At 64.2% G+C, this 100,692-nt stretch carries 95 protein-coding genes; 54 read left to right on the forward strand and 41 right to left on the reverse strand.

The window, feature by feature from the left end; genetic code table 11:
* Window positions 1-36: 36 nt before the first annotated feature.
* From nrdH to AC4ELH_RS23910, 3 genes are all read right to left on the reverse strand, one after another.
* Entirely contained in the window at window positions 37-300 is a 264-nt protein-coding gene (gene nrdH, locus AC4ELH_RS23900; protein ID WP_498887095.1) for a glutaredoxin-like protein NrdH, read from the reverse strand.
* 276 nt (window positions 301-576) lie between these two features.
* Window positions 577-1,062, reverse strand: a complete 486-nt coding sequence (locus AC4ELH_RS23905) for a hypothetical protein (protein ID WP_498887096.1) — start codon at window positions 1,060-1,062, stop codon at window positions 577-579.
* A gap of 87 nt (window positions 1,063-1,149) precedes the next feature.
* Window positions 1,150-2,925, reverse strand: coding sequence for a DNA cytosine methyltransferase (locus AC4ELH_RS23910; protein ID WP_498887098.1), 1,776 nt, complete (start codon window positions 2,923-2,925; stop codon window positions 1,150-1,152).
* 130 nt (window positions 2,926-3,055) lie between these two features.
* Here AC4ELH_RS23910 and AC4ELH_RS23915 point away from each other — a divergent pair, with 130 nt between their 5' ends.
* Both AC4ELH_RS23915 and AC4ELH_RS23920 read left to right on the forward strand, forming a co-directional pair.
* Window positions 3,056-4,225 (forward strand): hypothetical protein, encoded by a 1,170-nt coding sequence (locus AC4ELH_RS23915; RefSeq protein WP_498887100.1) that lies wholly within the window; start codon window positions 3,056-3,058, stop codon window positions 4,223-4,225.
* A gap of 61 nt (window positions 4,226-4,286) precedes the next feature.
* Window positions 4,287-4,532: a helix-turn-helix domain-containing protein gene (locus AC4ELH_RS23920; RefSeq protein ID WP_498887101.1), complete on the forward strand. Its 246-nt coding sequence runs from the start codon at window positions 4,287-4,289 to the stop codon at window positions 4,530-4,532.
* Here the strand turns inward: AC4ELH_RS23920 and AC4ELH_RS23925 are convergent.
* Together AC4ELH_RS23925 and AC4ELH_RS23930 are read right to left on the reverse strand one after the other, a co-directional pair.
* Window positions 4,513-4,809, reverse strand: a complete 297-nt coding sequence (locus AC4ELH_RS23925) for a hypothetical protein (RefSeq protein WP_498887103.1) — start codon at window positions 4,807-4,809, stop codon at window positions 4,513-4,515. The genes AC4ELH_RS23920 and AC4ELH_RS23925 overlap by 20 nt on opposite strands.
* 130 nt (window positions 4,810-4,939) lie before the next feature.
* Window positions 4,940-5,335 carry a hypothetical protein gene (locus tag AC4ELH_RS23930; protein ID WP_498887105.1) on the reverse strand — a complete coding sequence of 132 codons (396 nt, stop codon included), beginning with the start codon at window positions 5,333-5,335 and terminating at the stop codon, window positions 4,940-4,942.
* 651 nt (window positions 5,336-5,986) lie between these two features.
* On the opposite strand from AC4ELH_RS23930, the gene AC4ELH_RS23935 reads away from it, so the two are divergent.
* Both AC4ELH_RS23935 and AC4ELH_RS23940 read left to right on the forward strand, forming a co-directional pair.
* Window positions 5,987-6,283: a hypothetical protein gene (locus AC4ELH_RS23935; protein ID WP_498887107.1), complete on the forward strand. Its 297-nt coding sequence runs from the start codon at window positions 5,987-5,989 to the stop codon at window positions 6,281-6,283.
* 262 nt (window positions 6,284-6,545) lie between these two features.
* A complete protein-coding gene (locus tag AC4ELH_RS23940; RefSeq protein ID WP_498887109.1) occupies window positions 6,546-7,622 on the forward strand; it encodes a pentapeptide repeat-containing protein in 1,077 nt (358 codons plus the stop codon).
* Window positions 7,623-8,347: 725 nt separating this feature from the next.
* Here AC4ELH_RS23940 and AC4ELH_RS23945 read toward each other — a convergent pair.
* Window positions 8,348-9,172 carry a hypothetical protein gene (locus tag AC4ELH_RS23945; RefSeq protein ID WP_498887111.1) on the reverse strand — a complete coding sequence of 275 codons (825 nt, stop codon included), beginning with the start codon at window positions 9,170-9,172 and terminating at the stop codon, window positions 8,348-8,350.
* Window positions 9,173-9,352: 180 nt separating this feature from the next.
* Between AC4ELH_RS23945 and AC4ELH_RS23950 the strand changes: the two genes are divergently transcribed.
* The 8 genes from AC4ELH_RS23950 (at window position 9,353) to AC4ELH_RS23985 (ending at window position 15,883) form a co-directional block, all read left to right on the forward strand.
* Window positions 9,353-9,595 carry a hypothetical protein gene (locus AC4ELH_RS23950; RefSeq protein WP_498887113.1) on the forward strand — a complete coding sequence of 81 codons (243 nt, stop codon included), beginning with the start codon at window positions 9,353-9,355 and terminating at the stop codon, window positions 9,593-9,595.
* A gap of 83 nt (window positions 9,596-9,678) precedes the next feature.
* Window positions 9,679-10,434: an AcrVA2 family anti-CRISPR protein gene (locus AC4ELH_RS23955; RefSeq protein WP_498887115.1), complete on the forward strand. Its 756-nt coding sequence runs from the start codon at window positions 9,679-9,681 to the stop codon at window positions 10,432-10,434.
* A gap of 259 nt (window positions 10,435-10,693) precedes the next feature.
* A complete protein-coding gene (locus tag AC4ELH_RS23960; protein WP_498887117.1) occupies window positions 10,694-11,821 on the forward strand; it encodes a hypothetical protein in 1,128 nt (375 codons plus the stop codon).
* A 340-nt stretch (window positions 11,822-12,161) separates the two neighbouring features.
* Entirely contained in the window at window positions 12,162-12,617 is a 456-nt protein-coding gene (locus AC4ELH_RS23965) for a hypothetical protein (RefSeq protein WP_498887119.1), read from the forward strand.
* A 291-nt stretch (window positions 12,618-12,908) separates the two neighbouring features.
* Window positions 12,909-13,394, forward strand: coding sequence for a hypothetical protein (locus tag AC4ELH_RS23970; protein ID WP_498887120.1), 486 nt, complete (start codon window positions 12,909-12,911; stop codon window positions 13,392-13,394).
* Window positions 13,395-13,417: 23 nt separating this feature from the next.
* Window positions 13,418-13,969, forward strand: coding sequence for a hypothetical protein (locus AC4ELH_RS23975; protein ID WP_498887122.1), 552 nt, complete (start codon window positions 13,418-13,420; stop codon window positions 13,967-13,969).
* A 360-nt stretch (window positions 13,970-14,329) separates the two neighbouring features.
* Window positions 14,330-15,037: a hypothetical protein gene (locus AC4ELH_RS23980; RefSeq protein ID WP_498887124.1), complete on the forward strand. Its 708-nt coding sequence runs from the start codon at window positions 14,330-14,332 to the stop codon at window positions 15,035-15,037.
* Window positions 15,038-15,097: 60 nt separating this feature from the next.
* Entirely contained in the window at window positions 15,098-15,883 is a 786-nt protein-coding gene (locus AC4ELH_RS23985) for a DUF4226 domain-containing protein (RefSeq protein WP_498887126.1), read from the forward strand.
* A gap of 62 nt (window positions 15,884-15,945) precedes the next feature.
* Here AC4ELH_RS23985 and AC4ELH_RS23990 read toward each other — a convergent pair whose 3' ends face one another.
* From AC4ELH_RS23990 to AC4ELH_RS24045, 12 genes are all read right to left on the reverse strand, one after another.
* On the reverse strand, window positions 15,946-21,243 hold the full coding sequence (locus AC4ELH_RS23990; RefSeq protein WP_498887128.1) for a helicase-like domain-containing protein: 5,298 nt from the start codon (window positions 21,241-21,243) through the stop codon (window positions 15,946-15,948).
* A gap of 116 nt (window positions 21,244-21,359) precedes the next feature.
* Window positions 21,360-22,169 carry a hypothetical protein gene (locus AC4ELH_RS23995; protein ID WP_498887129.1) on the reverse strand — a complete coding sequence of 270 codons (810 nt, stop codon included), beginning with the start codon at window positions 22,167-22,169 and terminating at the stop codon, window positions 21,360-21,362.
* Between the two features lie 61 nt (window positions 22,170-22,230).
* On the reverse strand, window positions 22,231-22,680 hold the full coding sequence (locus tag AC4ELH_RS24000) for a hypothetical protein (RefSeq protein WP_498887131.1): 450 nt from the start codon (window positions 22,678-22,680) through the stop codon (window positions 22,231-22,233).
* On the reverse strand, window positions 22,677-23,126 hold the full coding sequence (locus AC4ELH_RS24005) for a hypothetical protein (protein WP_498887132.1): 450 nt from the start codon (window positions 23,124-23,126) through the stop codon (window positions 22,677-22,679). Before AC4ELH_RS24005 ends, AC4ELH_RS24000 begins: the two co-directional genes overlap by 4 nt.
* Window positions 23,123-23,590 carry a hypothetical protein gene (locus tag AC4ELH_RS24010; RefSeq protein ID WP_498887134.1) on the reverse strand — a complete coding sequence of 156 codons (468 nt, stop codon included), beginning with the start codon at window positions 23,588-23,590 and terminating at the stop codon, window positions 23,123-23,125. Before AC4ELH_RS24010 ends, AC4ELH_RS24005 begins: the two co-directional genes overlap by 4 nt.
* A gap of 44 nt (window positions 23,591-23,634) precedes the next feature.
* Window positions 23,635-23,862 carry a hypothetical protein gene (locus tag AC4ELH_RS24015; protein ID WP_498887135.1) on the reverse strand — a complete coding sequence of 76 codons (228 nt, stop codon included), beginning with the start codon at window positions 23,860-23,862 and terminating at the stop codon, window positions 23,635-23,637.
* Entirely contained in the window at window positions 23,859-24,959 is a 1,101-nt protein-coding gene (locus tag AC4ELH_RS24020) for a DNA-methyltransferase (protein ID WP_498887136.1), read from the reverse strand. The genes AC4ELH_RS24015 and AC4ELH_RS24020 overlap by 4 nt, the downstream gene beginning before the upstream one ends.
* A gap of 173 nt (window positions 24,960-25,132) precedes the next feature.
* Window positions 25,133-25,978 (reverse strand): alpha/beta fold hydrolase, encoded by an 846-nt coding sequence (locus tag AC4ELH_RS24025; protein WP_498887139.1) that lies wholly within the window; start codon window positions 25,976-25,978, stop codon window positions 25,133-25,135.
* A 95-nt stretch (window positions 25,979-26,073) separates the two neighbouring features.
* Window positions 26,074-26,568: a hypothetical protein gene (locus AC4ELH_RS24030; protein WP_498887141.1), complete on the reverse strand. Its 495-nt coding sequence runs from the start codon at window positions 26,566-26,568 to the stop codon at window positions 26,074-26,076.
* Window positions 26,565-27,047 carry a hypothetical protein gene (locus tag AC4ELH_RS24035; RefSeq protein ID WP_498887143.1) on the reverse strand — a complete coding sequence of 161 codons (483 nt, stop codon included), beginning with the start codon at window positions 27,045-27,047 and terminating at the stop codon, window positions 26,565-26,567. The genes AC4ELH_RS24030 and AC4ELH_RS24035 overlap by 4 nt, the downstream gene beginning before the upstream one ends.
* Window positions 27,048-27,052: 5 nt before the next feature.
* On the reverse strand, window positions 27,053-27,409 hold the full coding sequence (locus AC4ELH_RS24040) for a hypothetical protein (RefSeq protein WP_498887145.1): 357 nt from the start codon (window positions 27,407-27,409) through the stop codon (window positions 27,053-27,055).
* Complete coding sequence (locus AC4ELH_RS24045; protein WP_498887146.1) at window positions 27,402-27,782, reverse strand: WhiB family transcriptional regulator; 381 nt, start codon at window positions 27,780-27,782, stop codon at window positions 27,402-27,404. Before AC4ELH_RS24045 ends, AC4ELH_RS24040 begins: the two co-directional genes overlap by 8 nt.
* A gap of 406 nt (window positions 27,783-28,188) precedes the next feature.
* Between AC4ELH_RS24045 and AC4ELH_RS24050 the strand changes: the two genes are divergently transcribed.
* Window positions 28,189-28,833, forward strand: coding sequence for a helix-turn-helix domain-containing protein (locus AC4ELH_RS24050; protein ID WP_498887148.1), 645 nt, complete (start codon window positions 28,189-28,191; stop codon window positions 28,831-28,833).
* Between the two features lie 23 nt (window positions 28,834-28,856).
* Here the strand turns inward: AC4ELH_RS24050 and AC4ELH_RS24055 are convergent, their stop codons facing one another.
* Entirely contained in the window at window positions 28,857-29,942 is a 1,086-nt protein-coding gene (locus AC4ELH_RS24055) for a VldE C-terminal domain-containing protein (RefSeq protein WP_498887150.1), read from the reverse strand.
* An 82-nt stretch (window positions 29,943-30,024) separates the two neighbouring features.
* Complete coding sequence (locus tag AC4ELH_RS24060) at window positions 30,025-30,897, reverse strand: DUF2637 domain-containing protein (RefSeq protein WP_498887152.1); 873 nt, start codon at window positions 30,895-30,897, stop codon at window positions 30,025-30,027.
* Between the two features lie 1,711 nt (window positions 30,898-32,608).
* On the opposite strand from AC4ELH_RS24060, the gene AC4ELH_RS24065 reads away from it, so the two are divergent.
* Both AC4ELH_RS24065 and AC4ELH_RS24070 read left to right on the forward strand, forming a co-directional pair.
* Window positions 32,609-33,592, forward strand: coding sequence for a ParA family protein (locus tag AC4ELH_RS24065; RefSeq protein ID WP_498887155.1), 984 nt, complete (start codon window positions 32,609-32,611; stop codon window positions 33,590-33,592).
* A complete protein-coding gene (locus AC4ELH_RS24070) occupies window positions 33,589-34,227 on the forward strand; it encodes a hypothetical protein (protein ID WP_498887157.1) in 639 nt (212 codons plus the stop codon). The genes AC4ELH_RS24065 and AC4ELH_RS24070 overlap by 4 nt, the downstream gene beginning before the upstream one ends.
* 156 nt (window positions 34,228-34,383) lie before the next feature.
* On the opposite strand, the gene AC4ELH_RS24075 is transcribed toward AC4ELH_RS24070, so the two are convergent.
* Window positions 34,384-34,845 (reverse strand): hypothetical protein, encoded by a 462-nt coding sequence (locus AC4ELH_RS24075; protein ID WP_498887159.1) that lies wholly within the window; start codon window positions 34,843-34,845, stop codon window positions 34,384-34,386.
* A 261-nt stretch (window positions 34,846-35,106) separates the two neighbouring features.
* Between AC4ELH_RS24075 and AC4ELH_RS24080 the strand changes: the two genes are divergently transcribed.
* Window positions 35,107-35,409 (forward strand): hypothetical protein, encoded by a 303-nt coding sequence (locus AC4ELH_RS24080; protein WP_498887161.1) that lies wholly within the window; start codon window positions 35,107-35,109, stop codon window positions 35,407-35,409.
* Between the two features lie 12 nt (window positions 35,410-35,421).
* On the opposite strand, the gene AC4ELH_RS24085 is transcribed toward AC4ELH_RS24080, so the two are convergent.
* The 3 genes from AC4ELH_RS24085 to AC4ELH_RS24095 all read right to left on the reverse strand — a co-directional run bounded on the left by AC4ELH_RS24085 (window position 35,422) and on the right by AC4ELH_RS24095 (window position 40,017).
* Window positions 35,422-36,867: a serine/threonine-protein kinase gene (locus AC4ELH_RS24085; protein ID WP_498887163.1), complete on the reverse strand. Its 1,446-nt coding sequence runs from the start codon at window positions 36,865-36,867 to the stop codon at window positions 35,422-35,424.
* 60 nt (window positions 36,868-36,927) lie between these two features.
* A complete protein-coding gene (locus AC4ELH_RS24090) occupies window positions 36,928-38,868 on the reverse strand; it encodes a hypothetical protein (protein WP_498887165.1) in 1,941 nt (646 codons plus the stop codon).
* A 723-nt stretch (window positions 38,869-39,591) separates the two neighbouring features.
* Complete coding sequence (locus AC4ELH_RS24095) at window positions 39,592-40,017, reverse strand: hypothetical protein (RefSeq protein WP_498887167.1); 426 nt, start codon at window positions 40,015-40,017, stop codon at window positions 39,592-39,594.
* 337 nt (window positions 40,018-40,354) lie between these two features.
* Between AC4ELH_RS24095 and AC4ELH_RS24100 the strand changes: the two genes are divergently transcribed.
* From AC4ELH_RS24100 to AC4ELH_RS24130, 7 genes are all read left to right on the forward strand, one after another.
* The gene (locus tag AC4ELH_RS24100) at window positions 40,355-41,950 is read left to right on the forward strand and encodes a DUF4226 domain-containing protein (protein WP_498887168.1); all 1,596 of its coding nucleotides are present in this window, start codon (window positions 40,355-40,357) and stop codon (window positions 41,948-41,950) included.
* A 33-nt stretch (window positions 41,951-41,983) separates the two neighbouring features.
* Window positions 41,984-42,298 (forward strand): type VII secretion target, encoded by a 315-nt coding sequence (locus AC4ELH_RS24105; RefSeq protein ID WP_498887171.1) that lies wholly within the window; start codon window positions 41,984-41,986, stop codon window positions 42,296-42,298.
* A 21-nt stretch (window positions 42,299-42,319) separates the two neighbouring features.
* Window positions 42,320-42,607, forward strand: a complete 288-nt coding sequence (locus AC4ELH_RS24110) for a DUF2694 domain-containing protein (protein WP_498887173.1) — start codon at window positions 42,320-42,322, stop codon at window positions 42,605-42,607.
* A 23-nt stretch (window positions 42,608-42,630) separates the two neighbouring features.
* On the forward strand, window positions 42,631-44,433 hold the full coding sequence (locus AC4ELH_RS24115; protein WP_498887175.1) for a hypothetical protein: 1,803 nt from the start codon (window positions 42,631-42,633) through the stop codon (window positions 44,431-44,433).
* A complete protein-coding gene (locus AC4ELH_RS24120; RefSeq protein ID WP_498887176.1) occupies window positions 44,430-44,774 on the forward strand; it encodes a YbaB/EbfC family nucleoid-associated protein in 345 nt (114 codons plus the stop codon). The genes AC4ELH_RS24115 and AC4ELH_RS24120 overlap by 4 nt, the downstream gene beginning before the upstream one ends.
* A complete protein-coding gene (locus AC4ELH_RS24125) occupies window positions 44,764-45,231 on the forward strand; it encodes a MerR family DNA-binding transcriptional regulator (protein ID WP_498887178.1) in 468 nt (155 codons plus the stop codon). The genes AC4ELH_RS24120 and AC4ELH_RS24125 overlap by 11 nt, the downstream gene beginning before the upstream one ends.
* Before the next feature lie 82 nt (window positions 45,232-45,313).
* Window positions 45,314-46,180 (forward strand): pentapeptide repeat-containing protein, encoded by an 867-nt coding sequence (locus AC4ELH_RS24130; protein WP_498887180.1) that lies wholly within the window; start codon window positions 45,314-45,316, stop codon window positions 46,178-46,180.
* 75 nt (window positions 46,181-46,255) lie between these two features.
* Here AC4ELH_RS24130 and AC4ELH_RS24135 read toward each other — a convergent pair whose 3' ends face one another.
* The gene (locus AC4ELH_RS24135; RefSeq protein WP_498887182.1) at window positions 46,256-47,761 is read right to left on the reverse strand and encodes a Tn7 transposase TnsA N-terminal domain-containing protein; all 1,506 of its coding nucleotides are present in this window, start codon (window positions 47,759-47,761) and stop codon (window positions 46,256-46,258) included.
* Between the two features lie 394 nt (window positions 47,762-48,155).
* Between AC4ELH_RS24135 and AC4ELH_RS24140 the strand changes: the two genes are divergently transcribed.
* The 3 genes from AC4ELH_RS24140 (at window position 48,156) to AC4ELH_RS24150 (ending at window position 49,606) form a co-directional block, all read left to right on the forward strand.
* The gene (locus tag AC4ELH_RS24140; RefSeq protein ID WP_498887184.1) at window positions 48,156-48,632 is read left to right on the forward strand and encodes a hypothetical protein; all 477 of its coding nucleotides are present in this window, start codon (window positions 48,156-48,158) and stop codon (window positions 48,630-48,632) included.
* A 90-nt stretch (window positions 48,633-48,722) separates the two neighbouring features.
* Window positions 48,723-48,989: a hypothetical protein gene (locus AC4ELH_RS24145; RefSeq protein WP_498887186.1), complete on the forward strand. Its 267-nt coding sequence runs from the start codon at window positions 48,723-48,725 to the stop codon at window positions 48,987-48,989.
* A complete protein-coding gene (locus tag AC4ELH_RS24150) occupies window positions 48,986-49,606 on the forward strand; it encodes a hypothetical protein (protein WP_498887188.1) in 621 nt (206 codons plus the stop codon). The genes AC4ELH_RS24145 and AC4ELH_RS24150 overlap by 4 nt, the downstream gene beginning before the upstream one ends.
* A gap of 763 nt (window positions 49,607-50,369) precedes the next feature.
* On the opposite strand, the gene AC4ELH_RS24155 is transcribed toward AC4ELH_RS24150, so the two are convergent.
* Window positions 50,370-50,816 carry a hypothetical protein gene (locus AC4ELH_RS24155; RefSeq protein WP_498887190.1) on the reverse strand — a complete coding sequence of 149 codons (447 nt, stop codon included), beginning with the start codon at window positions 50,814-50,816 and terminating at the stop codon, window positions 50,370-50,372.
* A gap of 94 nt (window positions 50,817-50,910) precedes the next feature.
* Between AC4ELH_RS24155 and AC4ELH_RS24160 the strand changes: the two genes are divergently transcribed.
* From AC4ELH_RS24160 to eccE, 13 genes are all read left to right on the forward strand, one after another.
* Window positions 50,911-51,996, forward strand: coding sequence for an EspK C-terminal domain-containing protein (locus tag AC4ELH_RS24160; RefSeq protein WP_498887192.1), 1,086 nt, complete (start codon window positions 50,911-50,913; stop codon window positions 51,994-51,996).
* Window positions 51,997-52,105: 109 nt separating this feature from the next.
* On the forward strand, window positions 52,106-53,581 hold the full coding sequence (gene eccB, locus AC4ELH_RS24165) for a type VII secretion protein EccB (RefSeq protein ID WP_498887194.1): 1,476 nt from the start codon (window positions 52,106-52,108) through the stop codon (window positions 53,579-53,581).
* A 6-nt stretch (window positions 53,582-53,587) separates the two neighbouring features.
* Window positions 53,588-57,763: a type VII secretion protein EccCa gene (gene eccCa / locus AC4ELH_RS24170; RefSeq protein WP_498887196.1), complete on the forward strand. Its 4,176-nt coding sequence runs from the start codon at window positions 53,588-53,590 to the stop codon at window positions 57,761-57,763.
* Window positions 57,763-58,170 carry a helix-turn-helix domain-containing protein gene (locus tag AC4ELH_RS24175; RefSeq protein ID WP_498887198.1) on the forward strand — a complete coding sequence of 136 codons (408 nt, stop codon included), beginning with the start codon at window positions 57,763-57,765 and terminating at the stop codon, window positions 58,168-58,170. Before eccCa ends, AC4ELH_RS24175 begins: the two co-directional genes overlap by 1 nt.
* 70 nt (window positions 58,171-58,240) lie before the next feature.
* Window positions 58,241-58,633, forward strand: coding sequence for a PE domain-containing protein (locus AC4ELH_RS24180; protein ID WP_498887200.1), 393 nt, complete (start codon window positions 58,241-58,243; stop codon window positions 58,631-58,633).
* Between the two features lie 3 nt (window positions 58,634-58,636).
* Window positions 58,637-60,001: a PPE domain-containing protein gene (locus AC4ELH_RS24185; protein WP_498887202.1), complete on the forward strand. Its 1,365-nt coding sequence runs from the start codon at window positions 58,637-58,639 to the stop codon at window positions 59,999-60,001.
* An 81-nt stretch (window positions 60,002-60,082) separates the two neighbouring features.
* Window positions 60,083-60,391: a hypothetical protein gene (locus AC4ELH_RS24190; protein WP_498887204.1), complete on the forward strand. Its 309-nt coding sequence runs from the start codon at window positions 60,083-60,085 to the stop codon at window positions 60,389-60,391.
* A 39-nt stretch (window positions 60,392-60,430) separates the two neighbouring features.
* Complete coding sequence (locus AC4ELH_RS24195; protein ID WP_498887206.1) at window positions 60,431-60,724, forward strand: WXG100 family type VII secretion target; 294 nt, start codon at window positions 60,431-60,433, stop codon at window positions 60,722-60,724.
* A gap of 58 nt (window positions 60,725-60,782) precedes the next feature.
* Window positions 60,783-61,700: an ESX secretion-associated protein EspG gene (locus AC4ELH_RS24200; RefSeq protein WP_498887208.1), complete on the forward strand. Its 918-nt coding sequence runs from the start codon at window positions 60,783-60,785 to the stop codon at window positions 61,698-61,700.
* Window positions 61,701-62,301: 601 nt separating this feature from the next.
* The gene (locus AC4ELH_RS24205) at window positions 62,302-63,630 is read left to right on the forward strand and encodes a MinD/ParA family ATP-binding protein (RefSeq protein ID WP_498887209.1); all 1,329 of its coding nucleotides are present in this window, start codon (window positions 62,302-62,304) and stop codon (window positions 63,628-63,630) included.
* Window positions 63,627-65,159: a type VII secretion integral membrane protein EccD gene (gene eccD, locus AC4ELH_RS24210; protein WP_498887211.1), complete on the forward strand. Its 1,533-nt coding sequence runs from the start codon at window positions 63,627-63,629 to the stop codon at window positions 65,157-65,159. The genes AC4ELH_RS24205 and eccD overlap by 4 nt, the downstream gene beginning before the upstream one ends.
* Entirely contained in the window at window positions 65,156-66,796 is a 1,641-nt protein-coding gene (locus AC4ELH_RS24215; protein ID WP_498887213.1) for a S8 family serine peptidase, read from the forward strand. The genes eccD and AC4ELH_RS24215 overlap by 4 nt, the downstream gene beginning before the upstream one ends.
* Entirely contained in the window at window positions 66,793-68,451 is a 1,659-nt protein-coding gene (eccE, locus tag AC4ELH_RS24220) for a type VII secretion protein EccE (protein WP_498887215.1), read from the forward strand. Before AC4ELH_RS24215 ends, eccE begins: the two co-directional genes overlap by 4 nt.
* Here the strand turns inward: eccE and AC4ELH_RS24225 are convergent.
* The gene (locus AC4ELH_RS24225) at window positions 68,448-69,452 is read right to left on the reverse strand and encodes an IS481 family transposase (protein WP_498887270.1); all 1,005 of its coding nucleotides are present in this window, start codon (window positions 69,450-69,452) and stop codon (window positions 68,448-68,450) included. The two genes, eccE and AC4ELH_RS24225, sit on opposite strands and share 4 nt — an antisense overlap.
* Here AC4ELH_RS24225 and AC4ELH_RS24230 point away from each other — a divergent pair.
* Window positions 69,444-69,725 (forward strand): hypothetical protein, encoded by a 282-nt coding sequence (locus AC4ELH_RS24230; RefSeq protein ID WP_498887272.1) that lies wholly within the window; start codon window positions 69,444-69,446, stop codon window positions 69,723-69,725. The genes AC4ELH_RS24225 and AC4ELH_RS24230 overlap by 9 nt on opposite strands.
* A gap of 233 nt (window positions 69,726-69,958) precedes the next feature.
* Here the strand turns inward: AC4ELH_RS24230 and AC4ELH_RS24235 are convergent, their stop codons facing one another.
* Together AC4ELH_RS24235 and AC4ELH_RS24240 are read right to left on the reverse strand one after the other, a co-directional pair.
* Window positions 69,959-70,810, reverse strand: coding sequence for an alpha/beta fold hydrolase (locus AC4ELH_RS24235; RefSeq protein ID WP_498887217.1), 852 nt, complete (start codon window positions 70,808-70,810; stop codon window positions 69,959-69,961).
* On the reverse strand, window positions 70,807-71,238 hold the full coding sequence (locus AC4ELH_RS24240) for a helix-turn-helix domain-containing protein (RefSeq protein WP_498887218.1): 432 nt from the start codon (window positions 71,236-71,238) through the stop codon (window positions 70,807-70,809). Before AC4ELH_RS24240 ends, AC4ELH_RS24235 begins: the two co-directional genes overlap by 4 nt.
* Before the next feature lie 347 nt (window positions 71,239-71,585).
* Here AC4ELH_RS24240 and AC4ELH_RS24245 point away from each other — a divergent pair, with 347 nt between their 5' ends.
* Entirely contained in the window at window positions 71,586-72,302 is a 717-nt protein-coding gene (locus AC4ELH_RS24245; protein WP_498887219.1) for a DUF6338 family protein, read from the forward strand.
* Window positions 72,295-72,522 (forward strand): hypothetical protein, encoded by a 228-nt coding sequence (locus tag AC4ELH_RS24250; protein ID WP_498887222.1) that lies wholly within the window; start codon window positions 72,295-72,297, stop codon window positions 72,520-72,522. Before AC4ELH_RS24245 ends, AC4ELH_RS24250 begins: the two co-directional genes overlap by 8 nt.
* 127 nt (window positions 72,523-72,649) lie before the next feature.
* Here the strand turns inward: AC4ELH_RS24250 and AC4ELH_RS24255 are convergent, their stop codons facing one another.
* From AC4ELH_RS24255 to AC4ELH_RS24280, 6 genes are all read right to left on the reverse strand, one after another.
* Window positions 72,650-73,642, reverse strand: coding sequence for a hypothetical protein (locus tag AC4ELH_RS24255; RefSeq protein ID WP_498887223.1), 993 nt, complete (start codon window positions 73,640-73,642; stop codon window positions 72,650-72,652).
* Between the two features lie 99 nt (window positions 73,643-73,741).
* Window positions 73,742-74,131 carry an AcrVA2 family anti-CRISPR protein gene (locus AC4ELH_RS24260; protein ID WP_498887225.1) on the reverse strand — a complete coding sequence of 130 codons (390 nt, stop codon included), beginning with the start codon at window positions 74,129-74,131 and terminating at the stop codon, window positions 73,742-73,744.
* The gene (locus AC4ELH_RS24265; RefSeq protein ID WP_498887227.1) at window positions 74,132-75,610 is read right to left on the reverse strand and encodes a hypothetical protein; all 1,479 of its coding nucleotides are present in this window, start codon (window positions 75,608-75,610) and stop codon (window positions 74,132-74,134) included.
* Window positions 75,597-76,040, reverse strand: a complete 444-nt coding sequence (locus AC4ELH_RS24270; protein WP_498887229.1) for a hypothetical protein — start codon at window positions 76,038-76,040, stop codon at window positions 75,597-75,599. Before AC4ELH_RS24270 ends, AC4ELH_RS24265 begins: the two co-directional genes overlap by 14 nt.
* A gap of 106 nt (window positions 76,041-76,146) precedes the next feature.
* On the reverse strand, window positions 76,147-76,923 hold the full coding sequence (locus AC4ELH_RS24275) for a hypothetical protein (protein WP_498887231.1): 777 nt from the start codon (window positions 76,921-76,923) through the stop codon (window positions 76,147-76,149).
* Window positions 76,913-77,275, reverse strand: coding sequence for a helix-turn-helix domain-containing protein (locus tag AC4ELH_RS24280; RefSeq protein WP_498887233.1), 363 nt, complete (start codon window positions 77,273-77,275; stop codon window positions 76,913-76,915). Before AC4ELH_RS24280 ends, AC4ELH_RS24275 begins: the two co-directional genes overlap by 11 nt.
* A 115-nt stretch (window positions 77,276-77,390) precedes the next feature.
* Here AC4ELH_RS24280 and AC4ELH_RS24285 point away from each other — a divergent pair, with 115 nt between their 5' ends.
* The 8 genes from AC4ELH_RS24285 to AC4ELH_RS24320 all read left to right on the forward strand — a co-directional run bounded on the left by AC4ELH_RS24285 (window position 77,391) and on the right by AC4ELH_RS24320 (window position 86,757).
* Complete coding sequence (locus AC4ELH_RS24285) at window positions 77,391-77,711, forward strand: hypothetical protein (protein ID WP_498887235.1); 321 nt, start codon at window positions 77,391-77,393, stop codon at window positions 77,709-77,711.
* Entirely contained in the window at window positions 77,708-78,709 is a 1,002-nt protein-coding gene (locus AC4ELH_RS24290) for a hypothetical protein (RefSeq protein ID WP_498887237.1), read from the forward strand. Before AC4ELH_RS24285 ends, AC4ELH_RS24290 begins: the two co-directional genes overlap by 4 nt.
* Window position 78,710: 1 nt before the next feature.
* Window positions 78,711-79,628 carry a conjugal transfer protein gene (locus AC4ELH_RS24295; RefSeq protein ID WP_498887239.1) on the forward strand — a complete coding sequence of 306 codons (918 nt, stop codon included), beginning with the start codon at window positions 78,711-78,713 and terminating at the stop codon, window positions 79,626-79,628.
* Window positions 79,629-79,695: 67 nt separating this feature from the next.
* A complete protein-coding gene (locus AC4ELH_RS24300; protein WP_498887240.1) occupies window positions 79,696-79,986 on the forward strand; it encodes a hypothetical protein in 291 nt (96 codons plus the stop codon).
* 3 nt (window positions 79,987-79,989) lie between these two features.
* On the forward strand, window positions 79,990-80,370 hold the full coding sequence (locus tag AC4ELH_RS24305) for a hypothetical protein (RefSeq protein WP_498887242.1): 381 nt from the start codon (window positions 79,990-79,992) through the stop codon (window positions 80,368-80,370).
* Between the two features lie 31 nt (window positions 80,371-80,401).
* On the forward strand, window positions 80,402-82,897 hold the full coding sequence (locus AC4ELH_RS24310; RefSeq protein WP_498887244.1) for an ATP-binding protein: 2,496 nt from the start codon (window positions 80,402-80,404) through the stop codon (window positions 82,895-82,897).
* Entirely contained in the window at window positions 82,894-84,972 is a 2,079-nt protein-coding gene (locus AC4ELH_RS24315; RefSeq protein WP_498887246.1) for a hypothetical protein, read from the forward strand. The genes AC4ELH_RS24310 and AC4ELH_RS24315 overlap by 4 nt, the downstream gene beginning before the upstream one ends.
* Before the next feature lie 3 nt (window positions 84,973-84,975).
* A complete protein-coding gene (locus AC4ELH_RS24320) occupies window positions 84,976-86,757 on the forward strand; it encodes an AAA family ATPase (RefSeq protein WP_498887248.1) in 1,782 nt (593 codons plus the stop codon).
* Window positions 86,758-86,816: 59 nt separating this feature from the next.
* Here AC4ELH_RS24320 and AC4ELH_RS24325 read toward each other — a convergent pair whose 3' ends face one another.
* From AC4ELH_RS24325 to mobF, 5 genes are all read right to left on the reverse strand, one after another.
* Window positions 86,817-87,209: a hypothetical protein gene (locus AC4ELH_RS24325; protein WP_498887250.1), complete on the reverse strand. Its 393-nt coding sequence runs from the start codon at window positions 87,207-87,209 to the stop codon at window positions 86,817-86,819.
* Between the two features lie 1,387 nt (window positions 87,210-88,596).
* The gene (locus AC4ELH_RS24330; protein ID WP_498887252.1) at window positions 88,597-89,796 is read right to left on the reverse strand and encodes a DUF1173 family protein; all 1,200 of its coding nucleotides are present in this window, start codon (window positions 89,794-89,796) and stop codon (window positions 88,597-88,599) included.
* Window positions 89,768-90,010 carry a hypothetical protein gene (locus AC4ELH_RS24335; protein ID WP_498887254.1) on the reverse strand — a complete coding sequence of 81 codons (243 nt, stop codon included), beginning with the start codon at window positions 90,008-90,010 and terminating at the stop codon, window positions 89,768-89,770. Before AC4ELH_RS24335 ends, AC4ELH_RS24330 begins: the two co-directional genes overlap by 29 nt.
* 49 nt (window positions 90,011-90,059) lie before the next feature.
* Window positions 90,060-91,505: a TraM recognition domain-containing protein gene (locus AC4ELH_RS24340; RefSeq protein WP_498887256.1), complete on the reverse strand. Its 1,446-nt coding sequence runs from the start codon at window positions 91,503-91,505 to the stop codon at window positions 90,060-90,062.
* Between the two features lie 66 nt (window positions 91,506-91,571).
* On the reverse strand, window positions 91,572-97,421 hold the full coding sequence (mobF, locus tag AC4ELH_RS24345; RefSeq protein WP_498887258.1) for a MobF family relaxase: 5,850 nt from the start codon (window positions 97,419-97,421) through the stop codon (window positions 91,572-91,574).
* Between the two features lie 315 nt (window positions 97,422-97,736).
* Between mobF and AC4ELH_RS24350 the strand changes: the two genes are divergently transcribed.
* From AC4ELH_RS24350 to AC4ELH_RS24365, 4 genes are all read left to right on the forward strand, one after another.
* Window positions 97,737-98,219: a hypothetical protein gene (locus AC4ELH_RS24350; RefSeq protein ID WP_498887260.1), complete on the forward strand. Its 483-nt coding sequence runs from the start codon at window positions 97,737-97,739 to the stop codon at window positions 98,217-98,219.
* A gap of 111 nt (window positions 98,220-98,330) precedes the next feature.
* Entirely contained in the window at window positions 98,331-98,534 is a 204-nt protein-coding gene (locus AC4ELH_RS24355) for a hypothetical protein (protein ID WP_498887262.1), read from the forward strand.
* A 133-nt stretch (window positions 98,535-98,667) separates the two neighbouring features.
* Window positions 98,668-99,168, forward strand: a complete 501-nt coding sequence (locus AC4ELH_RS24360) for a hypothetical protein (RefSeq protein ID WP_498887264.1) — start codon at window positions 98,668-98,670, stop codon at window positions 99,166-99,168.
* Between the two features lie 252 nt (window positions 99,169-99,420).
* Window positions 99,421-100,206: a hypothetical protein gene (locus AC4ELH_RS24365; RefSeq protein WP_498887266.1), complete on the forward strand. Its 786-nt coding sequence runs from the start codon at window positions 99,421-99,423 to the stop codon at window positions 100,204-100,206.
* Between the two features lie 50 nt (window positions 100,207-100,256).
* On the opposite strand, the gene AC4ELH_RS24370 is transcribed toward AC4ELH_RS24365, so the two are convergent.
* On the reverse strand, window positions 100,257-100,544 hold the full coding sequence (locus tag AC4ELH_RS24370; protein ID WP_498887268.1) for a hypothetical protein: 288 nt from the start codon (window positions 100,542-100,544) through the stop codon (window positions 100,257-100,259).
* Window positions 100,545-100,692: the final 148 nt, after the last annotated feature.

Here is a 100,692-nt window from a genome sequence, read left to right on the forward strand (position 1 = left end):
GTTGACCTGCTAGAACAGTCATTGGTCAAGATCTACCTATGATGCATTTGATGCAAATGTCGCATCTTTCTGGACCGCCTTGATCCGATCCGGCCGGAAACCCGACCAGTGCTCGTCGCCGGCCACCACAACCGGGGCCTGCAGGTAGCCGAGCGCCATGACGTAGTCACGGGCCTCGGTGTCGACGGTGATGTCGACCTTCTCGAAGGCGATGCCCTGTTTTTCCAGCGCCTTGTAGGTGGCGGTGCACTGCACGCATGCGGGCTTGGTGTAGACGGTTACCGATGTGGTGGCGTTCATTTCGCTCTCTCCATTTAGACCGGGAATGGCTCGTTCGATATTCTCGATTTTAATAGCTGCGCACACCAACAGCAACCGTTATAGGCAATATTATTCGCGCAATATTGGCCATTCATCGCAGCGGAATAATGGTGACGGGAAACGGACACTAGGAATTGCGTTTTACAATTCGCACTAGGTGAATTGCACGGGTTTTTGACGTGGATACGAGCAATGCGGAATGCGTCGGGTGAAGCCTGACCAGGGGGTTGTCGTGGCCCCGGGCCTACGGACGGCTCAAAGCTCTTGTCTGCGGCGGCGTTCGGCGATGCGGTGGCGCGACTCGGCGACTGCTCGATCGAATCGGGTGCGCACGTCGGGCCGCAGGCGTTGCAGCATGTGTGTCTGGTGCTCGCTGAGCTGGTAGTTGCCGGCGAGGTGGCGGCTGGTGAGGTCGAGCGCCACGCACCACTCGCGTCCGTACTCGCGGCCGGTCGTTACCCATGCTCCGTCATCGCGCTGGTGCAGGTATTCCCGGTGTAGGCCGTGGTTGTTGCCAATCAGGAACTCGTTGGCCTCGTACTGGCCGCAGGCGGGGCACACGAGCACGGTGAGGTGGCCTTGGTCGCTGGGGGTGAGCCATAGGCCGTGTTCACGGGCTTGCGCCTCGGTCACGTCAAGCTGTTCGACCAGTTGCGTGTAGGCCGCGTCCAGTTGCTCCTCGGCGGCGATTCGGGCGGCGGTGGCTTCGGGGTCGAAGTCGATGGCGAGTTGTTCGGACATGGGTGCTACTCCTGAATTGTGTTGGGGGAGGGCCCGCCACGTTGCGTTGTGGTGTGGCGGGCCCCGTCTGGGTGGGTCTGGCCGTGGTTAGGCTGCGAGGCTGAGGGGCCAGCGCTCGATGTCCTCGCCGGTGATTGCCTCGACGAGTGCGGAGACGATGATTTCGGCGACTGGGGGAGTGACGGCGTTGCCGTACTGGCGGACTCGCTGACGCTTGTTGCCCAGGACCACGTAATTTCCGCCGAAGGCCATCGCACGGCCAACCTCGTGGGGTTCAAGCATGCGGAATAGCACGTCGTCGAGCTCGACGGGAAGCGAGTGAGCCGACAGCAGGGACTGGTGGCCGGAGGTGGTGATGGTGCGGACCGGCTCACCGATGGGGGTGGTGTGGCGGGCGGCGTGGCCGCCACGGATGCCGTTGTTGCGCATGAGCAATGCGTGTCGGTCGGTTGTGGTGACGGTGCCCATCGCTTCGGCGACACTTCGGGTGCCTCCGTTGCCGTAGTAGCTGGTGATCAGGCCGTGGTGGTTTCCCGACGCCGTGATCGTCGCCAGTGGATCGCGCACCGAGCGAGCGTCGCTGGAACCTCCCCGCAGTTCGGTGATGAAGGCAGTGGACTGCACCAGGGCGTGGCTGGCGCCGTCGGCGACAATGGTGTTGAGAGGATCGGTGGCGGGGTCCAGATGGCGTGTGCGGTCGCGGAACTGGGTGACGAAGGGCCGGAAGGCGACGGCGTCGCATTCGCGGGTGGTGCGGGTGGCCATCGGCGCAGCGGCCGTCGTGGCGGCGTCTCGCCAGGTTCCGCCGCACGGGACGACCAGTGCCGTTTCGTTGCGGGTGGTAGCGGTTCGCAGCGGCGCCTCGATCGGTGCGGCGGCTTTTCCGTCACGACCCTCGATGGGGACGGCCAGACCATTGGAGGGCTCGACCGCCGACGGGCCCCAGTAGCGGTCAATCCCTGCCTTGATCCGTGCGATGGTCTTGGGTGCCAGAGGGCCGAGGAAGATCTCGCCGGTGGTCTTGTCCTTGAATTCGCGAAGCGGCTTGTCACCCAGGCGTTCGCCGGGCAGGGACCAGTCGATCGCCTGGGCGGCGGGCATGGCCGGCGGTTCTACGATGGCGTTGCGGCAGGACACATGCGGGCAGCGGTAGACGTACTGGCTGCGGTAACGGCCCATGTCGACGCCCGGCTTCTTGAACACCTGGATCGCGTCGATCCACTCCTGGCACATGCCGCAGTAGGCGCGGGGCCGAAGCCACTTGTCCCAGTCGGGTTCGCGGCGCAGCGCCTTGTCCCAGTAGGCAACGTAGAGCCGATCGCGTGACTGCGGGGCAGCCAGAGTGCGGGCCGGTTGGGCGTGCATGGAATTGATGGCAATGACGCGAGTGTGGTAGCCCAGACTGCGGATTTCACCGATCCAGCGATCCCATTGATCCCAGGCCCGGACTTCGACGACGTTCTCGACGACTCCGGCGCGGACCCGGCCTCCGCGCTCGATGACACCGCGCAGGTACATCGGCACCTCCTCCATGAGGGCACGGGACCGGTCGGCCTCTTCGTCGCGTGGGGTGTCGAACAGGTCGCCCTGCAGCGTGGTGTCGAAGTCGCGCTTCTTGCCTCGCGCAGTTGACCATTGCGGGCATTCGGGAGAGGCCCAGAAGATGTCTGCGACGGGCCATTTCGCCACCGGTGCCTCGCGGATATCGCCCAGGTAGTGATCGGTATCGGGGAAGTTGGCCGAGTGCGACTCGATGGCCTTGTCCCAATGGTTGGCAGCCTTGGTGATCCGCACGTGAGGTACGGCGTGCATACCTTGTGATGAACCTCCGGCCCCGCAGAACCAATCCATAACTGTCAGCATCGGTTTCCCTTTCCCCGGAACTTTGTATGTTGCCTATAGGCTACACCCTAATGTAGCCTATAGGCAACACATTGATACGAGGGAGAGGGAGGCGATCGCCTTGGACACGAGCACCGATCAACTTCCCGGGATGACCGAAACCACAAGCGGCCCAGCAGTGGTCATGAGCTATGGCATGGGGGTGGACTCCACAGCCATCCTCTTGCGTTGGCTAAACGAACCCTCCAGCCGGGACTTCGACCTCAAAGACCTGGTCGTCATCACCGCCCACACAGGCGACGAGTTCGACCAGACGTTGCGCGACGTGGAGGAGGTCGTGCTCCCCGAGATCCGCAGGTGCCGCGTGCGATTCATTCAGGTAGGCCGGTCACAGCGCAAGACCACAGCCAGCGGGCGCGGCGTCGTGGTCCTCGATGACTCGACACAGCCCACTCGGCTGCACACCACCGGCTACAAGCTCTCCGACGAAATGCTTGCCGCCGGAACACTTCCCCAGGTTGGGGGCACCCGCATCTGCTCGATCCATGCGAAGGCGAGCTGCTTAGAACCGGTCATCGCCAGCCTCACTGCGGGCCGTCCGTATCGGCATGTGTTGGGCTTCGAGGCCGAAGAAAAGGCCAGAGCGGCAAAGGATGCCCTGTTTAACACCCCTCAACGGGTTGGCTGGTACCCATTGGTGGACTGGAACTGGGACCGCCAGCGCTGCTTGGACTTCATCGCCACCACCGCGAATCGACAGTGGACCAAGTCAGCCTGCAGCTACTGCGTCTTCGCCATGACAAACCGGGCCGGCCAGCGGGCCGTGGTGGAGCGGTATCGCCGCGAGCCCGAGGCCGCCATACGAGCACTGTTCCTCGAGCAGGTTGCGCGCAGCCTCAACGAACGGCAGACGCTCATTGCGGGCAGCTCGGCGGCCGCCCTCATCGCAAACGCTAACCTCGCCGACGTCCAGGCCCAGTTCGAGGCGATGCTCGAGGGCCAGGAACACGCAATCTACGAGGTGCGGCGACTGACGCGCAGGTCGACCAAACGCCCCGACGGACGCGGGATCACCGCGCGCTCGGTGCGACTTTCCGCACGAGGTACCCGGCAACAGATGCACAGCGCTCTGATGGAGATGCCTGGGAGGCGGCAAGTGCGGGCCGACGGCATTGTGCGCCACGTTATTCGTGAACGCACCGCCGAGTTGCCTGCCCTGGAGCACTTCTACGTTGTGTGTCCAGCGGTGGTCGAGGACAAAGAACGAGCGGGCTTCGATGCTTGGTGGCAGGAGGCGACGACCGATGATGTCCTGTTCTGAACAAGCACTGCCAATCCGGCCCGGTGTAGCCTATGGGCAACCACGCTGGGAAGGGGTTGGCATGTCAGACACAGACGCCGCCGACGACGGCTCGTTGATCCTGGCCGCCCTGGGTGCAGCTATCCGGGATCACCGGCACCGCGTGGGCCTGACGCAGGCCGACCTCGCGCAACGTGCCGGGATCGGCCGGCCACACCTCAATCACATCGAGGGCGGGCGCAAGAATCCCACCGTGGTGGTGCTGGTGCACCTTGCTCAAAGCCTTGGCGTCACCCCGGGAGAGCTGCTTACTGCGGTACCGAGCTGACAGGCTGCTGCAGTGCGATGCGCGCGATGAGGGCTGCTGTCTCGGCGTGGTCGGGTTGCCCATGCTCGTCGACCCCAGTCTGAATGATGGCGACCAACTCGGAGCCTGCGCGCAGTTCGTATCGGGTGACCGGCCCGGCCGATGCCCTGGCTGCCTCGATGGAGTCGTGTGCGGCCGCGAGAGTGGCCGTGATCGCCGATTCCAGGTCGTGGGCTACACCGATCGTCGTGTCGACGGACCTGTGGTTTGCAGTGCTCAGGGACCAGGGCACGGTCATGGTGGGCCTCCTTAGTCGTTGATGGCCTGTTCTGCTTGATAGCGATTGTGCAGCGTCAAACGACGAACGCCGGGCCCGCTATCCGTGGTTGTGGATAAACGGGCCCGGCGGCGTTGGGGCTGTGGATAAATCAGGTGTTGGCGGGCGGTGTGTAGTCGGGCTGGGTGGGGTCCTGGTCGAATTCGGGACCATCCAGGAAAATCTGGATACCGGTGTGGTGGGCGGTACGCAGGAGCGCTACCGCCCCGCGGCACCCTGCCTGGTCGAGCACCTGGAAGGTGACAGGGCCCATGTGAAGGTCCAACCACCGGATTTGCCGTGAGCGGTCCCGGGAAAGCTCCTGGCGTGGGACCACTGCGTAGGCGGGGCGGCGAAGCCAGTCGATGGCGACAGTGGGCAGCGCGAACGGGTCGGCAGCAGCGGGCTCGGGGGCCGGGATTTGGCGGGGAAGCATGGCCATTGCAGTACGGGCGGTGCTGAAGGCCTCCAGCACTCCTTGGATGGCTTGCGCCGACAACATCGTCATCAGAATCCCACCCCACTGCACTCGCAGCCAGGCGTGAGGGGTGCAAGCGTGGTGAACACTGATGTCACCGTCTTGGTCGCCTTGAACGCGAATCATGGTGTGGCTGACTAGCGCTGGGGGACTGGGGTTTAGTTCCGTGGATCGGCTTGCCATGGTGAACTCCTCGGCTCGTAATATGTTGCTTATAGGCAACATATTACCGTCAATCCCTTCGCATAGCAATGCTAAATATGTCTGTACTGAGTTGAACGACGCATCTAATAGCCCTCCTGTTCAAGGCATTACGGAACATCGTCAATGCCATCGCAGTCTGCGCTAGCAAACAGTGAGGCGAGGTGCGCGCGAGGCCAGCTCGACGTGACCACCGCCCAACGCGGCCTGTATGCAAGCGACTCTCAAACTCGGCGATCACTCATCGAAAGCGAAGTTGGCTCTGGTGGTGGACTTGACCGCTGGCAGCTCCGTAGCGTCCGGCCTATGACTGCACCGACGTCGGATGCCCTCGGAAGCGCCGAAAGCGATTTGCGCACAGCGCAGTCGGAGGCTGACCCGCGCAGGCAGAATCAGTACGCTAGATCGGCGGCGGACACCGCTACAGAAGTAGCGGTGGACCCAAGCGCGAGCAGAGCAGATCGTGCCCGGGCTGCCACGATGGCGCGGTCGGCGCGCGCCATCGTGGCGCGGTCGGCGCTGCGCGAGGCTCAGTCCGCGCTGGCCGGCGCACGCCGTGAACCGGATCGGCTGCGTCGGCGCGAGCTGGCGAGCGCGGCGGTGTCGCACGCTCACCAAGCTGCGGGCAACGGTGACCTGACAGACTCGGAACGCGCCCAGGCGCGCGACGTCATCGGCAACAGTCGAGTGGTCCTCAGTGCCGCGGCACAGGCCCGCACGCGTCAGCCGAACATCGAGCGGGACCACGAGCACGAGCCACCCGGGATTGCGCTGTGAGGACGAAGCCGCCGAGGGGAAACGCAGGCCGCGCGGGAATCGGATCGAGCGCGTCGGCGACTACTCGTTGCGGTACCGCCCAGAAAGCTACCGCGGCGCCACCTGGTCTGACGCGTAGCGTTCGATCCACGCATTATCTGCAGCGTGCACGAACCGCATGATCTCCTCTCATTTGCCTCGCTCCTTGGCAGCTTGTGTTCGATACTTTGTCCTATGAATTCCACGGCAGCTCAAGGAATAAGACAGCGGACGGACCCATGACATGTCTGGTCCTAATCCGAGCGGTCCTCCGCCGACCTCACCACGGCAGGCGATTCTAAAGAGCCGCGCCGTCAAGTGGCTCAAGAGCGGCGGGATACTCCTTGGCCACGTTATCGCCTGGGACGGCTGGACCAAAGTAGCCGGCATACTAACCGCAGCAGCCGCTGTCGCGGCGCTGTGGTTTTCCGGGAAAGCGCTGCGCGAAACCCAAAACCAATACTCGCTCTCCGAACAGGGGCAAGTAACGAGTCGATTTAACGATGCCATACAAAACATTGGCTCAGAAAAGCAAGAAATACGACTCGGCGGAATATACGCGCTGGGACGTTTGGCGCAAGATTCCAAACAAGACTCAGAAACGATTGCGAAGATATTGGCAGCCTACGTCAGAACTCACGCACCTCTTTCAGAGAAGTGCAAGAAAAGCTACTTTGACAAAGAAGGCCCCCAGGGCACAACGGTGCCCGAAGACGTTCAGGCTGCCATGGATGTTCTTGGCCAACGCGGTGGTGACGAAAGCAGCCCAATCGACCTATCAAATACCTGCCTCACTAATGTCCGCATTCCGCGATCGAACCTGGCCGGCGCGAACTTGAGCGCAACGAATCTTGCCTACGCCGACATGACCGACTCGGACCTCGCAGGCGCGATTCTTTACGAGTCGAATCTATTTGGAGCACGGCTGGACGGCGCAGATCTCTCGAATGCGTCGCTGCACGGCGCCTACGTAGCCCGTAGCTCCGGTGTTAACGCTAATATGTCAGGCGTAGATCTCGCGAAGGCACGACTCGACGTTTCCGATTTTTCCGGGGCGAACATGTCCAATATTCGCGTTTCCAGAACCGATTTCACGGGCACGAACTTTTCCGGCAGCAATTTTTCTGGGGCTAATATAAACGGAGTTAACTTCACCAATGTAAATCTCTGCAGGGCCCAGCTCCGCGAGGCAATGTTCGTCCGTGAAAGCGGCACTTACTCGGCCGCATGGACGAATGTCCATTATGATGACCAAACAACCTGGCCAGACACCTTTCCCCGTCCGGCAACTCCAAACTTCAATAAGTGCGGGACGAAGTAGGTGTCCGATCTTGAACTAGTTGCGAGTCGGGCCGCGCTGTGAGCAACGCTCGGCTCGTCGTCGCCGCGGATCGCGCGGGGCGCTGGTCGCCATCCCCGAGGCTGGGCGATCAAACCGTCACGGTGACGGTTTGATCGCCCAGGCCCACGCTTGGCAAGGTGGCCACCGACGCGCATAATTCGAACATATGAGCGACGATGGCGGCCTGCGGCGAACGCGGGGCGGATGGGTAGAGCCCGGGCCGCCGGCGTTCTGCCGCAATGGGCATCGACTCGCGCCCGGCCGGTATCAGGTGGGCAGTCAGGCTTGCGCCTGCGGGACGATTCACCGCGTGTTCCATTGCGATGTGTGCGCCGACCGGATGTACCGCCCGGGGCCAGGACCGACGTGTTCATTCTTGAACTTTGACGGCCGCTCAGCAGCCGTCGACCATTGAGCGTACGCAAGCGCAGATTCATGCTAGAGGTTTCCAACTCTGGCAGCTTCCTAAGACCAAATATATTGTGCAGCAATGCATTCCGATAACGGATATTATGTAAGCCTAGCTAATTGTTAGGCGCACTAATAATGGTCGGGCCCACCGTCGTGTCGTCGTAGGTGGTGGTGTTGTCGCTTCTTCTCAATCAAACTGGCGGCAATCCCGATCCAACTGGCGGTCGACCGGATGAAAGGTGGTGCGCCGATCTTCGCGGCGTGCTGGGGGTTCGACGGCGCCGCTGACAGCGCTAGTTGTTCTTGGAATCTTTGACGTGCGCGGACAGCAGGTATCCGACGGCTTCGACGACCTGCGGGCCGATGGCGTTCATCGCCTCGCCGACGGTTAGCCAGTGTTCTACCCCGTTCTGATCCACGTACCTGAATACTTGCTCGTAGGCGAATACCGGCTGCAAAGTCACGGATTGTGGCTCGTCGGGGCGCATGAATTCGATCCGTGCCAGTACAGATCCGGCCTCGACGACTCCAGTGTTCACCCACGACTTCACACCACCAGCGGGTTCCGGAACGACCGTCACCGCACCGAGGTCAACCTGGCTGGTACCAACGATATTGAGCAACTTGTGCTTGTCGGTGTTCGAGAGGAACTGCAGGATGTGGAGCGGATGCAACTGATGCTCACCAGCATTGAGAGGTTGGTAGCTTTCCAAGACGGCGAATACCGTTGCGCCGTACCAATTCTTACGATCCTTTGACCAGCCCGTCCACTGGCCTCGTTTCGAATACAACGGAAACGCCACCTTCGTCGGGCTGGCTTCGCGCACTGTCTCAGGCGTGACCGCCCATACGGCATAATCCATTGCTGCGCGCAGGTTGTGGATGAAGTCGCCCATCAGCAAGGCGGCTTCGGTGTAGTCGGGCACTGCTTCGAGAATCCATTGCGCTTGCACCATTCGAGTCCGGCTGCTGCCGTTATCCTCGCGGCGGACAGGTCGCTCCACGGCGCCGAGTTCCGCGAGCAAGTCGCGCAGACGGTCGCGGATCTCGAATGCATGGGTAAGTTTGGCGTGCGCCGCTCGGCCCAGGGCCATGGCTGCGTCGTCATCAGACGTCATTTGCACGACGATAACGTGGACCGCGCGGCCCAGTTGATACCCATCAAGCATGCTCACGCGTCGCTGCGGTGGCATCACGTGGCTGAGCGGAATCCGCGGCTCAACCCGCCTCCCGGGTGGCCCGAACGCAAGCATCTGAACGCTGTCCCCCGCGAGGTGCAGGGGTGCAGGATGAGCCCCATGGGGAAACGCGCTCGACTAGACCGGCGAAGTAAGCGACACATCAAAGTCGACGACGCGGCCGACGTCGTAGGAGCCCTGCGGATGTGGGCTGGCGGTGGCGGCACACGCGGACCCGAGGGCCAATGGATGCGCGCCGCGACCACCGCGATGTTGACCAGATGGGATGCCAGCCCGGTGGTACTGCGTGTGGACGGCGACTTCGCCGGCGCCCTCATCGACTCGCAACCGACGTCGAGTTAGTCCCCGATTGGCTCGACCGGTTCCCCTTCAACGCCATCGCCTACAGCTTGGCCGAGCCCCTGTCTCTGCATGATGGCATCCGCATGTGCCACTACACCGGCTTGATCACCACAGGCATCCGCTCGGTAGATGCCGCTGGCACACCCGGCCTCAACCTGCCCTCCCCGGCGCGAGGGGGCGGAGACCGCTGGCAGCTCGACGGTGCACAGCTCACCCACTACGTGGACGTTCCTGGGGCCGACGGCGTGCGCTGCATCTGGGTGTTCAAAGAGGATGGCGATCCCCGGCCCCGCCTGCAAACTATTACCTTTCAACTGCGCGGCGAGCTGGCCGACGGCGAGACCACCCTGACCGAGCTGATCGATCGTTCAGTCTCGATGGCTACCGACTTCGAACAATCGCAAGGCCAGGAACTTCCCACGCTTATCACGCTGTCGCTGTCTCTGCTGCTTTACACCGCTGCCACTGACACCGATCTGGACTGGCCGCCTACCGAACACATCGTCCGCCCACACCAGATCAAGCACACCCAAATCGGGAACCTTGGTTGGCGGACCGGAGCGGCCTTGCGACAGCACCGGCGGCCACCCGCAAACACCGCCGAACACCGCACGCGCGTCGACCATGCGCCAACAACCCCCAGCGGCCGACACCGGCCCGCTCACATCCGGAAGGCACACTGGCACCGCGTCCGTATCGCCGAACGCGACGCCTCCGGACGGGTCACGGGCAACCCTCACGGTTCCCAGGGAATCGATTGGCACTACGAACTGCGTTGGTATCCACCCACACCTGTCAACGCCGAGCGCGGAACGAACCCCACCGTCCGCGACCCCTAGCCGTCAAGCTCACCCAATGCCGCCCGAAAGGGTGTCGGCATGTCGGCACCGGCTGGAAGAATGTCGACTATGAGTGGCCCAGCGGGCAAAACGCCCACCCACGAGTCATGGCCTGGGGACGAAGCAGAGGATGGCCCGTATATTTCTCGCGACGCTGGCGCATGGGGCGGATTGGGCTGCAACGCAGGCTCACGTAGGGAGGTACCCGTCCGATGGAGTACCGATGGTCAACACGCATCGGTAGTGGAGGGAGGGACCGGTGGCCAGCGGCAAATCAGTGGCTCTTGAGAACGAGTACCTGGGTTTGATGCGACGGGCGGAGATGATGCTCGATGCGTTGACGCCAGCACGCGTGCCCGTGTTGCTTGATGCATTGACCCTCCATGCCGCACAGTCGTTGAGGATCGTGGAGCCACGATATCTGCTCAACGAGGACTGGAGGGCATACGCGAGGGGCGAGGTCGATCAGCCGTCTCAGCGACTCAAGGACACAGCTGAACAACTGAACACGACACCAGAGGAAATGGCGGAGCGCTTCCGGGCCTACAACGCTGACGACCAGCCGGACTTTCACTCCACGCGCGCAATCTATTTCGGGCAGGTCTTAGCGAGCGGGAGCGTACAGGCCAGACACGCAATTTACTGCACCGAAGAGATGTCGGCGTTGGTGAGAAGTGCCGCCGGCAACGAGATCACTCAGAGCTCACTGACAGAATCGGATCTACCCAGCCCATCTGGAATCGCATACTTCTATGACCGACACGAGCCGTTGCTGCTCCGGTGGGCGACCACCAGCACAGGAACCGTATCTGCGAATCTCGCTGAACCAAAAGGGATTCGCAGAATCCTCGAAGACCGATTTTCCGATCCGGATACCCACATCCCTCAGCCCTTCGAACAGGCCACCCTCAGCGCCCCCATGTCGGATGAACCGCCCAGCGCCGTCACGGTAATCAAACCATTCGGAGATGACGGCCAGTACACATCCATCCGGCCGGATAATGCGATTAGCATGCTTTTCGCGCTCAGCCATCTGGCGCGCCAGACGGCGCTCGCGAACATGGAAGTGCAGTCCATCAAGTCACCTGGAACGGACCGACGCAGGCGGCGGCGAACCCGCACTGACCGCGTCACCTATCTGAGCTACAACGTCAAGCAACATCAAGCACGCAGCAACGGTGACGATGGGCCCGGCAGAACCTATTCGCACCGATGGGTGGTCCGCGGACATTGGAGACGGCAGTGGTACCCGAGCCAGAATCGACACATCCCAATCTGGATCACCGACTATGTCGCCGGCCCATCGGATCTTCCGATCGAGCATCGCGACAAGGTCCGAATCGTCAGGCCACCGACCACCACCCACAGCGTCGAGAGTCCGGCTTAGGTAGGAGGAATCACCATCGCTAGGGAAATACCGCACGACGAAGCCATCGCTGATGGGTGGGAGAAGGTTGTCTCCGCGCTCGAACCTGCCTGTGACGCGTGGCTGTCCGTTTCGCCCGACAGTGCCGGGCCCGTCACCGAACTATTGCGGTCGGCTCGCTGGAACGCCCGTGTGTTCCAGCAACTCTCCCACGGAGTCCCCCGCTCTGAGGCTTGGCGAACGGCCGACGGCGAGGTCGGTCGCGGCGAGCCCGGGTATGTGAACTACGAGCCCACGGACAGCGCCGGCGATGAAGTCGGCTGACCGTGCCCGCACGTGCAGCGTGAAGGGTCGATGATTGGTGGCGGTCGGAGCCTTCATCGTGTCGATGTTCGCGCTTGCGGTGTCCGGTGTGGCGGCCTTCGCCGCCTGGCGGTCGATGACTTTTGAGCGGCAGTCCGCAAGTGCGGCAACGCGAAGCGCTGATGCGGCTGAGATGGCGAACCAGCTGACAGAGCGCGCGCTGCTTCACGGAGCGCCAACAGCTAAGCATGGGGCTGCAAATGTGCAGTTCTCCTTGTCAAAAGGGCAGGGTGCAACGTGGATTCTCCGCAACATCGGTACCGAGACCGCCGAGCACGTTCGAGTTGAGCCAATCAAGGGCATCACGAGGCGGTTTCCGACCGATGCCGTTGTGCGACCTGGCGAGGGGATTGACCTGCTCATGCAGGGAACGTGGCAATCCCCCATTCCCAACCAGCTGTATGTCTCATGGGCTGGCCAAGAAACACCTGTGGCCCTACCTGTAATACGGTGATGCTGTAGCCGAACGATCGAAAAGGCATGACAGACAAAATGATTGACCCCCGCACTGAAGGTTGGCCGTTAGAGTCTGATGGCCTCCGTCATAGCTCTCACGATGCCTAAGCTACCGCCAGAATCACGCGATTCCCACCTAGACCACATTGCGCTGGAGGGTAGGTCTGAACGCCACCGCCGTGGACTTGGGCCGGCTCCGGATTGCTTTTTGATTGCCCGCTCGGCGCAAACGACCATTTGGCATACCGACAAGACAGGCATGCGCGATTGCCCGATCAACTTGCCTCCGATGAAACTCTCGCGCGTACTGTATCGGGGTTTCGATGAGACCCATCTGCCGGCCGTCCTGCGGTCCGGACTGGATGTGCCACGGCAGGCCGCATTTTGCGCCTCCGACTACGCCGATAAGGCATGGGAGTATCCGGTTCGACGGCGAACCGCGATGATGCTGATTCTTGATCCGGGTGTCACGCAGAGCAGTTTCATCCGACAACCTGCGGACGCCGAGCCTACGTGGACCCCCGATAAGACTCTCTATCCGAACAAATACGTAGATGGCGGAGCGATTATCCACACGCGGTTCACTCCCGGTCACTTTCCGGCCAGCTTCCGAGACGAGTACATGTACGGGCACTGGGTTCCTGGCGATGCGCGCCCCGCGCTCTTAGCCGTTGTGATCGGTGGATCCAAACCCGATGTTGTTGAACGTTTGCGGCAAGTGAGACTCGATGATCCGTACACCGTCGAGTTCGTGGGCCCAACCGCCTACCCGTGAACGCGGTGCGCGAGGATCACAGAATGAGTCGGGTAGCGGCGTTTCGCCTGAGGTTGACCCCGCGCCAGCGCGAGCTGCTCCGCACCTATCTGTGGGTGCATGCCGACGATGTCTACGACGACATCGAGGAGCACGGCGGGAAGCCGGTGCGGGATACTTCGGGTTGGTGGTCGATTCTTGATCGGCTACCTGAGGTCACGTGGGAATCTCCGGTCGCATGGCGACAACAGATGGCCCGCGCCTTCGACGACCTCGCTCTGGACCTGGAGGCCGACAGCCTTCCCTACCCTCGTTGTGTGGCCGAGGAGGTGGCGCTGGTGCTGTCCGCGGCGACCGCCGAAGCCGTGTGGATGGATAGCGAGTACGGGGACGAGGTGGCGGCGCTGCCGGTGACCGCCGCCGATGGGGACTGGGCGTCTGCAACAGCCTCGCTCGTAGGGACTCGTCACCTTGACTGGGCACTCTCCCCCGGCGACGCTCCCGTGTGGCTCGGAGATGTTCCGGATCCGGGCACATGGTTTGAACCCCTCGACGGCTTGGAATCGCGCCCGGCAGACCGTGGGTTCCGACGCTGACGCGTCGCACAGCGGCGGGCCGGAATATGCTCGATCAGCGGGTAGCGCGGCGGAAGCCTGCCTTTAGCGCCTGAGCGACCAAGATGAGAGGACCGCGCCACTATGGGCCTGTTCAATCCTCTCCCCCGCCCGGTGCCGTTTCGCCACGACGGCGGCGATTGGGCAGCGTGGGCCAGATCTGAATGCCCCTGCGGATCTGGCACCTCAGCTGAGGAATGCCATCTACGACGCCCGACTGGGCGCTGGCAGCTGCCTCGGTACACGCCGCTTTTGTCTGACCCGGTTACTGGCTTCGCACTACCGGGTTGTTACGCGGCCTCGACCAACGACTGTTCGCGCACGCTGTCGCGCGAGCATCCAATGAGCAAGGGCATCCTCAAGTCCGTCGGCGACGGCAAGATGGTGAGCATCGGCGGCCTGGAATGGCAGAAGGACCCGACCAAGCCCCAAAGTTTGCCCATCAATGGGCTCACCTCAAAAATCCTCTGCGACAGGCATAATCGGGCGCTTTCCAGGCTCGATCTGACCGCGATCAGGGCCCAGGAAACCCTGGAGCGCTACCAACTTGCTCAAATCCCAGGTCGAGACCCCCATGGAAGCGAATTCGACCTGATCAGCGGCGAGGAGTTCGAACGCTGGATTCTGAAGATGGCATGGGGGTACAAGGCAGCCGTCGACGCCGTTCCTGCCAGCCTTCAGCGGGACCGGGAACGAAATATGTTGATGCGTTACCTATTTCGTGACGGTCTAATGCCGAAAGGATGGGGGCTCTATGTGAGAACGCTGACCCGCCAATTCGCAAGGGCCACCGAGGTCGCGGTGGAGGCGTCCGTTGAGATCCAAGGCGACACGTTCCTCAGCGCCGACATCACGTTCGGTGCGTTCACGTTCACGTTCGCGGCGGGGGCGGTGGAAGCGGGGAACGGAGCGCGAGCGTGGCACCGACCGTCCGGGATTCGAATGTTCTCCGACTTCGACAGTTCGTGCAAGATACTGGCCCTGAGCTGGGACCATCAGCAACACGCCGAGGCGCAGTACGTCGACATCCAGTTCCGCGGCAACCGCTGACGCCGCCCACTCCGAGGTTGCAGTAGCCAGGGCGGCAGTGATCGTCCTATCGTCGTTGGCGTGGCGTTTTGGGAACGGCAGATCGGTGAGCTGCTGACGGGTATTCGCGCATTGGGCGGCATCAGCGGGCCGGCGCAGGCGCCCGCTCCGGGTCCGCAGCCAGACAACGCACTGGAACCGTTCCCGGTGCCGAATCCGAATTTCCCGACACCCCCGTCCTCGGGGGGCACAGCGTCGCCTGGGCCCCAGCACCCGCCTTTCATTCCTGAGCGAGATATGGACCTGACCTCGGGTATGCCTCGTTCGACGTTGGACGGCATTCATGATGACGGTGGCGTGATCATCAAGAAGCCCGGCGAACTGGGCCCCCCGACATACCGGGATGCGCCGCCGTATACGGAATCGCCGCCGGGCTCGGGGGTGTGGGTGCCAGATAGGCGCCCACCAGCCCCTGGTTCCACGTTGCCGATGTCCAATAGCAGTAGCGACGAGTGGGACGGCAGCGGCGCCGATGCGGCGGCCGACGCGGATGCTTCCCTGCGTCGGACCAGGGCCGTCGTTGATGAGGCTGATCGCCGGCTGCAAACGGTGCTTACCGATGCCCACAGCGCGGCCGCGGCCTCACGGGAGCGCTTACAACGCATCCATGACGAGGTGGCCGCGGGGGTGGCCGCGTTGCAGCCGAGCATGCAGACTCCGGCAGGTCGCGAGAATATGGCCCATTTCTTGGAAGCAAAAGCGCAGCAGGCGCGGGAGGTGGCCGCCGAGGCTCAGGACAACGCCGCCCGACTTGCTTCCGTGCTGGGCTCGCTGGCGAACTCCTACTCGTCGTCGCGGCAGGTGTGAGTCCGACACACATCGGGGCGTGTTCTTGGCGTGGTCTGCGACTCTGCGCGTGTGTGTCTGGGTCACAGGTCGATGTCGGGGCCGGGGTCGCGAGGGCCGATGTCGCGCTGGTGCTGTTCTAGCGCCAGCCTTTCCCGGATCCGCACAGCACGACGAAGCGCTTCGGCGTTGGGATAGCCGAGTTCCTCGACGACTGCTGGGGTGGGGTTGAGGTGCAGGCTCCAGCCGTGGTCGCGGCCTCGCATGGTCATTCGCTCTTGGGCCGCTTCGGCCTTGGCTTTGGCTTCGGGGCTTTCGGCCGACATCCGCAGTTCCAGGGTGAGGGCGGCCAGTTCGGCCTCCTGAGCGTCGAGTGTGCTGCGGTGCTCGAATGGCCCGGGCGGGTTGGCCAGCAGATCCTCGAGTTCGGCTTCTTGGCGTTGTTGGTCGCGCTGCAACCTTGCGTAGTGTTCGGGTAGATCGGTGTAGATGTTTTCGATGCGTCGCAGCAAGCCGAGTTGCTTGGGCCCCGATACGTCCGAACCGAGCGCGGTCTGAACTGCCCGCAACAGTTCCCCAGCTTCCAGTTCCGTTGTTCGCGAGGGGATGTCGAGTCGCAGCAATAGCATGTCGTGGGTCAGGTCGCGGGCGCCCAGGATCTCGACACCGTTGATCGCTGCCCCGATCGGCTCGTAGCGGGATGCTCCCCTGTCCTTGCCGGCGATGTAGGCGCGGCGGCATGCGGTGGTCAGTGCCGCAGCGGCTGCGGGCCGTTCGACGTATGTGTCGTTGCCGACCTTGATGCGGTGGGGTGCGTCTGCATGGACGGTCGCGGCTTGCGCCACCGGCGCGAGCGCTGCGATGTCGGCGTGTTTGGCCGGGATCGCTTTCTGCAGCACGCGAACCTCCCAATCGCGGTTGCGCACGGATTGTTGGTGGGCGCGTTCGAGTGCGGTCAGGCGGCGCACTGCGTCGTCGAGTTCGACTTGTCGCAGATAGCGCGGATCGCCGGTGGCGATCGCCTTGGTTTCGGCGGCAGCAGCACCGATGTCTCCGCCACTGAGGTCTTCGATCTCACTGTCGAGGACCTCGTTGCGCCGCATCTGGTCAATGAACAGCGCTTTGGCTTGCACACGCTGCCACATCACTGTGTCGTAGCTGGATTCGGTGACGTAGGTGAAGATGTCTACTTCGTCGTTCTGGTTGCCCTGGCGCAGAATTCGGCCTTCGCGTTGCTCCAGGTCAGCGGGTCGCCAGGGCACGTCTACGTGGTGGAGGGCGGTGAGCCGGGCTTGCACGTTGGTGCCAGTGCCCATCTTCTCGGTACTGCCGATGAGTACGGACACCTCACCGCGGTTGCATTCGGCGAAAAGCGCTTTCAGCTGTGCGGGGTTGCGGGCTTCGTGGACGAATCGGATGCGTTCTGCTGCCATGCCGCGGGCGACCAGCTCGTCCTTGATGGCTTGGTAGACGGTGAATTGGCGGGGGTCTTTCGATGGTGTGCCGCGGTCGCAGAACATGAGTTGCAGGCCGCCGCGCATCGGGAGCTGTACCCCGGTGTCGGGGTCGCGGTAGAGCTGGTGAATGTGTCGGTGGTGGACTTTCATGGCCTGTTCGGCGACTGCGGCGGCGCGGCTGTGCGCGGGCTTTCCGAGGTGGGCCATTCGGGGATCCAGCGTGGCGTTGCGGCCGTCGCTGCTGATTTTGAGGATGTTGTCGCGTTGGGGTTGGCGTGGATCGAGGTGGTCGGCGCGCCAGCCGAGGTCGGCGATGAAGTCGATGAGTTCGGTGTCGGGTTGCAGGCTGATGATTTGGCGGGCGCCGGTGCGTAGTTGGGGCAGTTTGACGGGTACCTGGTCGCGGGTGACGACGTCGGTGTAGGCGTTGGCCAGGGCGAGCAGCTCGGGCAGGTTGGTGTATTTGCCGACGCGGGTGACGGGCCGCAGTTTGGTGCCGGTCGAGTTGACTTCGACGGTGGTGTGGGTGGCGGTGAACGCTGCTGCCCAGTCGCCGAGGTCGTCGACGCCGGCGGCTTTGAGTAGGTCGGGTCGCAGGTACTGCTGCATCACCCACAACTCGCCCAGGGAGTTGGCGATGGGTGTGCCGGTGGCGAAAGTTGCGACGCGTTCGACGATTTGGTCTGCGGGGATTCCGCGTGCCTGTGCTTCGTCGCGTCGGCGTTGGCGCAGGATGTCGAGTTTGAGTGCGAGGTCCTCGGCGCGGCCGGCCGAGTCGGTGTAGGACAGTTCGGCAATGTTGCAGAGGCGGCGCTTGTTTTTGTACATGTGCGCCTCGTCGATGAACAGGTAGTCGCAGCCGGATTCCTCGAACCGCAGTCCGACGTCTTTGGCGTTGGTTGCCAGCAGTTTTTCGAGGCGTTCCTGGGTGGATTTGATCGCACGCATGATGGCCTTCTGGGTGCGCTCGACGGTGGATTCTTCCAGCTGTCTGCGCAGCTGATCGAGTTCGCGGTCGAGGTAGGCAGCGCGGGCGTCCTCGGAGACGTTGATCTTGGTGAAGGCTGATTGGGGAACGACAACGATGTCCCATTCGCTGGCCGCACTTTGAGCGATGAAGCGGCGTCGCCCTTCGGCGGTGGTGGCCGCAGACCCGAGCAGGACGTTGGCGGCCGGGAACCATTGTTTGGCCTCGCGTCCAACCTGCTCAATGATGTGGTTGGGCACGACAATCCAGGGTTGTCGGACCAGGCCGAGGCGGCGCAGTTCCATGGCCGCCATCAGCATGGAGCCGGTTTTGCCGGCGCCCACGACGTGGTCGAGCAGGGTTGCGGGCTCGTTGATGATCCTGGCCACGGCGTTGCGCTGATAGGGGTGCGGGGTGAAGTGATCCGACAGTCCGGGCAGGCGGAGATGGGTGCCGTCGTAGACCGGGGCACGTAGCGAGTTGAAGCGCCGGTTGTATTCGGCGACGAGGGTGTCGCGGCGTTGTTCGTCGGTCCAGATCCAGCGCGCGAATTCTTCGGTGATTTTGGCGCATTTGGCTTGGGCGGCGAAGGTGGCTTGGGTGTCGAGTTCGCCGTCCTCGGTGGTGATGACGACAGCTTTAGAATTGCAGACTGCCTCTAGGAGGCTGACGGCGTCGTAGTTTCGTTTGGCCATTCCCCATTCGTCGGTCATGAGCCGGCCGTGGCGTTTGTAGCTGGACACCTCGACGGTCCACCGTCCGCCAAGGTGTTCGGCTTGCACGTCGGTGACGCCGAAGGTCTGTTCGGCGAAGGCCGCGACGACCACGGCGGGGATCCACGGTGCGCCTGGGCGGACTTTGATGTCCTCGGCCTGGCGTTGCTCGGGTTGAACCTCGCGTAGGGCCTTCACGTAGGGCTCGTAGGTCGGGTTGGCGTCGGCAGCCTCGATGGCCGCTGCCAGTTTGGTGCGCACGTTGCCCGACAGGGCGGTAGCCGCCGGTAGGAGCTCGTTGGGGTTGTCGAGGCTGGGATAGGCCAGCCCGTCGAGCAGGGCGAGGGTGTCGGTGGTGTTGGTCCCCAGAAGGGTGGAGATGAGGTCGATGTCGACACCGCGGGTGCGGTCCAGGCTGATCGCCAATGCTTCCTCGGGGGTGTCGGCTGTGGTGCGCTCGACGGGGGCGCTGAGCTGGTCGCGGGTGAAGATGGGTGCCTTGACGGCGATACCGGTGTCGTCGTCGAACTCTTCCAGCGACGAGACGACCGCCCAGCCCGGGTCATACCGCATGCCGCCTTCGAGGTGGCGGTACTTCTTGAAGGGTTCGGGCGGCTCCCACGCCTGGGTTTCCCATTCCTCGGCCAGATCTTCGGGCACGGGGCCGCGGTAGGGGTGTCCCGGTGTGCCTTCCTGTTCCCGCCAGGTTGTTTGAAGCTTGTCGATCCTCTTGTCGTGCAACGCCTGTGTGGTGTTGCGCCGGATCCACTCGAACCGGTTGAGGGGTCCTCGCTTGGTCACATAGTTGTCGTAGAGCGTGTTGAGGTGGGCGCGCAGTTGGTCACGCTCGGTCTCGGTGGCACCGTTGTGTTGGGCGGCGTAGAGCGCGTTGGCGACGTCGCGCAACGCGATGAGCTCTTTGGTTTCGTCAACGAGCGTGCGTGGTGTCTTGTTGGGTTCCCAGCTGTGTCCTGCCCAATAGTCGATGCTGCGGGTTTCGGCGTTGTATCGCAGCGTGTAGAGCGGCGACTCGGCGGTGTGTGTTTCTGCGGTGCATAGTCCTGGCGCGAATAGTGTTGGTGCACAGGAGGTTAGATCGGCGCTGCGGGCGGTGAGGCCGTGTCCGCGTGTCACGGCTGTCGAGATCATCGGCTGCAGTTGGTCCCGCAGTCGATCGGCGAGTTCGTGTCCGGTGGGCCCGGTGACGGTGAGCTGGGGTGAGCCGTGCAGGCCGCGGCCCAGTTGCATGGTTCCCAGGACGTGGTCGGGGTTGTTGAGGAAGTAGGAGTTGATCGTGAGGCCGGTCTCGTCTCCGGTGCTGGGCTCGATCATTTCCACGGTCTCGGTGTTGATCCAGTCGAGGGTGTCTCTGCTGACCTGTACGCCTGGTTCGCGCCGGCGGAAGATCAGTAGGTCGGTGACGACTTCGGTTCCGGCAACTCGGCTGAATGCTTGAGACGGTAGGCGAAGGGCGCCGACGAGGTCAGCCTGCTCGGCGATGTCTTGGCGTGCCCGTGTTTTCGTGGAGTCCATGCTGTAGCGCGAGGTGAGGACGGCGACGTAGCCGCCGGGGGCGACCAGCGATAGGGATTTGATGATGAAGTGGTTGTGGATGTTGTGGCGCCGTGGGTTGTGCACTGGGTCGGTCAGCGCGTAGCGACCGAAGGGCACGTTGCCGATCGCTGCGGTGAACGTGGTCTCGGGCACTCGCGTGGTTTCGAAGCCTTCGTGGCGGACTTGGGCTGACGGGTAGAGCAGTGCGGCGATGGCTGCGGTGATGTCGTCGGCTTCGACGCCGACCATCGTTGCGTTCTGGGGTGCGTGGGCGATGAATGTGCCACTGCCGCAGCCGGGTTCCAGTACCCGGCCACCGGAGAATCCGGCCGTCCCTAGTGCTTCCCATATCGCGGCGACCACCGCGGGGTCGGTGTAGTGGGCATTGAGGATGGACGCTTGTGCGCGACGGTACTGCTCGACGGTCAGGAGGTCGACCAGCTGGGCGCGTTCGGCGCTGAAGTCGTCATTGTGCGGATCGAAGACTTGTGGGATAACTCCCCATCCCGACCAGGCGGCCAGTATCCGCTGCTCGGGCAAAGTGGCTGGCCGCTGGGCCTGGCGTAGGGTGTGAACCAGCTCGATGGCGGCGATGTTGGCGCGGGCACGGGCTTTGGTTCCGGAGGGGACCAGGACGTCGGTGCTGGGCGGGAAGTCTGTGGCGCTGCGAAACTCCTCCCCCACTGGCACGGTGGTCGACTCGACGAGGGCTGGTGGCGCGGCAGGAGTGGCCGCGGCGGCGGGGGCCGGTGCTTCGGGCTCGGTGGTGGTGTCGGCGAGGTCGTCGAACAGCGACGCCTGCGGTCCTACCGTTCGGGCAGACCGTCGTGGCGCAGATCGCTGTAGATCATCTGCGCCAGTTCGCTTGTCAGCGGGTCCTCGCGGTGGCCGGGTGGTCTCAACGCGTCCTCGGCCCGGGCCGCCAGTAGGTAGCCCGCCTTGATTCGAAACGGTCCCGAGAACTCCGCCGCCGGCCACAGGTGGTCGATCAGTGCTTCGAGATCCTCGCTGGGCTCCCTCTGGTACGCCGGGTTCGTCCAGCGCTGCTGCCAGTCCAGCTGACCGGGATCCAGGATCGGATCCGGTGTCTCCCACGGTGGCGTGTCGTTCTCGTCGGTCTCGATCAGCTCGTAGAGCTCGTTGTTCAGCACGATCTTGGTCGCCTGCGTCCGGGCTGCGTCCAACAACGCCACTTTGGTCGCGTGATTGGGGCTCTGCCCGTTGCGGCTGTGACTCCACGCTTGGATCGCCTGCGCCCACAGCGTCTCCGACAGGCTGGCCGCCATCGAGCTGATCTTGTCGGCCTCGGCGGTCAGGAATTGGCTGCGCTGCTCTGGGGTCCAGTCGTCGGGCAGTCCCAGATCGGTCGAATAGACCGTCTGCACCGCCTGGAGGATCTCCGGATCGATCACCGTCACCGCCTGCCTCGTCGAGGATGCTGAACAGATCCGGCTGGTCGGGGTCCGGTCGTCTGTTGCGGCCCATATTGTCCTCTCCTGGGTGATGGTGTCGGGATCTGGGTAGCCCAGCGCGTCGCAGAAGCGTTTCCAGTTGCGGTCGGCGATTGCTCGGCGACGCGCGTGCGCCCGGGCGCGCCGCGGGTTGGATCCAGTCATGCCGCGGTGGGCGTCGGTGGCGCTGCGCCGCGGGCCGTGCTGAATACGCGGACTGGGTTTTTCATCGGTGGTTCCTGAGTGCGGCGGCCGCGGTCACCATGGCGTCGGTGACGTTGTGGCGCTGCCGTTTGTCCATGCACCGCAGTCGCGGCAGGGCGCTGCGCATGGGCGGGCTTGTTCGGCGCTGAGTGCATGCGCTCTGCACCTCGTCCCATGCCGTGTCGTCACGGTCGGCCGCGTGCAGGGTTGCGCTGGCGGTGTGCACCCATTGGGTCCCCTGGCCGCTGCCGGCTGCCGACGCTGCCAGGATGAGGGTGGCCAGGGGCTCCAGGGCAACGCTGCACCAGAATCTGGTGCCGGAATGCGAGATGGCTGTGCACGTGAGCAGTTGATCGGCGAGCCGTATTGCTTCGCCGGGGCTCGCCACGCGCGCGAGGGGGTCTCGGCGTAGCGCCAGGAGCAGGCGGCGGCATGTGGTGCGGGGCGCGATGCTGAAGGTGACGGTGTTCATAGGTCGTGGCTCTCTTCCGGTGCGGAGTTGGTAGGACCGTCGCGGTCGCCGGCCGGGACGCTGTGTTGGACAGACTGGGTCGGGTGCAGCGGAGTTGGTGGTGCCGGGGTGAGATCGCGAACCAGAATCGCGACGATCAGGTACAACAGGACGGCCAGACCGAAACCGATCGCGATTCCGCTGATCATTGGGCGTGCTGAATGGTCGGGGTGCGGGTTGGGGGCGGTGGCCGCGCGTGCGGCCGTGTAGGCGTTTTGAGCGGCACGTGCGTAGGCGCAGGCCATTTCCACGTGCTCCTGCGCCACCTGCCGCAATGATTCGGCGCCGTTGGCCGCTGACGCCGCGCGGTCGGCGCATAGGCGTGCCCGGTCAGCGCGGCCTTGGGCCAGATCGGCGAAATGCTGGGCGTCTGCGTGGGTGTCGGGGTGATGGTGGTGAGTGGTCATGGCATCCAGCAGTTGTCGGTGCGGCGCTGCGCGGTGATATGGACGTCGAGCGCGGCAGCGATGAGGGCTCCGGCTTTGGCCAGATCGAGGGTCGGGTCGTCGGTGGGCTGGAACTCCTCCAGCTCGAAAGGCCAGCACGTCGGCGCGGTGTACATGTAGGCGGCTGCGGCGGCCACCAGCGCGCTCGCGCTGGGAGCGGCGGCTGGATCATGGATGGACGCTGACGCCGCGTGTAGCTGGACGCGGTGCTCGGCGGCGATCAGATCGACTGCGGTCAATGCCTGGCGAGGACGGTCGTCGACATTCTCGGTCAGGAATGAGAGCAACTCGATGAGCTCGGCGGGACTGTCGATGCTGAAATCGGCGTACTCGTCGTGAGTTTCGTACCATCGCTGGATGATTTGGTCAGCAAGCGACTGTGCCGGTTGCGAATCGTCGAGGTGTAACAGCTGATCCGTTGACATAACAGGTTCCTTCCCTCACGTTTGGATGTGACGTGTTGGGTTGCTCAGAGTGGAGTGACAGCCAAGACGGCGGTCGCTCCTAGGCTTGCGACGAAGATGGCGATCAGGATGATGGCGGCACCGTGGCGGCGCAGCGCCGTCAACTGAGCACTGAGAACTGGATGACCGGGTTTGGCGCCACGGCTGTGACCTTGGCGCACCTGCTCAATGGACTTGGTTTGTGTTGATGTGCAGGAGAATTCAGTGCGGCGCGGGGCGATTCGGGTATTCATGATGCTTCGCCGATGCCTGGCCGTTGGTCGTGGTCTGGGGTGTCGTAGAGCGTCAGCGGCGGGTCGTCCAGGGCAGCGGTTTCGGATGTCGGGGTGTCGTGTTCGGCAAAGTCCAAGGCGGCGTCGCGGAGCCGTGTCCGTAGAGACAAATCTAGGTAGGCGGCTTTGAGGTCGATTCCGATGTAGCGACGGGCTGCGCGCTGAGCTGCCTGTCCAGTAGTGCCGGCCCCGCTGCACGGGTCCAAGACCGTCCCCCCGGGTTTGCAGCCTGCGACCACGCACATCTGCGCCAGGGTTGGTGGCATCGCAGCGAAGTGAGCGTGCGGGAATGCTTGGGTGTTGATTGCCCATACGTCGCCGGGATTGCGCCCGTTCGGATGGCCGTCGACGTCACGAATCTGCCGCGCGGTGGTGGGCCAACCCTGTCGTGATTGTCCCGGCGGGCGGGGTGTCGTATCGATCGGGCGGCCGGTGGGGCGTCGTTGTGGCCGCATTGTGTGTGGTTGGCGGATGGCGTTGAGATCGAACCAGTAGGTCGGCGACTTGCTGAACAGAAATACGTACTCGTGTCGGGACGACGGTCGATCAGTGACGCTCTCGGGTTTTGCATTGGGCTTGTCCCAGACGATGTCTCGGCGCAGGATCCATCCGTCGTCCTGCAATGCGAAGGCGACTTTCCAGGGTATTCCGAGAAGTTGCTTTCGTCCTATGGTTCCGGTGGTGTTGATCCGGCCTGGCATCACGCGGGGACGGCCGTGTCCTGAGGTGGGTCCTGCCGAGGCGTCTGCTCGGGAAGAGTAGGTGTCGCCGAGGTTGAGCCAGAGCGTTCCGTCATCAGACAGGACGCGTCGCAGCTCGGTGAACAGGATTCGAAGGTTCTCGACGTACTCACTTGGGGTGGCTTCGAGTCCGTACTGGCCGTGCTCGCCATAGTCTCTCAAGTCGAAATATGGTGGGCTAGTGACAATGCAATCCACTGAACCGGTGGGTAATGTGCGGGCCACTTTGATCGCTGCGCCGTGGTAGAGGGTGATCTGGTCGTCTCGGTAGTAGGGGTTCGGCGAAATCAGTTCGCTTGCGGTGGCCGCCGTGGTCATCGGGTCGTCCATCCGCTTCGGTGGTGTCGGCGGCGGCGCTGCACTGATAGCAGCAGCGCCAGGCTGGCAGGGTCTGGTGAGGGCGCTGCTTGCTGAGACGTCCCCGCGGATGTGTTGGTTGGGTGGGGGTGGATCGGCATGAGCTGGCCTTTCTCGTGATGGGTTCGGCGTTGTCACGCAGGGGTTTCGATCGAGCTGGCGTGTCCGACGGTCCGCAGGATGGCGTCGGTGACGGTGCGAGCTGCTTCTTGGAGCAGCATGTGTCCGGCGTCAGGCAGGTGCAGATGGGTTGCGTCGGGAATGGTGGCGGCCATGTGCATCGAGAGGGCAGGTGGCGTGAGGATGTCTTGAGCCCCGCTGATCACCGTGGTCGCCGCGGTGATGCTCGGCAGGATTGCGCGCTGGTCGAAGGTCTTAAGTGAGCGTAGGAAGCCGAGTGTGGTGGCCATGGGTGTCTTCCGGAATGCGGTCGCCAGACCCGACGACACCTTCGTGTCGTGCGTGACAACGTCGCAGAAGGGTTGTGCGAGTGCACCAATGATGCGCTCTGTCCATGCGTGTGGCGTGTGGTCGAGCATGCTGATCATGGAGTCGACGCCGGGGGCGCTGAGGAGGCGGCCGAGTCCGTGCTCGGTGAGTCCGCCGGCGGCGGTGGCCACGAGAACGAGCCCGCAGGGGCGAACGGGCTGCTGGTGCAGCGGCCGGGCCAGGTAACTAAGGGCGGTCATGCCGCCGAGGCTGTGCCCGGTGATCGTGGTCGGGCCGCTGACCTGCAAAGCGGTGAGGATGTCGGCGAGGTCCTGGGCGAGTTGGTCGGGGGTAAAGGTGTTGCGGGGAGCACTGCGAGAGTGCCAGCCGTGCCCACGGTGGTCGTAGGAGATGACGCGAATACTCTTGCGCTGCCACAATGTCTTTGCCGTGTGATGCCAGGATTGAGCGCGCAGGCACAAGCCGTGCAACATGATCACGGTGTGCTCGACGGGGTCAACAGGGCGCGAGTCGTGCACGATGATCTCCACACCGTCACCTGTCAGAACTTGACGCCTGGCTATTCCAGGCTGTCGGGTGGGATGCCAGGGAGGTGGGCCAGACAGGATCGTCGGCGCGATGGATGTCATTGCTGTGTTACCTCGTTTCCCGTTTCTCCGCATCCGCCGGGGCCGAATTGCCGCCAGGGGACGAATCGATAGCTGCCGTTGCGCAGCGGGCACCAAAAGCCCCAGTCACGTACGCGGGGTCCGGTGACGATGAGGGTCAGGCAAGGGATTTCGTCGCCCGCCGGGGTGCGGGGCAGCCGCACGCTGTGTCGGTGCTGGGCGCGACGGACCGCCAGGCTGCCGGGATGGCGAGCGGTGATGCGGTAGGGCTGGATCTCGGTGTAGCCGCCGGCGAGGATCAGAGATGCGAACCACCAGGGATGGTCGTGGCACGTCGGGTCGTCGGACGCCACGAAGCGATGCAGGTAGATGTTGCACAGCGGGTTTCGTGGGATGAGGTACCACCGCTGTAGGTACGGCGCACCGTGGTTGTAGATGATCTGGTGAGGTTGCCGGCGCAGTAGCACTGTGAGCCAGGAGCCTGGGCGTGGTGTGCTGACGGTGGCACTCACGTCGGCCTCGGCTCAAGCCGATCCAGGTCGGACGGTGAAATAGGCTGCGGTACGGGGTATTCGGTCACAACTATGGGCTGCTGACCTGTGACTGGCATTCGCTGGTCCGCCGCAGCGCCGGTGGCGATGATGATCGCGGCGAGGGTGAGCAGTGCGCCGAGCAGGATGCCGATGACGAAAAACCACAGCGACCACAGCGACCATGCGTTCACCGCGCTGCTCGATTCGCTCGCAGGTGACGGGTTGGCCTTGGCTAGCGCATCCAGCGTCGAGATGGCAGAGCTGTGTGCGGCTTCGGCTGAGGCGTTAGCGCTGTCGGCGGCGCTGGCCGCGATTTCAGCCCAGGTACGCGGGGTCGCGGTCGCCGCTGCGGTAGAGGCGATGTCAGACCAGGTGGTCGATTCGTGGGCGCCTTCTCCGGGTTCGCCGTACTCGTCGTCAGCGTCGGTGCTGATCGGTTGTGGTATGCGCGATCTCATGACGGTCAGCCCTTACGCTCAAGCTGGATCTGGAAGGCGTAGGCGCTGCAGGGGGTGTTGAACGCATCCTCGAGGCGGTCAATTTCGTCGTCGTCGACGCCGTGAGTTGCCGACCAAGTGACGATGCGGCCACGAGCGGGGTGCTTGATGATTTTGCCGTCGGCGTGGAGTTTGAGCAGTGCCCGGTAGACGCGTTCCTGCAGAGGAGGGAAGTGCGTGTGGCCGCCGGGTTGTAGTGGCTGAGTCGGTGCGTGGCTGCGCAGTTCAGTTGTGCTCAGGGGCCGGCGCGCTGTTCGAAGCTGGGCGAGGATGTCGTCGCGGAGCATGGCGTTGAGGCGCTGTTCGAATTTGCGATCAGGCACTGGCCGACTCCCTGACGGGGCGGTGTTGTGAGGGAAACGCTGCGTAGTGCATGGCGTCGCGAATGGCCAGGGTGCGGCGGCGGTGGGACTCGGGTTGGTGGTCCATCGCGGAGACGACGAATGCCAGCTGTCTGCGGGCTGCGGCGTGCTGTTCGAGCGTGGCGTGCTCTCCGGGCAGGTTGACCCCGCCCCACACGCCGTCGACCGCTTCGGTGTCCAGTGCTGCGCGCGCGCAGGCCTTTCTCAGGGGGCAGTTGCCGCAGATCCGCTGTGCCTCGCCCGCCTTGCGGTAGTCGAACCAGGTGTCGGGGTCGGAGTAGGCGCACAGTCCGTTGCTTTCCACGTCCACCCGATTGGCCACTAGGTGTGTCATGCCGTCGCCTCCAAAGTTGCGTTCATGTTGGGCCTTAGTTGTGCTCAACTTGTGCATGAGGTGATCATAACCCCAACTCGATGAGTTTGTGCAGCACTAATCTCCGATTGTCCGCACCCGATAGCGACACAGCCGAGTTCCGCCCCGAAGACGAGGGCGCGTAGTTACGCCAAAAAGCCGCGTTGAACTGTGTTTTTGAACGGTGTCTGCCGCGTTTCGGTAGCGGAGCGCGACGCGCCACATTTCGGTGTAGCCGAACGGCGGGCAGGGGTTGACAGACTTTTATTACCTCTTAGTTGCTGCCTAGTGGGGTCTTATGTGCGCATCGGCAGTGGGTACAATCGGTGCGATGCAATAAGTGCCCAGGTACGTGTCTGCTCGGCATCTTTGTGGTTCACTTTGTGTTGTGGATGGCGATGTCGACGATGGTGCGCGCGGACACGCGTCTGCCAGCGGCGATGAGCCGGACCCTTCGCTGGCGAGGCTGCGTGATTTCGTCATCCGGCGGCGCGACGAATTGGGCTTGAGCCAGCGTCGGTTAGCCGAGATTGCCGGCGTATCGCTGGGCACAGCGACCAGATTGGAACGTGGCGCGGGGGCGCCGCGGGTGGGCAACGTCCCCAAGCTCGAAGATGCCCTGCAGTGGCCGCGGGGAACGTTTCGAGCCATTCGCGACGGTCAGGATCCGCCTAAGATCGCCCCGCGAACCCCTTCCCTGTCCCCCGACCAGGCCGCGACCGCTGAACCGGTTTCCTCGACCGCGCTTCGTGGGGCCAGTCAGCACGCCCAGGCGCTCTCCATCGCCTCTGCGGTGGTGGATGTTGTGGCGGTTTGCTTGGAGGTGCTCACCAGCGAGCCGCCTGATCAGGACGCGCGGATCAACGCGCTCAATGACTTAGAAACTCACATGCGTGGGATTGAAAAGCTCATTACGGCAAGCATTCCCGACCTGGTGTCCGATGGCGCGGTGTTCGATGATGCGATGGCCGTTGTTCGCGAAGTCCACGAGAGTCGTGTCTCGATCCAGAAGGCCGCCGAGGCACTGCAGTAATCAGCTGCCCGGCACAGCTGGCCCTAGTGGCCCTCGAATCCGCCGCCGATACTGGCGACGTGCACGTGGTCGAAGTGATTCGCCGTCGGGCCACCTCGATCGGTCATGCCCGATGAGGTGCCGTCAGGGTTGTGCTGAGCTTGGCGCCACAGGGCATGGTCGACCCCGAGTTCTTGAGCGTGGGTTTGGAGAAACGCCACGATTCGGTCACCGAGGGCTTTGCCGCCGGGGGTGTTCCACTGCGGGATCATGACGTCGAGGGCCAGCCCAGAGGGATGCCACTTCATCGAATCCGGCCGGTAGCCGCCGATGTCGGTGATCTCTGGGAACGCTGCGGTGATCGCGCGGCTGATGCGCCGGGTGTACTTCTGGATACGGCTCTCATTGGCCAGACCGGGCCGGTCAAGGCCTCCTATTCCCGGGATGCCCTTTTCTGAGCGGGTCTGCCCCTGAGCGAGCTGGCTGGCCTTCTGTATGGGTGCGAACAGTCCGCCGAGTCCACCGGTCAAGGCGCTCATCGGCGAGCCGCCTGGCATCGGCGCTCCTCCCCCTCCGCCGCCGAAGGGCATTGCTCCCCCACCCATGGGCATACCGCCACCACCCATAGGCCGGCCACCATAGCCCGATCCGGCGGCCCGAATCATGTTCGCCATAGCGATGTTTCGCTGCTCACTTTTGTTGAGGAGTGCTTTGGCGCGGTCGAGCTGGCTTTCCAGATGGGTGACCAGGACCTGCTTGCCGGCCGGGGTGTCGGTGCTCGGCGCGATCGCGCTCACCCCGCTGCGGGTATCGCTGACCACGTTGGTCATCCCCGACTTGCCGTCGCGGGAATCGTTGGATGCCGCCACCACCTGCGGACCGACCCGCCCGTCGGCACCAACCACCGAATCCAGTGCGGCCACACCCTTGTCACCCGAGAGCCGATACCCCGCTCCCCCAGCGCCACGCCAGTTCTCAGGCACCGAATCCAGCCCGGCACCCAAACTGGTCTTCAAGCTCTGCAAACCCGACGATGACGGCAAACCCGACGCCGGGGCAGCCGATCCGTACAGTTCGCGCGCACCACCGAGGGCCGTCTCCGTCGCATCAACAAGGCCCTGCAAGGACATAACCGGCAGTATCACCCAACCCCAACACCAAGAACCACCACCAAACCCACATTCGCCACCTCAGTACCCACCCGGCGCCTGCTCACATTGCACCGGTGTTGTTGTCGGTGGCGAGCACGGCTTTGGCCGCGTCGCGGATCTTGGCGACTGTGTCGTGGTGCAGGTCCACCTCCGGCTGGCCACCAATTTTGCGCAGCGACATTGCGGGGCGGTGGTCGTACAGGTATCTCAGCACATGGGCGAGTTTGGCCGTCGCCACATTGGTGCAGTGACCGTCCTCCTGCATCTTGGCCGCCACGGCGTCCCACTTGTTGATCCGCTCTGCGGCCAACGCCAACGCGCCGTCTCTGACCCGGGAGGCTGCGTCTGGCGGCGGAGTTGGGTTGAACTTCCACTGAATCGCCAAGCTGTGGGTGGCCGCGATGAGCGCCGCGGGTGGGACACACGCGACCACCACTGCGCTGACTCTCATCCAGGTCGGCAGCTGCCCAGTGAGAAGCCAGGCGTGCGTGCCGTTTCCGATGACACTGAGCAGCGCCGAGACGATCAGGACCGCCCAGTAATAGTTGCGGTTATTGCGCTGATCGGGGTAGGGCGACAGAGCCACGAGCCCCTGGGTGGCCAAGATGATCAGGCCATCGACGATGATCGGCCACAACCAGGCGAAGTGAAAAGTCAATCCGAACACGGAGATCCGGCCAGGGAACGCTGTGGTGGCGGCAAGATCAGCCAGCGAAGCGTAGGACAGAACAAAGCTAACGACCGCAATCAAGATGGTGATGGCCACCGCGTTGCGGCGGGCAGCTCTGACCAGCTTGAGCTGCAGCTCGACTTGGCTGTCCCACTCTGTATCGGGTTGATTGGGCGGTGAGATCGCATCCGCCCGAGCGCTCGGTGGTTCTGCGACGGCTGAAAGATGTCCGTCGGTGATAGGTCGGTCGTCAAGGACGGTCATGAAGGTGAACTCTCCGTGGTGTGGTGTTCGTCGACCGCGACCTGCGGCAGTTCACATGCTGACTTGTGCGCGTGCGGTGGCACCACCAGCAGAGCCATATTCGACCGATTCTCATCTCACCGCCCTATGACGTGGAGATTGGTTGGCACGCAACAGACCCGAACGCGCTGCCGTAGACAGGCCGCCGCAGTTAGGGCTCCTGGCCCCACCATCCGAGTCCTGCCGACCAGCGGGAATGCGCCAACGGCCACGTAGACGCACGATCGAGCAGGGAACCGATAGCGGACACCTGGGAAGGGGTTCAGGCGAGCGAGGCGCGGCGCTGGGGTGCAATTCGCGATGATGCGCGTTAGCGCGCAGGAACGCGCTGGCGTAAAAGCCCAGGTGGGACGGCCGGCGGGCCTGGCAGAGCTGCGCTACCCCGACCACGGCCAGTCGGACGGCACGACTGCGGATCGGATCAGAGGCGCGACGCTGCAGCTCACCTGCCGTGCCATTGACCACCGGATACGGCGAGATACCTTGAGCGTCACGGTTATCCGAATTGGTGTACACGTACTGCTACATGGGCGCTACCGCACTGTGCAGAGTATGGTCGCGCGGGCGGCGACTCGCATTGTGGGAAGAGCTGTCGCCGAGGCACTGGTGCGAATCGAGTATCGGATTCGTCCACATGCCGTGCGCCGTGTGCGTGCGCATGGCACGACGTGCATGCCGACACCAACGCCGCAGAGCGTTGCGGCACCAATTGAGTGGTGTGGTGGGCGCAATGGATGCGGCGCTGTAGCGGTGCACATTGCGACTGCCGCCTCGTAATCAATGCGCGTATAAGCTCAGGCGACGATGCGCGGCCGTGCTGCCACCACCACGGTATACGCGACTCGGTGCGCAATGCGAGCCGCAGTGTGGGACACAGCATTTGATGCGGTGATCGCCATAGCCGCGGTGAAAATCCAGGCCACTGTCGCATACCGCATGCCGTCCGCAATGCGGTACGCAACGGGAAGCAGCGCGACACGCCCAACGGTGAAACGAATTTTTCCCGAAGCAGGCATGGAAATGCGAGTGCCGATTGCGCCGCGCATACGATGCCGTACCTAGTTGCTGTTATCTGCATAGGCACCGCCCGAAGGTGCACGACAAACCGCGTGCAACGCAATAACCCGGACGGTTCAGAAGGTATGCGATGCCATGCGGATCAATACCTGACAACAGGTATTGATCCAGGTATGTGGTTAGGCGGTGGTGCAGGTATTGGCCAAGGTGCACGGTCACACGCGACCCTATGGCTGACGTGCGGTGTTGCCCAACGTCGCGGTGATCATTGCCCGCCAGCCGGGACACCGTGGCGGTGGCGAGATGCGTTCGAAAACGGGGGATATCGCGCGGGAACGAGCCTGACGCCAAGCGCGAGGAGGCACTGTGGGGCATGCAACGCCCGCAGCTCTGGGCATCGTGGGATCGCTCACTACGTGGCGCGCTTCTGACAGTGTCCGGTTTGCTGCGGGACGGCATGCATGGACGGTGGCATTGTGCCGAACTGGCGGCCGCGTGTGCGTTGGGGCTCGTGGCTGGGCGCGGCGCGGCCTGGCGTGTCATGTTGTGCGCCTTAGACTTTGTGAACCATGGGCGTGCATGGTGTTCAGCACCTTTGGCGGTGCGGTTCAGCAGGCGCGCAGAACCCCCGATACTCGCAGAGTGAGGCGCCCGCATGACTAGCAGCGTAGCCGCTTGGGATGACTCTGGGCCCGCAGAACCCGCCGTAGATTGGCGGCGTCTGGGCAAGGTCTACCTGTTCGGAAACGGCAAGGGAGGGGTCGGCAAGACCACGTGTTCAACGCACGCGGCCGCGCTCGTTGCCTCCGATGGAGCCCGCACGCTCCTTGTCGACCTCAACGGTCAAGGAAACGTTGCGACCATCCTCGGCTTCGCCAACACCGAAGCAAACGACCAAGGCCGCAACCTGTTCAGCGCCATCACCGCCGGCGCACCCCTGACACCAGTTCGCGACGTCCGCCCCAATCTCGATGTCGTCCCGGGCGGCCCCTTCGTCAAACGCATCACCCCCGTGCTGTCCGCCGAGATGGGCAACCCTCACACCGCAAAGCACGTCTTGATGTCACTTGCCCTGGCCCTGCAACAGATCAGCGATTCGTACGGATTGATCATCATCGACTCACCACCGGAGAATCAGACACTGCTCCAACTCGCACTGTGTGCAGCGAGATTTGTGGTTGTCCCGATGAAGACCGACGCCTTGTCGCGAACGGGCCTGCGCGAGCTGGCCGGTGACTTTCGGGCCATGCGAGAGCACAACCCGTATCTGATCCTGTTGGGCTGCTTTGTCTTCGCGTCGGGATACCAGGCGAAAAACATCCGGAAAGAGACGAAAGAGAATGTGTCACGCGACCTCGGAAAGAACGGTGACGAGGTGATGCTGGAGTCCTTCATCCGTCACTCGGAGGCAGTGGGACAACAGGTGCCCAAGTACGGGCGACTGGCCCATGAGCTGGAGAAAGAAATCGTTAACAATCCGAAGCATTGGGAGCTGAAGAAGGGCACCGCCACCAACAACGCGGTGGTGAGCACGACGACGCAACCTGTGGCCGAAGACTTCGCAAAACTGACAAAGGAAATACTCACCCGCGGTTCCACGATCCGCGCCGAGATGATGGAAAAGGGGATGTGGCCGTGAGCAACAACCTGACCCCACAGGAACTACCAGCAGAGGATCTCGGGGACCTCACGGCCCCGCCAGTGCGCGGCGCCGGCTTATCTGGCCTCCTCGACGAAGCCCTACCCACGCCACGACTTGTCCCGGATCTGCCGGAGACCGGAGACCTTGTCCCTCCGGCCGATAGTGTCGAAGAGGTCTCGGTGGTGACAACGCCACCGGCGCTTTCCTCTACGCGTGCGTCGACGCCGCGCAAGCCGGGTCGGCCCCGCACTCGCACCAAGCCGACATCGGCTGTGTATGTGAGTGCTGGCGTCAAGAAGCGGTTCGAGAAGTACCGCCACGACACCAAATCGACCAACCTGACTGTGATCCTGCAGGCGATCAGCGCCAAGCACAAAGCGCAAGAGCTCGAAAAGATCATCGAAAGGTCGCGCTACAGCACGGTGCCGACGAACGATCTGTTCCCCTCCGACCCCTCGGCGGTGCGTTATCTGGGCGGCGGAAGTTCGCAGATCGCGTTCAGCCCAACCAAGGAGCAAGAGAAGGTGATCGACGACATCGGCAACAAGCTGGGCTTCGACACCCGCTCAACATGGATCGCCGCGGTCCTCAATGACTTCCTTCCGGGAAAGAAGGACGCCACTGCCACCTAGCGGTCGCTGTGGTTTGAGGACTCCGCGGCTCGACCAGGTCGATGGGCGGGACGGGGGAGTCCTCGGGTTGGCCGATAATTGGGTACCGACTGGCTGGGGTTCGGACGCCTTGGCCAGTTGGTCACCAATATCAAGTGAGCCCGTGATGGGCGCGGGCTACTCGGCTGCTTTCGATACTTGGCTGAGGGACGCGATCGTCTTGCTCAGAGCGGTGATCGTGTCGAGCAGTTCGTTGCGGTCCTTTTCGAGCCGCTCCACTTTGCTTTGAAGCTCCTGTTCGCGGCGGCGGGATGCTTCCAGGTCGGCGCCTTGCATCAGGAAAAGCTGTTGCAGGTCCTGGATCGGTTCCTGCGTGCGGGGCGGCCAGCGGCCGTTGTTCTGCAAGTAGGCTTCGAAGCTGTCGGCGAGGAGGAACCATGCGTCGGCGCCTCTGCGGCCCTCGATATGTCCTCGTTCACTTTCGACGATGTTGCCGCGGCTGGCGAGATCTGTGGCCCATCGGGCGGTGCGGCCGGCCAGTTGGCCGGCCTGGGCGGCAAGGTACGCGCGCCGGCCTGATGGGCTCACCACTTCGCCGTATTCCCCGTGTGGCCACGGGGCGCCTGCCGCCTCGCCCACAGGTGGAACTGTAGCTTGGTTTCCGGAAGGTTTCTGCATTCAGTCCCGCTGTTTCCGGAATCACCGCCCTAATCGGCGCATACACGGCCGCGGCAAGACACGCCGAGCAGCTATTTCCGGAATATTTCCGCATCACCGTATACTTACCGACAGCAGAAATAGCGCATGAACTGGGTTTATCGGCTTCCGGAATGACGTCCGAGTTTCCGGAAACTGCCTTATCAGTGCATACGCCGCCGACGACCGCATACGGGAGCAGGAATGCCGCACAACTCCAGCACCGCAACACTCGAAGATGAGGCCGCTCGCCGCAAGCGTCGTCAAGGCTCGGAGACCCGCGACATGACCGGCGTTCTACGGGTCCGCTACCGCCAGGATGACCTGCAGGCGCTCACCGACCAGGCCGGCAAGCGTCTGCCCGCGCTGATTCGGCAGTACGGCGATCTGCTCACCGAGCTGTTGCCGGTGGCCGACGCGCAGGGCGTGGACCCGGTCGAGCTCATTCGCCAAACGGCGACGACACTGCTGGACAATCGCGACGCGCTGGCGCAACGCGCGTCGTAGCCGGTCACTGACTCAGCGGCTGGCTGCGCGCCAGGAGCCTTGCGGGTTCTCTTCGGGCATCTGGCCGGGGTGTTGCAGTTGCCCTAGTGCGGCTTGAGCGAACCATCCCAGCCAGCGGTCGAGGAACGGCGTGAGGTTAGTCGGATCCACTTCGACGAACGGCCGGGCCAAACCTATAGTGCTGGTGACAGGTTCGAATATGACGTGAGATTCGTTGACGCTCATCGAGGTCGGAACGATGTTGTTGAGTGCGAAGAGTTGATGGAACGCCACCTCGTACCAGGCGAACCGGTCCTCTTGTTGGGCATCGCAATACCACAACGAGTGGGATCGGCCGGCGTAGCCGCCGGGGCCGCTTTCAGGCATGTTCACCGAGATCACCGATTCGGCGATAACCGTGAACGGTGAGGTCCACCTTGATTCGCTCAATACCGGTGGGGCTACCCCTAATCGGGCTTTCTCCAGCTTGGCGAGCAGAATCGGTCCTGGGGTGCCTGCGGGTCGCGCAGCGTCGAAGGTGACGCGGGATGCGGCCGTGCTGAGGGCGGTTCGCAGTTCGTCGACGACGCGGGTGAAGACTCGTTCGCCTGAGCTGAGCAGCTGCTCGCGCCATTGTTGGTCGGCTTGCTCAGCGGTGGCTTTGCGGTAGGTTGCGTCTTCGCGTTTGGCCGATTCTCGGTCGACAGCCTGTAGCAGTTCGAAGCCTTTCCCGCGGGGGGCCTGGTCGAGGGCTTCTAGACGGGCTAGGACGGTGGCCGCACTCGGGCGGGAGCCAGGTGCCTTGAGCAGGCAGTCGTCCACCAGTAGGCGCAGGCCGTCGGGCACTGCGGTGAGGGTGGGAGGATCGTCGTTGAGGTGCTGGTCTCGGAAATCTGGCCCCGTGAAAGGCGGCGTGCCGGTGAGCAGTTGGTAGGCCATGGCACCGAAGGCGTAGATGTCGGTGGCGGCGGTGGCTCGTTGTTCCAGCCACTGTTCGGGTGCCGCGTACGGCCGGGTCTTCTTGTACTTGTGGGTGTCGGCGGCGGTGGTGGCGTCGGCGAATCGGGCGATGCCGAAGTCGGCCAAACACCAAGTGCCGTCTAGCAACAACACGTTGGCTGGCTTGAGGTCGCGGTGCACGATCACGCCGTCGAGCGTGTCGAGCGCGGTGGCGATATCGCGAAGGATGGGGACGGCCTGATCCGGAAGCAGCGGCCCGTGCTGTTCGAGGTACTTGGCGAGGCTGAGGTCGGCGCGGGGCATGACCAAGACGAGCTCGGTGCCGTGCTGGCCGTGGTCGAGGATCGGGACCACGTGGGCGTGGCCGGTCGCGGTGAGCGCCTCACCGATGAGGGTCTCGCGGCCGGCGCCGGAGGTGTCGTCTACGACTTTCGCCACGGCTTCTTGACCGTGTTCGTCGTGGACGACCCAGATCATTCCGAAACCGCCAGTGTCGGCCTCGTTGAGCAGACGCTCCACGGTCCACGACCGGCCGTTGAGATTAAGAACCAACCCAGGTTTGAGCACCGCGTCATTTCATCATGAGGCGCTGGTGAGGATGCGCGCGCCCAGAACTTCGGCGATGATGTCGAGCGCTTCGCGTTCGTCGTCGTGCTCTGGTGGCCCGGTGGACATCGTGGCGTCTTGCCAGGCGGCGTGTTCTTCGGCATCTGCCGTGCCGACACTGGCCGGAGCGAAGGCTGATGTCTCACTGGTGGTCTCGTGCGTGCCCGTGCGTTCCTGGTCGCGCTGATCGAGCCATTCCCGCCAGGCGGCGCGTTCGGCACGGTGGCGTTCCAAGCGTTCGTGGCGCGCCTGGTCGAGGTGGTGCTGGCGGGCGATCTCGTCGAGTGTGGTGCGCCCGATGCCGACTGTTCCCCAGCCGGATTTGGTGAGCAGGCCGGCGATTTCGAGGTCGGTGACAATGGTGTCGCCGGTTGCTCGGGGTATCGCGGCCGCGGCGTAGATATCGGCTTTGCGGACCAGTCCGTGGTAGGCGACCAGTTCGTACACGTGCCGTAGGTGGTGTCCGATTACGCTCCAGGCTTCGTGGACTGCTTCCACCCGTACTCGCTGTGCCCTGACTGGATCGTTGGTCACACGATTCTGGCTCGTCAGTGCGTACACATCGGCTTCTGTGCCCAACGCGTGCCGTACCAGCACGATGGGGGAACCCGGTCGGTCTCGCAGGTCTGCAAGTGCCCTCCATACAGTGTCCTCGCTGAGCAGTCCGCAGCCGATCGATAGCGTTCTGCCGCCCACTCCTACCAGCCACGTCCCTGATCGTTGCTCACCGGACACAGCAGCGTAGAAAGCGAGTGCCTGTAAAACGGCCCGCACTGTCCATCTGGCGCGTTTTCCCGAGTACTCCGCGTCAGCCCAGCAGGTGGCGTTGGCCAGCCATTCTCGAAGATCCTTCGGTCCGCGCCATCCTTGTGCCCTCCCCCCCGGTGAGTAGTTATGTTCTCTGTGCCGCGGAGGAGAGGATTTTAGGACGTTGGTGACATACCAGTGCAGGGCTTTGGTGAAGTCCTTGGATAGGGCGATGTCGCCGCGGTGCGTGTAGCGGTCGTAGGCCATGCCGAGCCCGTTGTGCCAGGGGCCGGACGGTGCGATGTGCTCGCGGATGTCGGTGAGGCTGTAACCACGGGCGATTGCGTTGGATATCACCGACATGCGGGCCTCGTGGCGTGATTCCCAGGTGGTGCGGTGGGGGCTGAGGATTCCGTGGGTGGCGAAGTCGGCGACGTCGGCTGGCAGTGGGTTGGCGCGCCGGTAGGCCGGGGCCAGGCGCGTGTCGTCACCGGTGCCGTCGAGGAAGTGCTCGATCGGGCCGGTGGGGACCGGGGTAGCCGGCGGCTTGGGGGAGGGCTTGAGCGCTCCGAGCAACATGTAGAGGCGGGGAAGTAGATCGGGGGCCGATCGGGTGGTGAATGCCTCCAGTGCGTCATCGAGGTTTCCGCCAAGCTGGCGGTACCCGCCAGCTTTGTCCGGTGAGCCTGGAACGCTGATGCAGCCGGTTGCGGGGTTGGTATTCGGGGTGATGTCGAGTGTGGGCAGGCGGCTGGCGAGAATCCGGACTAGTTGGGTTATTTCGTCACATGACGCTGAGGTGCCGATCGCGAGTGGGGCGATGAGGTGTCGTCCGCCGGTTGCCGAGGAGTCGGTGACGAGCACGCCACCGCATGCTGTGATCCAGGCCGCGGCAGTTTCCAGGTCGGCCTGGACTTGTTCAGCAGTGTGGCGTTTGACGTCGAAATCCAGGACCAACAGTTGGGTGCGGCCCTTGCTGTACAGGTACACCGCTGCCGATCGTCGCGGCAGGGCGTCGGTGATCCTGCCCTTGTCGGAGAACTTCTGTGTTTCGGCGTTGTACAGACGCATCTGAGTGCGCCCGGGCGCAGCGATTAAGCGGGCCAGCCGCTTCCACACCAGCTGGGGAGGCGCCGAATCAGGGGCACGCATGGTGGCGGCGTTCACGCGCACTCCCGCGATAAGGCCTGTGGGGCTGGGGAATTCGGGGAGTGCGCCGTAGCCGAATTGGTACCGAGGTCGTTCTTGCGGCTCATGAAGGCGGCCTTCTATACTGGAGCCAGATTGGTTGGAGATCTGGTTCCTTGCGTGGGAGCCCTGCTGGCGGAAGCTGCTACTTGCGCCGGTGGATCAAATACCCCCTTGGCGGTTGCCCGGGGGGTATTTGGTGTTTGGGCTGGTGTATTCGGTTGTGTTGCAGCGGTGTCGACGCGCTGGGGTCCCCCTTCGTGACGGATGTGGCGGATGTTGTCGATCAGTGTGACACCCGATGCGCGGTGCCACCGCGCATCTTCTGCGGTGTGTCGCCGAAGAACATGCCAGTTGAAGCCAGTGCCGGCGCCGCTGCGGTCGCAAGAGATTTCATGCCCAGGCAGCCGCGTTCTGCAGGGCCGCTGCCCCTTGAGCGCAGTGGTCGTCCGGCTGTGGTGCGAGACCTGGCCAACGGGGGGCGAATTGTCCACAAACAGAGAGGACAAATGGCGAAACACGGTGCACGGCGCTGGACGTGTGCCAGGGTGTGCGCTACCGTGAGATCTGTCAGGCAAGACAGTTCCCTTCGGGGAAGATGGCGCTTAAGCGTCCGATCAGCCCTCCGGTTGCCGCCGGGGGGCAGAGTCGTTTTATGGCCGCTTTTGCGCCGCTATGAAGATGTCAGGGTGGCGTCAGCGGTCACATCGCCATCGGCAGCACCTCCGGTTCGCCCGAGGCGGCGGCGGGTCGCGGGTACCCGAGTTCGTCGGCGATCAACTCGGCGAGGTAGACCCGGCGCGGAAGGCCCGCTTCCGTTGAGCCCCGGTCCAATTCAGCCGTAACATCGGGGTGAACGCGAATGGTCACAACGTGCGGCGGCTCGTCATCTGCCCTGTGAGTGAGCGCAAGCGGGATGTCGAGCGGCAACTGGTTGTGACGAGCCAGGTCAGCTCGGCCGACACGGCGCGACAGAAGGTCGGCCAGGAACGTGGACCGATCCAGACTTCCCCGTGCATGGTCGACACCAGCGAGCAGTGCGGGCCACATCGCGGCGGGCACGACGTCGCGGGGGCCAAGGTGGGGGCGACCGGTCCGGCGCCGGCCGGCAGCAGTGGACACGCTCATGGGTGCCTCCAGGTGAAACGTTCCGATATGGCGGTGGCCATGTCGGTCATCGTTACCGAAACCGTTTCTGAAACACCAGCGACACGCCGGAAATCCGCTACCGGATCGTGATCTTGATGTGCTGACAGCGAGATTGGCAGCGAATGTGGCTCTGGTGGTGGACCCTTCGGGGCTGGCGATTCTATCTTTCGGGCATGAACTCACTGTTGGCGCACTTGCTGGCCGCAACCCTTGCCGACGCGGCTGGACAGCTCAGCGGGACACCGCCAGAGCAGCAGCCCAGCGTCGCTGACCGAGCGTCGGCGTGTGGGTGCGACTCAGGATATGGGGGCCGCTAGTGGCAACCCCGGCGCAGATCATTGAGGTCATCGACCACATCCGGCGTTTCAAGCCGGATTGGCGTGGGACCCTGAGCGATTCGGACTACTCGACTCTGGCGCGGGCCTACGAGCGCGCGAAGGTCCACCCTGATGAGCCGCGGTTGCTCGACGACAAGTACCTGGGTGCGCTGCGGCAGGACAACCCGACCCTGTTCGACGGGACGAAGCCGGTGGATCCACCTGCGACACAACCGGTCACCCAAGCTGCGGGAACACAAACGCCAGCTCCGCCAGCGCAGCACCCCGCGCCCCACGGTGCGAGCCCTACACCGGCGGCTGACGATGACGGGTTTTCCGGCAAGGCGGCCGAGGCATCCAAGACGGTCGACGACGCGCTCGCGAAGAACAAGTCCAAGTTGGCCGAGGCCGATGAGGAGTTGGTGGATGCAGTCCTTGGCGCGAAGACTGGATCTGAGCAGGGCAAGGCGCAGCTTCAAGCGCTGCAGACCTCGCTGATCGACCAGATCCACAAGCTGGCACCGAGTTTGGACACACCCGCCGGCCAGCAGCAGTTGTCGGATTTTCTCGACAGCAAGGCTCAGGAGATCCGGGGCATCGCGAATTCCTCGGCGATGGATGCGGCGTCGAAATCTGAGGTTCTCGACGCGCTTGTGCAGCACTACGACGCGGTGAAGAACTCGTCTGGATCGGGGCAGCCCAGTGACAACACACCGGGCGCCGGAAATGAACCCGGAGCCGGCTCTCCTGGTTCGGTGGGTGACCCCGGCGGCGGGGGCGGTGGTGGCGATGCCGGGCTGCCTTCTGATCCGGCCCTTGCGGGTCTGGCTTCGGATCCGCTGATGGGCGGACTGGGTGCATTGGCCGGTCCGGCGATGGGTGCGCTGTCGGGGCTGCCCGGAATGATGGGTTCGATGCTTCCCGGCGGCGGTGGCGGTATGGGTGGCGGTCTGCCGTTGGGCGATCTTGGCGGCCTCATCGGCGGCGCTGTCCGGGATGCCACAAGCACCAAGCCGGAGGATCCTGCCGCCACGGCGACGACCGAGGATCCCGCGGCCAAGCCTGGCGAAGATGATCCGAAGTCTCCCGAAAACCCGCCCGGTGAGCAGACCCCAGACCCGACCAAGACCAATGAGCAGCACGCAGCTCAACCTGGCGGGGATCCGCAAGCCCAGCCGGTATCGGCCGGGGCTGGTCAGGTCGAGCCGCCGGTAGAGCCCGCCCCCGATGCGTCGGTCAAATTGCCTGACGGTTCGACGGTCTCTGCCGACAATCCGCAGCTTGCACGCATGGGCCGCTTGGTGCTGGAAGGCGCCAGCCTCGACGATGCCGCTGGCCAGTCGCAGGTGACCCTGCTGCCTGCCGGTTCACCGGTGAGCGAGCCGGTGTCACCGAGCCAGCTCCGCTTCGGCGACTACGCGCAATTCACCGACCACCGTGTGATGGCCACAGGACCAGGAAAGCTGTGGTCGGGCGGACAGATCGTGGCCGTCGATGAGATGCCTACTGGCCCGAATTTTCTGGGTTGGGCGCGTCCCCATGCTCAATCGGCACCGGCAACATCGGCGCCTGTGGTGGCGGCATCGGCGAATTAGGTACCAGCACAACCCCCGAGACGAGGTTAGATTATGAATGTGCCACTTGATGTCAACGCCGCTGATCTGCGGCGCCGCGCTGAGCTGCACGCACAGGCCATCGACCAGATTAAGGCTGCACGCTCGGATAACGAGCGCATGAACGGCGAGGCAGCCACACTCGGGCCGCTGTATCACGAGGTCCGCGCATCGGTCGGGGAGGTGACGGCGCGACGCGACGAGGCGCTGCTTGCCGAGCAGAATCGCCATGAGCGGATGCGTGATGCACTGCTGCAGTCGGCCGCAGAATACGAGCGGGCCGAAGCCGAAAACATTGCGCGGTTGACGATCAACCCGGCCGACAGGTAGGGGAGCGCGGTGTTGGAGTCCGTGCAAGACACAGCGGTGGAGGTCTTCGAGGCAACCAGCCAGGATGAGACGATCATCGTCGCTGTCAACCGTCGCGGGGGCTCCATCGGCGTGCAGTTGGAACCCGAGGCGATGACGCTGGCCGACGAGGAATTAGCCGCGCGGATCATCCGACTCAACACCCTGGCTTACCTGAGGTCACAGCTGGCGATCCGGCTGGAGATGGAAAGCAACCACGTGGAGAACGTCGGTTCGTTCCTGCCGACGGAGGATCAAGTGGCCGCGTTTGCGATGACTATCGACTTCTAGAAAGTGCGAGGGGGGCAGTACACATGGCGGGTGTCAACGGTGGGGGATCACCGCTAGATGTCTCCCAGGCCGGGTTGGCCACGGTGGCCCTCACCCTGAATACAGCAGCGGCCAGCCTTGCCGCCCTGGCCTCAGCCGCACCCGTTCACGCACCACTGGCCGCCGACGAGGTCTCAACCAGCGCTGCCACCCGCCTCACTGAGCACGGCAGTGTCCTGTCCAGTCGAGCAGCCGACGGCGCCGCGGTACTGGCAGCAGCCGCTCAAGCCGTCGCGGCCGCCGGCATCAACATGGCCGAGACCGACCAAGCCAACGCCACCGGGCTCACCCTGACGGGCTACACAGCCCCCCATGTAGGAGGTCCGGCCAGTCCCGGGGCCGCGAAAACTAATGCGGTAGCTGTCAATACGCCGATAGCGCCGATGGCACCACGCCCCGGCGAGGTCACCGCGGCCCTCATTGAAGCGGGCTGCGCCAGCACCGGAACCACCTTCACAGCCGCCTGCCATGCCTATGAGCGTGCTTTCGAAACATGCGCCGTGGCCACACGAAACGCCGAGAACGCGGTATCTGCCGCCATCACCGGGCGCACCGGCCCGCGGCTGTCGGCGGCGCTCAACAAGTTCGCCGCCTGGGCCGATCAGATGGCCAACCATTCGAAGGCTCTGGCCCAAAGCGCTCAAGCCCATGGCGACCGCTTCCAAAGCACCCAATACGACACACCGCGCACTCAGCAGTTCACCAACACCCGTCAGTCATTGACACAGGCTCAACTGCTCAATCTGCGCACGGGTGGGATGGCATCAGGATTGGTTACCCAGTACGCGGGCCACCTGCAGCAGCTCGATTCCACAGCGACCAACGCCGCAGTGTCCTACCACCTGGCCGAGCTCCCGCAAACCCCGCCGCCACCACCACCGGTAGCCGACATCGTCGCCGACGGCGCGACACCGTCGGCGGAACAAGCCGGACAACCCGGCGAGCGCAAGGCCGACCGCACCGACGCCAAACCCGACGACACCGCCAGCACCGACCCCACCACCGCAGAGGGTGCCGCCAGCGTCGACGACGCGGCGCTGACCGACCTGGCAGCCGACCCGCTAGCGGCCGGTGACCCGGACGCGTCACCGTTAGGCGGCGACCCGATGCAGCAGGTCGCTCCGATGGCCGCCATGCTGCCGTCGATGCTGGCTGGCTCGCTCGGCGGCGCAGTCGGTGCGGTGACCAGCGTGCCGCAGAAGATCGGCGAACAGGTCATGGGCGCCGCCCAGCAGGTCCTGCAAGGCGCATCGGCCAGCTTGAACACGCCCGAAGATCTCGGACTCAGCGACGACTCCCTCGATCCTGCCGGCCTGTCAGGACTCGGCAGCGGCCTTGGAGGTGGTGGCGGCGGGGGAGGCACTGAGCCGGCCGGAGTGAACACCTCGCTACCGCCATCGAGCGGCGGTGCGCTTGCCGCCGCTTCCGCGCCGTCGACGGGCCCAACACTTCCCACCAGCGCCGGGGCTCTGCGACCTCCTGCCCAAACCGCTGTGCCCGGAGCTGGAATGGGCGGCATGGGCGGCATGATGATGCCGCCCCCGATGATGGGCGGAATGGGCGGCGGCGCGGGTGCAAGTCGCCCAACCTCACCTCCCGACAAGACCGTGAAGATTCCCGAGGCACCCAACGAGGAGCCGGTCAAAGGCGAAGTCGAGCGCCGACAGACCGTCACCGTCGACGACAACACCAACACCACGACAGAGAGCAGCGGCCCCCAACCGGGCCGGCCACGCCGACGTGTCGTGGTGCCCACCACCGAGTCCGAAGGTGAACCCAAACCGTGACAACCTACAGCTCCGACGCCGAACTTGTAGCCCGAAACTTCGCCCGCATCGAACGGGTCCAACAGACGCTGCGCGACATCAAAAAGCAGTGGGCGGCCATCGATGTCCACATGGAAAGCCCCGACGGTGACGTGCAGCTCTCCGTTAACCACCAGGGCCGGCTGATGTCACTGTCTCTGGCCCCTGGGTGCACCAACCGCTACACCAACGAAGCTCTGGAGCAGCTCATCAGCACCACCATGAGCGCCGCAGTCAAAGAGGCATACTCCGAACTCGACGAAATCGAGGAACAAGCCGAAAAAGCCGCACTCGCCGCCGCCGAACTGCTCAATGAGCAGTGAGGACGCGGTACCCCAGATGAACGACGTGTTCAAGCTGAGCGAGGCATCCAAGTTGTGCGGGATCAGCATCGGAACGTTGCGCCTGTTGATCGCCGACGGGCTTCTCCCAGCGACCCGAACCTCCAACGGCCATCCGCTACTACCCGCCGACGCACTACCCACCTGGCAACAATGTCGAACGCTGCTTGAGCAACAACGAGACCGCGCGCTGCAGCGCGCCGCCCAACACGTCCGCCGGATCCAGGTGGAGATCGAGGCCGTCGGCAACGACATCGCCGAAGCGCTCGAGAACCCTCGGCTTCCCCTCGGTGCCGACCTCGTCTCGGCCAACAGCCACGCCTCCCACGGCTCGGACACCGCGCTCTCTGCGTCACTGCGGCAGTTGGATTTTGAGCGCCTGCAGGTCGCCGTGTACGACCGTGCCCTCAGGGACATCGCCGCGCGCGACCGCGCCTAACCACATCTGCCCGCGGTCAACACCAACACAACGTGGTCACCACTGCCGAAACCAAACACGAACTCTACGAAGGGAACTGCCCGTGACGACAGCCATTGAGAACATGCGTGCAATCGCAGCGAGCCTGGATTCCCCAGACCCCGACGATCAAAACCGGGCGATAGACCAACTGCTGTCCATCAGCAACGACTCGTCGTACGAGACAGCGATAGCGGCGATCGACTTGTGCTGTGCCGGGCTACGCCAGCCATCATCATTCGCGCGGGCGGCCGCGTTGCACCGATTGTTCTGTGACCTACTTCCTCGGCTGCTGCGGAAGACGGGTACCTATGCTGGCGCTGATCTGCGCCGCGCGGAATTCTCTTCCGCCATGTTCGACGAATGCGACCTTCCAGCCGCCGACTTCGCGGGTGCTCGCTTCGGCAACGGCACCAGCTTCCTGAAATCAAAACTCGTGGGAGCCCGGATGACCGGCGCGGTAGCGGAGCTGGAGACAGTCTTCGCGGCCGCACAGCTGCCTGGTGCCCACTTGGCCGGACTCTGCGCGCCCAAAGCCAACTTTGCGGGGGCCGATCTCAGCCACGCCGACTTCACCACAGTCCAACTGCGCGACGCGAACTTCGGTGTAGCGAACGCGCCGGGTGCGGTTTTCGTCGGCGCGGACTTGTCCGGTGCCGACCTAAGCGGTATGGACCTGCGAGGGGCAAACCTGGCCGGCGCGAAACTCGATGGCGCAGAGCTCAATGAGGGACGTGAGGAAAGGATCACCGACTTGCGCGGAGCCAACCTGGCTGGCGCCAGCTTCAATGGCGCGCGGCTGATACGCGCTGATCTACGGGGCGCTAACTTGGCTGGGGTCAACCTGGAGTTCGCCACGATCGTCGGAGCGGAGCTGCACGGCGCGATCCTCGCTGACACTAAGATTTCATCGAGCAGCGTTCTGTTCTGAGGTTGCTACCTTGGAGTTTGACGAGCTGCTGGCCTGCACCCCATCCTGGACGGCAGCTCGTCGTAATCCGTGCGACTACTGGCCCAGTTGGTAGGGGGTCAAGGAGAACGCCACATTGTTCTGGGCGGCGTACGCTGCCACGTCCATCGTCCGGATTCGGGTGTGCTGCCGCAGCCGCAGCAGCGCCGGCCAAGTGATCGGCCCCGTCACCAGAGCGTTGGTCAGGGCAGTGTGTGCAGCGGGATCAATCGTGCGTCCCAGCAGGTCTTCATAGGTGCGGCCACTGTGTGCCACAGTCACCCATCCCCACCCCTGCTCGGCGGCAAAATGCTGCCCTGCTTGGCTTTTCAGGAGATTGTCAGTCACCGCCATTTGCGATAGCGGCTTGACCTCGACCAACAGCATTCTGCCATCAGTCAGCATGACGAGCAGATCCGGAATGTAGCTGCTGCGGTATCCATCCGCTCTGGAATAGGAGACTTCACACGGCTGCTCTTGATAGCTGTGAACACGGGCGCTGCGCTCGGCAATCATCAAGGCGGCCTCTTCTAGCAAGGAATCGAATTCCACCATCCTGTTGAGCTTTTCGGAGCGAAACCAGCCGCTATAGCCGACACGATCGTTGCCCGTGGGTGCGCGCTGGGAATAGATCGGAAAAGCTACATCGGACAACGGCCGCGTGCGGGCCGGCCAGACCGCATTGGCGATCCACTTGTCGAGGCACTTTTCGACCGCTGCCTGCCGCTGCTGCTCACGCGCCTCTTTGCGGACCTGCTTGCGACGGTAGGCGAGATACTCGACAGTCAAGTCGCTGAGATGCTCGGAACGTGCGCGGGAATTCCCGACCATGAGTGCCACCGCTCGGACCAGCCATGGCGGCTGGCAGCGGAACTGAGATTCCGCACTGTCGGTGAGCCGTGCGACCAGCGTGTGGTCAGAGTGCTCGGCAAGAAGATCAACGGCCAAGGCGAGCGTCTCGGCCGCAGCTCCAGCCCGTGCCGACCGAGATCCTATGCGCGCCAGCGCTTTGGCTTCCAGTTGCCGGACTCGTTCCCGCGTGATTCCTAGTTCGTCGCCGACTGCTTGCAAGGTGTTGGCCCCGTCGATCAGGCCCAGGCGACGTAACACGATGTAGCGCTGGCGATCGTCGAGGAGCTCGCTGGCGGCTTCGGCCACAAGCTGTCCCCACAGTTCAGTGGCCAGTTCTGCATCGAGACGTAGTGTCGATGGCCACGCGAAGGTGCTCGGGGGTGGAACCGTCACCGACAGCGCGGGTTTCGGCTCGGGCGGTCGCCGGGATGTCGCAGGGTCAGCTTTTCGGGCGGTTGTGTAGAGACTCCACCAGTCCGGGTCCGCAGTGGGATCGGTGGAGCTCAGGTCCTGGCAGAGCAGCTTCCAAGATTCGCTGCTGGCGTCCGGCCGGCGATCTGGGGTGATCAGCCGGTGCGCGACGGCAACGAGCGCCCCGGGGGTGCGGCCGAGTGCTCGAGCGATATCGGGCCGGCTGGTGCCGCCACGGATGTGAGCCACCATGGCGAGGAGTTCCTCTGGACTCCATCGTTCACCCTGCCGATTCTCCATTCGATCACCCCCGCGTCGCACCGTAGGCGACCGCACCGACACTGTCTCCCGCGATCGACCAGGAGGCTCACCAAAAACGCTGCGTTTCCGAGTTTGGTCGCGCGTCATTCCTACCGTGGTTGCGCGAGCCCGAATCAGCCGCTGGTAGTAGCCACATGTCCTAGGTCACCGCTACGGTGGATGCATGAGCGAGGGGGCGTCAACGCAGGTCGGACAGGCTACGGCAGGTCCGCCGTCGCCGTGGGCACCCCCCCGCGGACCGGCGCAGCCCGCAGTTGCCGCCGCCGGACCGGCCCAGCCCACCGTTTCGCTACCTCCCCAACCTCAGCCAGGAGCACCTATCCCAGCGCCAAGCGCGCCGCCGGCAACGTCTAGCAAACACACCCCTAAGGTGGTGTGGTGGCTCTCGGGCGGGGCGGTCGTCCTGGCCGTCGCTGCGGTCGCGATGGGTGCACTCGCGTGGATGCGCCCAGACCCGGCTCCCATCACGACAACGGTGAACCCCGCGGCGCCCACCTACAGTGAAGAGGAAGTTAACGCCGCGCGCGACGATGCCTGCGCTGCGGCCAAATCGGTCGTTGCAGCCGTGTACGAGGCATCGGGGCCGGTGGTCGCGGCGTTGCCCAACCGCGACAGTCCCGAGTTCAAGGCCGCGCTGGCCAATGAGCAGGCCGTCGTGCTCGTTGAGATGGAGTATCTGCGGCTGCACACACCGCCGGCCACCCCGCGTGAGATCGCTGATCCGCTCAAGGAATACATCGACGCCACACTCGCCGTACTCGCTGCCGACACCAACGGACAAGACCGCGAACTGCCTGCACGGCAGACTCAGACGGCCATGGACAAGGCTTGGGAAGCCTGCAAGCGGTAAGGGGGAGACGAAATGCCAGCAGTTACCAACAGCAAGCCAATCGATCTTGAGCCGATACGGGCACAGGCAGCGAATGCGTCAGCACCCAGCATGGCCCTCACTGCCAGCACCCAGGCCGCCGCAACCGGATCGACCAGCGCGGCCACAGCGTGCACCGCGGCCGCATCGATGTGGGCCGGACTAGCCGTCGCTGTCGTCGACGACGAAGCCACCCGCCAAGGGATCATCGCGAGCGGACAACGACGATTCCTGCGGTTCTACGCGCACAAGACCGAGGCTGTGACAACGCTTGTGACAACCGATGACGAAAACAGACAAGCGTTGACGCTTCTACCCGGCGGGACGGTGGCGGTATGACCACTTACGCGACACCAGCAACTCAGCCGACCATCCAATACGGTGTGCCGCCTGTATCTCCCCAGCCAGGCAACATCCCACCGCGTGCCGCTCCGGCGACCCGATCCCGCAGCCGTGGGATTCTCGCTGCTACAGGTGCATTCATCCTTGCGCTAGGCGCGGCGGTAGTGACCGCTTTTGTGTTGGCGCATCCGGTCAAGCCTGCCGAGCAGACGGTCACCGTCACTCCTCCGAGCCCGGTCACGTACAGCAGCTCTGAGATTCAGTCGGCGAAGGCCGCTGCTTGCTCGGCATGGGACAAGGCCGCACGCACAACAGCAATAGCGAGCAAGGCGAGTGCGGCCGCACTCGAACTGGAGCCGAACTCGCAAGCCCCCGGCAGTGCAGCAGCTCTAGCAGCTGAGAAGCGAACTGGGGTTTCTGCAATGTCCTATCTGCGGAGCGCTATTGGGCCCGCCACCCCAAGTGAAGTGGCAACCCCAATCGAAAACTGGATTGCCGCCAGTTTCGATGAATTGCATGCGATGAATCAACGTGACTGGAGCGAGGCCGACAGAGCCCGGGTGCGGGTCAACAACTTGGTGGACGTGATCCTGCCAGGGTGCGGGTTGCGCTAATGCCGGCCGTTGGGGGATCGGCGGGATCGTATAGGGCACTGATCATTACGCCCGACATGGTGCCTCCGCCTGCCGAGGAGTGGGACGCTCGGGCCGAGTTTTATCGGTCCGGCGCGACCACTTGGGACGGCATACATCAGCAGATTGTTCGTGACAACGCGGAGTTCCGTGAGGCGGCCCAGTCGACGGGGTTCGATGCGGCCCATGAGGCCGGTGCCAAAGTCGCCGAGGAAGCGAAGACGATCAGCGAATGGCATGACGGCGTGGCCAAGAAATGCGACGGGATCGCGACCGTACTACGCGAGACCTCAGCTGGGCAGGATCAATTGGTGCGTGATGCCGACGCGGCTATCAGTTCGGCGAAGCTGCCTGGGGAGCGTGAGGCTCTTCAGTTGACTTACCATACGCAGGCTCGGGTTCAGACGGGCTGGGGCGTCGAGGCGGCGATGGCGTTGCACACGTCGTTCAAGAAAAGTGCCGAGAACACCCGCGCCATGAGCCTTCTCACGAAGTGGGGGGACCTTCCTGGCTCGCCGTCGGCCGACCCACTCGACAACAAATCACCAGGCATCAGCCAGGACGAGGACCCTTACAGTCACACAGCGAAACCGGACCTTAGGGACGAAAAAGCACATCCTGCTCCAGAATTGCTCGGCGACGGCAAGCCAGCGACTCAATCTGGCATTGGTGGCGGCGAAGGAACAGCCGCACCAGGTGTAGTGGGGACGCCGCCAACACAGTCACCTGTAGCGGGTTCACCTCGTCAGGCGTCGCCACTCGGTAGCGGTCTTTCGTCAATGCCCAGTGGTGGTGGGATGCCTGGTGGCGGCGGGGGGATGTCGTCTGGTGGGATGCCTGGTGGCCTGGGGGGCGGTGGTCTTCGCGGGTTGTCGGGGAATCCGTTGTCGGGCGGGCTGGGCGAGTTGCCGGGGTCGGCGAGTGGTTTGTCGGGTCCTGCCGGTGGTGTTTCTGGGGCCGGGTCGCCGGCCGCGGCGTTTTCTCGTGGAATGAACACCGGTGGGGCGATCGGTGGCGGGTTGCCGTCGCCGCCGCCCTCAATGCCGTCGGGCGCTTCGCCGGCCTTGTCGCCGGGGACTGCGATGCCCAGTGTTCCGGCCGCGGGGAGCGGTGGTGGGGCAGCGCCGGTTTCGGCGCAGCCGGGTATGGTCTCGCCCGCGGCTCCTGCGGCTCCTGCTGCGCCTGCGGGCACGGGGACTGGTATGGGTGCTGGGGCTCCAATGATGTTGCCGCCGGGCGGGATGGGGCCTCCGGCATCTGCGGTTCCCCCGCCGTCGGCTGTCACGATGCCGGCGAGCGCGGTCGGTGCTGGTAATGTGCCCTCGACTTCGGTGCCTGCTTCGCCGGGCGGGGCGGGTGCGACCTTGATTCCGGCGAGTGTGGTGGCTGCCGGTCAGACTGCTGCGGCGCGGGAGCGTCGTGAGTCTGCGGATGCGGCTGCTGCCAAGGAGTTGGCTTGGAAGCTGCAGCACGCGTCGCTGTGCGTGAGCTATAACGCTATCGATTGGGCGGTGGGAGTTTTTCGGTCACCGAGCGGTACTGAAACGGTGATTACGTCAAATGATGGGGCGAGTTACATTCCGTATGGGGTGTACGTTCCTCGGTCTGCGAGGCTGTTGGCTTCAGATCCATTGGTGGATGAGCATTTTCGACAGTTGTGGTTCGGGTGGAACGATCCGGCTCGTGTGCTCGTCGAGTATGCGAGGTTACGCGCGGGTAGCGGATGGCGGCTGGTGGCTGCGGCGACGACGGGGGCGGTGACCGCGCTGCGGGATGAAGGTGTAGAGCATCCGCCGACATGTTCGCGTGAGACGAATCCTCTTCTGCGGGGGGAACGTCCGGTTACCCCGCCGACGCTGGATGGGATGCACGTGCATCGGCTCAGCCTTGTATGGCCCGACGTTTATCCACGACTTCTTACGGTGATGGACGCGCAGTCGGTATATCAAGAACGGATCGTCAACGCGGTCACGGCTCTCATGCTTAATGCGGCCACGACCCAGACGATGGCGGTGCAGGGTGGTATCCCTGATTCGTTTCGGCGCATCTGGTTGTCGCGCGGGGGCGGTCCGGAACCGAATGCGCAGGAATGGGCTGCCTACGATGCTGAGGTTTCGACGTTCAACATGCTTGTAGCGATGTCGCGGCCAGGGTTCATGGGTGCTGGTGACCCGCGTGAAACTGTGGACGAACAGCGCATCTACGAGGCGCATTGGTTGGTGGCTCGGACAGCTGAGCATGTTGGCGGTTGGGCACGGCGCCCGCTTCCATTGCCTGATATGTGCTATGCCGCACTGACTTTGGGGCGTTCGGGCATCCGTGAGCTGATGGAAGAAGCATTGGTAAGCGTCGAGGAAGATCTCCGGGTTTAGCCGGTTGCACTTGAGGACCAGCCAGGGGTTGGCGGCTTCTCGAACAAGTTCTCAGTCAATTTGGCTGCGGTAGTGGCTGTGTCATTGTTTTGCGCGGTACGGTTCGTGGGTGCCGTTGAATTTGGCGTCTAAGACACAGGTATCCGGGCATTTCTTCTTGCGCCGGAGGTTGGGGTTTGCGTTTCAGCGCAGGTCGGTTCGCATGCAGACCGACCGAATGCGCACACATCGATTGATGCTGATGATTTCGGCGTTGGTGGCTTCGTTGGTGTGTGTGGGGGCGTTGGTGGTGGGCTGGCTGCGGCCGGCTGGGTTGGTGAATGACTCAAAGATTGTGGCCGACCGAAAAACGGGCACGATTTTTGTGTCGGTGGACGGTCGGTTGCATCCGACGACATTGTTGTCCGCGCGTTTGATCGCGGGGGAACCGTTGGAGCCGACGTTTGTCAGCCCGGACGATCTTGCGAAGTGGCCCCGGGGTCCGGTTGTCGGGATCGAGGGTGCGCCGCTGGAGCCGCCGGTGGTGCAGTCTCCGGAGATTTCGCGGTGGGCGTTGTGCGACACCGCGTCTGATTCGTTGAGCGCCCGTCCGATGGTGACGGGGATCAACGGCGAGTTGACGTTGCAAGATCGGGCGCGTGAGCTGCCAGGTGATGCCGCGGTGGTCGGCGTTTTCGACGGCCAGGCGTATGTGATCAGCGGTGGAGTTCGTATGGCGGTGGACTTGGCGGAGCGGGCAGTGACGGGTCCTCTGGGTTTGGATGCGGGGGGGCCGCCGGTGGAGTTGTCTCGGGCGTTGGTGGATGCCATTCCGGCGGGCCGGCCGTTGGTGGTGCCTGCGGTGGCTCGGGCGGGGGAGCCGACCGCTTTGGACTTGGGTGTTCCTGCGGTGATTGGTTCTGTGGTGGTGTCTCAGGATGTGGCCTCGGGTACCGACCGGTTCTATGTGGTGTTGGCCGATGGGGTGCAGCCGGTGTCATCGGTGGTGGCAGCGATGCTGCGTCAACGTGATTCGTTCGGGGCGGCGCAGCCGCCGCGGGTATCACCGGATGTGTTGGATCAGATCCCGGTCCGTGAGGCCCTGGATGTGGCCGGGTATCCGCGGGAGCCGTTGAAGGTGCTGAATTGGCGCGCCGAACCGGTGTTGTGTGTGGCGTGGGAGCGCGGAGTGTCTGACCGTGAAGCGCGCCAACGTTTGTTGGTGGGGCGGGTGTTGCCGATGACCGCCGATCAGGAAGCGCACCTGGTGCCGCTGGTGATCAGCGATGCGGACCGGGGGGTATTGGCAGATCGGGTTTTGCTTTCTGATGGTGCGGCGACGTTTGTGTCGACGACGGGGGCGAGTCCGGATTCTGCTCGGCGGGAAACGATGTGGTTGATCAACGAGTCGGGTGTGCGTTATGGCGTGCCTTTTGACGGGGACTCGGCCTCGGCGCTGGGGCTGGGAGCGGACAAGTTGCGGTTGGCACCATGGCCGTTGTTGCGGGTGTGGCCGGCCGGGCCGGAATTGTCCCGCCAGGCTGCGATGACAGTGCACGACACCGTGGCTGGGCCTGCGGCACCGATGACGAAGCAGGGAGGGTAAAGCGATATGGCGACTGTGAAGCCCCGTGAGGGCACGGTGGTGGTGCCGCCGACGATCGGTGGCCGTGAGTCGGTGGGTGAGCCGCTGGAGGCGCCGCGCCCGCTGCGCCGAAACGTCGGGCAGATCCTGCTGATGGTGGGCATGGGGGTGGCGTTCCTCGGGATGATGGCGCTGATGCTGACCCAGACCGGGTTGCGGAACGGGACGATGGGCATCATGTCGCTGTTCTTCCCCGTCATGATGATTGTGTCGATGGTGTCGTATGGGTTTATGAACCGCGGGGGCGGCGGCGACAAGCAGTTGACGGGATCGCAGTTAGAGCAGGCACGGCGCGACTACTGCATGAAGCTTGACGAGAGCCGTGACAGAGTCCAGGCCGCTGCGCGCGCCCAGCACGCTCAGTTCGAGTATTTGCATCCTGAGCCGGCGCTGCTGCTCGGTTTGGTGGGGTCGGCTCGAATGTGGTGCCGCACACCGGATCATCGGGTGTTGAAGATTTGGTTCAGCCACGTCCGGATGGGGCTGGGTACCTCAAAGGTTGTCAAGGAGCTCGAAACCAGTGAGCTGGGGCGACGCGAGGACTACGAGCCGGTGACCTATGACGCGTCTTCGGCGTTCCTGCAGACTCAGAGCAAGCTGCATCACGCTCCTAAGCCTGTGTCTCTGCGCAACATTGCGGGGATGGCATTGGTTGCCCGCGACGATATGGAGCCGGTGTACGGTCTGGCCAGGGCGATGATTTGCCAAGCGGCGGTTGCTCATTTACCGCGTGATTTCAAGATCATGATCGTCACCGACAACATTGAGCGTTGGGAATGGTGCAAATGGTTACCGCACTGCGCGCACCCGACTCTGCGTGATCGAGGTGGGCCGGTCCGCATGGTGTGGTCGACTGGTGAGCAGATGGACGCCGCCGTCGGTGCCGAGCTGCATGGGCGGGAGGCATTCCGTGCGGGACAGGCCATCGCGCCGCATTGGCTGGTGATCGATGATCGGCGCCGTCGTGGCGATGATCGCCAGCATTGGGAGACCCTGACCCGGGCAGGCGGTGTGGCGGGGGTGACGTTCGTTGCGCTGGCCGACGAGCCGGGGCGTGGTTTCGGGTTCGGTGAGGCTACGACCTATCTGGTGGACAGCCAGCAGGTGACGCTAGGCGGCCAGTGGTATTGCCGCCCGGACTATCTGGATGAGGCAACTGCCACGGCGCTGGCCCGCAAGATGGCCCGCTACCGGGTTGAGGGTGAGCGGTCGCGGGAGGTGATCGATGACAACATTGTCGATGCTGACCTGTACAAGATTCTGGTGATCGACGATCCCGGCAACTTGGACGTCGAAAAGCTCTGGCGTGCAACGTTGGCTGGACCACCTTACGAGGATGAAGGTCATAAGAATTCCAAGTGGCTGCAGTTCCCGGTTGGAGTGGACTCAGCCGGGGCGCCGTTGATGTTGGATTTCAAGGAGCCTCACTTGGGCGGCATGGGCAACCACATGGTGATTGCGGGCACCACGGGGTCGGGTAAGTCGACATTCATCACGACGCTGATCCTGTCGGCCGCGCTGACGCATTCGCCCGAGACACTGGTCTTCGCCGTCTTTGACTTCAAGGGCAAGGCGACGGCGGACCAAGTTTCTGGACTGCCCAATGTCGTTGCCGCCATGGGCAACCTCGAGGACGACTCGCTGTGGATCGAGCGTATGGGCGATGTCCTCTACGGCGAGTTGGATCGACGCAAGAAGCTCTTGCATAGGGCTGGGGTTAGCGAGGTGGCGGAATACGAGTACCGGCGGATTCACCTCGGTCATCGGCTGGAGCCGATGCCGGCGCTGATCGTCGTCATCGATGAGTTCACCCAGATGTTCATCGATTTCCCGGAGTCGAAGAAGATCGTGGACGAGGTCGGTCGTCAGGGTCGCTCCCTGCATGTCGGGATGATCCTGGGCTCTCAGCGGCTCGGCCATGAGATGCAGGGTGGCATCATGGCCAACATTCCGATCCGGGTCGGTTTGCGCACGCTGGATGCCGCGGAGTCGATGTCCATCATCGGCTCCGATGAAGCCAGTCATCTACCCGAAAAGCCCGCTGGCGCGGGGCTGCTCCGGGTGCAGGGGCGTGACCGTCTCGTTCGGTTTCAAACATCGTTCATGCGCAAGATCTACCATCCGCCGCGGCGTATTGCGCCCGAGGTGGTGCGGACCCAAGCCGGGTATATGGCTCCCGAGGTCTTCACCGCCGCCCCGATGGCCGCGCTGACGGCGCCAGTCGCACCCCAGCCTGTCGCGGCCATAGCTGACTCCGCCGATACAGTCATGGGACCCGGCGGGATGCCCCTGCGTGAGATCGAGGCGTCGACCGCGTCGTTGCGCGAACAGACCAACGTGCCAGTGCATCAGATGTGGCTGCCACCATTGGCCCCGGTTCCGGTGGACCAATTGGTGCGACAGCTGCGACGCAAGCCGTGGTTTGAGGACTACGGCAAGACTGCGGGGCTGATGTTCCCGGTGGGGATGGACGATCGGCCATTCCGGCACGAGCAGCGGGTTTATGCACTCGACCTGTCATCGGGCAACTGCGCGGTCATCGGGAAGAAGGATTCCGGAAAGACTACCGCGTTGACCACCATGATCACCGGTGCAGCCTTGATGTACCCGCCGAAACGGCTGCAGTTCTACATCATTGGGATGGGCGGGCCGATCATCAATGAGGTCAAGTCCCTTCCTCACGTCGGGTCGTTCGCTCAGGCCGGTGACCGCGAACGTGTGTTGCGCACCATTGCCGAGATGCGGTTGCTCGTTGAAGAGCGCGAGGAGGCGTTCAGCCGTTTGGGTATGGATATCGAGTTGTTCCGGGCACGCAAGTTCGGCGGGGAATCCGGCGAGGTCCCTGATGATGGGTTTGGTGAGGTCTTCCTGGTCATCGACGGGTGGCAGCAGTTCCGCACCACCTTCGGGGATGACTTGGTCGCTGACATTGCGATGATCATGGAACGTGGCAGTTCTCTGGGGGTGCGTGTCATTTTATCCGCTAGTGGCTGGATTTCGGGTGGCATGCCGTCGGGTTTCAAGAACCTTTTGCCGCTCAACGTCGAGCTGGCATTGGGCGATCAGGACGACCCGTCGACGAACAACCGCGACATCGCCAAGAAGGTTCCTTTCGGTGATCGCGAGTACGAGGTGGAGCATGACGGCGTCACCGAGACACGGGTGGAGAAAGTAAGCGGGCGTGGCACCTCCATGGCCGGCTTTCACTTTCAAACAGCACTGCCTCTTGTGGTTACGCCCGACGGACGCACGGTTGGTCCCCGCGACGCGGCCGCCGCTATCGCTCAGGTCAGCGGGGGCCAGCAGGTCGCGCAGGTACGCATGCTTCCGGCCACTGTCACGCTCGATGAAGTGTTCAGCGCACGACGCAGTGCTCGTAGGGGAATGGTGCCGTTCGGGATCTCAGAGGTGGGGCTGGTGGCCGCCGAGCTGGACTTCGAGCGTTCGCCACACGCGCTGCTGGCCGGCAATCCCGAGTGCGGTGTGTCCAACGGTCTGGCCGCTATTGCACGAGCCATCATCCGCTGCTACCGGCCTGATGAAGCCCTCATCTATGTCATCGACCCCAGAAACGCTTTGGTGCGGGTGGTGCAGGGCGAGCACTTGGGCCGCTACCGCACGGAGGACGGAGGCGAAGCAGAGGGCTACACCTACCATGAGGACGCGGTGCGCGCGATGACGACGTATCTGGACCGAGTGGTGTTGGCTCCCCGGTTGCCGCGCGCCGACGCCAGCCAGGAGGAGCTCGCTCAGTCCAAGCGATCATGGTCGGGCCCAGAGATCTTCGTCATCATCGACGATGAGGACATGGTCGCCGGATGGAGCGCCGGGGCGTCGATGTTCCGGGCAGACGGTAAGCCGCCGGCGATGGAGGGACTGACCAAGTACCTCGATCGCGCCCGTGAGGTGGGGCTTCACGTGGTGGCGGGCCGCAGAGTCTCGCCGTGGGGCCATGTCCTTTCCTCTCCGGTCGCTGGCAAGCTCGTTGCGCTGACGTCACCGACGGTCCTCATGGACGGCCCGCGCGAGGAGGGTTACCTGATCCGGGGCGTGCGTGCGAGTCGGCAGCCGGTTGGTCGCGGCGTGTACGTCACCGACAAACTCGCCGCGCCGGTGCAGATCGCGCAGGTGCTGCCGCTGTGATGGATCCTGGGCGACGGTTGGGACGCAGCGTCGATGCAGCACGGCTGGATCTCGGGTTGTCCAAGCAGGATCTGGCCCGGGTGGCCCGGGTAGGACGTTCAACGGTCGCCGATCTGATCAACCGCGGCAAGGTGCCCGGGCGTGAGGCGACGCGTGGACGCATCGAGTCGGCGTTGGGGTGGACCTCCGGGAGTTTCGGGTCGGTTCTTGGTGGTGGTGAGCCGAGTTTGCGGGAAGGCGTTTCGTATCCACCGAGCGGGTCAGTGGAGGTGCTCGTCGAGCATCTGCTGAAGATCGCCGAGGAGGCCAACGCTGGCGCAGCGGCCGCCCAGGCGTTAGGCAGACGGCTCCAGGCGATCGGTGAATTGGCCGAATCAGCAGCCAATCTGGCGCGTAGAAATAGTTAGCTGTCTGAGATTGGGGCGGGGGAGAAATGTCTGCATTGGTGGGGGACAAACAGCGAATAAACTATTGCTTGTGCCGAATGTGGCTGTGCTGGTTGGCAGCCGACGCATATCGGCCTTAGTCTCGGTTCATCAGGTACCTGGCTACTTTTCGGGGAGGCCCATTGTGACCATGTTTATCGATCCAATTGGAGTTGCTGCGCAATCGGTCGCTGAGGCGACGGGCACTGCGACGACGGCGGGCGTGCTTGCCGGGTCTGCACCGGCAATGGCAACTGTGATGCCGATGGGCAGTGAAGAAGTCTCAGCGATGCTGGCTACGGCCATTCAGGCGCACAACGCTCAGTTCCTCGCAGCGACCGGTGTCAATGTTGCTGACCGCGCCCTGTTCGCCAGCGACATCGGGGTCTCGGGTGCGCTGTACACCGCGACCGAGGTCGCCAACACGGCGTCGTTGCTGATCTGATCCATGAGCGTCCAATACTGGGCCCTGACGCCCGAGACCAACGCGATCCGGTTGACCACCGGGCCGGGCCCTGCAGCGCTGGCACCGGCAATCGCCGGTTACGAGACGGCGGGTATCACCCATATGGAGCAGGGTGCCCAGATGATGGTGACGGCTGCGACCACGGCGGCGGGCAGTTGGCAGGGCAGTGGCGGTGCGTCGATGATGGCGGCTGCGGTGCCCAAGTCGGAGTGGCAGGTCGAGGCTGGTGGGCACGCCACGAAAGGTGCTGCTCTGATCGCTGAGGCGGCCGCTGCCCACGCGACTGCGGCCATGTCGACGGTGCCGTATCCGGTGGTGATCGCTAACCGCGTGCGGGAAGCGGCGTTGCAGTCCGCCAATGTTCCCGCGATGGGCACGCTGACACCAGCGATCGTCGAGAGCAATGTCGAATACGGCGAGTTTTGGGCGCAGAACGCCTCCGCGATGACCTCGTATTCCACCGCAGCCCTGGGCATCATTTCGGGTTTGAGTGTGCCGCTGCGTCCGGCGATGGTCACCAGTAATCCGGCGTCCATGGCCGCCGGGGCCTTGTCGCTGGGGACAGGTCTGGCTCAGACGGGTCTTCAGGGTGCTGCCGAGGCCATGGGTGCACCGGCGCAGGCCGCCGGGCAGGTCGCCTCGGGTGCGGCACCGGTGGCGTTGTCGACTGCGACGAGTGCGGGAAACGCCAAGTCCGCCCCCGTGTCACAAGGTGATGGCGCGGTAGCGGGGGCACCGCCGCTGGCGCAACCGGAGGGTAGTGAACTGCTCAGCTCGGGGCAATCGCTGATGGGTGCGGCATCGTCGGCGCCGCAGGCTCTTCAGGGGTTGACTTCGCCGCTGGAGCAATTGACGTCGGTGCCGCAGCAGATCGGCGGTCAGATGAGCGGGCTGCTCGGCGGTATGCCGGGCATGGGCGGCGGTCCTGGCGGGGGCTTGACGGCGATGTCGCCGGGAAGCAACCTGGCGTCGTCGATGGCCGGCGTCAGCGGTGGCTATGGCGGAGGTGGGCCGGTCTCGGCCGCTCTGACCAAATCGACGGGCGGAGCAGCTGGCCCGCTCGGGATGCCGTCGACGTGGTGGGGCCCAGCGGCGGCAGCCGAGGGCCCCGGGGCGACCGGTGGAGCCAAACCCGCCGCCGCGGCACGTGCCGGTGGACCGGTGAGCACGTCGGGCGCACCGATGGGGCCGGGGATGTATGGCATGCCGCCGGCCGGGGCCGCGCAGCGCCGTGATCAGGGCTCACGTGCAGACGACGACACTGCCCTGCCGGTGGTCGTTGAAGACGCAGATGCGATTCCCATCCTGACCGCCGACGGTGTGGTCTACACAGACGGGGGAGGGTGATCGGCAGGCAACCGGCACAGCATGACCATGACAAAAGCACACGGACACAACCACTTACGCAAATGATGGAAGGACAATGAAATGGCTGTTCTGAATACTGATTCGGCCAGGCTGCGGACCGCTGCAAGCCAGCTCGAACGGATCAAGAACGACACGCTTCAGGGACTGGGTCGGTACATCACCATGAACCAGGACCTCACCGGGGCGGCGTTCGGCGGTCAGGCCGCGCTGACCTCGATGCGCACCACCGAAGATGTCGCTAGCACCGGGCGCAACGTGTCCGCGCGTTTCGACTCGGTGATCAACGCGATGAATACCGGTGCGGCCGAGTACGACCGGCAGGAGGCCGAGAACCAGGCCAACCTCGGCAGCGTGTCCACCAGCGCCTGACCCCTTTACCCAGCAGTCTTTTTCGAAGGAGAGTTTCTTATGGATTCACTGCGCTACGACCACATCAAGATGGCCGACCATGTGACGGCCCAGGCCGGCCTGGTCCGCCACCTCAACGACCTGCAGCAGGAAGCGCTCAATGTGCTGGCCCAGACCGCTGACTTCTGGACCAACCACGGCGCCAACGCCTACGCCGAGGCGCAGCGGTCGGTGACCCAGGCGTTCCAGCAGGTGTTCCAGACCATCCAGCGGCACGGAACGGCCGTCGGTGGGGCTTCACAGAATGCCGATGCCTCCGACCGTGCCAACGCTGCACGGTTTGTCGGGATCTGAGCGGACGGAGGAACACCGCATGGGGGCGCAGCTGTCAACAACATCGGAAGGGTTGTGGTTGACAGCTGCGCTTTCTGGTGTCACCCGCCTTCCTGCCGCGCTTCGAGTGCGGCCGGTCGGCGAACTGGAAGCGATGCTGGCCTCACATCCTGGCCTGCAAGCTCTCGAAGAGGCAGGAGTATGTCAGGGTCGAACGTTGGATCCTGATGTGCAGGAATGGCTTTTGACACTGGGCCGCTGCGATGTCGAAGTGTCGATCATGGTGAGCCGACCGGCCGAGGTTGCCGAAGGCCTGGTAGGTCCACCACCAATGTTTGATTCCAGCGTTGATCCGCAGAATGATCCGCTGGGTGCCGCTGAGGCGCTACGAACTTGGCGCGCACACCAACCGGCCGATCGCGCGGCAGTGCTGTGCCGCCGCGCCGGCCAGTGGGTTGTTGCAGCGCGAGTGTGGCAGGGCGGCGACGAACCTCTCGACGAAGTCACCATCTGTCCGCTCGACCGCGACACCACCCTCAGCCAGGCCGTCATGGACGTCCTGGGTGACGAGGTTGCCGCTGATTTCGAGGGCATCAACATCGAAGCGGACCGCCTGCAGCCAGTGCTTGCGGCCTGGCAGGCTGACCCGCAGGGCAGCGACGTAATCGGGGAGCTGCTCAAGCTCGGATTGACGGCACGGCAGGCCCGCGTGATTGTCGCCGTGTCCGATGCCGGGGCGATACGCGCAGCCATCAGTGCCGCCCAATATTCACTGGACGGCCCCGCCTTTGCCGCCACGGGGGCGATGGTGGTCGATACCACGGTGGGGCGTGTGGTCGTGTCATCGAATGCCGCCGATGATCAGCAGCGCTGGATGATGCTGTTTCCGGGCACCGCAGCGCGGGTCGGGCGGGCAGTCAGCGATGTACTGCACGAGCTGCCCAGCGGTGCTGGTTGGGCCCAGCACGAAAGAATTCAGCAATTTCACGCACTCTGATGTGCCTAACGTCGTGGACGACTGAATTATCTGGTTGATAGGCTCAGAGCCACGGTGATATTCACCGGTTCCAGGAGCTTTTGAGCGCTCCCAGGTGAAGATCAGCAGGAGGGCGGGGGTAATGACCGAATCCAGAGATCAACGATTCTTCGACGCGCTGAACAACACAGCGCCACCCAACGACGAAGCCAGATCGGAAGAGGCCACAACCGGCCCACAGCCGATCAACGCGCCACCACCAATCTGGTCCCCGCCCACGGCCGCACCGAACTCCGGATTTGCTGGTGAGACCGACCTGCCGGCAGGGCGGCACCATGTGGACCAGCCGGACGCCGACGGCGACGGCGATGAGGTCACGCCTCCCGCCCCAGTTGACACCGTCTCCCCGGGCGAACCCTTCGGATACCCACACGGTGGGCCACAGGGGATTAACGTTGTACCGCAACGGCTTCCCGATAACGCCATCCCGCGACCCCCCTGGCCCCCGACTGCACCGCCCGAGCCCACCGGCGCGGCCGAACCGACGCCTACTCCGCAGCCGTCTGACGCGAAACATGTTGATGGAGAGCCTAGTTCAGACCACCGGCGCCCGGTCAACCCCATGTGGACTGGACCTGAAAACACTGCGACTCCCACAAATCAGAACTACCAAAGTCCTGATGGCCAGCGCAGTGGATCGGGACCCGCATCGGCCCATGCCGACGGCCCCACACAGTTCATTTCGCGCGAGCTCGTTGAACGTGTCGCGGCCGAGTCTGCCCAGCAGCTTCCGCCGCCGGGGCAGCGGCCCGGACAGCCGGCCGCCGGTCCGCACTTCCCGCAAGGAAACTGGCCCCAACAGCAGGGCCCCGCACCGCAGTACCACCCAGCCGGATCAGAGCACCGACCACTTCCGGGTCCCGAACCGGGTACCGGTGGAGCCAATCCTCCGGAGTGGAACTGGGGAGCTGCCTCGCGCGGCGGCGCCGGTGGCGGCGAGTTGCGCAGCGAGCAGATCTCAGCCTCCGAGTTGGTCAGTCAACGCAAGATCCCCTCGTCAAGAGGGTGGCGAAAGTGGCTGTACTACGGCACATTCAAGCTCATCAACACTGGCGAGTCGCCTGACGAGCAGGTGTTGCGCAACCTGAACGCGACGGTGGCTGGCAACTTGCGTGGCACCTATTCCATCGTCGTTCTGGGCGGCAAGGGTGGAGTCGGCAAGACCACGACGACCGCTGCGGTCGGATCGGTCTTCGCCTGGCTGCGCAACGACAAGACCGTCGCGATCGACGCCAACCCCGACCGCGCCTCGAATCTGGCCGATCGCATCGACCCGACTGCGACCGACTCGTACAAGGATGTGCTTGCCGACCCGAACCTGCGGCGCTACAGCGACATTCGGTCACACGTCGGACAGAACGCTCCGCCTGCCGGCCTCGATGTGTTGAGCAACCGCTACCAAAGTGATCGCGCACCGCTAAACGCCAAGATTTACGTGGACACGCACGAACTCCTGCAGCGCTTCTACACGGTGCTTATCAGCGACTCAGGAACCGATGTCGATCACCCGGTGGTGCCCGGCCTGATGCACAAGGCCGATGCGCTGATCATGGTGGCCTCAACCGCGCCCGACGGCGCCAAAGGCGCGGCCGAACTTATGGATTGGGCCAGCGAAGCCAACTACCACGGTCTGCTTCAGCGGACCGTGGTTGTCATCAACGATGTGCGCGGGCATGAGGGCAAACCTCACCGGCGGATGGTGGAGTCATTGGTGGAGAAGTTCTCCAAGTGGGTCGGCCCTCAACGCGTGTTCGTCGTCCCCTTCGACCCGCATATCGCCTCGGGCGACGTCATCGCGATCGACCAAATGCGTCCGGAAACCCAGCGGCGGTTCCTGGAGATCGCTGCCCGGGTGGCCAGCGGCTTCAACAGCAGTGAGGACCGGCGATGACCCCAACCGACTCGACCAACAGCCAGTCGGCCACTCCCGCATTGTGCCGAGTGGGTCTTCTGTTCGGTGACGACTGTGAGAAGGACTTCTCCCTTCCCTCCGGTGTTGCGTTGGTTGCCGTCACCGAGGACCTCGTCGCACGCGTCAATGACGTCTTGAGGGAAAAGAGTCGTCCGCTGCTCGATGCTGAGCAGACCTACCGGTTGTGCCGGGCTGACGCTCGACCGCTGGACCCGCAGAAAACCCTTGACGAGTGCGGGGTTCTCGACGGTGAATTGTTGTGGCTGTTGCCGGTGGAGTCCACCGAAACCTACGAGCCGGTGACCGAAATGGTGTCCACTGCTCTTTCCCGCGCTGCCAAGGAACTGCTGGGCGTCGTGACTCCCGAAACCGGCCGCAAGGTCGTCGGGTGGTTGGTGGCTGCGGCGGTGGGGTGGGCGTGTCTGATCCTGACCAACTGGTGGTGGAGCAGCGGTGGAACGGACAGCCACTTTGGCTGGATCGGCGCGGCCACAGCATGGGCATTGCTGGCGGTGACGATCGCCGCAGCCCGCGGACTGTCGCGGGCCAGCGCCGATTCCCCTGCGACCGCGCAACGGCAGGCGGCAGGCCAGGCATTGGGCTGGACCGCGCTTATTCCCGCGGCTGCAGGGGCAGCGATGTCGCTGCCCGGAACTCCCGGTCTGTGGCATGTGGCGGCAGCGATCGTTGCCGTCATCGTCGGAGTGATTGTGCTGGCGGCCATTTGGCGTAGCCACGTGGTGGCCACGACGGCAATCTTGACTGTCGCGGCGTTCGCGTTCATGGCGGCCATCGTCGGAGCCTCCGCGTGGCAGGTGCGTCCGGAGCGGGTTGCGGTGATCGCGCTCATCGCGGTCATCGTCGCTGTGACCTGGGCGGCCTCGACGGCGACCGCCGTGTCGGGTGTGCCCACACCGCTATTCCCGTCGGTGACCAACTATGGAACCTACGAGCATGTGCCCGGCCAAGATTCGGGCACCGTGTCCCCGGTGGGCCCGACCGGGGTCGTGAGCTCCGAACAGATCCGTAACTGGGTGCTGCGCGGAAACAACACGATGACGGGCCTGATGGTCGGCTTAGCCGTCGTGACGATCATCGCGGCCCGATATGCGGTGGTGCCTGGACAGCCTGGCGGCTGGCGCTACACCGCGTTCGTGGGTGCGGTGTGCGTGATTCTCGTGCTGCGGTCACGGTCCTTCGTCGATCGCTACCAGTCGGTCACGCTGATGGTGGCTGGTGTGGGCGGGGCCGCGGTAGTGATCGGCCGATATGCCGCTGCTGACGCCACCGATGTCACTATCGCGCTGGTGTGCACGGCGGTGACACTGGGAATCGCGGTGCTGGCGCTGTTGTCCGCGCTGGTGGTTCCCTATCGCGAGTTCAGCGCTCCGATACGGCGATTCGTCGAGTTGATCGAATACCTCTTGCTGCTGGCGCTGCTGCCGTGGGCACTGTGGCTGCTCAATCTGTATCCGGTCATCCGCAATGCGGTCAGGCACGGGATATGACACCGCGACGCCTGAGGGTGGCTCTGCGGACCAGCGCGGCCTTTGTGGGTGCGGCCGCACTCGTGGCTGGCACCAGCGTGGGTGTCGGCTGGGCGGTCGTGCCGCCGGAGGTGCCGCCGGGGCCGGCGCCGGCGGACCCACCGCCCGGGCCGGATCAACCGATGCGCCAAGCCAGGGCATGCACTGTCACCGGCGTGGTTCCCGGCAGCGACTTCCGTGAGCTGCCCCCGGCGTTGGCATTGATGGATATGCCCTCAGTGTGGAAGGAATCCACTGGGGCGGGAACGGTCGTCGCCGTTATCGACACCGGGGTCCAGCCGTCGAAACGAATGCCTCACGTGGTGGCCGGCGGCGACTATGTGATGGGCCAATACGGGGACGGGCTGTCTGACTGTGACGCTCACGGGACGCTGGTCGCCTCACTGATCGGTGCCGCTCCCTCGGGTGCGCCGCTGCCGGTCCGGCCTGCGGGCGCTGTGATCGCCCCGCCTCCACCTGGAGCACCCGCGCCCGAACCTGTTCCGCCTCCTCCGCCGCCGCCGACGGTCACAGTCACCAAGACCACAACGGCCGCGCCAGCTCCTCCTCCACCACCACCGCCACCGCTGGAGCCCGCGTGGGCACCCGCCGGTCTTGACCAGGCTCCCGCAGCTCCGCAGATCCCTGTACCGCAGGTTCCCCCGCCCGGGGGTGGGCCGGACGGAATGATTGGGATCGCCCCGGACGCGATGATCGTGGCTATTCGACAGAGTTCGCTGCTATTCACCCCCGACAAGCCGCGTCTGGACCAAGACCAGGAGCAGGCACGCCGGGCCGGGGACATCAACAGCCTGGCCCGCGCCGTGGTGCACGCCGCCAACATGGGCGCCAAGGTCATCAACATCTCACTGGTCTCCTGCATCCCGGTGTCCAAGCCGGTCGATCAGGCGGTGCTGGGGAGCGCTTTGCGCTATGCCGCCGTCGACCGTGATGCGGTGATCGTGACCGCGGCCGGCAACGCCGGCACCCAGGGGTGCACGCAAAATCCCGACCCCGCGACAGGTGAGTCCGGGTGGGATGACGTAGTCACCATCGCCTCGCCTGCGTGGTTCGACGACTTCGTGCTGGCGGTGTCAGCCACCGATAACGCCGGAATTCCCCTTCAGGGACAACGCGCTTCGCTGCACGGGCCATGGGTGGACCTCGCCGCCCCCGGCGCTGACATTGTGGGGCTGTCAACTTCGGGCAACGTGATCAACGCCCAAGTGGTCGACGACAAGATCGGCCCGCTCAGTGGATCGTCATTTGCCGCCGCATATGTGTCCGGGGTCGCCGCGCTGGTGCGTGCCAAATTCCCGCAGATGAGCGCACCCGAGGTCATCCGACGTCTCACCGCGACCGCGCATGCTCCCGCCGGAGGCCGAGACAACGCGGTGGGCTTCGGCGTCGTGGACCCACTGGCCGCATTGACGTGGAACGTCGCGCCTTCTGCGCCGCAAGCTCGGGGAGGCACTGAGGCCCCACTGCACGTCCCGCCGCCCCCGCCTGCACCTGATTCCCGCCCTGCGCGCGCGCTGGCTGCGCAGATCGGCGCTGGTGTGGTGATTGTCGGCGCGGTCCTGTGGGCCACCACCGTTTGGCGAAGGAAGAGCAAATGAGAGAACGCACATGGAGTGCACGCCCGGATCTGCACTCGGTCCTGCGCGCGGAGATCACCGCGGCGGTGGGGGTGTTGATTTCGGCCGTGACTGCGGGACCGCTGTGGATCGGAGCGGCAGCCGGTGCGCTGGTGGGCGTGCTGGTGTTCGTGCTGCGCTTCGCGCGGCTGACTCCATGGCAGTGGCTCAAACGCAGTGTCGGCCGGCTCCGCAACAAGGAGCACCATCTCGACTTCGAGGTGACCGAACCTGTCCACGCCGTGCGCCAACCCGCAGAGACCGGGGATAGTGACTCCGGACCGGAAGCCGATCCCGGCGACAGGCACCAGGCTCCGACACCGGCCGCCGGCAGCGTGATCGACATCGACAGCGACGGCCAACCGTTGGGACTGCGAGTCGACGGCCACACCCTGGTGACGATGGTCAACGTCTGGGGCAAGGCCTACATCCCCACGCTGCTTCGTCCACAAGGTGCTGAGACACCGAACACGTTGCCGCTCAGCGTGATTGCCGAGCAGATGCAGCGCTTTGACCTCGGTGTCGACGTCGACGTGATCGCCGAAGGGCGTCGTACGGCCAGCGACAACTATGCGCAGCTATATGCGACCCTGCTGGGTGACCGACCTGCTGCCGGGCAGCGCAGCACCGTCCTGGTGATACGGATGGATACCCGATCTCCTGACACCACTGCTGGATTGATGTGGCGCACCGATACCGGCGCAGCGATCGCTGCGATCACCCGACGGATCACGCGGGCGCTGCGCCAAGCCGGCTGCCGCGCCGAACCGATGACCGCCGCCGATATGCGCCAGGCAGTCATCAACATGCACGGCGGAGCCAAAGAGGACGTTGAAGCTCTCTTCCGCGAGGGATGGAAGGATCTTTCCCATCGCGGATCCCACGTCACCAGCTATTACTTCAGCGCCGAAGACCTTACCCCCGAGCGCCTTTCGGATATGTGGGCCATCAAGTCGGAGCACACGCTGCTGGCTTTGCACCTGCGTCGCGCAGACTCTGGTGTCACCGCTTCAGCGACGGTAAGGTTCACCACCGCCCAGCCCCAGTTGGCGCCGCCCGCAGTCATTCTGAACCGTTACACCGGACGGCAGTGGTGGTCGCTCTCGGCCCTTGTGCCAGGTGCCGACCGCGTCACCGGCATCCCCACACGGCCGCTGAGCTCGGACCTGGACACCGCCGTGGCCATCGGCCCCTCCGGAGTCATGCTCGGCAAGATCGATGACGCTCTGATGTTGATGCCGCTTCGCGACCCAGCTGGGATGACGCGCATCGTGATGGATCCCGACAACGACACCGCGGTCCGTCTGCTCATTCGCCGCGCCGCCGCCAGCGGCGAAGTGGTCGCCGTCTATGACCCCCGTCAACGCTGGACGATGGCCGCTTCCTCCTCACGCATTTGGAACACCGCCGACCATCGCGCCCAGCCGCCTCGCCCTCCAACACTGGTGGTACACAACGGATCAAGCAACCCTTATCCAGGGGCGGCGGTCAGCGTCAGTGTGGGCGCAGGCCCGCGATCAGCCAAGCCCGACATCCGCATCACTGAACGCAAGGGCCGTATCACCATCGGCACCGAACGGTTCACCGCTCGAGTCGATGCCGTGATGTTCCGCAATGAACAGACCTTTCTGAACTAGGTGTATGAGGCCATGACGTTGGCGACGCCTTTAGGCAATCCTGATGCTGGTGGGTGGCCGCCGACGGCTCCATGCGGTCGGTGGTAGTTGAAGTGGATATTCCAGACCTTGAGGGCGTCGGTGCGTTGTTGCTCTGAGGTCCAAGTGCGCGCGTAGAGGAACTCCTCGGCAAGAATACGGTTGTAGCGCTCGACCTTTCCGTTGTGGCGCGGTGTGTATGGCGTGATGCGTTGATGACGGGCGCCGTGTAGTACTTTGGCGAAGTCGTTAGCCCGGTAGCAGGATCCGTTGTCGGTGACAATTCGGTCGATGTGGTGAATTCCGTGCACGGCGAACCACGCTCGCGCCCGGTGCACGAAGCCGATAGCTGTTATGGCCCGTTCATCGGACAGCGCTTCGGTGTAGGCGAGTCGGGAGTAGCCGTCTACGGCCGAGTGAAGGTAGACGTACCCTGCCTTCCGGCCAGCTCTGGTGGCTGAGGCCACAGCTTTCGCCTGGGCGCTGTCTCTGCCGTGTACGCGCCAACCTCCACCGTCTGGGATGCGTCCTACCTTCTTGACGTCCACGTGGACCATGTGACCTGGGCGAAGGGCGTTGATCGTGCGTGGTACTCGATTGGATTGTCCGTCCAGGTCGATGAAGCGTCGGCGATTCAGTCCGAGGTCGAGCAATATTCGTGACACGGTGCGGCGACTGATATCGATATCACTTTGGGTGCGTAGTTCGTGGGCGATGCGAGAAGCTGACCATTTGCGTTCTCGGCGTAGACGCTCGATTGTTTGGACCGTTGGTACTGCGGTGGCGGTTGGCTGGCGGTGGGGCGCCGAGGATCGGTCATGCAAACCCAGTTCACCGTATCGACGGAATCGGTTGACCCACTTCGACGCACATGACCGTGAAATCCCCATCTCGGCGGCGACGTGTGCGATCGGTCGGGTTTGACACCGATGAACCAGTCGGCGGCGCCCTTCTACGGACAAGGGTGCGTTTCTATGCGTCATACGGTCCTCGTCTTCGTATGGGGGCTGCAGGCGAACAAGGGATGGGCCGCCGGATTCGCAGTCAGGACAACACCGCCTCCGGATGGTGATACCGCGGAGTTGCGTCAGCAAGACACCGAGCCCCATCCGCTGTCATGCATGGAGGTAGGAGCGCAAGACGCCGGCTTGGCGTCGAAGGCGGTCGGCTGCTTCGTGCTGGTGTATCGAGCGGTATTGCTCTTCCTGCGTCTCGTACTCGCGCAGGAGGTTTCCAACGATCACGTGGACGTCTGAAATGGCCAGCTCGCGTCTGGGCGCCTCGGTTGATCCGACTCCGGGCGAGGAGTGGGCGAAGGGACCGTCAGCAGATCGGGGCGATCCTGCTTTGGGTGGGATGGCTTCGGCGTTGTCGATCGCGGCGATCATTGTTCGCAGGACTGAGACCGTGTCGGGATGGTGTGATTTGAGCGCGGCGCGAAGGTCGCGACGCACTCCGTCGCGGAAGGCCCTGGAATCCTGCGCGTGTTTCACGGTCTCGCGCCTTGGTTCAGGAAAGTGCGGAGGCCCTCACCGTCGTCGAACAGACCGTGACCCGCGCCGGCGAGAACGTTGATCGATGCCGCGGGCTGCAGGCGTGTCAAGCGTGCGGCGGTGTCGTGCGAGTTGAGCATGCGGTCGCGTGCACCCAACACGACGAAAAGTGGCGCGGCGATGGCTTTTAGGTCATCGTCGGAAAAAATGGGCAACGTGTCGCGGCGGGGACGATAGTTGCGTTGGATCAGCAGCATGTAATCGATAACGGGGTCAGGGATGTGGCCGGGCCCAAGCGCGATCCGTAGAGCGCGAAGCGTTCCACGCTCGCCGAATGGCATAAAGGCCAGTGCTGCGAGGACGGCGCCGTAGCGTTGACGGCCGATTCCGCCCGGGGCACGCAGCGCCAGTCGTTCGACGCGGCCTGGCCGGCGGATCGCGTAATCAGTGGCCAGCCCCCCCCCCAACGACACCCCCACGAAACTAGCGGCATCGACGCCCAGCTCGTCGAGGACGTCGTCGAGCCATAACGCATAGGCATCGGAATCAAGCGGCGGCCGAGATGGTGCGCTCAATCCGGGCTCTCCGATGAGGTCGACCATGTACAGCCGGTGGGTCAGTGACCACCGCGACGCGTCGGCCTGCCAGATAGCGCTGTTGCTCCCCGCGCCGTGCAGCAATACGAGTGGTGGCGCATCGGTGGGTCCGCAGTCTGTCACAAAGGTGTCGCCCTCGCGTGTGGCGACAGTGCGATGCTGCAGCGGCACCGTCCAGTGACGAAGGTGTTCGCGGTAACTCCGCTCGACGGCCTGCTGGCCAGATGGGGAGCGGTAGACGTCGGCATTCACTTGTCGTCCTGACGTGTTAAGGCGCCAATCAATCCGATGACAGCTGTCGTGGATTCTGGGTCGCCGACTACGAAAATGGTGAGACGGCAGGCAGATTCGTCATATGTCGAGTGAACGTCGAGGTGCTCTGGCCGGTTTGAGTCGCTGATCGCTGCAGCAGTGAGATGTGTGGTGATGCGATCCATCATGAGGCGGTCGACGTTGTCGATGTGCACGACGGTAGAGACGTGAGCGCGCGGGCTTCTCGCTGGCTCGTCGGTGACCACGCCGGCGAAGGCGCGCAAGTCTCGTTCGGTGATTCGGTATTGCTTGCCCATCCGCACGGCCGGCAGGCGGCCGTCGCGGACGTACCCGCGCACGGTTCGCACGTGCAGTCCGAGAATATCCGCCACCTGCTCAGCCGAGTACACAGCAACACTCACATCCACAAACTACTCTATCTGCGCCTTTTGCGCTAGATATAGGGAGCGATAGGGAGTTATTCGTACCGGCGCACTTCAAATCCATCATGTGTGGGCACAGCTCGAGTGGGCCGTCAGCCGCCATTCCGAATGCTGCCATCGATCCCGAATTGGCTGGACGCGAGCACTATTGGCGCGACCTGAAACGCGTTTAAACGTGTACCCCCACCCGCTCCGACGACGACGGCCCATCAGTGCAACCCAATCTGGTCCCGGCCGCCGTCTACAACGTCATGACCCGCAACAACTAGGTGCGCCACTAGACCGATCGGGGACGCTCGATGAGCGCCACGGAGACTAGGTAAGGTCGGCCAATGTTGGGAACATTCCAGGCGCTGCTGGTGGCCGTGATCGCGATTCTTCCCGGCGCGACCTACACGATCGCCAGGGAGAGTCGCGGCGCGACCTGGGCGTGGAAACAGACGGATGCGGCGACGCTGATTTTCCGATTCCTCGCCGCTTCGGCGATCTTCCATGTGCTGTTGTTGCCGATCACCTACCGGGCCTATCAGCACCTTGTGGTTACTCACAAACTCGCCGACGGTCAGACGTTGTCTTGGCGCTGGTGGCCAGTGCTCTTCGCTTATGTTGCGGTGCCCTACTTGGTTGGGGCGTGCACCGAGAATATCCGGCGGTGGCATTCCGATCCCTGCTGGTTCAAGCGGTTCCTGAGCCAGGTGGTGGCGCTGTATGCGGGGCGGACCCCCGAGCCGCGGGCGTGGGACCGGTTTTTCGGCCGCAAACCTTACGGCGTCGTGCGACTCCAGCTATCCGACGGCGAATGGAAGGCCGGCCTGTGGTCGGAGCGGTCTTTCGCCAGCCAGTACGGGGAGGACGGCGATCTTTACCTTGCCGAGACTTACCTCATCCAGGCCGACGGTGTCATTCCATTGGACGATGGCGGCAACCTCACACCGGCTGACGTGGCACTGCTGATCAACTGGTCCGAAGTTCGGTATCTTGAATTTGCGGAGTGGCCGGTCGCATCCGGCGGTACCACGGCGCAGGACGGGAGCACTGGCGATGGCTGAGACACCAGGCGGCGAGACGCGGCCGGACAAAACCGGCTACGAGACGCGGCCGAACACCACCCGGTATGAAACGACGGCTCTCAACGGCGGTGGATTTGAGGAAAAGGGCGGCTACCCGGGTGGTCGTCGGCCGCCGAACGCGACGCCGAAGCCGCCCACCCCAGCAGCATTCACCACACCTGTGCAGAAGCCACAGGCATCCGACCCGCCGCCCCAGTAGAAACGCGTCGTTTCGCACAGTTGGCTCGTCGATCGGGTTCGCGCCGACCTTGCCGCCAACCCGCGGCGAAGTCTATGGCTCCGCAACGCCACCAACGCCACCCTGACCACCAGGGATTCGCCCTGGTCTATTGCCGACGTCTAAATTTCTTGCCGTAGATGCCTGAGACCCGTGGCGGCGGTGGGCCGGTCGGGTCGGGTGCATCGGGGTGCCCGGCGGTGTGTAGCGATACGTAGATCAGTTTGCGCAGGCTGTTCTGTGGGCCGTGTGGTTGGTGTTTGTAATGGCCGCGGACGAACCATCTGCGGTAGGCGCGGTCGTCGTTGTCGGGGTTGCCGGTGACGCCGCTGACCCCTGGTGGGCGAAGGACGTCGAGCATCGTGACTTCGTGGCCGGCGGTGCGGACCGATTTCTTTTCCGGCGCGGTGGTGACTCGTTTCTGGGTGACAACGCGTTGCTGGCCGATCAGCGCGAGCAGTGAGATCACTGTGGCGCCCAGCGTCGGTGGTCCGGATTCTTTCAGTTCAGGGTCGTCGAGCGGGCTGACCAGCTCGATCAGGCCCGAGTCACGGTCGATCACGGTGGTCAGTCGGTGTTGGTCGAAGCGCACCGCTTTGCCAGGTGATGCTTTGGGGCGCATGTCGCTGAGCTGTCCGTTTTTGCGCGGATCGTTCATCTGGGAGAGCAGGTAGCTGGTGATCTGAGTTTGGTCGTAGATCCATGCCAGGCCGTCCCACGTGATCGGCACAGTGGATTGGCCGGCGTCTTTCATGTCGACGCTTCGCCAGTTGAATGTTGCGAGCGGTTTGGGCCACAGCATCAGCCCCACCGGTGGGAGGTCTGATGTGGCGATCAGCTCTTGGAAAGTGGTTTCTGGCATTGCGTGGCTGGCGAGGTCGGCGGCTACCGATACTGCGGTGCGGCTCATCCAGTACAACTGGGCGTCGGCGATGTTGTCGGCGAACATCGTCATGTACGACCGAGAGGGGTGGTTCTTCATATCGTCTGGGACGGTATCGATTTCGTCGATCGACGTTTGATAGCAGCGTTCGGACTCCGCGAGTGCCTGCGCGATCCACGGCATGCTGAATGCATCCCACCGGTGTGACCGTGCCGCCATATCGTTCCCCTCCCGACCGCGTGCCCCCGCCACGGATGTTGAGCCGCAATATAGCGCCGTCCTCCGACAATCGGCTTGGACACCACCGGGTAGCGGTTGTCAGGTGGTTGCGGGGTTGGTCGGCAGCCGGTAGATGGGGGCTGTTCGCGGCAAATTGCCCGCGCCGATAACCGCTGGCGCGACGCGGACCATGCGGATCTGCGAGCGGCCGACGCCGACGGGTTGTCGGCGCCAGTGCCCGCGCCGGATGTGTGCGGTGACTGTGCGTCCGGTGGGGCGTGGGCGGGCCGCGGTGGCCGCGGTGCGGGCAGCGTTGAGAACGTGGACGCCGCCGGCCGCGGCGGCGCGGTGCAGAGCGGCGCTGCGACGGTGGCTGGATGTGGTGACGGCGGGGTCGGCGGGCTGGTGCCAGTCAGCCCACGCTGTGACAGCCTGCAGGGCGTCGATCTGGTCGGCGTAAGCGGTGCGGTCGCGGTGGGCGGGCAGCACTCAGCGCCCGAGCATGCCGGCCCGGCCGGGGACGGCCAAGCACCAAGCGAAGTGACCGTCAGTGGCGCCTTGGTCGTCGGCGAGCAGGAGAATCCCTTCGATGCGGGCTCCGCGGGCAGCGATGAGGTCGAGGATGTTGAGGGCGTTGACTTCGGTCATGGTGCTGAGCAGCCAGCTGTGCACTGCGGTGAGTTCGCGGCTGTGCAGCAGGTCCAGGGTGGCTCGTTCTAGGGGCTCTGTGTCAACGGTGGGAGCGTCGGGTTGAGGTTCGAGCAAGATCGGTTTGCCCAGTGCGAGTAGGACATTGGGATATGCCATGCGGATATGTTCGCGGTCCTCGGCGGTGATCGGATCGGAGTCGAGGTAACCGTGGACCTGGCCTGGGGGCATCCAGAAGTTGGCTGCGGCGGTAAGCGCAACCGCGGCCTGTCCGTAGGCGCGGGCACAGTCGGTGCCGTCGGCACGGGCCCAAGCGCCGGCGGCGGCGAGGCTGTACCAGTGGCGTAGGGACACAGCGTCAGCCGGGCTTGGGTGCCGTGGTGATGGGTGCAGTGGGGAGGGCAGACGAGCGGTGTCGCGGATCGTGTCGCGGCCTGACCTCCACAGTGGCAGTAGGTGTTCGGCGGTTTCCCACGGGTCGCGTAGTGCGTAGTAGGCCCGGTCGGTGAGCAGCTGGTCGACCGGTGGCGGTTGGGTGCGGGGTGAAGGCGACGGTGGGCCGGACAGGTCCAGGCCGAGGATGCGGGCCATCGGGTGCTCGGGGTCGATAGAGGGATCCACGACAGGGTGGGGGTGGCCGGCCAGTGCTGTTGTTGGGGTCAAGGTGGTGACGGAGGCGGTGGACCACTGCCGCTGGATGTCTTTGATCGCGGCGGGGGCCTCGACTGGGGTGTCGCTGCGCTCGGATTCGTCGAACCAGGCGTTCCATTGCGGTCGCAGTGACCGCGGTGCCAGCGCTGCGGCGTTGAAGGAGATTTTGGTGGTCTGCGGGGTGTAGTCGGCGCTTCGTTCGCCGCGGGCCCGGTCGATGCGGATGGAGGCTTCGGTGCCGAGCTTCTTGCGGGCCGCGGTGCCGGTGAAGTCGAGGAAGGAGCTGTGGCCTGAGGTGAGCGTCATCATGGATTCGATGGCTTCGATTCCGGACCTCTTGTTGTCCTTGGTCTGGTCGATGTAGTTGTCCATGAACGCCGTCCATGCATCGCCGATGGCCTTGCCGGCGGTGCGGGACTGTTTGAGAACGTCGGTCAGGGTCTCGATCTCTTTGGTAACCCGGTGTCGTTCGGGTGCGATAGCTGAGTCGCGCTCGGCGATGCAGGAACGCAACGTGGCTTCGAGCTCGGCGCGGGCCTTGGCTTCCTGCAGTGCGTGGCGGAGTTGTTCTTCGGCGAGGGTGATTTCGGTTGTCAGTGCATCGATCTCATCGGACAGTGATTGCGCGTCGCGGTTGCTTTTCCGGTGGGCGTATTTACCGCGTGCCATGGGTGTCCTCGAGGCTGAGGTTCGGGTGCGGAGGCAGGGTCGGCAGGTCGACGGAGTCTATGTCGGCAGCCGTGAGCTGCTCGACGAGCTGTGGGTGCAGGGCGGCTGCGGCGGTGATCGCGGCCGGCAGCGATGTGGGCACCGTCACGGTGGGGGCTTTGGCGGCCAAGGTGTCGGCCATCGCAGTCGTCCGGCACAGCGAGATCCAAGCGTGCTCGATATCGCCGGCCAATTTCTCGGCGGTTTCGCGCAAGTCCTCCAGGACCGGGCTGGTCAAGGCGTCCTGGTCACGCCGTGCCTGCTCGATTGCGGCGGTCGTGACGCGGGGATCCACGGGTGCGCGCTGGGCGATCTCGATCTGTAGACGGATTTCGGCCAGCTTGCGTTTGAGAGCATCGCGTTTCTCGACGGTCTTGTCTGTTGTGCTCATGCACACTCCCCCCGGAATTGGCGCGGTGGATTTGCGTACGTTAATTGATTGCTCCGACGAAGGGTGTCAGAAACCGGGCACGGGCTGGCCGGTCTTGGTTCTGGTGCTATTGGGAGAGCAAGGCGGTGGGGTAATTCATGAGCGCGCCAGTTACGGCGGCGAAGTACCACAGGGCGCCAGCGGCTGCGATCACTGCGGGGATGGTCAGCAGGATCCAGTTGACGGGGGCTGGGCGGCGGCGGGGTATCCGTGGTGCGTCATCGGATCGCGTTTTGGGTGTGGTGGGGTCGAGCAGGGTGGGCATCGATAGCGGTTCGGGTCCGAGGATGAGGTTGTCGTCGACGTCGTGCTGGGCTGGGGTGAGTGGCCACCAGTCGCTGGATCCATCGATGGCCAGCCAGCCTTCAAGCACTCCGTAGGTGGCAGCGGCGGCGAAGGTGGCCGGGATCTGAGCCAGGATCCAGGGGACGACCAGGGTGCTGGTCAGCGTCGGGCTGGGGTTGTAGAACAAGGGCATGGGCGTCCCGCTGAGGACGGCGGCCCAGGCGAGCGCGGCGATGGGGTAGGACTGGAGGCGTTCGGGGATGAGCCGCACGATCGCGGTGTAGAGGATGCGCCCGAAAGGCCAGCCGATCGGTGCAGCGAGGGCGGCGGCGGCGGCGATGCCGGTTTCGAGGGCACCTGTCGGTGTGGAGGACGTGCGGACGACCAGTGGTGGTGTGACCTGATCGTCGTGTTGGTCGGGGCGGGTGCCGACTTTCGCCCGGCTGCGGGCGCGGATGCGTTTACCCAGGATTTCGGCTCGGCGCTTCTGGAACATCCAGATGCCGGCACGTGCAGCGATCCAGGCGCGGCGTTCTTCGTCGAACACCTCAGCTGGCATGGCCGGCTCCCAGGAGACCGTCAATCAGCTTCTCGGCGGCGCGTAGTTGATCGCGCAGTGTTTCCAGCACCGCGCTCACGTGGTCGTGGGCGGGGCAACCCTCCGGCATTTGAGAGGTAGGGGTCCCACCTTCCATGACCGACTGAGCAGAGCCCGGCGCCCAGCCCAGTGCGCGGTCGATGCGGTCGAGTGTGGTGCGAGACAGGCCTCTGGTGCCCGTGATCGCTTTCTGCATTGCAGACGGCGAGGGTCCGCCGCGGGCAAACATCTGGGCGCGAGTGATGTTGAGTGCGCGGCGGCGCTCAGTGACGAAGTGGTGCAGGCGTTCGATGCCCTCGGTTGGTACCTCCATGGCCCAACAGAATCATATTTCGCCCTTAGTCGTCCATGAGTGTGGACATATTTAGTCTCTACTGGATACGGTTCGGGTACTCAGTTGGGTATTAGATGGTTAGGAAGGCGGCGACGTGAAGATCATGCTGTTGGTGGCTGCGGGGGTCGCGGTCGGGCTGACCGCCGTGATAGCCGTACTGATCCAGGTGTTGGCGCAACTGCTGCCCTTGGTGATCGCTGCAGTGATCGCTGTCGTCGTGCTGCGGATGACGCGTCACCATGCGGCCCTGCGCCAAGCCGGTGCCGGCGACCGGGTCATCGCGCCCGGATCGGTCACCGCTGCCGCGCTGGGCCCGGCGAACGCCGATCATGCAGCCAGCTATCTGTCGTGGGGACCCGTCAACGATGACGACTGGGTGACCCCGGCGGGCGCGGCCGGGAGCCGTCAGCCATGACACGAGGGCTCGACAATGACGAGTGGTTGAGAAACATCGGCGCTGTCACCGTCTCTGACGACGAGGACCAGGGCGGGGTCGCCGACGACCTCGACGCGGCAGAGGAGTCGGCGGGACCCGGGAACTACGACTCGGACAACGAGTTGGTGCAGTCTTCGGTGGTCTTCCTCGACGATGACCCGCCGCAAGACAAGCTCCCGAACCCGGCCCAGGCTGAGTCGTCGCGACGATTCACACCGTGGGTGCTGGCGGCGTTTGCCGCTGCGGCGGTCCTGGCCACGGTGATCACGCTGGTGGTCACCGTCTCCAACTCTCCGAGCGGCGAGTCGGCCCCGGTGCCGCCGTCGGCGGTTGTGCCTCCTCGGATTGTCGAGGTGGCGCCGCCAAGCCCGCCGGTGAATGCCGATGGGCCGCTGCCGTTTACGGCTTCAGCTGACTGCCCACCCGGGTCGACTGCAGCGCAGTCAGTGGGTGACCCCAACTCCACCACACCGTGGGTGTGCGTGCGTTCGGTGGATGGGCAGGTGCTCACGATCGATCTGGGCCGCACGTATGTGATCACCGCCGTGTCGATCGTGCCGGGCGCGGTCCTCAAGACCACTGATGTCGGTTCCGACCAGCCTGACCCGTGGCTGCAACACCGTGTGGTGACGCGCGTGCAGTGGCAGTTCAACGACACCGACCGCACCGTGAAAAACCAGAACACCGGCAACGTACGCGGGGAGGCCGTCGAAGCGATCCGACCTGGCGTGCTGGCATCCAAGATCACGGTGATTATCCAGGAGACGAGCCGCCCACCGGCGATCGCGCCGACCAATACGCCGAAGCCGACTCCAGCGGGTTCTGGCCCTTCGATACTCGGCGACATTCTGGGAGGAAATCAGCCACCAGCGGCATCGGTGACCCCGGCGCTTCCCGGCGCCGAGCCCTCTCGCGACCCCGCGGACGGCACCTTCGCCGTGTCCAGCATCAAAATCATTGGCCACAAGGCGGTTTGACATGCACCTGACAAATACGTGGCGGCAACGCCTGAACACCGCGGGACGTGGCAGCGCCAAGTTCGTCGTGGCGATTCTGGTCGCCAGCGCCGCCTTGAACGGATTGTCGATCGCGTGGCGGTGGGTGTTCCCTGCTGAATCGACACCGGTCGCTCAAACTGCCCGCACCGTCGGTAATCAGACAGCGTTGGTGGAAAGCTACGCCATTGATTGTGTGACAGTGCTGTTGACCGCCAGCAGCAGCCGCGCCGCCGAAGTCGCCCGCTGCTTCCCAGACGCCGCGGATATGGCGTTGCCCACGACGCCGCCGTTGATCGTGTCCGCCCAGTCCGCAACGGCGACCCTGGTAGGGCAATCCGCAGGGGATGTGACGACTTACGGCGTGGTTGTGGCGGTGACCGAGCAGCCCTATACGAATGCGCCGCCGACGCGGGGTTACTACCAGTTGCCGGTCAGCGTGTATGGGGGTTCTGCACCGCGAGCGATGGCCAAACCCGCCCGCCGCGACCCCCCGCCACCGGGGGTCGATGTGTCCCTCGACTATCCGGTCACCATCACCAACAACGCAGCGCTGGCGTCGGTCATCAGCGGGTTCATGACGTGCTACCTCACCGATGCGGCGGGGATCGAGAGGTTTGTCACCGTCGATTCGGGTCTGGGGCAGCTCCGTGCGTACTCCAGCGTCACGGTGTCGACGATCCGCGCCCAACGACAGCCGCCGGAGATTCCCTCCGACGGAACGCAACTGCGGGTGTGGGTGGCCGTGTCTGCCCGGTCGGCGGATTACTCGACGACCTCGCTGGACTATCCACTCACGTTGCGGGCCACCGGCGGGGCATGGTCGGTAGCCGGCGTCGACCCGGTGCCCGCGATCAACCCTGATGCACCACCGGTGCCCGTCGGCGGTCGACCGCGATGAGCTTAGAAGCTATCGGTTCGGCATCGGCCGCCCCGATCTGGGAATCAAGTGAAAGGGAAACCAACTCATGGATCTAACTGCTACGCACACAACGATTCTGGCAGCCCAAGGCATCATCGGCATGTCTCAGGAACTGTTCACGATGTTGGTCATCGTCGCGGGTTTTGCGGGGATGGGCCTGGGGATCTTGGTCGGTCTTCGCAACGGTTGGAAGCAGGGCATCGGATCGGCGATCGGCGGTGTCGTGGGCGGCATCATCTTGTCGGTCTTCATCGTCAACGCGGCGGGTCTGCAGCAGTCGACCAACCAGGAGCTCCATGACCGCGGTGTCGTGCCGAACCAGGTATACGGGCGGTAATCAATGGCCACCGACGAGCAGGTGAATACCGGTGAACCGGCCAAAATTTTCACGGGCATCCGCGATGTCCCGATCTATGCCGGGGAGTCCTCGACAGGAAACCGGCTGCCTTTCGGACCGTATCGCAGCACCGAACTGATCGCGATTGGCCTGATCATGGGCCCGGCACTGTGGTGGTTCCGAACCCATCCCGACGGCGGATTCGCTGTGCTCGCCATCTGCACCGTCGTGGCCGTGGTAGTGACGTGCATTCTGCGGTTGGTCCTGCCCAAGCGTCGGCCGTCGCTGGCCGCCCGGGCCAGTTTCGCACTGGCAACGCTGTTTCCCCGACACGTCTGTGCTGACTCCCCGACAAATAGGAGTGATCGTGTCCCGCCGAAGTGACCCTCGCGTCGATCACCACTTCGATCCGCCTGTGGCGGTCATCGGCAATCTGAGGTTCACCCGGGGCGGGGTGTACGCGGACTATCTTATTGACGGGTTGCCGCTGGTGCTGCGTCCACTTCGCACCCATGAGCGTGCCAGCCGCATGTATCGCAACTTGGCGAGAGCGCTTCCCTCGGGCTGGTCACTATCGGGCCTGCTCGACAACACAGATCCAAACCGGTTGATGCGCAACATTGTCGGCGGCTACGGCCATCAACCCGAGTGGGTTGAGCACTGCCGTAAATGGGAGCCTACCTTCAACCCGCAGGTGGCAGATCCTGAGGCGGCAGTGTTTTTGGAGGAACGCCGGCGGGGTTGGCTGACCTTTCCCGTCGATAGCGGCCGGGCAGGACGGACCACTATCGGTGCCGCCGAGCGCGCCAAGGACTGGGTGGCGGGCCGTGATGTGGATTCTGACAAGTCCGTAGCTGCATATGCCCGCCTGGCCGCCGAGGTGGTGGCCTTGCTGCCCCGCCAGTTCAGTGTTCGGCCGGCCAGCCCGCTGCAGATCCATTGGCAGCACCGCCAGACGGTATTTCGCGGGGTGTATCGCGATCCGATGCCTCCGGCTGGCGTGGGCCCGGACCGATTGACTGGCGCCGACTTTGTCCGCCCGGGCGTCGACGAAGGCGCGAACGCAGTCCGCAGCTCGTGGTGGCCGACGATGCGTCCGATCGTGCGGCTCTATGACCGGGGCAACCCAGACGGACCGTGGAGTTACCAGGCGCTGTTGCCGGTGACTCACTTCCCCGACACTGGTCTGCGGTTCACCAAAGCTGCGTTCCTGTATGCGCTCGACAATGTCGACACACCAGCGCGCATCGACTGGACCCAACACTTCGTGACGCGCAGCCCCGACCACGCCGTCACGCTCAATGCGCGGTCGGCCAAGAACATCAAGGACCAGATGCGCCAGCGCGGTCGCATGATCGAAGAGGACGACGAGCTCGACATCAAGCTAGACAACACCCGCGAATACAACGCCCAGATCAAGGCCAATCCGAGCGAACGGGAACTCGACGTTGCCACGCTGATCGCTGTCGGAGCTCCCAACTTGGAGATGTGCGAAGACGCCGTCAAACAGGTCCGGTACGAGCTCGATCAGGCCGAGATCGCGGTAAGCCGTTGGCGTGGAGCGCAATCCAACCTATGGCTGGGGTTTCACCCGGGTAGCGAGAAGCACGCCTACCTTGACGAGTTCCGCGATCCGACGTCGGCGCATCTGTGGAGTCGCTTCACGCCGTTGATCTCCACTCGTGTCGGCGACTCCCGCGGCACGCCTCTGGCCGAGAATCAGAACACGTTGCGGCGCAGCCTGATCCTGCACGATCCGGAAGGGTGCGCCCAGCGGCAGCGCAACACCGGCTTGATCATCATTGGCGACCCCGGGGCGGGGAAATCCAACCGTGCCAAACTCTCCGCCATAGAGGTTGTGTTGCGCGGCGGCGACGTTGACATGTTCGACCCCGGCACTCACGGCGAATGGGGCCAAGCCTTTCGCAACGTCACCGACACCACCATCATCGACCTTGCTGACTCCCGATTCAGCCTGGATCCCCTGCGGATGTTCGAGTTTGGCGAGGCGGGCGCGGTTGCTGCCGATCACATTCTGCCGATGATCGGTGTGCCCGCGGACAGCGATATGGAGACCCGGTTCACGCTGCTGGTCAGCCCGGATATGCGGGAGAGCGAAGGCATCGGCTCGATGCGGGCGCTGATCCGCTATCTACGCGCCCAGTCTGACGCCAACAACGACATGCTGCTGGCCCGGCTGGAAGCCTGGTCAACCCAACCCGGCGCTCGTGCGATCTTCGACGAGAACCTGCCGGCCTACTCGCCGTCGCAGTCGCGTGCCACGGTCTGGCTGACCAACCGGCTCGGGCTCCCCGAAGCCCGAGACATTCTCAACCCGCACCTGTACGCAAAGCTCTCCAAAGGGGCTCGCGCGGGCATGGCGGTCTACGGACTGATCATCGAAACGGTTCAGCGGCACCAGTTTCGGCGACGTGAGCGCTTCTCCACCATGATTTTCGAGGAGGCCGCCGAGTTAATGGCGTATCCGGCCGGAGCGCAGACAGCCCACAAGATCACTCGGCAGGGCCGCAAGCACGCGACCGGGATTTGGTTGATCTCCCAGGACTACCGCGACTTTGAGCGAATGGGGGACAAGTTCATCACTCAAAAGTGGCTGTTCGCCATCCGCAACGAGGAACTGGCAGCCAAAACACTGGAGTGGGCCGGCGTTGACGGGCGACTCTACGAGGAGGTGGTGCAGTCCTACTACGAGGACACCAGCCCCGCCGAATCTGCCGAGGACGAAGACAGCGACGACGAAGGGTTCGGCAAGGTCCACCCGTCGCGGATGGGGGAGGGCTTCATCGTCGACGAGCGGGGGCGTCGAGCGCGCTGCCGCTTCCTGGGTGCGCCGACCGCTCAGATCAGCGCTGATATTGACAGCACCCCGCCGCAGGAAGTGCCCGCATGACCTCGGGAGCGTTGACGATCTGGCTGGCCGATCACCCCCGGATCCGCCGCGCCTTGGTCGCCATGACGCTGAATTACACGTTGCTGCTTGCTGCAATGGTATGTGCACCAAGGGCGTTCGCGGCCGGCGGGGCGGCCGCGCTGGGGTGGACCGGTCTGCACGACACCGACGGTGTTCCCATCGCCTACTATTTCCTGTCGGTTGTAGCGTGGCGTGAGGCCGCGACCAACAACGGCACCGACGTCTCGCTTGACCCAAGTTCGTGGCTGCCCTGGATTGGGGCGGCCATGGAAAGAGCCGTCGACAACGCCACCGCCGCGTGGTGGCTAGGCATGTTCACCGGGGCCTTCATCTTCATCATGGCTGCCACGCTGTGGTTTCTGCGATTTGCTCTGTCGACTGGATGGCTTGTCGCAATCGCCAGCATAGGTTTGCCGCTGTATAACTCAGTCAACACGATGGTGTCGCAAATGTTGCTGGGGGCCATCGCCATCACGGTCTGCGCGATCGTCGCCGGATATCACATCCTGAACCACAATGCCGGCCGCGGCTGGGCGGTAGCGGGTACCGCACTCGTCTTCACGGTCCTGCTCGCGACAGTGTTTTCTGACCCGGTGGGCGACCTCTACAGCGAAAATGGACTACTCGCGCTGGGACGCGGCACCGGGTTAGAAATCGCCCAAGGCGCCTTCGGGGCGCCGTTCGCCTCTGGCACATCCCTGGACGCCAAGCTGGACGCACTGATGTCGAATGTGGTGACCGCAGGGGTTCGTCATCCGTTGCAGGTGGTCAACTTCGGCATGGTCGTTGACGATATCGGTGGCTGCCGGCAAGCATGGAGTGGGGCGATCATGGCCGCCCAGGGGGTCGATGGACCGGGGCCAGCACACGCAATGGGTACCTGCGGTGCCCCTCAGGCACTGGCGTATGCCCAGCGTCTTGGCGGTACAGATGCCACGATCGCGCTGGTACTGGTTGCAGTCTCTGTGGTGGTGGCGTTCTTCTTCTGGTATGTCGGGTTGTCGGTGATGGTGGTGGGCATCAAAGCGCTGTTCTTCGGAATCCTCGTAGGGCCGTCGTTCCTTCTCGGCATGATGGGGTTCGGACGGGCTGAGGCTTTCGCGAAGCACTGCGGCGCTGAGCTTTTCATGCATGTCGTTCAGCTCGGGGTGTTCGAGGTGTATCTGGCGGTGTCAGCGATCGGTCTGACGTGGGTGTTGATCGGCGATGCCTTTGGAGCATCGACGAGCACTGCGATACCGCGGGTGCTGCTCATGGCTGTGGCTGCGGCGGCGTTGTGGTTGGGTTTCCGCTTCGTCGACCGCAAATTTCATACCGACGGCATCGGCACGATCGGCCGGCAAGTCCGCAGCGTCTGGCACGCCGGTACCGGCACCGTGCGCCAGGAGGCGGCGTCCTACCGAGATGGGGCCCGGAAACTGCGAGGTCGGTTCGGGCGCAGCAGTGAAGCTGGCGACAAAGACTCGTCGACCGGCGATACCAAGTCTCGGCCGCTGCCAGGCATGGAATGGTTCAAACCACGGACTACCAGCCCGTCCAATACACGCGTCGGTGCGGTCGCAACCGCTGGCGGGCAGTCCCCAGCAGCGAACAGATCCACGGCCAAGGAAACGGCAACGACTGCCGCGGCCACCGTGGCAAAAGTCGCCGCCCCAGAGGTCGCCGTCCCCGTCGCCGCAGCAGCCAAAGCGGCCGGCGTGGCTGGTCATGTCCTCAAAAACGACAAGGACAAGGCCCCCGCCAGCGCAGGATCAGGCACCCATTCCGTGCGGGGTGACTCGCCTAGCGCGCGGTCACGATCAGCGCGAGGCGATGGGCCCGCGTCGTCGGCGCCGAGCCCTCGCACACCGGCGCAGGCCTCAACGATGGCCAGCCGCAGCACAGGTGCCGCTGGTGGCTCCGCAGGGTCGCAGCAGGCCGCGGCGCCGACGGGCGGCGCGGGGTCCGTCGGTGGCGGGTCTTCGCACCGTCACGCCGATGAGGCAGCACACCTAGAATCCGGAACAGTACGCCCCCACAGTCGCCCCCGACCGCCACGAGAGATTGGGTCATAGACGATGAGTTCTGCGCGCGATTTCCTCGACGACGGGATCGAAGCACTTGGTTTGTTCGAACAACCGGCAGACCTCGACACGGCACGTGATCGATTCCGCCGGGCGTCCAGCATGGATCCGGGCATGTGTGACGCATGGCTGGGTCTGGTCGCCTCTGGCGATCAAACCAGCGACACGTTGCGCCGCGCCCACGAAGCCAGCGCCACCTTGCACCGCGAGACTCGCCGCTTGGGACTGCAGGACACCGCACTGGGCGCGGCGGTGAGCTCACCTGGGTTCATCGACGTATTCCCCTACACCCCAGCATCAATCACCCTGGCCTACATCGCAGCCCTGCTGAGCGACCGTGAGTACGACACCGCCGAGAAGCTACTGGAAGACTTCGACGCCACTCGCGAACCGCAACAGTCTCCGATCTGGCGGTGCCTGGGCGCGACCCTGCACTATGTCACCCAACGCTGGACCGACGTGCTCGACTGGGCGACGCGACCGGTATCAGCCCCCCTACCGGTAGTCGATGCAGCGACAGATCTGATGGCAGGCATCGCCCACATCGGTCTCGGACAGTTCGAGGCGGGTCTGGGCCGCCTCGAACGAGTGCCAACCGATCAACTCGGCAGGACCGGTGCCGCCCACAAGGCGCTGTACCGGGGCCTAGCGCTGCGGGCCTTGGGCCGTGACAGCGAGGCCCGAGACGAGTTCGCGAAGGCCACCCACTCTGGCCAGACAATGCCACAAGCCAGCGCAGCGCTGGCCGACCCCACTTACGGGCCGGTCGTCACCACAGCTGAGGCAATCGCCGCGCGAACCAGCCCATGGGATCCTCAATCTGGACCGAGCACCGACGACCTGCGCCGGGCCAAGGAAGCTGAAACCGCCAAAGCGGTCCTCGATCAAGCCGATCGTGAACTTGAATCGTTCATCGGGTTGCGGGGCGTCAAAGCACATATCAACAAACTGAAGTACGTGCAGATCTATGACCGAGCGATGGTCGAACGTGGAGAGGGGATCGGTCAGCAGAGCGCATTGCACATGACGCTCGTCGGCCCACCGGGAACGGCGAAGACCTCCATCGCCCGGATCATGGGCAAGATCTACTTCGGGCTGGGCAAGCTGAAAACACAAGAGTTCATTGAAGTTACACGCCGAGACTTGGTCGGGGCCCACATCGGTGAAACCGAAGAGAAGACCGGTGCCATCCTCAACCGTGCCCGGGGCGGTGTCTTGTTTGTCGACGAGGCGTATTCGCTGTACAAGGCTGACAATGAACGCGATTTCGGCCGCATAGCCCTCGATATCATCATGCAATTCGCCGAGGCCCACCGCGACGACATCATGATCGCCTTGGCCGGCTACGCCGGCGGAATGAGCCAGCTCATGACGGCCAATCCCGGTCTGCCCGGGCGGTTTCCCATTCAGCTTGAGTTCAGCTCCTACAGTTGCGACGAGCTGGCCGAAATCGCCAACGTGATGGCGAACAATTACCGAGTCCTGGTCGACCCTGACGCGACGGGCACGTTCAACCAGGCCACGACTTGGCTGACGTCCACCTCGACCGAGAACCCGACAGATCCGAGCGAAACAATGATCGACATCGTCGGCAACGGACGCTTCGTACGAAACGTCCTGTCCGAGGCCGTCGACCGAATGAAAGCAAGAATCGCCTCAGACACCACGATCGACCTCGTCACGGCCGATCTAAACATGCTGCGCACAGTCACCGGTGCCGACATGAGCGCAGCCATCCAGGAAGTCCTGGCCAGCGCAGGAATCCGCACCGACTAGCTGCACGCGGAGGCTGTCGCATCCGCGCAGGGGCGAATTCCGGAACACTGCGAGTGCAACTAGGTCAGCTGAGCGACCAACTCGCGGGCATATTCGACTTCATCATTGATGGCGAGGACGTCTTGAGGGTGTGTCACCGGAATCCTCGTCGTGTAGCAGAACGCGTCGCCTTGGACCGCGACTTGAACAAACCCAACCTGGCGCACCTCCTTCATCATGAACAAGATAAGTAGGCCCAGCAGGCAGACCAGGGTAAACAGGATCGCGAGGACTATCGCGGTGGTTGGGAAGTGCTCTTCGGTGGTGGACATGTCCGTGACTGTCCACACGGTGTCACGTATCGGAAATTGCCCAGCTGGTGTCGAGATCCAATACTCCGAAACAGAAATGTCGCCGATCGTCGCCAACCACTCGTCAGGACCACCGGGGTTTACAGACGGTTCATCCTGCATGGGGCGATTAAAGCATGCAGACGTGCAGACCACGGCCGCGTCACGGTGAACCCCGTGATAGCCGCTTGCCTCATCGCCTCATCAGGGGTTCGTGGCGCTTCCGGTCTCGGCGCGAAGCGCGGAATCTCTTGCCGCCGCCTATCATCGCGGCCCGTTGCCGCGCTGCTTAACGTGGTAGTTTCGCGACTTCTCGGGCTCCCCGTCTCCTCGGCGGTGCGGTCGCACCCAGGTGGTTCCGCCTTCGGGCAGTCGTCGCTGGTGACCCCGCACCTGGTGGCCAACGGGTGCGTGGCGCGGACCGTCGAGATGGTGTCTCTGGCCGGGAGGTGGCGCGTCGCCCCACATAAGGACCACCGGGCCTCCGAGTTCATGGAACTTGGCTGGAAGTACGGAAGATGCCGCGTTCGGTCGAGGGGCCCACAGGTTTCGTGTGTGAACTTCGTTGATGAGTGCGAGGTGGATGTAGACCGCATCGAAACAGCTTGTAACGGCGTCGATTTGGAGTTGGCTAATGTTGTTCGGGCGAGCGGACGTCGAAGGTCGCCGATGGGTAAGCAAACCGTCGACAGTCAGCTCTGCGACTTCAGGTCCAGGCCACCATAGCGGTACTCTTCGACCGGCGGGGTTGCTGGTGACGAACTGGATGCTGAGACGTCGGCCACCGTTATCAGTGGCCGTGATCAATGCGCCGCAGAGCATTTCCTGGTGCGTGTACTCCAGCCAGAGTGTGTTGAAGGGTGGCCTAAGACATTTGGCTTTCCAGTCCGTCGACGGCGCGGCCTGGGTTTCGACAGCAAACCGGACAGGGCAATTGGTGATTACCTTGACGAGGCTATCTGGGGCAGGCGCGCCGTCGTCGGTCTGGTCGCAGATTCGAATACCGCGTTCGGCGATCAAGCCGAACAGCGTCGATGTATCGACTGTCTCCTGTTGGGGTGTCCGTTCGGATTCCGGTCCAAGCGCTGCCGGAGACGGCAGGGCGGCTCCGGGCTGTGGAGGCTTGGGGTGACTTTCGGCTGGAGTCTTCGGTCGCTCTGTAGCGGCGGCCCGGGCTGCGAAGGCTCGTGCTCTGGCCCGGTCAGGGAATGACCAGCCGAGGGATTCGCGGGTGACCGTTTTCGGCACTACGCCGGCGGCCTGGGCGGCGGCGACCATCCGCATGTTCTCAGCGGCGCGATCCTGAGCCGCAGCTTTGCGGATCTTCTTGGTTCTCTTGCGTTATCTGTAGGTCGACTTGGGGTGTACTTGACTGTCGCTGATGATTGGTACCGCAGCGGAGCGATCGATCGAGTTCTGTGGGTCCTTGTCCCTCATGCCGCGCCATCCTAATTCCGACCCACGACCACCCAATGCCAAACGTCGAAGATCCCTACGCGAAGGCAAACGCTCAAGACATCGGTGATGGCAAATCCGGCATGTCTTCGTCGGTACGCCAGTTCCATACTGGCAGTCCGGCGATCGAGGTGTCGGCGTCGAGTTCACCGGCCGGGCGGTCGATGAATGCGGCTATCGCCGGGGTGGTATCGGTGAAGATGAGCGACGCCATCGGCGTCGCGCTGCCGTTGTACGACAACACTTTCCGGATTGAGCGTTCCTCGTCGATGGCGGTGTTCAACAGTGCTCGGTCGGCGTCACCGGTGAAGGGTAGCCAGTTGCGATCCGTGGTCATCAACGAAAGTTGTTCGACGTTTGCATATCCGGCCCGCGAAACTGAGAAGGTGCAGACCGCTATCAGACGCACGTCGCCAGCTTCGGCCATCTGCCAGAGTTCGAGTTCGGTGGCGAACCGTTTGGTGAGCTTGCGGTGCAGGTCTTCATCGAGGAACCACGGGTGCCCGGGCTGGTGGCGGATCTGCATCTTGAACCCATGACCGGACGGCTCGATTGCCTTGATTTCGCCGACCCCGATCAGCAGTTTGGTGGTTTTTCCTGGCTGGCGCCGCGCGGGGGCCCATGACTTGATCCGACGTTTCTCGATGTCGTTCTTGCGGTCGGCTGAGAATGGTTCGGGCACATACAAGGACGTGGCGAGCGGGTTTTTGCGGACGAGTTTGCCGTCTACGGCTGCCCGCAGCCGCTGGTGGACAACAGCCCAGGAGCGGTGGCCAGCGAATGCCGAGTGCCAGGTGGTGAGTTCGGCCTCGTCCCAGAGGTAGTGCAGCACGGCACGCAGTGACAGCTTGTTGCCGTCACTCTGCACGGTGGCTGAGGGAGAATCGGAAGGTTCGGGGGCGGTGCGATTTCCGGCCTTCGACAGTGAAAATCCCAGGCGCAGGGCTGTTGTGCCGTCGACGGGGTTGTCGACGATGGATTGCTCGGCTACGGCTCCGTACCCGGACAGTTCGCTGGGAGGCAGCCAGGAGCGGCAGCGATGGTCGTGTTCGGCTGCTGTTCCGGGCATCCGTTTGACGATGAGGTCGTGTCCGGCTGCGGCGATGTACATTTCCACCCCTGGTGACTGGCACAGGCACCGCGGCCGCAGTCGCGCGGCTTTCGCTCGTATGAGCGCTTGTTGAGCGGTCGGCGTGTGCACGTCGTCAAGCAGGCTGCCGGCGACCTCAAATGCGGTCGGTATCGCCATGATCATCGGTCCTGTTCTCGTTGATGCATTCGGGATCGGCGGAGCCGGCGTTGACTGTCGTGATGCTCTGGCCGCGCTGCTCGCACCGCTCGGCGAAGTCCTCGCAGGTTCTTGCCGTCTGCTCATCGCCGGTGGCCCGATAGGTTGCGGCCTGTTCGCGGTAGAACTTGGCTCGTGTCGGGTAGTCGGTTGGGCGGGTACGCCTGACTGGTGATTCCATCCGCTGGTTCCTCAATTCTGATGCGAGGGGCTGACAGGACTGCATGCGGTCAGTTCTGGAACGCCGTAGCCCGAGCGGCGGCGCGATTAGTGTTTGAGCGCTGACGGCGCACGTCGATCGCCTGGTCGTAGAGCGCGAGGAACTGGCTCCAATCGGGAATCTGCACTCGACTGCCAGCGGCTCCTTTGATCAGCAGTCGGGCCTCTTCAAGGCTTTGAGGTAGAAGTTCCTGCCAGTCGATGGCGGCACCGAATTGTGATGACTGCGACCGGCTTCCGCCATGTGGCTCGTAGGATTCGCTGCGGCGGGTCGCTAGTCCAGACCAGTGCGAACCCTGCTCGAGGAGGTATCGCTCATGAGCGCCGTACATGACCACGGTGCCTGGGAAAATGTCGCGCAGCGCGTCGGCGTATTTGGGGCCGAAGACCACATCGAAATGACTGGAGGCTTGAACGGTTGCCATGATGTTGACCCCGAGGCCTGCGGATTCGCCGACGTAGTTGAGCAGGGCCGGAAGTGGGCAGGAGTTGCAGACTTCGTCGAGTTCGAGCAGCAGCCGGTGCTGCATCTGGTGTTGCGCGGTGCGCTTGCGGAAATGACGAATGATGGAGTCGATGAGCGCTACGGCGGCGCCGGCCACGGTGCCGGTATTGGGCGCGATGACGAACAGTGAGGCATCGGGTTCGTCAAGCATCGATACGTCGAACGATTCGATGCTGAGCTGCTCGATCGGGCTGGGCCGGTCGAGGTGGTCGGTGGCTGCCAGTCCGAGCCGCACCCATGGGGTGACGGCTTTGGAGACGGTGATGGCCACGCTGTCGCGCATGCGGCTGTTGAAAGTCAGTACCCGTTGCATCGGATCGGCCAGCATCGGATGCGGGCATAGCGCGGCGGCCGTGGCCCACGACGGTTCGGCGGTCAAAGTCATCTGGGTGTTGCCGTCCTCTTCCCCGTCCTCGATGCCGAGTTTCTCCACAGCTTCGAGCACCCAGGGCATGCCCTCGGAATTGCCTTGCGGGCTGGCCGCGTAGAGCAGGCAGGCCAATGGCCGGCTGGCAGTGGATTCCCACAGCCCGCCCGCGGCGACTGTTTGACCGCTCGACCCTCCTCCGAATCCGACGCCGGAGGTGGCCAGCATGGTTTCGGCAACAGTCAGGGCTTCATCGGCCGAGGTGATCGACATGGTGGGGTCGGTGACCATCTGGGTCACTCCCTGGGGCCAGACGAGAGTTTTTTCTGGCCGTAGGTCGATGACGCCGGTAGGCCCGAAGCACCGCCTGGTCAGTACGAGTTCGGCCAAGTCCTCCTTGCTTGAAACCGAGACCAAGGGCCCGGGGTGGAGGACCGCGGCGGGGGCGAGGAGGCGGCGGGTCTTGCCGGTTCGTGTGGGAGCGGAGATCACCAAATGCGGTGCGCCCGTGACCCGTTCAGGGTGCCCTTTGCCGTTGTAGACCAGGCCACAGTAAGGGCTGTAGGGCTCGGGGCGTTGACTCATGGGGTCATGGTGGCGACCAGATGACCACCGAGTCCACTACCTGAGCCGGATTGGTTCTCGGGCTCATCAATCGTCGATGCTCGTGTCCACGGTGTGGCCGGGATCGTCCATTGTGGCCTCGGGGGTGCGCCAGCTCAGCGCGACGGTGCGGCGCTGAGCGGTGCGTACAGCGCGGGCGGCGTTGTCGTAGTGGGTGAGCAGCTCGCGCCATGGGTCGCTGAGGTGGGTGCGGCCCAGTCGTGTGGCCAGGGTGACTGCGGGAGTGGGCGCCAAGTGGTGGTCTTCGGCAGCGATGGGTCCTGTGGTCAGTGTGGTGTTCCATGGCACGGTGCCGGCGAGCAGACGCAGTGACCGCGAGCTGGGGCCATGGGTGCTGCCAGGAGAGTCGAGGATGATGACACGTGCGTCGGCGGACACGGCGTGGTTGGTGATGGCGGCGAGCTGGTGTGGCTCGGCGGCGGCGGGGTCGTTGATGACGACGATCGCGCCGGGGGGCAGCATCCATTGCTGGTTGCTGACTTGGTGGTGGGCGTGGTCGATGGTGGTCACGGTGTCGGCGAGGTCGGCGGCCCGGGCTGCCCCGGCGGCGTTGTCGGTGACCGAGAGCCACAGCACCTTTCGTTCGGCGGCGTTGGCGGTGCTGCGCAGGGTGTAGAGCGCTGCGACGGTCTCGTCGTCGGTGAGGTCGGCGCGCACGTAGCTGAGTCGGTATGGCTGGGCTGCCAGTGATGTGAGGCGCTCGGCGGTGGTTTGATCATGGGTGGCCAGCGCGGAGGCGGGAATGTGCAGTGGGGTGTGGTCGAAGTCGATGTGTCCGCCGCTGCGCAGAAGGTCGACTTCGGCCCGTGCGGAATCCAGCAGTGTCTCCAGCGTGTCAGAGGCTGCGGTTTGCGCGGCGGCGAAGGCTGCGGCGACGTCATGATCGGCACGGTCGAGTTCGCGGCGCAGCGCGGCACGGCGCTCGTGCAGAGCAGCGCGGGCACGCTTGTCGGCGAGCTCGGCCTGGTGCGCTTCGGCCGCGATGTCCTGTTCGGTCATGACCTTGCCGCCTGCGGCTTCCGTTCGTGCGGCTTGCGCTTCGGTCAGGGCCAGCTGGTAACGCTCAGCGGGGGTCGTGCCGGGAAGACGGTTGGTGTGGAATGCCAAATCTGCTCGGGCCGAGGCGATGTCCAGTTCGTCAGCGCCGGCGGCGGATAGAAGAGTGTCGAGGTGGGTGCGGGCGTGGTCGATCATGCGCAGGATGTCGTTGTAGGCGTCGTCGGCATCGGACCACTGCTGCAGCACGTCGATCACCGCGAGGCGATAGGGGCGGTCAGCGTCGATCTGGTGGCGCATCGCGACGAGTGTTTCGGTGGCGGCCCGCAGCGCGGGTCCATTTCCGCCGCGAATTTCGAGATCGAGTTGTGTGAGTTGTTCGCAGACTGATCGGTATTCGGTCCGCAGGTCGGTGACCGTTTCCATGGTGATGCCTAATTCGGGGGTTGGTCGATTTGCTGGGAGGTCATCGAAATTCACACCGTCGAATTCATCGGGGAAACAGTCGTATGTCGGGTCGGGTGGGATGTCATCGAAATAGCCTTCGATTCCGATGTGCTCGTCGAGAAGACTGGGGGAGGGGTTCTCCGGGTCCGGTGGCAGCGCTTCTTCTTCTGCGGGTTCGATCGGTGCGTCATCGGGCAGCGGGATCTCGGCGTGTTCGGAGCCGAAGCGTGCCTGCAGCCGGTGGGTAAACGCATCAACGGTGTAGGTGATGAGGCGGGCGTAGTCCCCGGGTGGGATGGGCTGGTGTTCCTCAGTCGCGTCGGCGAGGTGTTCGGCAGCCAGAGCCAGCAAGTCTGCAGGGGTCCACTTGTTCGGATCGGCCGCGCTGATGGCTGCGACCAGGCCCGGCCACGCCGGATCGGAGGTGATCGTCTCGGCGAGTACAGAACCGAAAACCCGGTCAAGGTCGTTGATCCACGGCGGGCGCAGGCGTGAATGGGTGGTGGCCAGTGTGGCAGTGGGCGACAGTGCGCCGGCGATGCGCCACCACAGTGCGGCGGCGGGCAGTTCGTCGGGCAGGGGGCCTTGCCCGGCGGCTGTGGTGATGATGTGGCGCAGGTCAGCGGTGCTGCGAGCGGCTTGGGCGAGGTGCGCGGCCAGTTGTGGCCAGTAGGCGTCAGCCCGCACGCGTGGGTCGATGGTGTCGATAAGGTCGTTCCATCGTGTGGTGTCAGCGCTGCGCCGGCCGATCGCGGACGCGGCATGACGTGCCAGCAGATCCTGAACGGCGCGGGTGCGGACGGGGAACTGCAATGCCCCGGTGAGTCGAGTGTCGGAATCCTCGACACCAACTGCGGCGCGGAACACGGCAATCTCGGCGGTGAGCGCAGTGTTGACCGTGACCAGCGGTCGCGCCCAGGCTGGAGCGGTCGCATTCGTCCAGTTCCGGGCCCGCTCGCGGATCTCATCGGCCAGGGATTCGACGAGCCGCTCTCGGCGGGAAAGGTAGGCGCCCCACTGGGGATCCTCGGCCAGCGCGGGGGGAATGGCGGGCAGCCAGCGCAGCACTCCGATACCTGCCGAATGCGTTCCTGCGGGGTCGATGCGGTAGTCGAGGACCGCGGCCGGGTCGGCCGCGTCATCGACGCTGCCCAGGGACAGTGCCTCGACGAGCAGCTGGTGGGGGTCAGCGCCGCTGAGGGTGAGCACGGCCAGGTTGCGACGCAGCACTGGCCAGGCTTCGCGGGTGCTTAGTCCGCCGATCACCGAGTCGGCGATGGTGTCGAGGCGGTCGCGCGCGCCGTCACCGAGCATGTTCTCTGCGGCCGCGCCCAACGCGTCGTAGTACATGTCGGCGGCCGCCGACAGGCGCGCGGACGCATCGGTGGCCTGCCGGGCGGCGGTGGTCGCCGAAATTTGCGCCCCGTCGCGGGCCAACGCTCGGGTGAGGACGTCGACGGCGGTGTCGGGATGGGTTGCCTTGGGTGACAACAGGCGGTGCGGGTCGCCTTCGGCGGTCGACAGGTACAGGTGGTTCTCGTGGGTGCCGCGGGTCAAAGCGACGTAGACAGCCTGGCGGCTGAGCATGTCCGAGCCGACGATGTGGCACGTGCCTTTGGTGTCGCGACCGCCGGCCGTCATGCCCTGAGCGGAGTCGATGGTGGCCGCATAGCCCAGCGTCACCTGCTCGCAGACGTAGTCGGAGGGCAACGTCACGATGCGTCCGCTGCGCAGATGGCGGGCTTTGAGCGTGCCGTCAGCGCCGACTTCGGTGATGGTGTATCGGTAGCCGTTGCGTACGAAATCGTGGGTCCCGATGCGAATCCAGCGGGCATTCTTTCGCGTGCGGATGGTGTCACCGACACTGGCAGCAAGCCCGTCGGCAAGGATCACCGTGGCGTCTGTGGCCGCGGCGGGGTCGTCGGCGAGGCGGTCAGAGCGGGCGCGGGCATTGAGTTCGTTGATGACATCGTTGGTCGGGGCAAGCAGCACACTGTCGGCGCCGGCGGCCAGATCAGCTCGCCACGCCTGGTAGGCCATGTCGGCGGCGGTCTCCTCGGTGCCGACATGGATGCGGTGGTTGTCGATGTAGAAGCCGATGCCAGCGGGATCGGCGTCGTGCAAGGCCAACCCGGCGGCCGCTTCTGCCGCCGAGCGGAAGCGCACCACTTCTGAGAGGGTGAGTGCGTCTGTGGCTTCGGCGATGTCACGCAGGACGCCGCCAGCCGAGATGGACGATAGCTGGCCGTCGTCGCCGATCAACCGCACGCTGGCGCCTTTTCGCAGGGCGTCGGTGATCATCGCGTCGAGCTCGGCGGTGGCTGCCTTGCCTGCCTCGTCAACGACGATCAGGGTGTCGGGGCCTACTTCGTCGAACCACTCTGGGTAGCCGAACATCGCGGCTTTGTCCGGGTCGGCTGACCACACGTACTTGGCGAGCGTGTCGGTGATGGCATTGAGGTCGGTTCCGAGAACGATCGCTGCGTCGGCAGTGGGGGCCAGGCCGATGACGTTTCCGCCGGAGCTTCGCCAGGCGTGCGAGAGTGCCGCCATCGCGGTGGTCTTGCCCGTTCCGGCAGGTGCCAGGGCGAGCGCGACACGGCGTCCGCCAGTCGCCATTTCCGAGACGAGAGCGGCCTGACCGGGATTGAGGGTGCGGCCGCGAGCGGCCGAGTCCGCCAGTGCCAGATCGACATCCGACGCGTCAGTTCGGCGGCCGTCGACACGTCCGACAGCGGCCAGGATGCGCCGTTCCGCGGCACGAATGGCTTCGCTGGTGTAGACCTCGGTGCCGTGGCGGCTGTACACACTGGCGCCATCGCGGCGACGCAGCGCCGCCGGCTCACCCAACTCGGCATCACCGACACGGGCATGGGCCACCGAAAACTTCTCGGACAGTGCCGCGTTGGTGAGGGTTTCGACGAGCTCGCCATCGTGCGCCAACCCGTGCGCACGGACCTGACGCAATGCCTCAGCACGCACATGATGTCGCTGCCACGTTGCACGTTGCTCGCTGACAATGGTGATCAGCTCGCCAGCGCGCGCCGCGATCCATTCGGCATCGACGGTGGGGGCCGGGGGAGTGCGGTCCCGGCCAGCGAGGGTGTCGGCCAGCATCTGATGTAAGCCCGTGCGACCGAGCACTTCCAATGCCTGTGTGCGCCACGTCTGGCGCAGTTCTGCCAGTGACCGCGGCTCGTGCTTCGCCTCGCGTGATTCCAGGGTCGCCTGCTGGGCCAAAGCGATGATCTCGACGTTGGTCGGTTCGCGTCCGTGGTCGACCTGAAACTGCTTGGCCAACTCGGCGGTGCGCGCCTCGATCGCCGCGCGGCGACTCGACCACCGGGCCAGCAATTGCGGTGACATTCCCTCGATCTCGCGCACGGGTCGCTTTCCGCGACCGCGAGGCACCTCCACGAACTGGACACCCAGGCGTCGAGTCAGGTGCGCCTCGAGTCGGGTGTTGTAGAGCTCGGAGGCCGCCACCGTCACGCGGTGCAGCGGTTGGCCATCGAGCGCCAGCCAGCGCCGCACCCCGTTGGCATCGACGTAGGACACCTTGTTGGAGACCGCCACGTGGGTGTGCAGATCGGGGTCACCGGCGCGCGAATCGCGGTGGGTGAACACCGCGGCGATCAGTCCTTCGGTGTCGACCTGGGCCACGCCGTTAGTACCGACCCGGGTGAAGACTGCGTTGTCTTGCAACCATTGCAGGACATCGGCGACGGCCTCGTCGTGGGCGGCTTCGACTTCCTCGGACACTGGCAGGGGAGCGATAGCCCACAGTCCCGAGACCGACTTGACCGGAGAGAAGGTGAGGTCGTAGCCCGCGACAGCAGTGGTGCGGGCGCGGGTATTGCGGGCGATGAACCCTGACAGTTCACGGTCATCAGCTGGTGCCCGGCCGTACTGCTCGGCGAATAGTTCGATGGCGATGCGGGTTCGGATCTGGGCACGCACCTCGGGGGCGATGGTGGCGTTCCAGTGTTGGCCGGCTTCGGCGTTGTGGTCGCGGTAGGCCACTGCCAGTCGCCGTGCGAACTCGGGCTCGCCGTCGCGCACGTGGAACTTGCGGCCCAGCCGTCCAGCGGCATGCTGGGCCCGCAGGCCGCGGTCGGCGACGTAGTTCATGATCCGGTCAGCGTTGGGGTGCAAGCCTTCGCCGTAGAGCGCGCGCATCTGGTCCTCGGTGACCACCGAACCGTCCGCGACTGTCCAAATTTCCTGGCGGGCTTGGTCACTGACGCCTTGGCTTCCGGTTTCGGCCAGCGCGGCAAGACCATGTCCGACCCAGCGGCCGGGCGCTTCGCCCTTGTCGGAGTAGTAGTCAGCCAGCGTCGAGCGCCCACGTTCGGTGCTGTCGGAGGCAGCGACCTGCCGCACCAGGTACAGGTAGCCGTCCCCGGCGGTCAGTTTGTGCAGCGTCATCGTCATGACGCGCACCGCTGTGGCCGCATGGGCGGAACGGTAGGAAGTTGACGCCGGTCAACTCCACGACCAAACCGGGAGGTCTTACCAAAACCTTAGGAATGCTGGCCTGAATGCAAGAGGTGTGTGGTGTGTTGGCGGGCTGTGGAGGTGAGGGTGGGACGGGGGTGTCGGAGGCGGTGGGACGGGCGGTGAGGCGACGGTGGGGGAGCACAGAGGGGGGAGGGAACGGGATATGAAAAGGGGGACGGCAGAGAATGTTGGAGGCGAATGTGGCTCAGGTAGTGGGCTGCACGCCCGGCCGCGACCTATCGTGCGCCCATGGCTACCAACACATCCAAGGTCGAAGCACGCAGGCGGGCGCGCGAGGCGCAAGCCCGCGCGAACGAAGCTCGCGCGCAACGGGAACGCGCCAACGTCGAAGATGCCGCGACGTTCATGGTCGCCGCCGGCCGGATCGGTGAAGTGGACGCCTGGGAGGCCGAGCGGCTGGCCCAGGTCCGCGAACAGGTTCGGGCCGAATCCAATCGGCGGCGGGCAGACCATCGCGCGGAAGCGGGTGCATCAGTCGCCCGGATGAAGGCCCGCGGCGAGACGCTAACCACGATCGCCGAACTGACGGGTGTCGGAGTCAGCGAGGTGCGCGCCATGCTGCGGTATGCCCCGAAGCAGCCTGAGAAGGGCGCTGCGACGCAGGACTCGCGTGCACTAGGTGGTGGCGCTGAGGCAGGACCGTCAGTGGATTCGACGGCCAGCCCAACGACCGAAGGCGTGTTGAGTCACGTGCAGGCTGCCAGTGCGTAGCGCGGCAGGGTCCGCGCAGGCTCGCGGACCGGTGGCCATGCCTGGGGCATCAGTCCTGGCGTGCACTAGGCGGCGGCAACACACCTGGGGCTTTGCGGACGAGGAGAACTTGTGACGCGCGAAGTCTCGCCGGAGATCACGGCGCTGCGCGATATGGCGCGGCGCCAGCTGCACGCTGACCAGCTGCAGCGCATCTTCGCCCAGCGGGCCGTAGAGGCCACGCTGGGCCGTGAGTCGACCCCGGGGCGCAAAGCCTGTCGCGCGAAGCAGAAGGCCGCTGCACAAGCCAAGAAGCGGAAGAGGAAAAACCGGTGAGCGTCGACACGTTAACTCCCAGCGTGGCCTTCGCGCAGCCGCAGGCATATCGGGACACGCTGTGTGATCGGTTGAGCGACTGGCGAGGCGGCAGCGGCACGCCCTGGCGAGTGATGGCGTGCGGGTGGCAGTCGTGAGGAGCGCAGTGCTGCTCGTGGTTCATCCCAGTCGGCATGCCACCGAAATCGCGAGGTTCAAAAGCCATGTCGTGTGTGGGCCGGCGGCCTCGGACTGCAACATCTGGACGGGGGCGATCGGCGCGGACGGCTATGGCCGGTTCTACCTGACGCGCGACGGCGTCGGCTTGTGCGTTCGGCCGCATCGTTACGCGCTGGCGATGGCATGCGGAGCAGTGGCGGCGGGGGTGCTCGGGTTGCACGAATGCGATAACCCGGTATGCGTGAAAGTCGCCGCTGACGGTGAGATCGAGCATGTGGTCGCGGGCTCGCAAGGCGACAACATGGAGCGGATGTCCAAGATGCGGCGCGGCGGTGGCAGATACCTGGTGCGGCGCGGCGATAGTCGCAGCGCACGTCGGGCACGCTCTGTGGCATTGCGCGAAGCGGTACAACACGGCTGGGACGCGGCGGCAGTGGAAGCCGCGCTGCTGGGTGACCAGCCCACCTTGTGGTGATCGTGCCCGCGATCTGGAGCATGTGCGACGTCGATATCGCGTAGTCGTAATCGCCGGCATTGGCGCGGTGGCGTTCAGATGAAATCGATGGCGGCGGCGTGGTGCGCATGTAACCGATGACCCGTCAGGCCGACGGCTCTTGGGCTGAAGTCATTGGTGCGATGGGGATCCCGGTTGTCGGACTGGCCACAGACTCGGCCGGATGGGGTAGTGGCCTACGCATGACGGGCGCGCGTCTGCCACGCAGGCTGGTTGCAGGGCAACGACGTCGAGAGAGGAAACAAGATCATGGCGACACAATCAGAATGGCGATTCTGTGTGCAGTGCTCGGTCCTGTATTTCGATGGCCACGCAGATGGGAACAAGGGTGTCTGTTCGGGGTCGCCGGCCGGTCAGCATGGTCATCGGCCGGCGGGATTCAACTTTGTTCTGTCGCACGACATCGCGCCATCACCAACGGCGCAAGACAAGTGGCGCAACTGCTGGAAATGCCAAGCCATGTACTTCGACGGACATACCGACGGGAACAAAGGACATTGCCCGGCGGGTGGAGCCCACGACGGTCATGGGAACGAGCCGGGCGTGTGGAGTTTCGTTCTGTCGCACGACATCGCGCCGTCACCAATCGCACAGAATCAGTGGCGCAACTGTTGGAAATGCCAAGCCATGTACTTCGACGGGTATCCCGACAAAGGACGCTGCGCGGCGGGCGGGGCCCACGACGGGCATGGGAACGAACCGGGCGTCTGGAACTTCGTGCTGCAACATCCGGTCAATCCGAAAGTCACCATACTCACGCCCAACGGCGCACACGTCCGGATTATCGGGCAGCGATTCACCCCCGGCGGCAAAGTGCACTTCGGTATCGGGTATCACGATGGCACTGGGCCAAGCACCCGCGAGGCAGTGGCCACGTCGGATGTTGTCACCGGCCGTGTAGAGACAGCATTCGATATGCACTCTCCGGGGTGGTCATGGGTTTCGACCCGCGCCACAGATCAAGACACCGGCGCATTTGTAGACGCACGCATCGAATAGCGACCTGGGGGGGTCTGATTTGCGTGGTTCCTGCTGTTCCCTAAAGGGGTTCAGCAGGCCAGCGCGGGGCGGCGAACCGGTGCGGCGAAGATGATGTTGAGGTCGCGTCGGGCGTCGAGTTCGGTGTAGGGCTCGATCGTCGCCACGCCGACGATCGCGGGGTCGTCGCCGTCGTTGGCCAGGAGCTCATAGGCGGCGTGAAGGCTGCTCAGTTGCGCGGGCCGGTAGTTGTAGTCGGCCAGCTCCAAGTAGGAGTGCAGGGTGGCGCGTGCGGCTGCGGGCGTGTCATGCAGGGTGATGGTGTCGGCACCGTGGTCGTCGATGGTCAGGCTGTACATCAGGGCTCCTTTGAGGTGGTTGGTTCGGCGGGCTGCGATCTGACGTTCAGGCTGTTGCCGCGTCGAGGGTGAGCCTCGAGACTGGTGGACGGTTGATATTGAGTGATGCGGTATTCATTGATCTCATCTCTCCTTTGGTTGTGGACAT

Source organism: Mycobacterium shunyiense (assembly GCF_058270075.1).

What these genes read in the sequence shown, in the direction of transcription:
- nrdH (WP_498887095.1), bottom strand. Translation starts at nt 300, where the DNA reads ATGAACGCCACCACATCGGTAACCGTCTACACCAAGCCCGCATGCGTG.
- AC4ELH_RS23905 (WP_498887096.1), bottom strand. Translation starts at nt 1,062, where the DNA reads ATGTCCGAACAACTCGCCATCGACTTCGACCCCGAAGCCACCGCCGCC.
- AC4ELH_RS23910 (WP_498887098.1), bottom strand. Translation starts at nt 2,925, where the DNA reads ATGCTGACAGTTATGGATTGGTTCTGCGGGGCCGGAGGTTCATCACAA.
- AC4ELH_RS23915 (WP_498887100.1), top strand. Translation starts at nt 3,056, where the DNA reads ATGACCGAAACCACAAGCGGCCCAGCAGTGGTCATGAGCTATGGCATG.
- AC4ELH_RS23920 (WP_498887101.1), top strand. Translation starts at nt 4,287, where the DNA reads ATGTCAGACACAGACGCCGCCGACGACGGCTCGTTGATCCTGGCCGCC.
- AC4ELH_RS23925 (WP_498887103.1), bottom strand. Translation starts at nt 4,809, where the DNA reads ATGACCGTGCCCTGGTCCCTGAGCACTGCAAACCACAGGTCCGTCGAC.
- AC4ELH_RS23930 (WP_498887105.1), bottom strand. Translation starts at nt 5,335, where the DNA reads ATGACGATGTTGTCGGCGCAAGCCATCCAAGGAGTGCTGGAGGCCTTC.
- AC4ELH_RS23935 (WP_498887107.1), top strand. Translation starts at nt 5,987, where the DNA reads ATGGCGCGGTCGGCGCGCGCCATCGTGGCGCGGTCGGCGCTGCGCGAG.
- AC4ELH_RS23940 (WP_498887109.1), top strand. Translation starts at nt 6,546, where the DNA reads ATGTCTGGTCCTAATCCGAGCGGTCCTCCGCCGACCTCACCACGGCAG.
- AC4ELH_RS23945 (WP_498887111.1), bottom strand. Translation starts at nt 9,172, where the DNA reads ATGACGTCTGATGACGACGCAGCCATGGCCCTGGGCCGAGCGGCGCAC.
- AC4ELH_RS23950 (WP_498887113.1), top strand. Translation starts at nt 9,353, where the DNA reads ATGGGGAAACGCGCTCGACTAGACCGGCGAAGTAAGCGACACATCAAA.
- AC4ELH_RS23955 (WP_498887115.1), top strand. Translation starts at nt 9,679, where the DNA reads ATGTGCCACTACACCGGCTTGATCACCACAGGCATCCGCTCGGTAGAT.
- AC4ELH_RS23970 (WP_498887120.1), top strand. Translation starts at nt 12,909, where the DNA reads ATGAAACTCTCGCGCGTACTGTATCGGGGTTTCGATGAGACCCATCTG.
- AC4ELH_RS23975 (WP_498887122.1), top strand. Translation starts at nt 13,418, where the DNA reads ATGAGTCGGGTAGCGGCGTTTCGCCTGAGGTTGACCCCGCGCCAGCGC.
- AC4ELH_RS23980 (WP_498887124.1), top strand. Translation starts at nt 14,330, where the DNA reads ATGAGCAAGGGCATCCTCAAGTCCGTCGGCGACGGCAAGATGGTGAGC.
- AC4ELH_RS23995 (WP_498887129.1), bottom strand. Translation starts at nt 22,169, where the DNA reads ATGACTGGATCCAACCCGCGGCGCGCCCGGGCGCACGCGCGTCGCCGA.
- AC4ELH_RS24000 (WP_498887131.1), bottom strand. Translation starts at nt 22,680, where the DNA reads ATGAACACCGTCACCTTCAGCATCGCGCCCCGCACCACATGCCGCCGC.
- AC4ELH_RS24005 (WP_498887132.1), bottom strand. Translation starts at nt 23,126, where the DNA reads ATGACCACTCACCACCATCACCCCGACACCCACGCAGACGCCCAGCAT.
- AC4ELH_RS24010 (WP_498887134.1), bottom strand. Translation starts at nt 23,590, where the DNA reads ATGTCAACGGATCAGCTGTTACACCTCGACGATTCGCAACCGGCACAG.
- AC4ELH_RS24015 (WP_498887135.1), bottom strand. Translation starts at nt 23,862, where the DNA reads ATGAATACCCGAATCGCCCCGCGCCGCACTGAATTCTCCTGCACATCA.
- AC4ELH_RS24020 (WP_498887136.1), bottom strand. Translation starts at nt 24,959, where the DNA reads ATGACCACGGCGGCCACCGCAAGCGAACTGATTTCGCCGAACCCCTAC.
- AC4ELH_RS24035 (WP_498887143.1), bottom strand. Translation starts at nt 27,047, where the DNA reads ATGAGATCGCGCATACCACAACCGATCAGCACCGACGCTGACGACGAG.
- AC4ELH_RS24045 (WP_498887146.1), bottom strand. Translation starts at nt 27,782, where the DNA reads ATGACACACCTAGTGGCCAATCGGGTGGACGTGGAAAGCAACGGACTG.
- AC4ELH_RS24055 (WP_498887150.1), bottom strand. Translation starts at nt 29,942, where the DNA reads ATGTCCTTGCAGGGCCTTGTTGATGCGACGGAGACGGCCCTCGGTGGT.
- AC4ELH_RS24060 (WP_498887152.1), bottom strand. Translation starts at nt 30,897, where the DNA reads ATGACCGTCCTTGACGACCGACCTATCACCGACGGACATCTTTCAGCC.
- AC4ELH_RS24065 (WP_498887155.1), top strand. Translation starts at nt 32,609, where the DNA reads ATGACTAGCAGCGTAGCCGCTTGGGATGACTCTGGGCCCGCAGAACCC.
- AC4ELH_RS24080 (WP_498887161.1), top strand. Translation starts at nt 35,107, where the DNA reads ATGCCGCACAACTCCAGCACCGCAACACTCGAAGATGAGGCCGCTCGC.
- AC4ELH_RS24095 (WP_498887167.1), bottom strand. Translation starts at nt 40,017, where the DNA reads ATGAGCGTGTCCACTGCTGCCGGCCGGCGCCGGACCGGTCGCCCCCAC.
- AC4ELH_RS24105 (WP_498887171.1), top strand. Translation starts at nt 41,984, where the DNA reads ATGAATGTGCCACTTGATGTCAACGCCGCTGATCTGCGGCGCCGCGCT.
- AC4ELH_RS24115 (WP_498887175.1), top strand. Translation starts at nt 42,631, where the DNA reads ATGGCGGGTGTCAACGGTGGGGGATCACCGCTAGATGTCTCCCAGGCC.
- AC4ELH_RS24125 (WP_498887178.1), top strand. Translation starts at nt 44,764, where the DNA reads ATGAGCAGTGAGGACGCGGTACCCCAGATGAACGACGTGTTCAAGCTG.
- AC4ELH_RS24135 (WP_498887182.1), bottom strand. Translation starts at nt 47,761, where the DNA reads ATGGAGAATCGGCAGGGTGAACGATGGAGTCCAGAGGAACTCCTCGCC.
- AC4ELH_RS24145 (WP_498887186.1), top strand. Translation starts at nt 48,723, where the DNA reads ATGGCCCTCACTGCCAGCACCCAGGCCGCCGCAACCGGATCGACCAGC.
- AC4ELH_RS24150 (WP_498887188.1), top strand. Translation starts at nt 48,986, where the DNA reads ATGACCACTTACGCGACACCAGCAACTCAGCCGACCATCCAATACGGT.
- AC4ELH_RS24160 (WP_498887192.1), top strand. Translation starts at nt 50,911, where the DNA reads ATGCCGGCGAGCGCGGTCGGTGCTGGTAATGTGCCCTCGACTTCGGTG.
- eccCa (WP_498887196.1), top strand. Translation starts at nt 53,588, where the DNA reads ATGGCGACTGTGAAGCCCCGTGAGGGCACGGTGGTGGTGCCGCCGACG.
- AC4ELH_RS24175 (WP_498887198.1), top strand. Translation starts at nt 57,763, where the DNA reads ATGGATCCTGGGCGACGGTTGGGACGCAGCGTCGATGCAGCACGGCTG.
- AC4ELH_RS24185 (WP_498887202.1), top strand. Translation starts at nt 58,637, where the DNA reads ATGAGCGTCCAATACTGGGCCCTGACGCCCGAGACCAACGCGATCCGG.
- AC4ELH_RS24190 (WP_498887204.1), top strand. Translation starts at nt 60,083, where the DNA reads ATGGCTGTTCTGAATACTGATTCGGCCAGGCTGCGGACCGCTGCAAGC.
- AC4ELH_RS24195 (WP_498887206.1), top strand. Translation starts at nt 60,431, where the DNA reads ATGGATTCACTGCGCTACGACCACATCAAGATGGCCGACCATGTGACG.
- AC4ELH_RS24205 (WP_498887209.1), top strand. Translation starts at nt 62,302, where the DNA reads ATGTGGACTGGACCTGAAAACACTGCGACTCCCACAAATCAGAACTAC.
- eccD (WP_498887211.1), top strand. Translation starts at nt 63,627, where the DNA reads ATGACCCCAACCGACTCGACCAACAGCCAGTCGGCCACTCCCGCATTG.
- AC4ELH_RS24215 (WP_498887213.1), top strand. Translation starts at nt 65,156, where the DNA reads ATGACACCGCGACGCCTGAGGGTGGCTCTGCGGACCAGCGCGGCCTTT.
- eccE (WP_498887215.1), top strand. Translation starts at nt 66,793, where the DNA reads ATGAGAGAACGCACATGGAGTGCACGCCCGGATCTGCACTCGGTCCTG.
- AC4ELH_RS24230 (WP_498887272.1), top strand. Translation starts at nt 69,444, where the DNA reads ATGCGTCATACGGTCCTCGTCTTCGTATGGGGGCTGCAGGCGAACAAG.
- AC4ELH_RS24225 (WP_498887270.1), bottom strand. Translation starts at nt 69,452, where the DNA reads ATGACGCATAGAAACGCACCCTTGTCCGTAGAAGGGCGCCGCCGACTG.
- AC4ELH_RS24245 (WP_498887219.1), top strand. Translation starts at nt 71,586, where the DNA reads ATGTTGGGAACATTCCAGGCGCTGCTGGTGGCCGTGATCGCGATTCTT.
- AC4ELH_RS24250 (WP_498887222.1), top strand. Translation starts at nt 72,295, where the DNA reads ATGGCTGAGACACCAGGCGGCGAGACGCGGCCGGACAAAACCGGCTAC.
- AC4ELH_RS24255 (WP_498887223.1), bottom strand. Translation starts at nt 73,642, where the DNA reads ATGGCGGCACGGTCACACCGGTGGGATGCATTCAGCATGCCGTGGATC.
- AC4ELH_RS24265 (WP_498887227.1), bottom strand. Translation starts at nt 75,610, where the DNA reads ATGGCACGCGGTAAATACGCCCACCGGAAAAGCAACCGCGACGCGCAA.
- AC4ELH_RS24270 (WP_498887229.1), bottom strand. Translation starts at nt 76,040, where the DNA reads ATGAGCACAACAGACAAGACCGTCGAGAAACGCGATGCTCTCAAACGC.
- AC4ELH_RS24275 (WP_498887231.1), bottom strand. Translation starts at nt 76,923, where the DNA reads ATGCCAGCTGAGGTGTTCGACGAAGAACGCCGCGCCTGGATCGCTGCA.
- AC4ELH_RS24280 (WP_498887233.1), bottom strand. Translation starts at nt 77,275, where the DNA reads ATGGAGGTACCAACCGAGGGCATCGAACGCCTGCACCACTTCGTCACT.
- AC4ELH_RS24290 (WP_498887237.1), top strand. Translation starts at nt 77,708, where the DNA reads ATGACACGAGGGCTCGACAATGACGAGTGGTTGAGAAACATCGGCGCT.
- AC4ELH_RS24295 (WP_498887239.1), top strand. Translation starts at nt 78,711, where the DNA reads ATGCACCTGACAAATACGTGGCGGCAACGCCTGAACACCGCGGGACGT.
- AC4ELH_RS24300 (WP_498887240.1), top strand. Translation starts at nt 79,696, where the DNA reads ATGGATCTAACTGCTACGCACACAACGATTCTGGCAGCCCAAGGCATC.
- AC4ELH_RS24305 (WP_498887242.1), top strand. Translation starts at nt 79,990, where the DNA reads ATGGCCACCGACGAGCAGGTGAATACCGGTGAACCGGCCAAAATTTTC.
- AC4ELH_RS24315 (WP_498887246.1), top strand. Translation starts at nt 82,894, where the DNA reads ATGACCTCGGGAGCGTTGACGATCTGGCTGGCCGATCACCCCCGGATC.
- AC4ELH_RS24320 (WP_498887248.1), top strand. Translation starts at nt 84,976, where the DNA reads ATGAGTTCTGCGCGCGATTTCCTCGACGACGGGATCGAAGCACTTGGT.
- AC4ELH_RS24325 (WP_498887250.1), bottom strand. Translation starts at nt 87,209, where the DNA reads ATGCAGGATGAACCGTCTGTAAACCCCGGTGGTCCTGACGAGTGGTTG.
- AC4ELH_RS24330 (WP_498887252.1), bottom strand. Translation starts at nt 89,796, where the DNA reads ATGATCATGGCGATACCGACCGCATTTGAGGTCGCCGGCAGCCTGCTT.
- AC4ELH_RS24335 (WP_498887254.1), bottom strand. Translation starts at nt 90,010, where the DNA reads ATGGAATCACCAGTCAGGCGTACCCGCCCAACCGACTACCCGACACGA.
- AC4ELH_RS24340 (WP_498887256.1), bottom strand. Translation starts at nt 91,505, where the DNA reads ATGAGTCAACGCCCCGAGCCCTACAGCCCTTACTGTGGCCTGGTCTAC.
- mobF (WP_498887258.1), bottom strand. Translation starts at nt 97,421, where the DNA reads ATGACGATGACGCTGCACAAACTGACCGCCGGGGACGGCTACCTGTAC.
- AC4ELH_RS24350 (WP_498887260.1), top strand. Translation starts at nt 97,737, where the DNA reads ATGGCTACCAACACATCCAAGGTCGAAGCACGCAGGCGGGCGCGCGAG.
- AC4ELH_RS24370 (WP_498887268.1), bottom strand. Translation starts at nt 100,544, where the DNA reads ATGTACAGCCTGACCATCGACGACCACGGTGCCGACACCATCACCCTG.